Annotated in this window: 78 protein-coding genes; 46 read left to right on the top strand and 32 right to left on the bottom strand. The window is 67.4% G+C overall.

What is annotated here, in order from left to right; genetic code table 11:
• Positions 1–112: 112 nt before the first annotated feature.
• The 5 genes from B0E41_RS06025 to B0E41_RS06005 form a co-directional block, all read right to left on the bottom strand.
• Positions 113–805 (bottom strand): DUF3348 family protein, encoded by a 693-nt coding sequence (locus tag B0E41_RS06025; RefSeq protein WP_171984681.1) that lies wholly within the window; start codon positions 803–805, stop codon positions 113–115.
• A gap of 544 nt (positions 806–1,349) precedes the next feature.
• Complete coding sequence (locus tag B0E41_RS27710; RefSeq protein WP_077329936.1) at positions 1,350–2,930, bottom strand: methyl-accepting chemotaxis protein; 1,581 nt, start codon at positions 2,928–2,930, stop codon at positions 1,350–1,352.
• 32 nt (positions 2,931–2,962) lie between these two features.
• A complete protein-coding gene (locus tag B0E41_RS06015) occupies positions 2,963–3,454 on the bottom strand; it encodes a Cache 3/Cache 2 fusion domain-containing protein (RefSeq protein ID WP_253194639.1) in 492 nt (163 codons plus the stop codon).
• 245 nt (positions 3,455–3,699) lie between these two features.
• Positions 3,700–4,476 carry a DeoR/GlpR family DNA-binding transcription regulator gene (locus tag B0E41_RS06010; protein WP_077329932.1) on the bottom strand — a complete coding sequence of 259 codons (777 nt, stop codon included), beginning with the start codon at positions 4,474–4,476 and terminating at the stop codon, positions 3,700–3,702.
• A 55-nt stretch (positions 4,477–4,531) separates the two neighbouring features.
• Positions 4,532–5,845, bottom strand: a complete 1,314-nt coding sequence (locus B0E41_RS06005; protein WP_077329930.1) for a glycerate kinase — start codon at positions 5,843–5,845, stop codon at positions 4,532–4,534.
• 116 nt (positions 5,846–5,961) lie between these two features.
• Between B0E41_RS06005 and B0E41_RS06000 the strand changes: the two genes are divergently transcribed.
• Positions 5,962–7,404, top strand: coding sequence for an 8-oxoguanine deaminase (locus B0E41_RS06000; RefSeq protein ID WP_077329965.1), 1,443 nt, complete (start codon positions 5,962–5,964; stop codon positions 7,402–7,404).
• Between the two features lie 125 nt (positions 7,405–7,529).
• Positions 7,530–9,182, top strand: coding sequence for an MFS transporter (locus B0E41_RS05995; RefSeq protein WP_290440838.1), 1,653 nt, complete (start codon positions 7,530–7,532; stop codon positions 9,180–9,182).
• A gap of 130 nt (positions 9,183–9,312) precedes the next feature.
• Here B0E41_RS05995 and B0E41_RS05990 read toward each other — a convergent pair whose 3' ends face one another.
• The gene (locus B0E41_RS05990; protein WP_253194637.1) at positions 9,313–10,011 is read right to left on the bottom strand and encodes an alpha/beta fold hydrolase; all 699 of its coding nucleotides are present in this window, start codon (positions 10,009–10,011) and stop codon (positions 9,313–9,315) included.
• A gap of 251 nt (positions 10,012–10,262) precedes the next feature.
• On the opposite strand from B0E41_RS05990, the gene B0E41_RS05985 reads away from it, so the two are divergent.
• The 5 genes from B0E41_RS05985 (at position 10,263) to B0E41_RS05965 (ending at position 15,055) form a co-directional block, all read left to right on the top strand.
• Positions 10,263–10,910 carry a hypothetical protein gene (locus B0E41_RS05985; protein ID WP_077329924.1) on the top strand — a complete coding sequence of 216 codons (648 nt, stop codon included), beginning with the start codon at positions 10,263–10,265 and terminating at the stop codon, positions 10,908–10,910.
• Positions 10,907–11,362 (top strand): hypothetical protein, encoded by a 456-nt coding sequence (locus B0E41_RS05980; protein ID WP_077329922.1) that lies wholly within the window; start codon positions 10,907–10,909, stop codon positions 11,360–11,362. The genes B0E41_RS05985 and B0E41_RS05980 overlap by 4 nt, the downstream gene beginning before the upstream one ends.
• Positions 11,359–11,859 carry a type I-E CRISPR-associated protein Cas6/Cse3/CasE gene (gene cas6e, locus B0E41_RS05975; RefSeq protein ID WP_077329920.1) on the top strand — a complete coding sequence of 167 codons (501 nt, stop codon included), beginning with the start codon at positions 11,359–11,361 and terminating at the stop codon, positions 11,857–11,859. The genes B0E41_RS05980 and cas6e overlap by 4 nt, the downstream gene beginning before the upstream one ends.
• A gap of 26 nt (positions 11,860–11,885) precedes the next feature.
• Positions 11,886–12,857 carry a hypothetical protein gene (locus tag B0E41_RS05970; RefSeq protein WP_077329918.1) on the top strand — a complete coding sequence of 324 codons (972 nt, stop codon included), beginning with the start codon at positions 11,886–11,888 and terminating at the stop codon, positions 12,855–12,857.
• A gap of 551 nt (positions 12,858–13,408) precedes the next feature.
• On the top strand, positions 13,409–15,055 hold the full coding sequence (locus B0E41_RS05965) for a DEAD/DEAH box helicase (RefSeq protein WP_077329916.1): 1,647 nt from the start codon (positions 13,409–13,411) through the stop codon (positions 15,053–15,055).
• 6 nt (positions 15,056–15,061) lie between these two features.
• Here the strand turns inward: B0E41_RS05965 and B0E41_RS05960 are convergent, their stop codons facing one another.
• The 7 genes from B0E41_RS05960 to B0E41_RS05930 form a co-directional block, all read right to left on the bottom strand.
• Positions 15,062–15,763, bottom strand: a complete 702-nt coding sequence (locus tag B0E41_RS05960) for an alpha/beta hydrolase (RefSeq protein ID WP_077329914.1) — start codon at positions 15,761–15,763, stop codon at positions 15,062–15,064.
• 138 nt (positions 15,764–15,901) lie between these two features.
• A complete protein-coding gene (gene ygiD / locus B0E41_RS05955; protein WP_253194635.1) occupies positions 15,902–16,828 on the bottom strand; it encodes a 4,5-DOPA dioxygenase extradiol in 927 nt (308 codons plus the stop codon).
• 33 nt (positions 16,829–16,861) lie between these two features.
• Entirely contained in the window at positions 16,862–17,521 is a 660-nt protein-coding gene (locus B0E41_RS05950) for an HAD-IA family hydrolase (protein WP_077329912.1), read from the bottom strand.
• Positions 17,518–18,804, bottom strand: a complete 1,287-nt coding sequence (locus tag B0E41_RS05945) for a Tm-1-like ATP-binding domain-containing protein (RefSeq protein ID WP_077329910.1) — start codon at positions 18,802–18,804, stop codon at positions 17,518–17,520. Before B0E41_RS05945 ends, B0E41_RS05950 begins: the two co-directional genes overlap by 4 nt.
• Positions 18,801–20,165, bottom strand: a complete 1,365-nt coding sequence (locus B0E41_RS05940) for an aminotransferase class III-fold pyridoxal phosphate-dependent enzyme (RefSeq protein ID WP_077329908.1) — start codon at positions 20,163–20,165, stop codon at positions 18,801–18,803. Before B0E41_RS05940 ends, B0E41_RS05945 begins: the two co-directional genes overlap by 4 nt.
• A gap of 14 nt (positions 20,166–20,179) precedes the next feature.
• Complete coding sequence (locus tag B0E41_RS05935; RefSeq protein WP_077329961.1) at positions 20,180–21,640, bottom strand: NAD-dependent succinate-semialdehyde dehydrogenase; 1,461 nt, start codon at positions 21,638–21,640, stop codon at positions 20,180–20,182.
• A gap of 697 nt (positions 21,641–22,337) precedes the next feature.
• Complete coding sequence (locus B0E41_RS05930; RefSeq protein ID WP_171984680.1) at positions 22,338–23,333, bottom strand: helix-turn-helix domain-containing protein; 996 nt, start codon at positions 23,331–23,333, stop codon at positions 22,338–22,340.
• Between the two features lie 161 nt (positions 23,334–23,494).
• Between B0E41_RS05930 and B0E41_RS05925 the strand changes: the two genes are divergently transcribed.
• The 7 genes from B0E41_RS05925 to B0E41_RS26480 all read left to right on the top strand — a co-directional run bounded on the left by B0E41_RS05925 (position 23,495) and on the right by B0E41_RS26480 (position 31,017).
• Positions 23,495–25,015: an APC family permease gene (locus B0E41_RS05925; RefSeq protein ID WP_077329904.1), complete on the top strand. Its 1,521-nt coding sequence runs from the start codon at positions 23,495–23,497 to the stop codon at positions 25,013–25,015.
• A 96-nt stretch (positions 25,016–25,111) separates the two neighbouring features.
• Positions 25,112–26,395, top strand: a complete 1,284-nt coding sequence (locus tag B0E41_RS05920) for an aspartate aminotransferase family protein (RefSeq protein WP_077329902.1) — start codon at positions 25,112–25,114, stop codon at positions 26,393–26,395.
• Positions 26,392–27,339, top strand: a complete 948-nt coding sequence (locus tag B0E41_RS05915) for a homoserine kinase (protein ID WP_077329900.1) — start codon at positions 26,392–26,394, stop codon at positions 27,337–27,339. The genes B0E41_RS05920 and B0E41_RS05915 overlap by 4 nt, the downstream gene beginning before the upstream one ends.
• Positions 27,340–27,490: 151 nt before the next feature.
• Positions 27,491–29,182, top strand: coding sequence for an AMP-binding protein (locus B0E41_RS05910; protein WP_077329898.1), 1,692 nt, complete (start codon positions 27,491–27,493; stop codon positions 29,180–29,182).
• A gap of 114 nt (positions 29,183–29,296) precedes the next feature.
• Entirely contained in the window at positions 29,297–29,689 is a 393-nt protein-coding gene (locus B0E41_RS05905) for a hypothetical protein (protein WP_077329896.1), read from the top strand.
• Between the two features lie 10 nt (positions 29,690–29,699).
• Positions 29,700–30,221: an RNA polymerase sigma factor gene (locus tag B0E41_RS05900; protein ID WP_077329894.1), complete on the top strand. Its 522-nt coding sequence runs from the start codon at positions 29,700–29,702 to the stop codon at positions 30,219–30,221.
• A gap of 10 nt (positions 30,222–30,231) precedes the next feature.
• Positions 30,232–31,017 (top strand): anti-sigma factor, encoded by a 786-nt coding sequence (locus B0E41_RS26480; protein ID WP_143433688.1) that lies wholly within the window; start codon positions 30,232–30,234, stop codon positions 31,015–31,017.
• A 12-nt stretch (positions 31,018–31,029) separates the two neighbouring features.
• On the opposite strand, the gene fghA is transcribed toward B0E41_RS26480, so the two are convergent.
• The 4 genes from fghA to xdhC all read right to left on the bottom strand — a co-directional run bounded on the left by fghA (position 31,030) and on the right by xdhC (position 35,277).
• Positions 31,030–31,893: an S-formylglutathione hydrolase gene (fghA, locus tag B0E41_RS05885; RefSeq protein WP_077329888.1), complete on the bottom strand. Its 864-nt coding sequence runs from the start codon at positions 31,891–31,893 to the stop codon at positions 31,030–31,032.
• Positions 31,894–31,895: 2 nt separating this feature from the next.
• Positions 31,896–33,002, bottom strand: coding sequence for an S-(hydroxymethyl)glutathione dehydrogenase/class III alcohol dehydrogenase (locus B0E41_RS05880; protein ID WP_077329886.1), 1,107 nt, complete (start codon positions 33,000–33,002; stop codon positions 31,896–31,898).
• A gap of 72 nt (positions 33,003–33,074) precedes the next feature.
• Positions 33,075–34,271 carry a urate hydroxylase PuuD gene (locus B0E41_RS05875; RefSeq protein WP_077329884.1) on the bottom strand — a complete coding sequence of 399 codons (1,197 nt, stop codon included), beginning with the start codon at positions 34,269–34,271 and terminating at the stop codon, positions 33,075–33,077.
• A gap of 190 nt (positions 34,272–34,461) precedes the next feature.
• Entirely contained in the window at positions 34,462–35,277 is an 816-nt protein-coding gene (xdhC, locus tag B0E41_RS05870) for a xanthine dehydrogenase accessory protein XdhC (RefSeq protein WP_077329882.1), read from the bottom strand.
• Between the two features lie 297 nt (positions 35,278–35,574).
• Here xdhC and B0E41_RS05865 point away from each other — a divergent pair, with 297 nt between their 5' ends.
• On the top strand, positions 35,575–36,033 hold the full coding sequence (locus B0E41_RS05865; protein ID WP_143433689.1) for a hypothetical protein: 459 nt from the start codon (positions 35,575–35,577) through the stop codon (positions 36,031–36,033).
• A 194-nt stretch (positions 36,034–36,227) separates the two neighbouring features.
• On the opposite strand, the gene uraH is transcribed toward B0E41_RS05865, so the two are convergent.
• Positions 36,228–36,581 carry a hydroxyisourate hydrolase gene (uraH, locus tag B0E41_RS05860; RefSeq protein ID WP_077329880.1) on the bottom strand — a complete coding sequence of 118 codons (354 nt, stop codon included), beginning with the start codon at positions 36,579–36,581 and terminating at the stop codon, positions 36,228–36,230.
• 71 nt (positions 36,582–36,652) lie between these two features.
• Here uraH and B0E41_RS05855 point away from each other — a divergent pair, with 71 nt between their 5' ends.
• The 12 genes from B0E41_RS05855 to B0E41_RS05800 all read left to right on the top strand — a co-directional run bounded on the left by B0E41_RS05855 (position 36,653) and on the right by B0E41_RS05800 (position 51,879).
• On the top strand, positions 36,653–37,321 hold the full coding sequence (locus B0E41_RS05855; protein ID WP_077329878.1) for a GntR family transcriptional regulator: 669 nt from the start codon (positions 36,653–36,655) through the stop codon (positions 37,319–37,321).
• Complete coding sequence (puuE, locus tag B0E41_RS05850) at positions 37,318–38,280, top strand: allantoinase PuuE (RefSeq protein ID WP_077329876.1); 963 nt, start codon at positions 37,318–37,320, stop codon at positions 38,278–38,280. Before B0E41_RS05855 ends, puuE begins: the two co-directional genes overlap by 4 nt.
• A 10-nt stretch (positions 38,281–38,290) precedes the next feature.
• Positions 38,291–40,186 carry a 2-oxo-4-hydroxy-4-carboxy-5-ureidoimidazoline decarboxylase gene (uraD, locus tag B0E41_RS05845; RefSeq protein ID WP_077329956.1) on the top strand — a complete coding sequence of 632 codons (1,896 nt, stop codon included), beginning with the start codon at positions 38,291–38,293 and terminating at the stop codon, positions 40,184–40,186.
• Between the two features lie 7 nt (positions 40,187–40,193).
• Positions 40,194–41,447: a M20/M25/M40 family metallo-hydrolase gene (locus B0E41_RS05840; RefSeq protein WP_077329874.1), complete on the top strand. Its 1,254-nt coding sequence runs from the start codon at positions 40,194–40,196 to the stop codon at positions 41,445–41,447.
• Between the two features lie 67 nt (positions 41,448–41,514).
• Positions 41,515–43,812: an NADP-dependent malic enzyme gene (locus B0E41_RS05835; protein WP_077329872.1), complete on the top strand. Its 2,298-nt coding sequence runs from the start codon at positions 41,515–41,517 to the stop codon at positions 43,810–43,812.
• A gap of 277 nt (positions 43,813–44,089) precedes the next feature.
• The gene (locus B0E41_RS05830) at positions 44,090–45,121 is read left to right on the top strand and encodes an ABC transporter substrate-binding protein (protein ID WP_077329870.1); all 1,032 of its coding nucleotides are present in this window, start codon (positions 44,090–44,092) and stop codon (positions 45,119–45,121) included.
• Positions 45,122–45,190: 69 nt separating this feature from the next.
• Positions 45,191–46,030, top strand: coding sequence for an ABC transporter ATP-binding protein (locus tag B0E41_RS05825; protein ID WP_077329868.1), 840 nt, complete (start codon positions 45,191–45,193; stop codon positions 46,028–46,030).
• Between the two features lie 119 nt (positions 46,031–46,149).
• Positions 46,150–46,914 (top strand): ABC transporter permease, encoded by a 765-nt coding sequence (locus B0E41_RS05820; RefSeq protein ID WP_077329866.1) that lies wholly within the window; start codon positions 46,150–46,152, stop codon positions 46,912–46,914.
• 129 nt (positions 46,915–47,043) lie between these two features.
• Positions 47,044–47,520 carry a nucleoside deaminase gene (locus B0E41_RS05815; protein ID WP_077329864.1) on the top strand — a complete coding sequence of 159 codons (477 nt, stop codon included), beginning with the start codon at positions 47,044–47,046 and terminating at the stop codon, positions 47,518–47,520.
• An 80-nt stretch (positions 47,521–47,600) separates the two neighbouring features.
• Positions 47,601–49,205, top strand: a complete 1,605-nt coding sequence (locus B0E41_RS05810; protein ID WP_077329862.1) for a hypothetical protein — start codon at positions 47,601–47,603, stop codon at positions 49,203–49,205.
• A 21-nt stretch (positions 49,206–49,226) separates the two neighbouring features.
• A complete protein-coding gene (locus tag B0E41_RS05805; RefSeq protein WP_077329860.1) occupies positions 49,227–50,057 on the top strand; it encodes an urease accessory protein UreD in 831 nt (276 codons plus the stop codon).
• Between the two features lie 139 nt (positions 50,058–50,196).
• Positions 50,197–51,879: a response regulator gene (locus tag B0E41_RS05800; protein WP_077329858.1), complete on the top strand. Its 1,683-nt coding sequence runs from the start codon at positions 50,197–50,199 to the stop codon at positions 51,877–51,879.
• A 102-nt stretch (positions 51,880–51,981) separates the two neighbouring features.
• Here B0E41_RS05800 and urtE read toward each other — a convergent pair whose 3' ends face one another.
• The 9 genes from urtE to B0E41_RS05755 form a co-directional block, all read right to left on the bottom strand.
• The gene (gene urtE / locus B0E41_RS05795) at positions 51,982–52,674 is read right to left on the bottom strand and encodes an urea ABC transporter ATP-binding subunit UrtE (RefSeq protein WP_077329954.1); all 693 of its coding nucleotides are present in this window, start codon (positions 52,672–52,674) and stop codon (positions 51,982–51,984) included.
• 15 nt (positions 52,675–52,689) lie between these two features.
• Positions 52,690–53,565, bottom strand: coding sequence for an urea ABC transporter ATP-binding protein UrtD (gene urtD / locus B0E41_RS05790; protein ID WP_077329856.1), 876 nt, complete (start codon positions 53,563–53,565; stop codon positions 52,690–52,692).
• Positions 53,562–54,677 (bottom strand): urea ABC transporter permease subunit UrtC, encoded by a 1,116-nt coding sequence (gene urtC, locus B0E41_RS05785; protein WP_077329952.1) that lies wholly within the window; start codon positions 54,675–54,677, stop codon positions 53,562–53,564. The genes urtD and urtC overlap by 4 nt, the downstream gene beginning before the upstream one ends.
• A gap of 20 nt (positions 54,678–54,697) precedes the next feature.
• A complete protein-coding gene (urtB, locus tag B0E41_RS05780) occupies positions 54,698–56,290 on the bottom strand; it encodes an urea ABC transporter permease subunit UrtB (protein ID WP_077329854.1) in 1,593 nt (530 codons plus the stop codon).
• Positions 56,291–56,300: 10 nt separating this feature from the next.
• The gene (gene urtA / locus B0E41_RS05775) at positions 56,301–57,566 is read right to left on the bottom strand and encodes an urea ABC transporter substrate-binding protein (protein WP_077329852.1); all 1,266 of its coding nucleotides are present in this window, start codon (positions 57,564–57,566) and stop codon (positions 56,301–56,303) included.
• Between the two features lie 161 nt (positions 57,567–57,727).
• Positions 57,728–58,717: a hypothetical protein gene (locus B0E41_RS05770; protein ID WP_143433687.1), complete on the bottom strand. Its 990-nt coding sequence runs from the start codon at positions 58,715–58,717 to the stop codon at positions 57,728–57,730.
• 58 nt (positions 58,718–58,775) lie between these two features.
• Entirely contained in the window at positions 58,776–59,324 is a 549-nt protein-coding gene (locus tag B0E41_RS05765; RefSeq protein ID WP_077329950.1) for a ferritin-like domain-containing protein, read from the bottom strand.
• A gap of 5 nt (positions 59,325–59,329) precedes the next feature.
• Complete coding sequence (locus B0E41_RS05760) at positions 59,330–59,920, bottom strand: BON domain-containing protein (protein ID WP_253194633.1); 591 nt, start codon at positions 59,918–59,920, stop codon at positions 59,330–59,332.
• A 26-nt stretch (positions 59,921–59,946) separates the two neighbouring features.
• Complete coding sequence (locus B0E41_RS05755; RefSeq protein WP_077329848.1) at positions 59,947–60,696, bottom strand: SDR family oxidoreductase; 750 nt, start codon at positions 60,694–60,696, stop codon at positions 59,947–59,949.
• A 263-nt stretch (positions 60,697–60,959) separates the two neighbouring features.
• Between B0E41_RS05755 and B0E41_RS05750 the strand changes: the two genes are divergently transcribed.
• Positions 60,960–61,172, top strand: a complete 213-nt coding sequence (locus B0E41_RS05750) for a hypothetical protein (protein WP_077329846.1) — start codon at positions 60,960–60,962, stop codon at positions 61,170–61,172.
• 43 nt (positions 61,173–61,215) lie between these two features.
• On the opposite strand, the gene B0E41_RS05745 is transcribed toward B0E41_RS05750, so the two are convergent.
• Both B0E41_RS05745 and B0E41_RS05740 read right to left on the bottom strand, forming a co-directional pair.
• Complete coding sequence (locus tag B0E41_RS05745; protein ID WP_077329844.1) at positions 61,216–62,688, bottom strand: aldehyde dehydrogenase (NADP(+)); 1,473 nt, start codon at positions 62,686–62,688, stop codon at positions 61,216–61,218.
• A gap of 46 nt (positions 62,689–62,734) precedes the next feature.
• A complete protein-coding gene (locus B0E41_RS05740) occupies positions 62,735–63,538 on the bottom strand; it encodes a FadR/GntR family transcriptional regulator (RefSeq protein ID WP_077329842.1) in 804 nt (267 codons plus the stop codon).
• 144 nt (positions 63,539–63,682) lie between these two features.
• Here B0E41_RS05740 and B0E41_RS05735 point away from each other — a divergent pair, with 144 nt between their 5' ends.
• The 12 genes from B0E41_RS05735 to B0E41_RS05680 all read left to right on the top strand — a co-directional run bounded on the left by B0E41_RS05735 (position 63,683) and on the right by B0E41_RS05680 (position 77,483).
• Positions 63,683–64,498, top strand: coding sequence for an NAD(P)-dependent oxidoreductase (locus B0E41_RS05735; protein WP_077329946.1), 816 nt, complete (start codon positions 63,683–63,685; stop codon positions 64,496–64,498).
• A 10-nt stretch (positions 64,499–64,508) separates the two neighbouring features.
• On the top strand, positions 64,509–65,405 hold the full coding sequence (locus B0E41_RS05730; RefSeq protein ID WP_077329944.1) for an SMP-30/gluconolactonase/LRE family protein: 897 nt from the start codon (positions 64,509–64,511) through the stop codon (positions 65,403–65,405).
• Between the two features lie 49 nt (positions 65,406–65,454).
• A complete protein-coding gene (locus B0E41_RS05725) occupies positions 65,455–66,429 on the top strand; it encodes a TRAP transporter substrate-binding protein (RefSeq protein ID WP_077329840.1) in 975 nt (324 codons plus the stop codon).
• Between the two features lie 192 nt (positions 66,430–66,621).
• Complete coding sequence (locus tag B0E41_RS05720; RefSeq protein WP_077329838.1) at positions 66,622–67,167, top strand: TRAP transporter small permease; 546 nt, start codon at positions 66,622–66,624, stop codon at positions 67,165–67,167.
• Positions 67,167–68,453 carry a TRAP transporter large permease gene (locus B0E41_RS05715; RefSeq protein ID WP_077329836.1) on the top strand — a complete coding sequence of 429 codons (1,287 nt, stop codon included), beginning with the start codon at positions 67,167–67,169 and terminating at the stop codon, positions 68,451–68,453. The genes B0E41_RS05720 and B0E41_RS05715 overlap by 1 nt, the downstream gene beginning before the upstream one ends.
• A 138-nt stretch (positions 68,454–68,591) precedes the next feature.
• Positions 68,592–69,881 carry a glucarate dehydratase family protein gene (locus B0E41_RS05710; protein WP_077329834.1) on the top strand — a complete coding sequence of 430 codons (1,290 nt, stop codon included), beginning with the start codon at positions 68,592–68,594 and terminating at the stop codon, positions 69,879–69,881.
• 142 nt (positions 69,882–70,023) lie between these two features.
• The gene (gene kdgD, locus B0E41_RS05705) at positions 70,024–70,941 is read left to right on the top strand and encodes a 5-dehydro-4-deoxyglucarate dehydratase (RefSeq protein ID WP_077329832.1); all 918 of its coding nucleotides are present in this window, start codon (positions 70,024–70,026) and stop codon (positions 70,939–70,941) included.
• Positions 70,942–71,065: 124 nt separating this feature from the next.
• A complete protein-coding gene (gene gudD / locus B0E41_RS05700) occupies positions 71,066–72,409 on the top strand; it encodes a glucarate dehydratase (RefSeq protein WP_077329830.1) in 1,344 nt (447 codons plus the stop codon).
• Between the two features lie 105 nt (positions 72,410–72,514).
• Complete coding sequence (gene garD / locus B0E41_RS05695; RefSeq protein ID WP_077329828.1) at positions 72,515–74,062, top strand: galactarate dehydratase; 1,548 nt, start codon at positions 72,515–72,517, stop codon at positions 74,060–74,062.
• 184 nt (positions 74,063–74,246) lie between these two features.
• Positions 74,247–75,227, top strand: a complete 981-nt coding sequence (locus tag B0E41_RS05690) for a tripartite tricarboxylate transporter substrate binding protein (RefSeq protein WP_077329826.1) — start codon at positions 74,247–74,249, stop codon at positions 75,225–75,227.
• A gap of 19 nt (positions 75,228–75,246) precedes the next feature.
• Entirely contained in the window at positions 75,247–76,383 is a 1,137-nt protein-coding gene (locus B0E41_RS05685; protein WP_077329824.1) for a mandelate racemase/muconate lactonizing enzyme family protein, read from the top strand.
• A 20-nt stretch (positions 76,384–76,403) separates the two neighbouring features.
• Positions 76,404–77,483: an aldose epimerase family protein gene (locus tag B0E41_RS05680; RefSeq protein ID WP_077329822.1), complete on the top strand. Its 1,080-nt coding sequence runs from the start codon at positions 76,404–76,406 to the stop codon at positions 77,481–77,483.
• A gap of 48 nt (positions 77,484–77,531) precedes the next feature.
• Here B0E41_RS05680 and B0E41_RS05675 read toward each other — a convergent pair whose 3' ends face one another.
• A complete protein-coding gene (locus B0E41_RS05675) occupies positions 77,532–78,023 on the bottom strand; it encodes a MarR family transcriptional regulator (protein WP_253194631.1) in 492 nt (163 codons plus the stop codon).
• Positions 78,024–78,450: 427 nt separating this feature from the next.
• On the opposite strand from B0E41_RS05675, the gene B0E41_RS05670 reads away from it, so the two are divergent.
• Entirely contained in the window at positions 78,451–79,980 is a 1,530-nt protein-coding gene (locus B0E41_RS05670; protein WP_253194629.1) for a tannase/feruloyl esterase family alpha/beta hydrolase, read from the top strand.
• Between the two features lie 18 nt (positions 79,981–79,998).
• On the opposite strand, the gene B0E41_RS05665 is transcribed toward B0E41_RS05670, so the two are convergent.
• Together B0E41_RS05665 and B0E41_RS05660 are read right to left on the bottom strand one after the other, a co-directional pair.
• Positions 79,999–81,027 carry a response regulator gene (locus B0E41_RS05665; protein WP_077329818.1) on the bottom strand — a complete coding sequence of 343 codons (1,029 nt, stop codon included), beginning with the start codon at positions 81,025–81,027 and terminating at the stop codon, positions 79,999–80,001.
• A gap of 33 nt (positions 81,028–81,060) precedes the next feature.
• A complete protein-coding gene (locus B0E41_RS05660; RefSeq protein WP_253194641.1) occupies positions 81,061–84,558 on the bottom strand; it encodes an ATP-binding protein in 3,498 nt (1,165 codons plus the stop codon).
• Positions 84,559–84,753: 195 nt separating this feature from the next.
• Between B0E41_RS05660 and B0E41_RS05655 the strand changes: the two genes are divergently transcribed.
• The 5 genes from B0E41_RS05655 to B0E41_RS05640 form a co-directional block, all read left to right on the top strand.
• Positions 84,754–85,602, top strand: coding sequence for an SHOCT domain-containing protein (locus B0E41_RS05655; protein ID WP_077329816.1), 849 nt, complete (start codon positions 84,754–84,756; stop codon positions 85,600–85,602).
• Between the two features lie 55 nt (positions 85,603–85,657).
• Positions 85,658–85,960, top strand: coding sequence for an urease subunit gamma (locus B0E41_RS05650; protein ID WP_077329814.1), 303 nt, complete (start codon positions 85,658–85,660; stop codon positions 85,958–85,960).
• Positions 85,961–86,088: 128 nt separating this feature from the next.
• Complete coding sequence (locus B0E41_RS27045; protein WP_171984678.1) at positions 86,089–86,250, top strand: hypothetical protein; 162 nt, start codon at positions 86,089–86,091, stop codon at positions 86,248–86,250.
• Positions 86,251–86,260: 10 nt separating this feature from the next.
• Complete coding sequence (locus tag B0E41_RS05645; RefSeq protein WP_077329812.1) at positions 86,261–86,569, top strand: urease subunit beta; 309 nt, start codon at positions 86,261–86,263, stop codon at positions 86,567–86,569.
• 52 nt (positions 86,570–86,621) lie between these two features.
• A partial coding sequence (locus B0E41_RS05640) for a transposase (protein ID WP_143433686.1) occupies positions 86,622–86,905 on the top strand: 284 nt, incomplete at its 3' end.

The raw sequence follows: 86,905 nt of genomic DNA, 5'->3' as shown, positions 1-86,905 counted from the left end.
GTGGAGGCATGGCGCGCCGCTGGGCGGGCAACTGGCAACTTTTCCCGGAGCGGGTGCATTGACTCCCTCTCCCGCTGGCGGGAGAGGGTTGGGGTGAGGGTGGCCACGCAGTTCATACCTCCAGGGCCTCGATCATTCCCACCACCGGCTGCAGGCGGTGCTCCAGCTCGGCGAGCAGGGTCTGCTCCAGCTCGGCCTCGAAGCCCTGCAACCAGCGCAGGTCGTCGGGGGTGTCTGACGCGGCGGCGGCCTGGCGCAGGGCCTTGAAGCGCGCCTTGAGGTAGGCGGGCAGGCCGGCGAGCAGGCGCTGCTCGCGCCCGCCGAGCATCTGGTCCATCACGGCGTCGAGCGCGGCGAGCTGGGCCAGGCGAGACTCGCCTTTGGCCAGCGTCTGGCGCACGTGTTCGCGCAGCGCGTCCACGCTCATCTCCATGCGGCGCTGCTGGTCCTGGTAGCGCTGGTGGAACAGGGCGAACTCGGTGTCGAGATCGTTGGCGTCGGGGCGGTGCTTGGGGTCGCGTGTGGTGATGGATCGGGCCAGCACGGTGCGCACGCGGTCGAGCTCGGTCTGCAGCGTGTTGGCAGCGGCGGTGGGTGCACGCCCAGGCTGCTGGGCCGCGCGCGCACCCACCGCCGCGATGCTCGGGTGGGCCGAGCTCAGCGTGATGGCGTCGGCCACGTTCAGCCACTGGCCGAGGCGCTCGGCCAGGTCTTGCCGGGGCGCGTCGGTCAGGGCGGGCGCGCCCTCGGGCAGAAAGCCCGCGAGCTGTCGCACCAGGGCCGGGCGGTTGAAGTTGCTGCGCAAGAAAACGGTCCTTCGCGCCACGGGGGCGCTGCCTTCGAATGGCATCAGATGGGGCGGCCGCGCAGCGGGGCTGGCAGCGGACGGCGGGTGCCCGGAGGGCGGCGTTGACGCGCCAGGGGCACGTCGGTCGCCCCTCGCACCGGCCCCGGTGCGTTCACCGGGGCGGTGGAGGCGGCCGGCCGGGTGGGTTCACACCGGCACAGCCGCCCCAGGGGCGAGGCCGGATTTTACTGGGCGGCCATTTGTAACAAATCGCCTCTGCACGGCCCATGCCGCACACACGAAGTGAAACCGCCCGCCCCCAGTGAAGGAGGCGGGCGGTTCGGTGGTTCACGGCGCCAAAGCGCCACCCAAGATGCATGAAGCAGCGCCACCCAGGGCACCGCCGGGCCGGCTTTTCCGGACGGCCAGTGCGCCTTGCAGGCCGCAGCCTCGCCGGAGTCGAGGCTTCTTCGGGCTGTCCAAGCCTGCGCAGGCAGGCTTGGAGCCGCGGCCCTCAGCCCCCCTTAGGGGGGTCGCGCGAAGCGCGGCGGGGGGTTTCGCGTCAATGACCTGTTTTGAACACGGCCACCGCGGCCACCAGCTGCTCGGCCTGCTGCTTCAGGCTGTCGGCGGCGGCGGCGCTCTGTTCCACCAGCGCGGCGTTCTGCTGGGTGCCCTGGTCCATCCGGGTGATGGCCTGCCCCACCTGCGCCACGCCGGCGCTCTGCTGCGAACTGGCGGCGCTGATCTCGCTCACGATGTCGCTCACGCGGCGGATCGAGGTCACCACCTCCTGCATGGTGACGCCGGCCTGGTCGACCAGGGTCGAGCCCTGCTCGACGCGGTCCACGCTGGCACCGATGAGCGCCTTGATCTCCTTGGCGGCCCCGGCACTGCGCTGGGCGAGGTTGCGCACCTCGGCCGCCACCACCGCGAACCCACGGCCCTGCTCGCCGGCCCGCGCCGCCTCCACCGCCGCGTTGAGCGCGAGGATGTTGGTCTGGAAAGCGATGGCGTCGATCACGCCGATGATGTCGCTGATCTTGCGGCTGCTCTCGTTGATGCCCTTCATGGTCTCGACCACCCGGCCCACCACGTCACCGCCCTGCACGGCCACGGCGGACGCGCTGTGCGCGAGCTGGCTGGCCTGGCGGGCGTTGTCGGCGTTGTGGCGCACGGTGGTGCCCAGTTGCTCCATGGTGGCGGCCGTCTGCTGCAGCTCGCTGGCCTGCTGCTCGGTGCGGGCAGACAGGTCCTGGTTGCCTGAGGCAATTTCCTGGCTGGCCTGGGACACGTGGTCGGAACCACGGCGCACGTCGGTCACGGCGCGGGCCAGGCCCTGCTGCATGTTGCCCAGCCAGGTGAGCAAGCTGTCGGTGTCGCCGCGCTTGAGCGCGATGGACGTGCTCAAATCGCCCTGCGCCACGGCCCGGGCCACGGCCACGGCCACACGCGGCTCGCCGCCGAGCTGACGCAGCAGGTGGCGCGTGATCAGCGTGCCGAGCCCGATGCCCACCACCAGCGCGAGCCCCAGCAGCACCACCACCGCCAACCGCGCCTGGTTGTAGACCTGCCCCACAAAGGCCGCCGCGGTGTCGCCGCCCTGGTAGTTGAATTCGATGAGCTTGTCGAGCGCGCCCACGGCTTCGTCAAACGCCATGCTGGACGCCCCGTCGGCGATGTCAGCGGCGTCCTGATGCTGTTTGTCGCGCCCGAGCTTGATCACGCGCTCCTGGTTCTTGCGGTACTCGGCCCAGGCTTTGTCCAGCACGCCGAACAGCTCGGTTTCTTGCGGGCTGTCCACCCGCGACTTGTAGCTGTCCAGCAAAGTGCCGATGCGCTTGGCCGCCTCGGCCATCTTGTCTTCGTACTCGGCGTGGTAGCTGGTGTCGTCGGTGCGGCTGTGTTTGACCTCGAAAGTGCGCGACTCCAGCACCTGGGTCCGGGCGTCCGAGAGATTGCCCACGCCTTTGAGCCATTTGGCGGACAGCAGCACGGCCTCGCCGTCCACGCTGCGCAAGCCCACCAGCGCCGTGGCGCCCAGGGCGGCGGTCAACACCAAGATGGCAGTGAATGCGAGAAACAGCTGACGGCCGACCGGCAAGCGGTCCAGCCACCGACTGGGTCGGATGGTGAATGTCATGGCGCCCTCCCTCTCAATGAAACGCGGGTGTCTTACTTCTTGTGTCCGATGTAGCTCACCCCGATGGTCTTTCCAGCGCCGTCCTTGATCGGGTTGTAGCAGGCGTCGAAAGCCGTGCCGAGCACGTCAATGGGGCCGCAGTACTGCTGGCCTTTGGTCACGGCGTCGTAGGCGGCGTTGCGGGCCAGCTGGGTGCCGATGCCGCGCTTGCCTTCGGGGGTCAGCACATTGGTGCTCACGCGCACGAACTCGTCGCCGGCTTTCACGAAGACCGTGGCGGTGGCCTGGTGGTCCTTGCGGATGCCATCGACCACATCGAAGTTGTTGTTGATCTTGCGTTGGCCAAAGTAGATGGCGGGCACTTCCTTGTCGGCCACCTTGTCCACGCCCTCCACGCGCGGTGCACCGATCTTGGCCAGGCGGGCGTCGAGGTCGGCGATGGTGGCCTTGGGATCGGCGGCATGGGCCTGGGTGACACCGATCACCAGGGCGGCGATCATCAAAAAGGATTTCGTGTGTTGCATGGCTGCTCCAATGAGGGGGCGGTTGGAAAGAAGGGACCGAAGAAGGAACCGGCATCCGCACAGCGAATGTCTTTCGCATATCGGTGGATGCCCACCAGACTTGAGACAGGCGCTGCCAGGGGCCCCAGGTCCGTCCATGCATTGTGTGGAACGCCCGCCTGCGCAAAGGCAGAAACAACGGTGCAACGGCCGTTCAGTTCGGACGGTCAGCCTCGCCCTGGCGAGACGCTCTTGAGACGCTTTTGTCAGTGCGGGCGGGCGGCCTTGAGCACCTGCGTGCCCTGCTTCGCCAGCGCCTTGAGGGTCTGGAAGTCGGCGTCGTGTTCGACCACGAGGTGATCGATCTCGCGGACGGGTGTGACGCGGTGTGGCAGCTGCAGACCCAACTTGTCGTTGGTGGCCATGGCCACGCAATGGCGGCTGACCGCGCGCAAGGCGCGCTTGAAAGCGGCGTCGGCGGCGTCGACGGTGCAGACACCGGCATCGACCGTGATCCCGCAGGTGCCGAGGAAGCAGCGCTGGATGTTCATCTGGCCGACGGCCAGCACAGCGGCGGCGTCGATGCAGCCACCCACCAGCGGGTCGACCGAGCCGCCGACCATGATGAGCTGCACGTCTTGGCGGCGCAGCAATGCGGCGGCAATGTCCACCGAGTTGGTGGCCACGGTGAGCGCGTGGTCTTCGGGCAGGCACTCGGCCAGCGCCAGGTTGGTGCTGCTGCTGTCGAGGAACAGAAATTCGCCGGGTTCGATGGTCTCGACCGCCACCCGCGCCAGCGCGGCCTTGCGCTCGCGGCCTTGGTCCATGCGCACCGCCATCGGGGTCGCGCCGGGCAGGGGTGGCAACGCGCCGCCGTAGACGCGGCGGCCGCGCCCTTGGGCGGCCAGCGCGCGAAGATCGCGCCGGATGGCGTCGTCCGACACCTGGAATTCGGCGGCCAGCGCAGTGGCCACCACGGTCTGGCCCTGGGCCAGGCGCGCGGCGATCAACTCGCGGCGCTCGAGCGGTGGATTCGTGTACATACGCGGATCATAACGCGCACAAACAAGAATTCAACCATGCATAAACGTTCGCCCTTCACACCACCAGCACAGCGCGGAAATCGTTCACGTTGGTGTGCGTGGGGCCGGTGATGACCAGGTCGCCCAGCGGTTCGAAATAGCCGTAGGCGTCGTTGCGGGCCAGGTGGTCGGTGACTTTCAGGCCCAGCGCGGCGGCGCGGGCCAGGGTGTCGGGCGACACCAGCGCGCCGGCGTTGTCTTCCACGCCGTCGATGCCGTCGGTGTCTGCGGCGAGCGCCCACACACCGGCCTGCCCGCCCAGCGCCTGGGCCAGGCCGAGGCAGAACTCGCCTGCCCGGCCGCCGCGACCCTTCTTCTGGCCTTCGGTGCGCGGGCGCACCGTGACCGTGGTTTCGCCACCGCTGAGGATCACGCAGGGTTTGGCGAAGCTGCTGCGGCCCAGCGCCGTGGAGCGCGCCAGCGCGGCGTGCACCTTGCCAATCTCGCGCGACTCGCCTTCGATTTCGTCGCTGAGCACATAGACGTTCAGGCCGAGCGCGCGGGCCGCGTCGGCGGCAGCGTCCAGGCTTTGTTGGGGCGTGGCGATGAGGTGGGTTTGAATGCTGGCGAGTCGCGCATCGCCAGGCTTGGGGGTTTCGAGTGCGCCGGCCTCCAGCTGTTGCCGGACAGCTTCAGGCACCTCAATGCCGTATCGGCCCAGGATGTCCAGCGCCTCGTCGCAGGTGGACGCGTCGGCCACGGTGGGGCCGCTGGCGATCACGCTCACGTCGTCGCCCGGCACGTCGCTGATGGTGAGCGTGACCACGCGGGCCGGCGCGCAGGCCGCCGCGAGGCGCCCGCCCTTGATGGCCGAGAGGTGCTTGCGCACGGTGTTCATCTCGCCGATGTGCGCGCCGCTCTCCAGCAGCTGGCGGTTGATGCGCTGCTTGTCTTCGAGCGTGAGGCCGTCGCAGGGCAGCGTGAGCAGGGCTGAACCGCCGCCCGAGATGAGACAGAGCACGAGGTCGTCGGCGGTCAGACCTTCGGTGAGTTTCAGGATTCGCTGCGCGGCCTGCAGGCCGGCGGCGTCGGGCACAGGGTGCGACGCTTCGACCACCTCAATGCGCTCGGGCAAGCCGGCGGGGCGCGGTGGCGTGTGGTGGTAGCGCGTGACGACCAGGCCCGAAAGCGGCGCGTCGGTCGGCCACAGCGCTTCCACCGCCTGCGCCATGGCGCCACCAGCCTTGCCGGCGCCGAGCACCAGGGTGCGGCCTTTCGGGGGCGGCGGCAGGTGGGCGGCGGTGTTGCGCAACGGCAGCGCGCGCTGCACCGCCACGTCGTACAGATGGCGCAGAACGGCGCGCGGTTCGTGAAGGGAAGGGCTGGTCATGCGCGTCTCCTGTCTTGCTGTGTGTTCGACCGAGCGGGCCGGCGGCGCGTGGGGTGGGCTTGGCACAAAATGCCCGCATGCGGCGCATTGTCGCGCAGCCCTTCACACCGCAGACCATGCCCAACCTGCTGATCCAACACGCCGGCTGCATCGCCACCTTCGACCACGCCGAGCCCTCCAAAGGACGGGAGTTGAAGGACGCGAGCCTCTTCGTTCGCGACCACGTGATCGAGTGGATCGGCCCCGCCGCAGAGCTGCCGCCGGTGCTGCGCGAAGCGGCTGATGACACCATCGACGCGCGCGGCCACCTCGTCACGCCCGGGCTGGTGAACACCCACCACCACATGTACCAGTCGCTCACGCGGGCCATCCCGGGCGTGCAGGACGCCGAGCTGTTCAGCTGGCTGCGCGGGCTCTACCCGATCTGGGCCGGGCTCACGCCCGAGATGGTGCAGGTCTCGACCCAGGTGGCGATGGCCGAACTGCTGCTGAGCGGCTGCACCACCAGCAGCGACCACCTGTATATCTACCCCAACGGCGTGCGGCTGGAAGACAGCATCGAAGCCGCGCAGCAGATCGGCATGCGATTCGTGGCCACGCGCGGCAGCATGAGCGTGGGGCAATCGCAAGGTGGTTTGCCGCCCGACCGCGTGGTGGAAAAAGAAGACGCGATCCTGAAGGACAGCCAGCGCCTGATCGAAACCTGGCACAGCGCGGCGCACGGCGCCATGGTGCAGGTGGCGCTGGCGCCTTGTTCCCCGTTTTCGGTCAGCCCCGATCTGATGCGCCAGAGCGCCCTGCTCGCCCGCAGCTTCCAGGGCCAGGGCGTGCGCCTGCACACCCACCTGGCCGAAAACGACCACGACATCGCCTACAGCCGCGAGAAGTTCAACAAGACGCCCGCGCAGTACGCGCAGGAGCTGGGCTGGCTGGGCGAGGACGTGTGGCACGCGCACTGCGTGAAGCTCGACGACGAAGGCATTTCGCTCTTTGCCGCCAGCCGCACCGGCGTGGCGCACTGCCCCTGCAGCAACATGCGCCTGGCCAGCGGCATCGCCCCCATCCGCCGCATGCTGAACGCGGGCGTGCCGGTGGGCCTGGGCGTGGACGGCAGCGCGAGCAACGACGCGGCGCACATGGTGAACGAAGCGCGCCAGGCGATGCTGCTGGCGCGCGTGGGCCGCGCGTTGATGCCACCGGAAACCCGGAATGGAAAAACCTTCTTCGGCTGCGACCTCGGCCCGGCCGAGATGACGGCACGCGACACCCTGCACATCGCCACGCGCGGCGGCGCCCAGGTGCTGGGGCGCCAGGACATCGGGCACCTGGCCGTGGGCATGTGCGCCGACCTCGCGCTGTTCGACCTGCGCACGCTGGGCTTTGCCGGCGGCGCGGTGCACGACCCGGTGGCCAGCCTGTTGCTCTGCGCCAGTCCGCCCGCGGCCTACACCGTGGTCAACGGCCGGGTGGTGGTGCGCGAGGGCCAGCTCACCAGCGTGGACCTGGGGCCGCTGGTGGAGCGGCACAACCGGCTGGCCGGTGTCCTGTCCCGCCAATAGTTGTATGAAATGAAACCGATGGATTCGCGCCCAGGGCAAGGCGCAAACCGCAGCGATAGCTTGTGCTATCGCGAGGATTTGCAACGCCGCCATGGGTGTGAAGACGCGGTTTCATATGCAAGCTATTGGCGGGACAGGACACCGGGCTTTGGCCGAGGCGGCGCGCAAAGCCTGAGCCCCTGCGGGACAATGGCCCGATGACCCCTTCCCCCTCCATCTGGAGCCCCCTGCGACAGCCCGCTTTCCGCGGGCTGTGGCTTTGTGGCGCCGTCTTTTTCATCGGCGCGGGCATGCAGACCATGGCGGCGGCCTGGCTGATGATCGAGCTCACCGGTTCGTCCTTTCTCGCCGCGCTGGTGCAGACCGCGGTCTTCCTGCCCATGTTCCTGCTGGCGCTGCCCGCCGGGGTGCTGGCCGACACCACCGACCGCCGCCGCCTGATCTCGGGTGCGCTGATCGCGCAGGTGGCCGCCTGCGTGCTGCTGGCGCTGCTGGTGCTGGGCGGCTGGGGCGGGCCGGCCACGGTGCTGTTCCTGGTGTTCGTGTGCGGCTGCTGCACCGCCGTGTTGACGCCGGCGTGGAACTCGTCGGTGGTCGACCCGGTGCCGCGCGACGAGTGGCCGCAGGCAATCACCGCCATCGGCATCGCCTACAACGCGGCGCGCGCCATCGGCCCCACGCTGGCCGGCCTGCTGTTTGCCGCGCTGGGCGCGGGCTGGGTGTTCGTGGTCACGGTGTTCACCACGGGGGTGATGTGGGAGTCGATCCGCCGCTGGCCGCCGAAGGCGCACCCGCCTTCGCGCCTGCCGGCCGAACGCCTCTGGGGCGGCACGCTGAGCGGCCTGCGCTTCGCCTGGCACTCGCGCATCATCCTCGCGCAGCTGGTGCGCGTGATGGCGTACAGCTCGGCCGGCTCGGCGCTGTGGGCGCTGCTGCCGGTGATCGCGCAGCGCCAACTCGGCACCGGCGCGCAGGGCTTCGGCCTGCTGATGGGCTGCATGGGCACGGGCGCGGTGGCCTCGGGCCTGGTGATCGGGCGCCTGCGCAGCCGCTTCGGGCTCGACGCCATCATTGCCGCGGCCTGCGTGGCGTTTGCCACCGTCATGCTGCTGGCGGCCTGGGTGCGCGTGCCGGCACTGGTGTACGCCGCCATGGCGGTGGGCGGCGCGGCCTGGATGGCGGCCATGTCCACCTTCAACACAGCCACCCAGGCCAGCGCCCCGCCCTGGGTGCGCTCGCGCGCGGTGGCGCTGCACATCGTGGCCTCGCTCGGTGCGTTCGCCATCGGCTCGGCGTTCTGGGGCGCGGTGTCCGACATCGCCGGCCTCACCACGGCGCTGGTGGCCGCCGGTGCCCTCATGGCCGCGGGCCTGCTGCTGGCGCGCCCGTTCCCGCTGCGCGTGGGCGAGGCGCACGAAGTGACCCAGGGCACCCCGTGGGACGAGCTGTTTGTGAACGACGAACCCAGCCCCGAGGCCGGCCCGGTGGCCGTGGAAGTGGGCTACCGCATCCGCGCGGGGGACGACAAAGTCTTCCTCGACACCATCAGCCGCATGAAGGCGCCCCGACGGCGCGACGGCGCCACCTTCTGGCGCATCTACAAAGACCTGGGCGAGCCCTCGCGCTATGTGGAGCGCTTCATCGTCACCTCATGGGCCGACTACCTGCACCAGCGCGCCCGCGCCACCGTGGCCGACCACGCGCTCGAGGCCGAGGTGCGCGAGTTTCTGGCACCGGGCGAAAGCGCGCACATGTCGCACTACATCGCAGAGAGGTGACCCCCCTGCAGCGCTTCGCGCTACCCCCCGAGGGGGCGGCACTGGCCGTCCGGCGGAGCCGGCCCGGCGGTGCCCTGGGCTGCCTCCCCTGCTCGCTTCGATGTGACGCTCCGGCGCCCTGAAAACGATTTCAGACCACGCTCAGCACGCCCGTGAGCCAGGCGCTGATGTCGGCCAGCTCGGCGTCGCTCACCTCGTGGCCCATGTCGTAGAGGTGCCAGTCCACGAGGTGGCCCATGACCTGCAGCACGGTGCGTGCGGCACGGGCGCGGTCGATGGCGACCACCTCGTCCTGCTGACCATGCGCCAGGAAGATGGGCAGGCGCTGGTTGGCGATGTTCGACTCCATCTGCAGGGTGCGAGCGCCCAGGGGCAGGTAGCCCGAGAGCGCCACGATCGCGGCCAGGCGCTGGTGCGCACGCAGGCCGGTCTGCAAGGCGAGCACGGCGCCCTGCGAAAAGCCCATGAGCACGATGCGCTCGGACGGCATGCCCTGCGCCTGTTCCCGCTCGATCAGGGTCTGAACCAAGCGCTGGGAGGCACGCAGGCCCGCCTCGTCCGCCGGCTGGGACGCATGGCGCGACGCCGCGGGTGGCGCGGCGTCGTACCAGGCGTGCATGTCGGTGCCGTTGAAGCTCATGGTTCGCGTGGGCGCATCGGGGAACACGCAGCGCACCGGACCCACGGCCGACAGGTCCATGTGGCGCAGCAGGGGCACGAAGTCACTCCCCTCGGTGCCCAGCCCGTGCAACACGATGAGGCTGGCCACGGGCGTGGCGGACGGATCGCGTCCGGTCACGAACTCCTGCAATTGGATGGTCTGGGGCAATGAATCTGGCGCATACATCGGCCCAGCATAAGCGCCCGCCGACCACCGATGAAACGAAACGGGCCATCAACGGCCCTGTGGTTGCACACGGATGCAGATTTCACAAACAAACGCCACATGGCCACGATTACCAGCGCGTTGATCTCAAGTGCTGGAAGCGGCCGAGACGGCAATACCCCAACCAGCGCCGGACACCCGATTGGTTAGGATGGCACGGGCCAGTCAGGCCATACAGAGGGAGGACATAGCAGATGGATCGATTTCGACTGACCCTGTCTTTGGGCAGCCCGCTGGTCGTCAATGGCGGCTACATGACGCTCGACGCCTTGCTCGCGGCGCTGATCTACGAGGCGACCGACGATCTGGAGCAGGCCCACAGCCAGATACCCCTGAAAAACACCCAGGGCCTGTGGCACGGCAGCGCGGCCATCTTCGAGCCATGGGACACGCAGCGGGTGAGTTTCGTTGCCAACCTGCGCGCCTCGCACGATCTGGACATCGATCTGGTGGCGCAGAACAAGCAAGGCCAACCGCACACCAAACTCGGCCTCACCCGGCGCCGCGAGTTTGGCGCGGTGATGAACAGCTACCGCGCCATCGCCACGCCCGAGGTGACCTGGTACGCCCAAGGCGATAGCGCCCAGGTCGAACGGCTGCTCAGCGGCGTGAGCTTCATTGGCAAACGCCGAGCCAGCGGGTTCGGTCAAGTCACCGGCATGCGCATCGAGCCCGACGAACTGGACGGCGTGGTCGGCCCTTTCGGCGACCCGCTGCGCCCTGTGCCCATCGACCTGTTCGCAGGCAACGGCACCGCTCTCAAAGCCGACGCCGCCTGGCGGCCGGCCTACTGGCATCCCACCAACCGGGCCGTGTGCTTCGTGCCACAGGGGGTGGCATGAACACCTTCGAATTCTTCAACGAACACTTCGGTCGCCACCTCGTCGCCATCGGCCACGAATCGCCCCACGACGCCACCGCGCGAGCCCTGAGCAGCAACCACCGGCTCGCCAAAGGCAGCGAAAGCCGCTTGTCGTCCGGCTGGGCCATCGTGCGGCCCGGCACCTCCAGCGTGCAGCTCAAGCTCGCGGCCGCCCATCTGCACTTCGACGAACGCACCCGGGTCGAGGCCTTTCTGGACGAGCTGGCGCACTGGGACGAAAAGAGCCCCCGCATCTTCCTCATGTTCGACAAAGCGCCCGTGCCCATTGCCCACCTGTTTCTCACCGTGGACAAGCGCGCCGTTCGCATCTGTTCACCCGCAGGCGTTGAAACCTTCAACTGGAACGAAGCCCCGTCGCCGGAATCTGGCGGCATTCAGAAAGCCCTTTGGAAACGGAGGACCCCCGCATGATCGACCACACCATTCCCAAGCCTGCGCGCACCGCCGGCTACCCATTGCACCGGCTGGTGGCCGAGCTGGTGGACGGCAGCCCCGCGCTGTTTGCCGACCACGGCGACCACCTGCTGGTGCGCACCGAAAAACCGCTCACGGCGAACGGCAAGCGCGTGAAAGCCCCCGCCGGTGGCGACCTGCTGGCCTTTGAACTCCAGGCCTGTGCCGCCAGGCGCCAGGGCGGAAAAAACATCTACCCCGAGCTGGGCGACTGGCGCAGCCGCCGCGAATGGCTGGAAACCGAAGGTGTCAAACACGGCTTTGCCGTCATGGCCGTGCACGTGACGGCAGACCGCCTGCAGGTCAGCGCCGCCGGGGGCAGGCGCTTCTGGATCGACGCCAGCCACTTCACCGGGGTGCTCAAAGTCACCGACGCAGCGCTCCTCGCCCAGGCCCTGGCCACCGGCATCGGCCGCGTGGGCAAGGCCTTCGGCATGGGCCTGCTCGAAATCTGAATCTCGCCAACACAGGAGGACACACCATGAACCCACGCATCGTCATCAACGCCACCCTCACCACCGTGGGGCCGCTCTCCATTCGCATGCCCAAGTCCGAGGGCGGCCGCGAAAACGCCTTTGACAACTTTCCCGTCATGACCCGCGGGGTGGACGACACCGGCAACCGCCTGCAAACGGGCTACCTGCCCGCCACCACCCTGCGCGGCTTCCTGCGGCGCGCTGCGACATTGCGCAACATGCGCGCCGCCGCCGAAGCCGGCAAGCCTTACAAGCTGCCGCAGATCTACAGCGAAATGATCGGCCAGGACGCCGAGAGCGAGAAGCAGGCGGGCGACATCGACCTGCTCGCCCTGCGGCAGGCGCGCGAGGCCAACGCCGTGCTCGACCTCTTCGGCAGCGGGCTGGGCATCAAATCGCGGCTCAAAGTCGGCCACTTCATGCCAGCGGTGAACGTGTTGCCCGAGGCCTTCACCGGCGTTCGCAAAGACCTGGACGACACCGAAGAAGCGCTGGACCTCATGGACCCCGCCGACCTGCAAGCCTTCGCCAGCCGGAGCGACAACAACAACCGGCGGGCCGCTGCGGCCGCGCTCGTCAAACAGCTGGAGGGACAGGTCAGGCGCCTGGATAAGAAGGGCGAAGCCGTGCCCGAAGACGTCGCCCGCTCGCTGGCGCTGGCCAAGGCCGAAGAAGCCCAGTTCAAGGACGCCATGGGCGACATGCAGAACAGCACCCGCACCATCGTGCAACACCACGCCCTGCCCGCTGGCCTGCCCCTGAGCGGGCGGCTGGTGATCGACGCGGCGCGCGAGCGCGATCTGGAGCTGCTCGACCACGCACTGGACGCCCTGAGCCAGCGCCCTCTGCTCGGCGCGCACAGCGCCCGGGGCTGCGGCGAGGTCGCGGGCCTGTTCCAGTTTTTTGACGCTGAGGGGAAGTTGTTGAAAACGGTCTCGGTGGGAGGGTTCCAGCCAGCGCAGGTCACCCGTTTTTGAGCTGCACAGAAGCGGTTTTTCCCTTCAGAGTCACGCCATTGAGGTCCAAGCCGCCCTGTAAAAGGGTGGCTACTAGAAGTACACCGCTGACTACATCGTGTCGAACTCGGTCCAAGCCGCCCTGTAAAAGGGTGGCTACTAGAAGTAGTCGCCGGCCACCATGATCAGCCTGTTGGTCCAAGCCGCGGAAAGGGTGGCTACTAGAAGTGGCTGAAACGCTTGGTGCCGTCTTTGCCTGTCCAAGCCGCCCTGCAAAAGGGTGGCTACTAGAAGGGAACGACGGAGCAGAAGCATGCCGGCACTGTCCAAGCCGCCCTATAGAAGGGTGGCGACTAGAAGGTGTACTCACCGCGCTTGAATGCTGTGTACCTCCAAGCCGACCGGTAAACGGGCGGCTACTGAAAATTGATTCTCTGTGCGCGAGCACGTACCGAGGACAAGCCAAGGAGTAGCAACGAACTGCTAAAAATCCAACGACGACGCTGGGAATCAGCAATGCCACCGCCCTTACCCAAGCCTGTACCGCACGGCGTTTCGCGATACTCGGCACCATGCGAGCCCAAGCCAACGACCTCCACAGCCTGTTTCGCTCAGCCGACCAGGCCAACTTCCACGCCGTCCTCGCGCGCCACATGGCGGCGCCCGACGCCCCCTTGCTGCTGGAAGGCAGCACCGGCCTGGGCAAGACGCGCGCGGTGCTGGCCGCCGCGATGCACGCGGCGTCAGAAGGCCAGCGCATTGCCATCGCGCTGCCGAGCCACCAGCTCATCGATCAGTTGATGGCCTCCAGCGACATGAGCGCCACCCGGCGGCCTGGGGTGGCGGTAGCGGCCTTTCGACCAGCGCGCTGGTTTGAACGCCCCGCCGACCACAAGGCCCACCGGGCGGAGGCGATGGCGGCCGGGGTGATGGTGTGCACCAGCGCGGCGCTGATCATCGACCAGCGGCTGGGCGGCGCCTACAACGGCGCGAGCACCCGGGACTACCTGATCTTTGACGAGGCAGACCAACTGCCCGACGCCGCCGCCCTGCAAAGCGACCGAGAGATCACGACCGCTGCGCTGCAAGCGCTGGGCATCAACGCCACAGACACCGCAGCTGCGCTGGCGGCGGTGGTTGCCGACACGCGGGCCGAGTCGGAGGTGCGCGCCGCTGCCCTGTTGATGCAGGACGCGCTGGCCGAGCCCGCCTGGTACCAGCGGGTGGGTTTCACGGACGATGGGGGGCTTGCCCTGCACCACCAGTTGCCCGGGCGCCTGCTGCGCAAGCTGGCGAACCGGCCAGCGGTGGCCTTCATCAGCGCCACGCTTTCGGTGGCGGGCCGTATGGACGATTTCAAGCGCGCCATGGGCATCGGTGAACAGAGCGCGCACTCGGGCAGCCTGGAGCCCGCGCGCCACGGCGCGCTGACCTTCCGCGTGTCGGACCTTCAGGTGGACACGGAGGCCTGGCTGGAGGCGGTGACGCAGTGTGTGCGCCAGGCCGAAGCCACGGGCACGGTGCTGGTGGTCACGCCCAGCCACGCGCTGGCGCGGGCCCTGGGTGAGCGGCTGCCCGGCGCCACCGTGCGCCAGGCAGACGAAACCGTCAGTGCGGCGGCAGCGCGCATGGGGCCGAGCCGCACGCTGGTGGCCACCGCTGCCTGGGCAGGGTTGGACACGCCGGTGATCTGGCAACACATCGTGGTGCCACGCATACCGTTTGAGAGGCCCGTGGTGATCGACGGCCACACCGAGAGCCGCTACGTGGACACCCGCAACACGGCGGTGCGCCGGATGCGGCAGGTCATTGGCCGGGGGCTGCGGTCCCCCGACGCGGTGTGCACGGTCCACATCCTCGATGAACGCTGGAAGCAGGTGGCGGGGTTTGTGCCAGAACGCTTTCGCGCGGCATGGCAGCAGCGCATCGGTTTCACCGAAGGCGCGCGCTCGGAGCTGGTGCTGTCACGCGCTGAGCGCGACCCTGCGGTGCGCCGTGCGGCCCTGGCTCACCATGGCCGCCGCTGCATGGCCTGCGGGTTCACGCCGAGGGTGGACAGCCAGCTCGACGTTCACCACCTGAACCCTGTGGCCGATGGCGGCGAACGGGTGACCACGCTGGCCGATGTGGCGGTGCTGTGCGCCAATTGCCACCGTCTGGCGCACTCGGAACAGCCACCAATGACGCTGGAAGCGCTGCGATCTCTGGTGCAGGACTGAAGCGCCTCAGGCGCCCAGGCGGGCCACCAACCAGGCGTTGAGGTCGGTCACCTCTTCGGGGCACACCGAGTGCCCCATCGGGTAGCTGTGCCACTCCACCGCGTAACCGAGCGATGTCAGCGCGTCGCGGGCCGCGGTGCCGCGCTCCATGACCACCACGTCGTCTTCTTCGCCGTGGGCCAGAAAGATCGGCGTGGCGCGGTTCGCGGGGTGGACTTCGGTGGCGGTGTGCTCGGCCAGTGCGAGGTAGCCTGAGAGCCCCACCAGCCCGGCCAGCCGCTGAGGCGCGCGCAGCCCGGCCATGAGCGTGACGACGCAGCCCTGAGAGAAGCCCATGACCACCACGCGCTCGGGCGGCACGCCGCGCCCGGTCTCGCGGTCGATCAGGGCCTGCACGATGGCCTGGGCACCGCGCAGGCCCGCCTCGTCTTCATGGCGTGGGATGGCGGGGTCGGTGCTGGGCGGATGGATGTCGTACCAGGCACGCATCTCGTACCCGCCATTGATCGTGACCGGCCGCACCGGCGCGTTGGGGAACACGAAGCGCACCGGGCCGATGGCACTGAGGTCAAGCTCCTGCGCAATAGGCACGAAGTCGCTGCCGTCGGCGCCCAGGCCATGCAGCACGATGATGCTGGCCGCGGGCTGGGCGGCGGGGTCACCACCGGTGACGAATTCGCGAAGCTGGATGGAGGGGTTCGGGCTCATGGCGCCAGCATAACGCGACACAGGGCCGGCAGCCGCTCAGCGGCGGCGTCCGCCCTCGTTCCAGATGTCTTCGTCGACTTGGCCTTTGAGCTCGGTGTACATCGCCGGGTCCAGGGTCGTTCCCCCGGAACGCGCGCCTCAGCCCCACTGCACGCAGCGCATCGACAACGTGCCTTCGTGGAACCCTTCGAAGACATGGCGCGGCTTCTCGCCCGACTGCGCGGCGCCGGCCGCGTAGAGCATGGGGAAATAGTGGTCCGGAAACGGCACCGCCGTGCGGGCGCCTTCGGTGAGGCCTTCCCAACCGGCCAGGGCCTTCGTGTCGCCAGCGTCCATGGCCAGCTTCACGGCCAGGTCAAAGTCCTGCGCCCAGGGTTGGCTCGCACTGTCGGTTTCCCCGGCGTCGCGGCTCAGGATGCGCAGGTTGTGCACCACGTTGCCGCTGCCCACGATCATCACGCCCTCGCTGCGCAGCGCGGCCAGCGCACGGCCCAGGGCGAGGTGGAACGCGCCATCGCGGGTGATGTCGATGGAGAGCTGGAACACCGGCACGTCGGCCGCCGGGTACAGGTGCTTGAGCACGCTCCAGGTGCCGTGGTCGAAACCGCGCGCGGCGTCCTGCCCCACCAGACGCGGCGCCAGCCGGGCGGCGGCCCTCAGCGCCTCGGCCGGCGCACCCGGTGCGGGGTATTGCACCTCGTACAGCGGTTTGGGAAAACCACCGAAGTCGTAAATCATCGGCGGCTTCGCGGTCGTGGACACGCGCGTGTCGCGCTCGCTCAGCCAGTGCGCCGAGACCATGAGGATGGCCTTGGGCCGGCCGAGCGCCTCGCCCCATTGGGTCAGGGTCTGCGTGAAGCGGTTGCTCTGTATCGCGTTCATCGGGCTGCCATGGCCGATGAACAGGGCCGGGGCCGGGCCGGTCATGAGCGGGAGGGTGCTGGGCAGGGTCTGGGCCTGGGCGTTCGGGATCTGGCGCAACCAGGCGCCCAGGGTCAGCAAGGCAGCGCTGACGCCGGTGGCGGCCACCAGCGCGCGGCGGGGAAGTTTGTGGTCTGAGGTCATGTTCGAGGCGGAATGATGACCCATTGGGAACACCTACAGCCCCAACAGTTCCCGCGCCTTCGCAAAAGACGCGGCGGGTTGCAGCACATCAAAGTGCACCACCTGCATGCCGGCTTTCACGCCGCCGTCGGCATTGCGTTTCTGGTCGTCCACGAACACGCAGGCGCTGGCGGGCAGCCCCAGCGCTTCGGTCACCGCCGCGTAGGCGCGCGGGTCGGGTTTGAGGATGCCGGTGTAGGTGGCGTCCACGATCAGCTCGAAGTGCTGAAGCAATGGCAGGCGGCTTCGGAAGTCGGCGCCGTAGAACAGGTCCAGCTCGTTGGAGAGGATGGCCAGGCGCTTGCCGGCCGCCTTGGCTGCCTCGATGGTGGCCACCGCCTCGGGCCGGATCACCGCTTCCACATCGGCGCCGCGCGCGCGCTGCACGAAGGTCTCCATCGAGTCCCACTCTTCGCCAACGAGACGGCCGACCTCGCGGGTGCGGGCCATCCAGTAGTCGCGCTCGCTCAGCTGGTCGGCCTGCATGGCCTGCCAGAGCGGGTCGGTGGAGGGGTCGAACGGGCCCTTCCAGGTGAGCGTGCCGGGCGGCAGGCCCAGTGCCTGTTCGGTCAGGGGATGCGTTTCGAACAGCATGCGGCTGATGACGCCGCCGAAGTCGAGCACCAGTGCCTGTGCCGTTGATGCTTCGCTCATGCCGCCCTCCGCTCGTCTTGGGCGTCGATCACCCCCGGCGGCACCAGACCGGCGGCCACCCAGGCATCGAACACCTGGAGTGCGGCCTGCACGAAGGCCTCGTCGTTGATGTGGGCGTCCACCGGCTGGAACACCGTGTCGGGCGAGACCACGTGGCACATCTCGTCCACAAACGCCTTGAGGCCCTCGGGGTCGTGCAGGGCTTCACCCGGGCGGTCCCACTGCTCCACGCCGCCCGTGGGCAGCAGCAGGCAGGTGGGGCCAGTGGCTTCGGCCAGGCGGTCGCTGATGGCGCGCGCCACGCTGCGGCGCATGTCGTGGTCCACACAGACCGAGGCGATCAGGCGGTTGTGGTCGTGCACAGGTCGCCCGGCGAAACGCTCGGGGCAACGCGTCCAGGCCGCAAAGTCCACCATGTCGGTGGCACCGGGCGCCACGATCTGCGGCACACCGGCGCGGCCTGCGCCGAGCAGGCGCTCAGCTCCGGCGCTCACGCAGCTGCCGGCCAGATCGTTCACCAGCTCCTGCAGGCTGAAGTCCATCACACAGGCGAAGTAGCCACGTTGCGCCAGGTCTTCGAAGGCGCGGCCGCCCATGCCGGTGGTGTGGAACACGGCGAGCTCATAGCCACGCGCTTCCAGCGCGGGCCTGAGCTTCTTCATATAGGAGAGCGCACTGCTGCCGAGCGAGGTCATGCCCACCACGGGGCGCGGATCGTGCTCGACCCCGCGCGCCAGGCAAGCGCCCACCACAGCGCCCGCCGCCTGGCTCAACGCCGACTTGCACAGGCGGTTCAGGCCGTACAGGCCGCCAGCCCAGAGCCGCATGATGAGATCGGGCGGAATGCGGTCGGGCGGGATCAGCGGCGAGTACGCGATGGTCGAGAGCACGACCTTGGGCACGCCCAACGGCAGGCGGTTGGTCACGTCCAGCGCGAGGTCGGTGCCCATGGTGCCGCCAAGGGCCAGCAGGCCGTCGAAGCGGCCTTCGAGGTACCACTGGTTGGCGATCAGGGCGGCGCCGTCGGCCATGAGCTTCATGGAGGTGTTTTCGTCGCCGGTCTCCATCACCTGCTGCAGGGTCACTCCCGCGGCCGCCGCCACCTCGGTGTTGAGGATGTCGGGCGTGAAGCCGCCCTTGCCCAGCACGCCCACGTCCATCACCAGGGCCGTGCCGCCGCAGTGTTCGACCGACTCGCGCAGGAAGGCCATCTCGTCGCTCTTGGTGTCGACGGTGCCGATCAGCAGGATGACGGGCGCGCGGTCCGCCTTTGTCGGGCTCACAACGTCGCCTCCACCGCAGCGAAGGCGGCCTCCAGCGTGTCGCACAGGTGGTTGATCTCTTCGAGCGAGATCACGAGCGGCGGGGAGAGGATGAGGTTGGGGCCAGAGATGCGCACCATCAGGCCGCGCTGGTAGGCCTCTTTGGCCACGCGCGCCGGGATGTCACTGCTGCGCGGCATGGGCGTGCGCAGCGCCTTGTCGTCGACCATCTCGATGCCCAGCATCAGCCCCACGCCACGCACGTTGCCGACGAAGCTGCAGCTGGTCTCCAGCTTGCGCAGGCGCTCCTGCAACACCGCGCCCACGCGCCCTGCGTTGCCCGGCACGTCGAGCCGTTGAATTTCGTCCAGCGTGGCGAGCGCGGCGGCGGCACCCACCGGGTGGGCGCTGTAGGTGTAGCCGTGGCCCACGGCGGCCTGGCCGGTCTTGTCGTCGTTGAACACCTGAGACACCTTGGCCGAGATGGCCGTGGCGCCCAGCGGCACATAGCCCGAGCTGATGCCCTTGGCCAGGCACCACATGTCCGCGTTCACACCCCACATCCGTGTGCCGAACAAATGGCCGGTGCGGCCGAAGCCGGTGACCACCTCGTCGGCGATCAGCAGCACGCCGTGTTTGTCGCAAATCTTGCGCACCAGCGGCCAGTAGTTGGCCGGCGGCACGATCACGCCGCCCGCGCCCTGCACCGGCTCGGCAATGAAGGCGGCCACGGTGTCCGGCCCCTGGAACACGATCTCGCGCTCCAGCAGCTCGGCGCAGATCTCGCCCAGCTCCAGCGGGTCGTCGCTGTAGGGGTTGCGGTAGAGCCAGGGCGTGTCGATGTGGAAGCAGCCAGGCAGCAGCGGCTCGTAGGCCCGGCGGAAGTTGGTGTTGCCGTTGACGCTCATACCGCCAAAGTGCACGCCGTGGTAGCCCTGGCGCAGGCTGATGAACTTGAAGCGGTCTTTCTCGCCGCGCAGCTTGTGGTACTGGCGCGCCAGCTTGAGCGCGGTCTCCACCGCGTCGGAGCCGCCGCTGGAGAACATCACGGCCGACACGCCGTCGGGCTCCATCAGCTTCACCAGCCGGGCTGAGAGCTCGATGGCGCGCGGGTGTGAGGTGCCGCGGAACGTGTTGTAGAAGGGCAGCTCGTCAAGCTGGGCCACGATGGCGTCGCGCACGGGTTTGGCACTGTGGCCCAGGTTGCTGGCCCAGAGGCCGCCCACGCCGTCGAGCATCTTGTGGCCGTCCACGTCCCAGATCCAGCAGCCCTCGCCGCGCGCCACGATGTCGGGCTTGGCCTTCTTCATCGCCGCCGGGTGCGCCATGGGGTGCCACTGGAACTGGCCGTTGTCTGCTTTGAGTTGTTCGATGGTGTTCATGTGCGTCTCCTTGTTCAAAAAGGTCTTCCGACCGTGATGGTCTTGATCTCGGTGTAGTGCGTGATGCCCTCGGCGCCCTGCTCCTGGCCGAGGCCACTTTCCTTGTGGCCGCCAAAGGGCAGCTCGGGCTGCGAGACGCCGTAGTGGTTGATGCCGACCATGCCGGCCTCAATCGCTTCGCCCAGCCGGTGCGCGGTGTGCAGGTCGCGCGTGAAGGCGTAGGCGCCGAGCGCGTAAGGCAGCGCGTTGGCCTCTTCGATGGCGGCGTCCAGCGTGTCGTAGGGCTGGATCACAGCGATGGGGCCGAAGGGCTCCTGCTGCATCACGCGGCTGCTGGCGGGCGCATCGGCGAACACGGTGGGTTCGAAGAAGAAGCCCGGGCGCGCCACGCGGTGGCCGCCGGTGAGCAGACGTGCGCCCTGGCCCACGGCGTCGTCGACGAAGCGCTCCATGTCCTCGATGCGGCGCGCGTGCGAGAGCGGCCCCATCTGCGTGGCGGCGTCCAGGCCGGAGCCCAGCACGAGCTTCTGCGCAGCGGCGGCGAAGCGTTCGCTGAAGGTGGCGAGCTGCGCGCGCGGCACGTAGAAGCGGATCGGCGAGGCACAGACCTGGCCGGCGTTGCGGTACTTGGCGGTGACCGACTGCTTGAGCACGAAGTCGAGCCCAGCGCCTTCGGCCATGTCTTCGCACACGATCACCGGCGCGTGGCCGCCGAGCTCGCCGGTGAAACGCTTGACATGGCGCGCGGCCTGCTCACCCAGCAGCTTGCCCACGGCCACCGAGCCGGTGACCGAGACCTTGGCGATCTCGGGCCGCTCGATCAGGAACGACGACACCAGCGCCGGGTCACCCCAGACGAGGTTGATCGCGTCGCCGGGCACGCCGGCGTCGAGGAAACAGCGCACCAGCAGCATGCAGCTGGCCGGCGTTTCTTCGGCCGGTTTGATGACGACGCTGCAGCCTGCGGCCAGCGCACTGCCGAGCTTGCGGCTGGGCAGGTTGACCGGGAAGTTCCAGGGCGTGAACGCCGCCACCGGACCGACCGGCACGCGGGCGACGGTGTGCGAGAGGATGCCGTCGACGCGTGGTGCCACGGTGCGGCCATACAGACGTTTGCCCTCTTCGGCCTGCACATCGATGATGTCGGCCGAGAGCAGCACCTCTCGCTTCGCTTCGGCGAGCGGCTTGCCTTGTTCGAGCGTGAGCACGGTGGCAATCTGGTCCACCCGCTGGCGCAGCAGCTCGGCCGCGCGGCGCAGGACCACGTAGCGGTCGTGCGGGCGCACACGGCGCCATTGTTCAAAGCCGCGCCGGGCCGATTCGGCGGCCGCCGCCAGCTCGGTGGGGCCGGCCAGCGGCAGCCGGGCGAGCACGCTCTCATCGGCGGGGTTGATCACGGGGCGTTCGCCCCCGGAGGCTTGTGTGAGCCACTGGCCGGCCACGTGCAGGGCCAGGGAAGGGTAGGAAGAGGTCATGCTGCGCACTGTGCCGGTCACCGCCTGTTGGGCGTGATCGGAAATGCGCAAACTTGGCTTACGGGTTTACCCCAGGTTCTTTGTCTCACTGTGTGTCTCGCTCGCGGAACCTCGCGGCCAAGGCGTGTGCGCTCAGGCCGCAACGCTTGAGTGAGGCGGCCGGCGCTGCGCACCGACTGCCCTGCGATGCTCGCGGTCGTGGCCCCGTCGCCAAACTCGCTCCGTTCGCTTCGCTCTCTCTGCTCAGACATGGCGACGAATCAGTTGATGAAGCGCGCTGCGCGCGCGGCCACGGCCACTGCGCTTCTCGGCGCCTCACAAGGCGCGCTGCGGCCTGAGCGCACACGCCTAGGCAAACAACGTGTTGGCGCGCAACCGGTGGAATACCCAACGCTTCATGCTGCGGCAGGCGCTGTGCGGTGGGGGCGATGTTCCGGGGTGGCTGTGTCCGCCTGTCTGGGGCCGGGCGCGCAAGTGCGCGCCTCGTCAACTGACTCGCGGCCACTGTTTGAGCGAAGAGAGCGCAAGCGAACGCAGCGAGTTTGGCCGCGCCGGCCCCAGACAGGTGGACGCAGCGAAGTCGGCGCAGCCGACCACCCCGGATGAGCCCCCACCGCACAGCGCCTGCCGCAGCACGCGAGGTGCTTCCCCAGCGAAAACAACACCCACACACCAACAAAAAGAACAACCCGAACGATCAGCCCCTGCTCTTCCGGGCGCGCGCCAGCGTCTCCGACGGCAGCTCGAAAAAGTGCTTCTTGTAGTCCAGCGAAAACTGGCCCAGGTGCCAGAAGCCCCAGCGCGCGGCCACGTCCTGCACCGTCGCGCCCGTCCCGGCTTCGCGCAGGCCACGCCGCACGCCGTTGAGCCGCAACGCCCGCAAATACTGCGTGGGCGAGGTGCCCAGCACGTCCTGAAAACAGTAATTGAGCTTGCGACGGCTCGCCCCCACACGGCTGCACACGGCCAGGATCGAAGGCGGCTCGTCGGGGTTGGCCATCATCAGCTCGCAGGCCTTGTCCACCATGCGCTTGCGCCGTGCCAGCGAATTCAGATCGGAGATGTCCACACTCGGCGGTAACGCCTCGATCCATTCGATCAGGATGTCGTCGCGCAGCTGATTCAGGTGCGATGCGTCGGTGAAATGCTGTGCCAGCGCCAGCGCCTCTTTCAGTGCTTGCTGGTGCTTGCTGCGCAGTGCGGTGGCACTCTCGGGCGTGGGCAGCAGATCGACCTGATGCTCCAGCCAAGTGGCCAGCGGCTTCTGGTACATGTGCTCCCAGAGCCCGTTGAGCAGGCTGCGCTCGACCGTCAAGGCGATCAGGTGATGCTGCGGCGGCGTGACGAAATCGATCTCGCGCCCGCTGCCGCAGAGGATGGCGTCCGGGTGGACCTTGCGGCCATCGAAGTACACATCCCCGGTGGGCGCCACCGACATCGCAAACCCGTAGACCTGCTCGCCCAGCCGCCCGCGCTGGCGCAGCGCGAGGCTGGTCTTCTCTTCGGTCAGGCGCACCCCGTCGAGTTCCACCAGGGACAGTTCGCCACGAAAGCGGCCGCTGGAGAGCTGTTCGTAATGCAAGGCCCAGTCGCCCTGGGCCCTGGCGTGGGCGTCCATGTCGAAGGTCAGCAGGGAGTGTGCCCAGCCAGGCGCTTCAGCGTCTTCTTGGGCCTCGTCAATGGGGTCGCTCATGGCGCGCAGCGTAGCAGCAGGAAGGCCGATTGGGAGAAACCCGGGCCACATCGTGCGCAGTTTTGATAACCCGTTTGGCAGTGCGTCCCTAGCATCCGTCCACCCCCTGGCGCTGCGTGCCGGTGGCACGGATCACACAGACACAACGACGAGGAACAGCCATGAAAACCGCATCTACTTCACTTTCACCGTCCGGGTCAGACCCGGGCACCGAGCAGTCCCTGCGTTCCGGTCGGCTGGGGGTGATCGGCATCGTCTTCTTCGTGGTCGCCGCCGCCTCACCGCTGGTGGGCATGACCGGTGCACTGCCCGCCGCCATCCTGCTGGGCAATGGCGCTGCCGCGCCGGGTGCTTACCTGCTGGCGGGTCTGATCCTGCTGCTGTTCAGCGTGGGCTACGCCGCCATGAGCCACCAGGTGACGAACTCCGGCGCGTTCTTCGCGTACATCGGTCGCGGCATGGGTTTGCACCTGGGGGTGGGCTCTGCCTTCGTGTCCCTGCTGGCCTACCTGGCCATTCACCTGTCGATCTTCGGCTTCTTCGGCGGGCTGATGGCCGAGCAGGTCGGGGGGCTGCCCTGGTGGGGATGGTCACTGGTGGCGTGGGCCGCCGTGACCTGGCTGTCGCTGCGCAGCGTCGACGTGGGTGCGCACGTGCTGGGTCTGTTGATGGGGCTTGAGCTCCTGAGCCTGGTGGTCACTTCGGTGGCGATCTTCGTGCAGGGTGGGCCGGAGGGGTGGAATTTTGCGGCGTCCTTCAGCCCGGCCAACATCCTGGCAGGTGGTCTTGCGGGTTCCGCCGGCATCGCCCTGGCGTTCGCGTTCGCCTCTTTCGTGGGCTTCGAAGCCACCGCCATTTACGGCGAAGAATCGATCGACCCCAAGCGCACCGTGCCGCTGGCCACCTATGTCGCCGTGGTGCTGATCACCGTGCTGTTCGCCTTCACCTCGTTTGCGGTGGTGAGCGGTCTCGGCGCTGGCAAGGTGATGGACCGTGTGGTCGAGCTGTCGTCGGTCGACGGTGCGCCCCTGGTCAATCCCGCCAATGTGCTGTTCACGCTGGCGGGCCAGTATGTGGGTGACTGGCTGTCTGCGCTGATGAAGGCCCTGGTGCTCTCGAGTCTGTTTGCCGCCATGCTGGCGTTCCAGAACTCCGCCGCGCGCTACCTGTTTGCCCTGGGCCGCGGCGGCACCTTGCCCGCCGCACTGGCCAAGGTCAACCAGCGCGGTGCGCCGTCGGCCGGATCGATCATCGTCTCGGTGATCACCGCTGCTGTGATTGCGCTCTTTGCGGTGGCAGGCCTGGACCCGATCCTCAACATGTTCTTCTGGTTCTCCGGTCTGGCGGTGGTCTCGATCCTGCTGATCGAGATCCTGGTCTGTCTGGCGGTGATCGCCTGGTTCCGCCGTGTGCCCGGTGACGCGAACATCTTCCAGTCGCTGATTGCGCCGGTGTTGGCCACCGTCGGCCTGTCGGTCGGGCTCTACCTCCTGCTGGCGCGGTTTGGCCTGTTGACCGGGGCGGTCGCCGAAGGCATGGACCCGACCACGACCTCCTGGGCCATGAACGGTCTGGGCTGGTTCATGGCGCTGATGCCCTTTGGTGTGCTCGTGCTGGGCTACTTCTTTGCCATCGCACGCCACAAGGAAAACAAAGAGCTGATCCAGGACGTGATCTCCTGAAGGCGTCCTTGTCTGGACGCATTCGCTGAAGAAGTTCTGGCGCCGGGGGCGCCAGCACTTGTTTTTTCTGGTTGACTGCCTTGATGGAACACTGAAATGAATCAAACCGAACTGTTGGAGAAGCGGCGGGCCCTGCTCGGGCCGAACGTCTCCACTTTCTACCTGCGACCGGTGCACATCGTGAAGGGCGAGGACGTGTGGCTGTGGGATGCGGAAGGTCGTCGTTACCTCGACTGCTACAACAACGTGCCCCACGTCGGGCACTGCAACCCCAGGGTGGTGGAGGCCATCTGTTCGCAAAGCGCGCAGCTCAACGTGCACAGCCGCTACCTGCACGAGAACCTGGTGAACTACGCCGAGAAGCTGACGTCCACCTATGGCGGCGAACTCACCAACGCCTTGCTGACCTGCACCGGCTCCGAGGCCAACGACATCGCACTGCGCATGGCGGAAGCGATGACCGGCAAGCGGGGTGTCATTGCCACCGACGCCACTTACCACGGCAACACCAGCCTGGTCAGCCAACTGTCGACCGGCAATGCGCCGAAATACGGCTACGGGCTGAACCAGTACGTGCGCCATGTCGAGGCGCCCGACAGCTTGCGCATCGATGACCCTCAGGGGTTGCGCTTTGCGGCGAAGGTGCAGGAGCAGATCGACGAACACGAGCGCTCGGGCATCGGCTTCGCGGCGCTGATCGTGTGCCCGTTGTTCCTCAATGAAGGCTTCCCCACCCAGGCTCCCGGCTGGTTGCGCCCGACAGAGCAGGTGGTTCGGGAGGCCGGCGGCCTCCTGATCTGCGACGAGGTGCAGTCGGGCTTTGCGCGCAGCGGCAGCCATTTCTGGGCGCACCAGAAGCAGGGTGTGACGCCCGACGTGGTCACCATGGGCAAGCCGATGGGCAACGGCTACCCGGTGGCGGGTCTGGTCACGCGGCCGGAGGTGATGGACCGTTTCCGCGGCTCCTACCGGTACTTCAACACCTTTGGCGGCAACCCCGTGGCCTGCGCCGCCGCCATGGCCGTGCTGGAAGAGATCGAGCAGCGCAACCTGCAGGCGAATGCCGCCAAGATCGGTGCCCTGGCCGCGCAGGCGCTGACCGAACTGTCCAGCAAGTACGGTGTCATTGGCGACGTTCGCCAGAGCGGCATGGTGTTCGGCGTCGAGTTCCTCAAGGACAAGACCACGCTGGAGCCCGCCTCCGGTTTCGCCGACCAGGTGGTGGAGGCGATGCGCGAGCGGGGCGTGCTGCTGTCCAAGCTGGGGCGGCACAAGAACACCCTCAAGATCCGCCCGCCGATGACCTTTTCGGAAGAACACCTGGGCCTGCTGGTGCAGACGCTGGACGAGGTGCTGGCCGAACTGGCGCCACAGCCATGACGGACCTCGCCAAGGCGGCGGCCGCCGAATGGGGCCTGGGTGGTGCGCGCCTGCGGTTCATCGCCGGCCGGGAAAACCAGGTCTACCGGGTCACCGATGACGCCGGTGATTACGCCCTGCGCCTCAAGCGCCCCGGCTACCGGACCCGCATCGAACTCGAATCCGAATTGCAGTGGATGGCGGCACTGGATCGAGCGGGGATTCTGGTGCCGAGACCGGTTCCTTCGATCAAGGGGCGGTTGCTCGAACAGGTGGACGGCCATCTGGTCGACCTGCTGACCTGGCTGCCCGGCCAGACCCTGGGCACGCTGCTGACCGACTGCTCCGACGCCGACGCGCAGGTGCTGTTCCAGCACCTGGGTCGGGACATGGCGCTGTTCCATGCGGCTTCCGACGCCTGGGTCAAACCGGCCGAATTTTCGCGCGTCGCCTGGGACGCCGGAGGGCTGGTGGGCGAGGCACCACTCTGGGGGCGCTTCTGGGCGCATCCCGGGCTGTCCGCCGAAGACAAGGCCTTGTTTGAGGCGTTCAGAGCCGAGGCGGCGCAAGACCTGCGCCAGATGGACGCCGGCCTCGACCGCGGCCTGATCCATGCCGACCTGGTTCGCGAAAACGTGCTGATCAGCGATGGGCGGATGGGAATCCTGGACTTCGACGATGGGGGATGGGGCTATCGGGTGTTCGATCTCGCCACCACGCTGCTCAAGTTTCTGGACCTGCCTCGTTTCCCCCAGCTGAAAGAGGCGCTGCTGCAGGGCTACCTGAGCGTCAGGTCCATCGACACCGGCTCGCTCGACCTGTTCCTGGCCTTGCGGGCCGTGACCTACGTCGGTTGGATCGTGCCCCGTCTGGGCGAAGAAGGCGCAGGGGAACGCAGCCATCGCTACGTGGCGACCGCCCGCCATGTCTGCCAGCGGTACCTGTCGAACCCGCCAGGCCATTGAGCTTCTGGCCGGCACACGGCCCGTGCCACCGTTGATCCAGATCAGGGTCGCGCGCAAAACTGGAGTGCACGCTCTAGAAAGCACGCGGGAAAGCCCGCTGCCCGAACACCGGCCAGGCCCGGTAGATTCCGGCATTCACCTGGAGACCCGCATGACCAAGATTTCACCCGACTACCTCGCCCTGCAACGCCTGTACCACTGGGAAAAGACCGCCCCCCAACGCATCGCCCTGACCCAGCCCATGGGCGGCGGCGCCGTGCAAGACTTCACCTGGGCCCAGGTGGCCGACCAGAGTCGCCGCATGGCCGCCCACCTGCAAGCGCAGGGTTGGGCGCCCGGTTCGAAGGTGGCGATCCTCTCGAAAAACTGCGCCTGGTGGATGATGAGCGACCTGGCCATCTGGATGGCGGGTTATATCTCGGTGCCGCTGTACCCCACGCTCGCGCCCGAGACCATCACACAGATCCTCACGCACAGCGAAAGCAAGGCCTGCTTCATCGGCAAGCTCGACGGCTGGGCGCACATGAAGCCTGGCGTGCCCGCGGGCCTGCCCTGCATGAGCTACCCCTTGTCGCCGGACGACGCGGTGGCCGCCCACGAGGGCTGGGACACGATCATCGCGCGCACCGCGCCGCTGCAGGGTTCGCCCGTGCGGGCCGAGGACGAGCTCGCCACGCTGATCTACACCTCGGGCACGACCGGCATGCCCAAGGGCGTGATGCACTCCTTCGGCAACTTCGCGTGGGCGCTGGACCGGGGCATCCAGCGCATCCCGCTCAGCGGCGATGACCGCATGCTGTCCTACCTGCCGCTGGCCCATGTGGTCGAACGCATGCTGGTGGAACACGGCTGGCTGCGCACGGCCATGCACGTCTTTTTCGCCGAGTCGCTCGACACCTTTGCCGCCGACCTGCAGCGAGCGCGCCCCACGGTGTTCTTCTCGGTGCCACGGCTCTGGGTCAAGTTCCAGCAGGGCATCCACCACAAGATGCCGCCGGCCAAGCTCAAGCGGCTGCTGGGCATCCCGCTGATCGGCGGCCTCGTGCGGCGCAAGGTGAAGAAGGCGCTGGGCCTGGACCTGTGCACGTTCGCGGCTGGCGGCGCGGCGCCCATGCCGCACGCGCTGCTGAGCTGGTACAGCCAGCTGGGCCTGAGCATCAACGAGGGCTACGGCATGACCGAGAACCTCGCGCTCTCGCACATCACCGTGCAAGGCCAGAACCAGCAAGGCACGGTGGGGCCGGCCTACCCGGGCGTGGAGCAGCGCATCGACCCCGAGACCGGTGAGATCCAGATGCGCAGCCAGGCGCTGATGATGGGTTACTACAAAGAACCCGAAAAGACCGCCGAGGTGTTCACCCCCGACGGCTGGCTCAAGACCGGCGACAAGGGCGCCATCGACGCGCAGGGCCTGCTGCGCATCACCGGCCGGGTGAAGGACCTGTTCAAGACCGGCAAGGGCAAGTACGTGGCGCCCTCGCCCATCGAAGACAAGCTGGTCATGCACGAAGCGGTGGAGGCCTGCGTGGTCACCGGCGCCAACCTGGGCCAGCCGCTGGGCATCGTGATGCTCAACGCCGACTTCGCTGCCAAGGCCAAAGACACGGCAGGCCGTGCCGAGCTCGAAGCCTCGCTCGCCCAACACGTGAAGGCCATCAACGCGACGCTGGACCCGCACGAGCGGCTGCAGTGCGTGGTGGTGACCACCACCGCCTGGACCGTGGACAACGACGTGATCACGCCCACCTTCAAGGTCAAGCGCAACCGCATCGAAGACCTGTACGCCCGGCACTACGAGGCCTGGGAGGCCAGCGGCAAGACCGTCATCTTTGAAAAGGGCTGATCGACTGAGCGGCTGAGCGCCGCATTGTTTTTTGCGCGGAAGGGAATAAAAGGGCTTGTGGCGGTGTTTACCGCAGGCAAGCCCTTTTTTTCTTCCCTCTTTCAGGAGCCTTCCATGACACCCCGCACCACCGCCCTCGTCCTTGCCCTCAGTGCCGCCCTCATCGGCGGATGTGCCAGCGGTGGTGGCGGCATGGCCGCCCCGGCCGGCGTCAAGATGAGCGACGGCGTGCTCGCCGGCCCCAACGGCATGACGCTCTACACCTTCGACAAAGACACCGCCGGCAGCGGCAAGAGCACCTGCAACGGCCCTTGCGCCACCAACTGGCCCCCGCTGATGGCCGGCGGCGCTGCGGCGGCCGGCGACTACAGCGTGGTCACGCGCGACGACGGCACCCAGCAGCTGGCCTACAAGGGCAAGCCCTTGTACCACTGGGTCAAAGACGCCAAGCCCGGCGACAAGACCGGCGACGGCGTCAACAACGTCTGGCGTCTGGCCAAGCCCTGACCCCTCGATCTTGGGCCCCGAAGACACGCTGCCCCACATCCCCCGTCTGCGCCGCTACGCCCGGCTGCTCACGGGGGACGCCAGCCGCGCCGACGACCTGGTGCAGGACACACTGGAGCGCGCGTGCCACAAGTGGGCCTTGTGGCGGCTGCGTGCCGACGGCTCGGGCCTGCGCGCCTGGCTGCTGTCCTTGATGCACAACCTGTACCTCAACCAGGTGCGCGACCAGGTGCACGAGCGCCAATCGGTGGCGCTCGACGAGGGCAACGAGCCCAGCCACGACCCCTTTGCCCGCACCCCTGAGCGCCTGGACCTGGAACAGGCATTGGCGGCGCTCAGCCCGGTGCTGCGGGAGACGGTGCTGCTGGTCTGCGTGGAAGAACTGGGCTACGCCGAGGCGGCGCAGGTGCTGGGCGTGCCAGTGGGCACGGTCATGTCCCGCCTCTCTCGCGGACGCGAACAGTTGCGCGGCCTGACCAGTGGTGAACCCACCGCCCAGACGCCGGCGCCCCGTTTGAAAATCGTCTCCTGACCCACCTGCCATGAACACCGAAGCCACCGCCACCGTCAGCGAAGCCGAGCTGCACGCCTGGGTCGACGGGCAGCTGTCCCCCGAGCGCGCCGACGCGGTCGCCGAATGGTTGCTGGCGCACCCCGAGCACGCTCGCCGCACGCAGGCCTGGCAAGCGCAGCGCCTGGGCCTGCAGGCCCTGCAGCGGGACGTGCTCGACGCCCCTGTGCCGCTGGCGCTGGCGCGCGCCGCCCGCCCGAAACGCTGGGGAAGCGCCGCGCAGGCGCTGGCCGCCAGCGTGTTGCTGGCCCTGGGGTTTGCGGGCGGTTCATGGTGGGGGTCGCTGGACCGCTCGCCGGTGCCGATGGCGCAGGCACTGCCCGGGTTTGTGCAGGAGGCTCGGGTGGCCCATGTCGTCTACCTGCCGGAGAAACGCCATCCGGTGGAGGTTGGTGCCAATGAACAGGTCCATCTGGTGCAGTGGCTCTCCAAGCGCCTGGGCGCCCCGCTGAAGGCCCCGCTGCTGCAAGACCAGGGCTACTCGCTGGTCGGCGGGCGGCTGCTGCCCGGCCAGAACGGCGAGGCGCGGGCCCTGTTCATGTACGAAAACGGCGCCGGTGAACGGGTCACGCTGCATGTGTCAGCGCTGGGGGGCTCCACCGCACCCGAAGCCGCCGCCTTCCGCTTCACCCGCTCGGGTGACACCGAAACCTTCTACTGGATCGAAGACCGGCTGGGCTACGCGCTCAGCGGCAACCTGCCGCGAGAGACCCTGGCCCGGCTTGCCGACGCGAGCCACCGGCAACTGCGCCCCTGATCACCGCACCGCTCAGGCTTGAAGGGCCTGGGCATGGTGACGCAGGTGGTCTTCGACAAAGCTGCTGATGAAGTAGTAGCCATGGTCGTAGCCGGCGTGGCGCCGCAGCGTCAGCGGCTGGCCGACCTGCGCGCAGGCGGCTTCAAAGGCTTCGGGGTACAGCTGCTCGGCGAGGAATTTGTCGGCCAGGCCCTGGTCGATCAGGATGCCGCCGGGGTACGGCGCCGCCTTCTGCGCGCCCATCAACAGGCTCGCATCGTGTTCGACCCAGGTGCTTTCGTCTTGCCCGAGATAGCCGGTGAAAGCCTTGTGGCCCCACGGGCACTTTGTGGGTGCACAGATCGGCGCGAATGCCGACAGGCTCTGGAACACACCCGGGTGGCGCAGCGCCAGCGTGAGCGCACCGTGGCCGCCCATGGAGTGGCCGAACAGACCCATGCGCCCGCTGTTCAGCTTGAACTCTGCCGTCACGGCTGGCAGCAGCTCCTTGAGCAAATAGCTCTCCATGCACCAGTGGCCCGACCAGGGCGACTGCGTGGCGTCCAGGTAGAAACCGGCGCCCACCCCGAAGTCCCAGTGGTGGTCTTCGCTGTCCACGCCCGTGTTGCGCGGGCTGGTGTCGGGCATCAGCAAGGCCAGCCCAAGCTGCGCCGCCACACGCTGCGCGCCGGCCTTCATGGTGAAGGTCTCTTCGGTGCAGGTGAGGCCCGCGAGGAAGGTGAGCAGCGGCACGGTTTGCCCGGCGAGCGCCTGCGGCGGCAGGAACAGCGCAAAGCGCATGGGCAGGCCGATCTCGCTCGACGCGTGTTTGTAGAAGCGCTGCACGCCGCCGAAGCTGCCGTGTTCGCTGAGCAGTTCAAGGCGGTCGAAGGCCATGGTCAGAACTCGACCACCGAGCGGATCGACTCACCGCTCTTCATCAGATCAAAGCCTTTGTTGATGTCTTCCAATTTGAGCTTGTGCGTGATCAGGTCGTCGATGTTGATCTTGCCTTCCATGTACCAGTCCACGATCTTCGGCACGTCGGTGCGGCCGCGGGCGCCGCCAAAGGCCGAGCCTTCCCATTTGCGACCGGTCACAAGCTGGAACGGGCGCGTGCTGATCTCGGCGCCGGCCTCGGCCACGCCGATGATGATGCTGCGGCCCCAGCCCTTGTGCGTGCACTCCAGCGCGTCGCGCATCACCTTGGTGTTGCCGATGCACTCGAAGCTGTAGTCGGCACCGCCGTCGGTGAGTTGCACGATGGCATCGACCACGTTGGCGTGGTCCTTGGGGTTGATGAAGTGCGTCATGCCGAACTTGCGCGCCATGGCTTCGCGCGCCGGGTTCAGGTCGACGCCGATGATCTTGTCGGCACCCACCATCTTGGCGCCCTGGATCACGTTGAGGCCGATGCCGCCGAGGCCAAACACCACCACGTTGGCGCCCGCCTCCACCTTGGCGGTGAAGATCACGGCGCCAATGCCGGTGGTGACGCCGCAGCCGATGTAGCAGACCTTGTCGAACGGCGCGTCTTCACGGATCTTGGCCAGCGAGATCTCGGCGGCGACCGTGTAGTTGCTGAAGGTGCTGGTGCCCATGTAGTGAAAGAGGGGCTGGCCGTCCATGCTGAAGCGGCTGGTGGCGTCGGGCATCAGGCCCTTGCCCTGGGTGCCTCGGATCAGTTGGCACAGGTTGGTCTTGCGGCTCAGGCAGAACTTGCACTGGCGGCATTCGGGCGTGTAGAGCGGGATGACGTGGTCGCCCTTCTTGAGCGAGGTCACGCCGGGGCCCACGTCCACCACGATGCCCGCGCCTTCATGGCCGAGGATGGCCGGGAAGATGCCTTCCGGGTCGGCGCCCGAGAGGGTGTAGTAGTCGGTGTGGCAGATACCGGTGGCCTTGATCTCGACCAGCACTTCGCCGAACTTCGGACCTTCAAGATCCACGGTTTCGATGGTCAGGGGCTGGCCTGCTTTCCAGGCGACGGCGGCTTTGGTTTTCATGGTGTTGGGCTCGGTGTTGTGACGGCGGCACCGAGGTTAACGCAGATCAAACACGCCCGCCGGGCCGGGCCTTCACTCGGTTTTTCCGCCGGCCAGGAACCACTGCGCAAACAGGGCACGCTCTGCGTCGGTCAGGCCGGTGGCGTTGTTCAGGGGCATGGCCTTCATAAGCACCACCTGCTGGTAGATCATCTGCGCGTGCTGTTGGACCGCGGCGGGCTGGTCCAGCCGCACCCCTTTGGACTGCAGGGCCTCGCCGTGGCACATCACACAGCGCTGCTCGATCACCGGCTTGAGCTGTGCATAGCTCACCGTCTCAGGCATGGCCACATTCGCCACCGGCGCGGGCCTGAGCCAGACGATGAGCGCGAGCAACACCACCACGCCCACGGCGGCGTAAGGCCAGGGGTGGGCGTTGCGGCCGAGCTTGAAACCATGGCGCATGACGAAGAACTGGCGGATGGCGGCGCCGGCGAACATCATGCTGATGAGGATCAGCCAGTTCTGCGGGTGGGTGTAGGTGAAGCTGTAGTGGTTGCTCAACATGGCGAAGAGCACCGGCAGCGTGAAGTAGGTGTTGTGCACGCTGCGCTGCTTGCCGCGTTTGCCGTGGATCGGATCGATCGGGCGCCCGGCCTGGATGTCGGCTACCACGGTGCGCTGCCCGGGGATGATCCAGAAGAACACGTTGGCGCTCATGGTCGTGGCGAGCATGGCCCCCACGATCAGGAAGGCGGCGCGCCCGGCGAACATCTGCGTGGCCGCGTAGGCCGCAATGCACACCAGCACCAGCACCAGCGCACCGACCTTGGCGTCGCCGTTTTTGCTTTGGCCCAGCGTGCGGCAGATCGCGTCGTAGAGCAGCCAGAACACCACCAGAAACGCCAGCGCGGCGGCAATGGCGCCGGCGGGTGACCATTCCATGATGCGCGGGTCGATCAGGTAGACGCTGGGGCTCCAGAGGTAGGAGATGAGGAACAGCGCGAAGCCCGAGAGCCAGGTGGAATAGCTCTCCCAGTAGAACCAGTGCAGGTGCTGGGGCAGCTTGGGCGGTGCGCCCGAGAACTTGACCGGGTGGTAGAAGCCGCCACCGTGCAGGGCCCAGAGTTCACCGCTGACGCCGTCTTTTTTGAGCTGTTCGTCTTCGGGCGGCGTGAGGCTGCTGTCGAGAAAGACGAAGTAGAAGGAAGAGCCGATCCAGGCGATGGCGACGATCACGTGCAGCCAGCGCACCAGCAGGTTGGCCCAATCGAGCAGGTAGGTTTCCATGGCACCTCAACATGACGGAACTGCCGTCAGGGTTTGCAACTCACCACCGCGGGCGCTCTGAGTTCACTGAGGGCCGCGATGGCGTGCTTTCCACCAGAAAGACACCCCAGCTCCGCTGCGACCTGAGCTCAAAGTGTATACACTTTTTGAAGACAGAACAGCCCGTGAAATCCCCACCCCCGCGACGGGCTCAGGCCGGGGCGGCGGTGTCACGAACTAGCAACAACTGCGCCACGACCGCCGCGGCGATGACGGCCGGGGCTTTGTCCACAATGCCCGGCAGCCCGATGGGGCAGGTGATGCGGTCCAGCTCGCCCGCGGTGAAGCCGCGCTCCGACAGCCGCCTTCGAAACGTCGCCCATTTGGTGCGGCTGCCAATCAGGCCCACGAACGGCAGGTCGTCCTGCGCGCGCTGGCGCTGCAGGCAGGCCGCCACGATGTCCAGGTCTTCGGCGTGGGAGAAGCTCATGATCAGCACCATCGAGCCGCCCGGGAGCTCGCGCACCGCCGCCTGCACCGGATCGGAGTGTTCGACCTGAACACCCATGGGCGGCGGCTCCGGAAACACGCCGTCGCGGCTGTCGATCCAGTGCACGGCAAACGGCAAAGGCGCCAGCGCCTGCACAATCGCCCGCCCCACGTGCCCCCCGCCAAACAACGCCAGCGGGGTCAGTGTCGGCGCCAGCCGCTTCCGCAGCGCATCGGCCTGCGTGGGCCCCACCGGCTCGAAACGCAGCCGCAGCGCGCCGCCGCAGCATTGCCCCAGGCTGGGGCCGAGCGTGACGCTGTGCTCCCAGGTGCTGCCTTCGCCTGAGGCCAGACGCTCGCGCGCCTGCCGCACCGCGTCCCACTCCAGGTGACCGCCGCCGATGGTGCCCACCTGCCCCTGGGGCCAGACCGCCATCCACGCACCCACCTCGCGCGGCACCGAGCCACGCGCCTGCACCACCGTCACCAGAACGGCGGGCTCCAGGGCCAGGTGCAGTAAAAAAGACTCCAGTTCCATGGGCGTGTGTGGCGTGCGAGCCAAAAAAATCCGGGAGAAAACGTCAACTGGGGCGCGAGCGTGCAGTATCCCCCGGCACCCCCCTTGGGCGGGCGGGCAAAGCCCCATACACTGCATCTCTCTGCCCGTATGGTCCCGGGCCGGAGCGGCCACAGGGCGGCCCTCCGGCACCACCGAACCGCCTGGAAGCACCACCCAAAGACCGCCATGAGCACATCACCGACCTCTCCCTCGTTCTCAGCGCACCGGCCCGCACTTCTCCAGCGCACGGCCGGCCTGCTGGGGGTCTGCATCGCCATGCTGCTGGTGGCCTGCGCCGCGCCCAAGCCCCCAGCCGACATGTCGGTGCCCGACCTGCCCCCGGTGATCGATGCCCCGATCGCGGACGCCCTTCCCCCGCCCACGCTGGTGTCGGAGGCGATCACGCCCCGCGAATACCGCCAGGACGGCGCCCGCCACCTCTACGGCAAGAACGCCCACCGCATCTTCAAAGGCAAGATGCCACCCCTGATGCACGCGGTCGGCGTGCTGCAGGTCGAACTCGACAACCGGGGCCTGGTGCGGCGCCTCAACTGGATGCGGGCGCCCAGCCATGCGCCCGATGTGGTGCTGGAAATCGAGCGCACGGTGTACGAAGCCTCTCCCTTCCCCGCCCCGGTGCGCCTGGGCGGCGTGACCTACACCGAGGTGTGGCTCTGGGACAAGAGCGGCAACTTCCAGCTCGACACGCTGACCGAAGGGCAACGCAGTAAATAAGGCTCCCCCCGCGCCGCCTGCGGCGTCACCCCCCAGGGGGCAACGCGGTGCGGCCCGGCAAAGCCGGTTCCGCCGCGTTCTGGGCTCACACAGCGCTCGCCGGAGACCGTGCCTTCACCCAGGATGCGGTGGAACCGGCTTTGCCGGGCCACTCGCATCGCCCCCTGGGGGGTGACGCGAAGCGGCGCGGGGGGTTAACTTCCTCTATATGTTGAATAGCTCCACGGGCTCACCAGCAGCGGCACGTGGTAGTGCTGGTCGGTGTGGGCCACGCCGAAATCGAGTGCCACGCGGTTGAGGAAATTGGGCTCGGGCAAGACCACGCCCTGGGCCGCGAAATAGCCCTTCACGTCGAACACCAGGCGGTAGGTGCCTTTTTTCAGGTTCGTGTTGTCGTACAGCGGCCCGTCCGGGTTGCGGCCGTCGGCGTTGAGCGCGAAGCGTTTGACCAGCGTGGCCACGTCGCCGTCGGTGGTGTAGAGCTCGACCGCCATGCCCGCCGCAGGGCAGCCATTCATCGTGTCCAGAACATGTGTGCTGAGGCCCATTGTCTTTTCCAGGTTGAATTCAGTCGACTGAAAGTGTATACACTTTTTGTTTTTCTGACTATGATGCCCGCATGGAAACCTCCAGCACCCGCTTGATCGTCGAGTCCCTGACCAAGGCCATCGTGGAGCACCGGTTGCACCCTGGCACCAAGCTGGCCGAGCAGAAGCTGGCCGACCACTTCGGCGTTTCACGCACCCTGGTCCGCCAGGCCTTGTTCCAGCTCTCGCAGAACCGACTGATCCGGCTGGAGCCGGCGCGTGGCGCCTTCGTGGCCGCGCCTTCGGTTGAGGAAGCCCAGCAGGTCTTTGCCGTGCGCCGCATGCTGGAGACCGAGATGACGCGCGCCTTTGTCAGACAAGTCACGCCAAGCAAGATCAAGGCCTTGCGCGACCATGTGGCCCAGGAAAAACGGGCGGTGGACCAACAGGACGTGTCGGGACGCACCGAGTTGCTGGGTGACTTCCACGTTCGTCTGGCCGAACTCATGGGCAACCAGGTGCTGGCAGAACTCTTGCGTGAGCTGATCTCGCGTTGCGCCCTCATCACGCTGATGTACCAGAGCACCAACGCGGCCGAACACTCCAACGAAGAGCACGCCGCCATCGTCAAGGCCCTGGCGGCGAAAGACGAAGAAGGCGCCGTGCGCCTGATGAATCAACACCTGATGCATGTGGAAGAAGGCCTGACCTTCGACCGCAAGCTGCCGAGCAACGACATCTCCCTCGCGCTCTCCTCATGACCGTCTACGACTCCACACTGCCCTACCCCCGCGACCTGGTCGGCTACGGCCGCGACGTGCCCCATGCGCGCTGGCCCAACGGCGCACGCATTGCCGTGCAGTTCGTGCTGAACTACGAAGAAGGCGGCGAGAACTCGGTGCTGCATGGCGACGCGGGCTCAGAGCAATTCCTCTCTGAAATGTTCAACCCGGCCTCGTTCCCAGACCGCCACATCAGCATGGAAGGCATCTACGAATACGGCTCGCGAGCCGGCGTCTGGCGGCTGCTGCGCGAGTTCGAAAAGCGTGGCTTGCCGCTCACGGTGTTTGGCGTGGCCACCGCGCTCGAAAAACACCCCGAGCTGACCGCGGCCTTCAAAGAGCTCGGGTACGACATCGCCTGCCACGGGCTGAAGTGGATCCATTACCAGCAAATCGACGAGGCCACCGAGCGCGCCCACATGGCCGAGGCCATGGCGATCCTCCAGCGGCTCACGGGCGAGCGCCCGCTGGGCTGGTACACCGGCCGTGACAGCCCGAACACGCGCCGCCTCGTGGCCGACTTCGGCGGCTTCGAGTACGACAGCGACTACTACGGCGAAGACCTGCCGTTCTGGATGAAAGTCCGCAAGACCGACGGCAGCGACGCGCACCAGCTCATCGTGCCGTACACGCTGGACTGCAACGACATGCGCTTCGCCCTGCCCCAGGGGTACTCGCACGCCGACCCGTTCTTCCAGTACATGAAGGACACGTTTGACGCGCTCTATGCCGAAGGCGACCCGGACATCGACCGTGGGGGCCTGGACCGGCCCAAGATGATGAGCATCGGCATGCACTGCCGCCTGCTCGGCCGCCCGGGCCGCATCACGGCGCTGCAGCGTTTCCTGGACCACATCCAGTCGCACGACCAGGTGTGGGTGGCGCGCCGCCTCGACATCGCGCGGCACTGGAAGGCCACGCACCCCGTGGCCGTTTGAGATGAACACCATGCCGATCACACTGGACCAACTCAACGCTGCGCCGCGGGCCGAGGCCGTGACGATGCTCGACGGCCTGTACGAACACTCGCCCTGGATCGCCGAAGCCGCGCTGAAGCAGCGCCCGTTCACCTCGCTCGCCGCCCTCAAACACGCCATGGTGTGCGTGCTCAACGAAGCGGGCGTCGAGCCGCAACTCGCCTTGATCCGCGCCCACCCCGAGCTGGCAGGCAAGGCCATGGTGAGCCAGACGCTGACGGCCGAGTCCACCAACGAACAGTCGAAAGCGGGCCTGACGAACTGCACGCCCGAAGAGTTCGCGCACATCCAGCAACTCAACGCCGACTACAACGCGAAGTTCGGCTTTCCCTTCATCCTCGCGGTGCGCGGCCCGCGCGGCACAGGCCTCAGCAAGGCACAGATCATCGCCACCTTCGAGCGCCGCCTGCACCACCCGGTGCACTTCGAGCGCGCCGAGTGCCTGCGCAATATTCACCGCATCGCCGAGATCCGGTTGAACGACAAGTTCGGCTTCGAACCCACGCTGGGCAACGCGGTGTGGGACCGGCATGAAGACCTCGCCCAGCACACCGACCCGGGTTATGCCGAGCTCGGTCAGCTCACCGTCACCTACCTGACGGATGCCCACCGCGCGTGTGCGGCGCAGCTGCAACGGCAAATGCTCGCGCTGGGGTTTGACGAGGCGCGCATCGACGCGGTGGGCAATGTGGTCGGGCTGTACCACGCCGGCCCTCACCCCAACCCTCTCCCAGAGGGAGAGGGAGTGAAGACCGGTTTCGCCGCCGGGCCGCCCCAAGGCGAAACACACCCCCTCGGGGGGCAGCGACCCGCGCAGCGGCGGAGCGTGGGGGCCAAAACCCTGCTCACGGGCAGCCACTACGACACCGTGCGCAACGGTGGCAAGTACGACGGGCGCCTCGGCATCTTTGTGCCCATGGCCTGCGTGCAACAGTTGCACGCTGAAGGGCGCAGGCTGCCTTTCGCCATCGAGGTGGTGGGCTTTGCCGAAGAGGAAGGCCAGCGCTACAAGGCCACCTTCCTGGGCTCGGGCGCGCTCACCGGCCACTTCAACCCGGCCTGGCTGGACCAGCAGGACGCCGACGGCATCACCATGCGCGCGGCCATGCAACACGCCGGGCTGCCCGCCACACTCGACGCCATCAGCGCGCTGCAACGAGACCCGGCCAACTACCTCGGCTTCGTCGAGGTGCACATCGAGCAGGGCCCGGTGCTCAACGAACTCGATCTGCCGCTGGGCATCGTCACCTCCATCAACGCCAGCGTGCGCTACCTGGGCGACGTGATCGGCATGGCCAGCCACGCCGGCACCACGCCCATGGACCGCCGCCGCGACGCCGCCTGCGCCGTGGCCGAACTCGCGCTCTACGCCGAACAACGCGCCGCCGCCGATGGCGACTCGGTCGCCACCATCGGCATGCTGCAGGTGCCCAACGGCTCCATCAATGTGGTGCCGGGCCGCTGCAGCTTCAGCCTCGACCTGCGCGCGCCCAGCGACGCACAGCGCGACGCGCTGGCGAAAAACGTGCTGGCGAAGCTCGACGACATCTGCCACCGCCGCGGCCTGCGCCACACGCTGGAAGAAACCATGCGCGCCGCCGCCGCACCGAGCGCCCCCGCCTGGCAGGCGCGCTGGGAAACCGCCGTGGCCGCGCTCGGTGTGCCGCTGCACCGCCTGCCCAGTGGCGCCGGCCACGACGCCATGAAGCTGCACGAGCTGATGCCACAGGCCATGCTCTTCGTGCGCGGCCAGAACAGCGGCATCAGCCACAACCCCCTTGAATCCACCACCAGCGACGACATGGACCTCTGCGTGCGCGCCTTTGCGCACCTGCTCGGCCAACTCGCCTCAGAACACCAAAGCTGAATCACCCATGACCACCGCCTATCAACAACTCGATCAATGGATCGACGCCCACTTTGACGAGCAAGTGACCTTCCTGCAAGAGCTCGTGCGCGTGCCCACCGACACGCCACCGGGCAACAACGCGCTGCACGCCGAACGCACGGCCGAACTGCTGGCCGCCATGGACCTGAATGCCGAAAGACACGCCGTGCCCGAGGCCGAGGTGAAGGCCGCTGGCCTGGAGACCATCACCAACCTGATCGTGCGCCGCCGCTTCGGCGACGGCGGCAAAACCATCGCGCTCAACGCCCACGGCGACGTGGTGCCGCCCGGCGAAGGCTGGACGCACGACCCTTATGGCGGTGAGATCGTGGACGGCAAGATCTACGGCCGTGCCACCGCGGTGAGCAAGGGCGACATCAGCAATTTCACCTTCGCGATCCGAGCCCTCGAATCGCTGGGCGCGCCACTCCAGGGCGGCGTGGAACTGCACGTGACCTACGACGAGGAATACGGCGGCGAGGTCGGCCCGGACTGGCTGCTCAAGAACGGCCTGACCAAGCCCGACCTGATGATCGCCGCCGGTTTCAGCTACCAGGTGGTGGTGGCGCACAACGGCTGCCTGCAGCTGGAGGTGACGGTGCACGGCGACATGGCGCACGCCGCCATTCCCGACAGCGGCACCGACGCGCTGCAGGGCGCGGTGCACATTCTCAACGCGCTCTACGCGCTCAACGCCGACTACCTGAAGGTCACGTCGAGCGTCGAAGGCATCACCCACCCCTACCTCAACGTGGGCCAGATCAGCGGCGGCACCAACACCAATGTGATCCCCGGCAAGGTGGTGCTCAAGGTGGACCGCCGCATGATCCCCGAAGAGGATCCGGCCGAGGTGGAAGCTTCGCTCCGCCGCACCATCGCCGAAGCCGCCGCCAGCTTCAACCCACCGCGTGGCGGGCGCGCCATCAGTGTGGACGTCAAACGCATCCTGCTGGCGCGCGCGCTCAAACCCCTGCCCGGCAACCAGCCGCTGGTCGAAGCGATCCAGAGGCACGGGAGCGAGCTGTTCGGCGAATCCATCCCCGCGGTGGGCACACCGCTTTACACCGACGTGCGCATCTATGGCGAACACGGCATTCCGGGCGTGATCTACGGCGCCGGTCCGCGCACGGTGCGCGAGTCCAATGCCAAACGGGCCGATGAAAACCTGGTGCTGGAAGACCTGCGGCGCGCCACCAAGGTGATCGCTCGCACGCTTCACGACCTGCTGAAATCCGCATAAACGCGTACAAGCCACCGTGCCACAATGACCGCCCGCCCACGCCGGGCGGCCCGCATCTGGAGACACCATGACCCCCGCCGAAGAAGCCCTGCGCGACGCCGCGTTTGAATACCACCGCTCGCCCAACCGGGGCAAGATTTCCGTCAACCCCACCAAGCCGCTGTCCAACCAGCGCGACCTGTCGCTGGCGTATTCGCCCGGTGTGGCCTACCCCTGTCTGGCCATCGAGGCCGACCCGTCGCTGGCGGCCGAGTACACCTCGCGCGGCAACCTGGTGGGCGTGATCACCAACGGCACCGCCGTGCTGGGCCTCGGCGACATCGGCCCGCTGGCGAGCAAGCCGGTGATGGAGGGCAAGGGCTGCCTGTTCAAGAAGTTCGCCGGCATCGACGTGTTCGACATCGAACTCGCCGAACGCGACCCGGACAAGCTGGTCGACATCATTGCCGCGCTGGAGCCCACGCTGGGCGGCGTGAACCTCGAAGACATCAAGGCGCCCGAGTGCTTCTACATCGAGAAGAAGCTGCGCGAGCGCATGAAGATCCCGGTCTTTCACGACGACCAGCACGGCACGGCCATCATCTCCAGCTCGGCGCTGATCAACGGCCTGGAGCTGGTGGGCAAAGACATCGGCCAGATCAAGATGGCGGTGTCGGGCGCGGGCGCTGCGGCCATCGCCTGCCTGGACCTCATGGTCAACCTCGGTGTGGCCATTGAAAACATCCTGGTCTGCGACTCCAAAGGTGTGATCCACACCGAGCGCGCCGACGCTGTCGCCGGCAAGCTCGACGAGTCCAAACAGCGCTACTGCCGAAGCACCACCGCGCGCACGCTGGCCGACGCCATGAACGGGGCCGACGTGTTCCTCGGCTGCTCCGCCGCGGGCGTGGTGGACGCCGACATGGTGATCAGCATGGGCCGGCAGCCCATCATCCTGGCGCTGGCCAACCCCGAGCCCGAGATCCGGCCCGAGATCGCCAAGGCCGCGCGGCCCGACTGCATCATCGCCACCGGCCGTTCGGACTACCCGAACCAGGTCAACAACGTGCTGTGTTTCCCGTACATCTTCCGCGGCGCACTCGATTGCGGCGCGACCAAGATCACGGAAGAAATGAAGATGGCCTGCGTGCGCCAGATCGCCGACCTGACCAAGGCCGAGATCAGCGACGAGGTGGCCGCCGCCTACGCCGGCCAGGAGCTGGTGTTCGGCCCCGACTACCTCATCCCCAAGGCCTTCGACACCCGCCTGATCCTGAAGATCGCGCCGGCCGTGGCCCAGGCCGCCGCCGACAGTGGCGTGGCCACGCGCCCCATCACCGACATGCAGGCCTACAAGGAGAGCCTGAGCCGCTTCGTCTACCAGACCGGCATCCTGATGCGGCCGATCTTCAACGCCGCCAAGGCACTGCCCGACAACCGCAAGCGCGTGGCCTACGCCGACGGTGAAGACGAGCGCGCACTGCGTGCCGCGCAGATGGCGATCGACGAGAAGCTGGCGGTGCCGATCCTGATCGGCCGTCCCGCCGTGATCGCCGCGCGCATCGAGAAGGCCGGCCTGCGCATCCGCCTGGGCGTGGACGTGGAGAACGTCAACCCCGAAGACGACCCGCGCTTCCGCCAGTACTGGGAGCAGTACCACAAGCTCATGGCCCGCAACGGCGCCTCGCCCGAAGTGGCCAAGGCCGCGGTGCGCCGCTCCAACACCATCATCGGTTCGCTGATGGTCTCGCTGGGCGATGCGGACGCGCTGATCTGCGGCCTGGTCGGCACCTATTCCACGCACCTGGAGCGCATCGACGCCATCCTCGGCAAACAAGCGGGCGTGGCCAACTACGCCGCCGTCAACGCGCTCATGACCGACCGTGGACCGCTCTTCATCACCGACACCTACGTCAACGAAGACCCGAGTGCCGAACAGCTGGCCGAGATCGCGTGGATGGCGGCGCAGCAGGTGCAGCGCTTCGGCATTCCACCCAAGGTGGCGTTCCTGTCGCATTCGAGCTTCGGCTCCAGCAAGCGCGCATCGGCGAAAAAGATGCGGGCTGCGCGCGACCTCTTCGTGGCGCAACACCCGGGCATCGAATGCGACGGCGAGCTGCACGGCGACGCGGCACTCAACCCGGAGATCCGCAACGCCTACATGGCCGACTCCACGCTCAGCGGCTCGGCCAACCTGCTGATCTGCCCGAACCTGGACGCCGCCAACATCCTCTACAACGTGCTCAAGACCACCACCAGCAGCGGTGTGACCGTGGGCCCGATGCTGATGGGCGTGGCGCGCACGGCGCACATCCTCACGCCCGCGGCCACGGTGCGCCGCGTGCTCAACATGACGGCCATGGCGGCGGCCAGTCCGCGCGGCTGAAGCAGCCTCCCCCACCCGAACACAAGGGCCCTGTGGCGACATGCCGCTCAGGGCCCTTTTTCGTGCATCACCCATCTTGTTTTGGTGCGGCCATGCGATGGCATGCACCATTTCAGGGTTAGTCAGGATGACGCCGGGCGCCGCACCGCCAAGAATCTGTATACACATTTTGTGTTCAGCTCGCTCGCCCCATTCGTTCGCTGGCACCGTTTTTGCTGTGTGGATGGGGCGCATGGGCTGTCTGCCTGTGTCCTCAACGCACCCGACCGGAGAACCCATGAACAAGCGCTTTTTTCTCAAGACCACCGCCGCGGTGGCCGCCGCAGCCGCTTTCGGCAGCGCCCATGCGCAAACCCCCATCAAGTTCCAGCTCGACTGGCGCTTCGAAGGCCCGGCCGCGCTGTTCCTGCAGTCCGCCGCCAAGGGCTACTACAAGGCCGCCGGCCTGGACGTGACCATCGACTCGGGCAACGGCTCGGGCGGTACCGTGACGCGCGTGGCCTCGGGCACCTACGACATGGGCTTCGCCGACATGGCCGCGCTGATGGAATTCCACGCCAACAACCCGGACGCGCCCAACAAGCCCGTGGCCGTGATGATGGTCTACAACAACACGCCCGCGGCCGTGCTGGCGCTCAAGAAGAGCGGCATCACCAAGCCAGCCGACCTGAACGGCAAGAAGCTTGGCGCCCCGGTGTTCGACGCCGGCCGCAAGGCCTTCCCAATCTTCCAGAAGGCCAACGGCATCAGCAACGTGGCCTGGACCTCGATGGACCCGCCGCTGCGCGAAACCATGCTGGTGCGCGGCGACATCGAGGCCATCACCGGCTTCTCGTTCACCTCGCTGCTCAACCTCGAAGCGCGTGGCGTGAAGGCCGAAGACGTGGTGATCCTGCCCTACGCCGATTTCGGCGTGAAGCTCTACGGCAACGTGGTGATCGCCAGCCCCAAACTGATCAAGGAGAACCCGGCCGCCGTCAAGGCCTTCCTCGCTTCTTTCGCCAAGGGCGCCAAGGAAGTCATGGCCAACCCGGTCGCCGGCATCGAGACCGTGAAGGCGCGCGACGGCATCATCAACGTGGCGCTGGAGACCCGCCGCCTGCAACTCGCCGTGGACTCGGTGGTCGCCAGCCCCGACGCGCGCAAAGAAGGCTTCGGCCAGGTCAACCCGGGCCGCATGAGCCTGATGGCCTCGCAGGTGTCCGACGCCTACGGCACCAAGAACCGCGTCGACCCCAAGGCGGTCTGGGACGGCTCCATGCTGCCCACGGCGGCCGAGCTCAACGTGCTGCCGCCCGTCAAGAAATAAGCGGGCTCGCCCCCGTTTTTTGGATGGGCCAGTTCCTCACGGAGCTGGCCTTTTTTTCAGGACCGCCCCATGACAGATGCTTCTCCCGCACCCACCGCAGAAAAACCCTTCGTCGACTTCGACCAGGTCTGGCTGGCCTACAACGACGAGCTGCTGGCCAAGAACACGTTCGCGGTCGAAGACATCAACCTCAAGGTGAAGAAGGGCGAGTTCATCGCCATCGTCGGCCCATCGGGCTGCGGCAAGTCCACCTTCATGAAGCTCACCACCGGCCTGAAGATGCCGAGCATGGGCAAGATCACCATCGACGGCCAGCCGGTCACCGGCCCGCTGAAGATCTCGGGCATGGCCTTCCAGGCGCCTTCGCTGTTGCCCTGGCGCACCACGCTGGACAACGTGCTGCTGCCGCTGGAGATCGTCGAGCCGTTTCGCAGCCAGTTCAAGGACCGCCGCAAGGAGTTTGAAGAGCGCGCCAGCCGCCTGCTGACCAGCGTGGGCCTGGGCGGCATGGAAAAGAAGTTTCCCTGGGAGCTCTCGGGCGGCATGCAGCAGCGCGCCAGCATCTGCCGCGCGCTGATCCACGAGCCCAAGATGCTGCTGCTCGACGAGCCCTTCGGCGCACTCGACGCCTTCACGCGCGAAGAGCTCTGGTGCACGCTGCGCGACCTGTGGGAGGCGCAGCGATTCAACGTGATCCTGGTCACCCACGACCTGCGCGAGAGCGTGTTCCTGGCCGACACCGTGTACTGCATGAGCCGCAGCCCCGGGCGGTTTGTGGTGCAGCGCGAAATCGACATCCCGCGCACGCGCGACCTGGAGGTGACGTACACGCCGCAGTTCACAGACATCGTGCACGAGCTGCGCGGGCACATTGGAGCCATGCGGGGAGCTCCCCCCGCGCCGGCCTGACGGCCGTCACCCCCCAGGGGGCGGCATGGGCGGCCCGGCAAAGCCGGTTCCGCGATGCCCTCGGTTGAAGACACCTCGCTCGCCGTTTTTTCTCTCTCTTCCGTTTTGGAGTTCTCACCATGAACAAAAAACAAGTCGAACGCTGGTCGCCCTTTTTGCTGCTGCTCGCGATCATCGTGATCTGGGAGGTGATCTGCAGCGGCTTTGGTGTGTCCGAATTCATCTTCCCCAGCCCCTCGCGCATCTGGGAACAGACGATGGAGCACAAGGTCACCATCCTCGGCCACGCCTGGCGCACCTTCTGGGTGACGATGGCGGGCTTTGGCATCGCCATCGTGGTGGGTGTGCTCGGTGGCTTTCTCATCGGCAGCTCGCGCCTGGCCTACGCCGCCATCTACCCGCTCATGACGGCCTTCAACGCGCTGCCCAAAGCCGCTTTCGTGCCCATCCTCGTGGTGTGGTTCGGCATCGGTGTGGGCCCGGCCATTCTGACCGCGTTCCTCATCAGCTTCTTCCCCATCATGGTCAACATCGCGACGGGTCTGGCCACGCTGGAGCCCGAGCTCGAAGACGTGTTGCGCGTGCTCGGCGCCAAGCGCTGGGACGTGCTCACCAAGGTCGGCCTGCCACGCTCCATGCCCTACTTCTTCGGCTCGCTCAAGGTCGCCATCACGCTGGCCTTCGTGGGCACCACGGTGTCGGAAATGACAGCATCGAACGAAGGCATCGGCTACCTGCTGATCTCGGCCGGCAGCTCCATGCAGATGGGCCTGGCGTTCAGCGGCCTGCTGGTGGTGGGCGCGATGGCGATGGCGATGTACGAGCTGTTCAGCTTCGTCGAAAAGCACACCACAGGCTGGGCACACCGCGGATCACAGGGCTAACCCCCCGCGCCGCCTGCGGCGTCACCCCCCAGGGGGCGACACTGGCGGCCCGGCGAAGCCGGTTCCGCGGTGTCCTGGGCGGGAGGTCATTCCGCTCCGGTCAGGTGGTCTGAATCCATTCGTTTTGCCATGAACTCCGATCAAGTCCTTCGTCATCTGCGTCGTGCCAATCAAGTCGCCCTGCGTGCCGCCAGCATGGGCCGCCACCCGTTTGGCGCCTTGCTGGTCGCGCCCGATGGCGAGACGGTGCTGGCCGAGCAAGGCAACATCGACACCGTGAACCACGCCGAGTCCACGCTGGCGCGCATCGCGGCAGACAACTGGCCCGGCGCCTACCTCGCGCGCTGCACGCTGGTGACCACTTTCGAGCCCTGCGCGATGTGCACCGGCACGGCCTACTGGGCCAACATCGGCCGCATCGTCTACGGCGCGAGCGAAGCGGCTTTGCTCGCGCTCACCGGCAGCCACGAAGAAAACCCCACGCTGTCCCTGCCCTGCCGCGAGCTGATTGCACGCGGGCAGAAAGCCATCGAAGTGATCGGCCCCGTCCCCGAACTGGAAGCCGAGATGCTGGCCCCACACCGCGACTTCTGGTCGGTGCGCTGAGAGGGAACGCCCCCGGCCAGCTCAAGTTCAGGGCAGTGCCGTCGAAAGGACAGAAGGACACGCTGTCCCTGTGTCACACCATGAACGCACCCGAACGGAACCTTGCCGTGCCCAGCCCGGCCGCGCTGCAGCGCACGACCCATTGGCTGGAGCGGCTGGCGGCGGTGCGCCTGCCGCTGCTCAGCCCGCCCCACACGCTGCAGCGCTTGCTCGGCGCCAACATCAGCGTGCGCGATCTGCTGGAATGGATCGAGGCCGACCCACCCCTGGCGGTTGAAGTGATCGTGGGCGCCTGCAACGCCCTGCGCCCCAGCGGCAAACCCCTGCAAGGCCTGCAACACGCGGTCAACCTGCTGGGCATCGAGCGCATCCAGGGCCTGATCCGGGCGCGGCGCGACCGGCCACTGGACCTGGCCCATCCCGCGCACCAGGCGGTGTTGCAGGCCATGGCCACCAGCCGCCTGGCCTGTCTCTTCACCGACCACTGGACCGCCCTGCACTCAGGCACCGACCCCGAACCCCTGATCTGGAACACGGCCTTGCTGGGCGTGGCGCGCTGGAAGCTCCCGCTGGCCGCGCCGAACGAAGCCGCCGAGATCGAGCGCTGGGTGGCCGCCGGCCAACACCGCGCCACCGCCGAACGCGCGCTGCTCGGCATCACGCTCGACGAACTGATCCCCGCGCACCTGAAGGCGCTGGGCCTGCCACCCGTGGCGCCACCGCTGCCGCCCCGCTTGCTGGCCGAAGCGGCCCGCTTGGCCTGGACCGGGCCCGTCGCGCCCGAGGTGCCCGCCGCCTGCCTGCAGGCCCTGCAACAGCCCGGTGCCGTCTGCGGCATCGCCCAGGGCCTGGCCCAGTCGGTGCAAGACAGCTGGTACAGTGCGCGCACGCGCACCTGGATGGCGGTGGCGGCGGTCCACATGAACCAACCCCTGGCGCGCCTGCGGGCCGACCTGCTGCAGCTGGCGCTGCACGCCAGCCAGGAGACCAGCTTCACCCGATCCCTCGTGGCGCCCGCGGCGCGACTGCTGTGGGCACCCCCACCCCCTCGCCGCGCCGCCCGCGCGGTGTCCGTCGGACCGCGCACGGTGGCCCCAGCGACACCCCGACAGCGCAGCCCCGGCCGCATCGAGCCCGCTGCACACGCGGGCCTCGATCCCCCGCGCCAGGGCCAGCCCCAAGACCTGCGTGCGCTGTTCTCGAACACCCTTCAGACCCTCACGCAGGCACTGGGCTTGCGCCGCTGCGCGCTGTTCCTGAGGGCCAACGACGGCGTTCGCCTCGGTTGTGTCTTCGCACACGGGTTCGACGGCACCGCCGTTGTGCGCGGGCAGAGCTTCCCGTTGGAGGACGGGCAGTTGCCCCATCGCATGATGCAGCGCGCCTCCGCCTTCCTGTGGGTTCGCGACACCCAGGCGGGCGCGGCCCGGCAGCAACTGCCCGCCGTGCTCGCACCGCTGGTGCTGGACAGCGGGCTGGCCCTGGCCGTGGTGGACGTGGGCGGTCAACCCAAGGGCCTGTGGTGGGTCGACACCGGCAGCACCGACCGACCGCTGGACGCCGCCACCTGCGCCGCCTTTCAGAAGTTCGCCCGGACCTTCGGTGCGGATTTCGCCCGGCTCACCCAAGCACCGGCCTCGCCACGGTTGCAGCCCCTGCGTCCGGCCATCGCCGAACCGGCCTGAGTGCCCCCGTAAACTCGCGGCATGCCCTGGCACGCCCACCTGAATCTCGACTACCGCCTCGACGCCCAGCGCACCGTGCTGCGCCATCAACACGACGGTCCGCTGCGCATCTTCAAGAGCCTGTACCCCGAGGGCGACGTGATCTGCCACAACGTCATCATCCACCCGCCCGGTGGCTTGGTGGGTGGCGATGTGCTGGACGTGAAGGTGCACGTGGGCCGCGGCGCGCACGGCCTCATCAGCACCCCGGGCGCGACGCGGTTCTATGCGTCCGACGGCCTGCCGACCACCCAGCAGGTGGCGCTGACACTCGACGCGGGCGCACGCCTGGAGTGGCTGCCACTCGAAGCCATTGCTTACCCGGGCTGCCAGGCTCACAACACGCTCACCGCCACGCTGGCCGAAGGCGCCGAGCTGCTGGCCTGGGACGTCACCGCGCTGGGCCTGCCCACCGCCGGCCAACCCTTCAACGAAGGCCGCTACAGCCAGCGGCTGGAGCTGCCCGGCCTCTGGCTGGAGCAGGCCCGCATCGACGCCGCCGACACCCGCTTGCTCGAATCGCCGCTCGGCCTGGGCGGGCAGCGCTGCATGGGCACGCTGCTGCTGGCCTGCGGCAGCCCACTCGGGCGCGCGCGGCAGGAGCTGCTGCTGGAGGCCGTGCGCGCGACCATCGCCGAGTGGCCGGCAGGGGTGCAGGCGGCGGCCACCTGCCCGAACCCGCAGATGCTGGTGCTGCGCGCCATGGCGCCGCTGGTGGAGCCGTTGATGCTGGGCTTGCAGCGGGCCTGGGCGGCGCTGCGCCCGGCCGCCTGGGGCCTGGCGGACACCCCACCACGCATCTGGCGGGTCTGATACGGCGCCAAAAAGCGCCGCTTTTGCGGCCTTGTTTTGCCCATAGGCCCCGGAACGGGCGTCACACAATGGTGGCAGGCCCCCGAGCGTTCCGCGCTCCCGTTTCACTTTTTTCCGGACCGCCCCACCCGATCTGCCCATGGAGCCCGATCTCTACGACGCCCGCGCGCTCGTCATCGACGGCAATCCGCAATCGCGCTCCATCATCGTGGGCCAGTTGCGCGAAGCCGGCGTGGGGGTCATCGTGCAATGCACGCGGCTGATCGACGCACGCACCAAGCTGGAGATGGGCACCTACGACGTGGTGATCTCCGAGCAGTACTTCGAGCGCGAAAACATCACGGGCCAGGACCTGCTGGACGACCTGCGCCGCAACCAGTTGCTGCCGTTCTACACGGTGTTCGTGATGGTGACCTCGGAGTCTTCGTACAGCAAGGTGGCCGAAGCGGCCGAGTCGGCGCTCGACGCCTACCTGCTCAAGCCCCACACGGCGGCCGGCCTGGTCGAGCGCATCCGCCAGGCGCGCGTCCGAAAGCAGGCGCTCAAAGAGATCTTCACCGCCATTGAGGCCGAACGCTTCGACGACGCCGGCGAGCTGTGCAAACAGCACTTTGCGGCCCGCAAGCCCTATTGGCTGTACGCCGCGCGCATTGGCGCCGAGTTGATGCTGCGCAACGGCCACATGGCCGACGCCGAGAAGCTCTATGAAGCGGTGGTCGAGGCCAAGACCCTGCCCTGGGCCAAGCTCGGCGTGGCGCGTGCACAGCTCGAAGCCGGCTACCCGCAACGCGCGACCACCACACTGGAAGGCCTGATCGAAACCGAGCCTGGCTACACCGACGCCTACGACGTCATGGGCCGCGCGCAGTTCGAACTGGGCAACTTCAAGAACGCGCTGGCCACCTTCAAGATGTCCACCCAGCTCACCCCCTCGTCGGTGAACCGCCTGCTCAAGCACGGCATGATGGCCTGGTACGCGGGCGAGCGCGACGAGGGCGTGGAGCTGCTCGATCGCGCCACCCGCATCGGCCTGGACTCCAAGCTCTACGACGCGCAGGCGCTGGTGCTGCTCGCCTTCGCCAAGCTGGACAACAACGACCAACGGGGCCTGTTGCGCTGTCGGGGCCACCTTGAACACCTGCGGGACAAGAACCCTAGCGCCCGCAACCAGCGTCTGCTGGAGGTGATCGAGGCCCTGCAGGCGATCCTGGACTACCAGACCGCGCGCGCCCTCGACGAGGTGCGCCGCATGGCCAAGACCATCGCACAACCCGCGTTTGATTTTGAATCGGCGAGCAACCTGCTGGCGCTGATGACGCGGCTGGCGGCACGCTCGATCCAGCTCTACGAGGTGGACGCGGCGGTGGACACCATGGCGATGCGTTTCTGCACCAGCCGCGCGCTCACCGAGCTGCTGGCCTGCGCGGCGGTGGGCCGCAGCGACTTCACCGATCGGGTGCACGCGGCCCATGCGCAGATCCTCAAGCTCACCGAGCAGGCCATGACCCTGAGCCTCAAGGGCGATCCGCAGGCGGCAGTGATCAGTCTCCTGGAAGCCGGCGAACAGACGCTCAACGCCAAGCTGATCGAATCGGCCCACCTGGTCTTGCAGCGCTACGAGGCACGCATCCCCGATCACGCAGCGCTCAGGCTTCAGGCGCAAGGCTTGCGCGAGCGCTACCGCACCGCCGACATCCACGCCGGGCTGGGCGAGCAGGCGCACACCGGCCGCGCTGCGGGTGGACTCTCGCTGCCCTCCGGCTACAAGCCACCCGCCAAAAACGAAGGCCTGCTGGCCAGCATGAACGCCATGGGGACCTGAAGCGACAGAGCGTGGGTTGAAGAATTCAGCGCCGGGCCGCCCCAAGCTGAATTCGCTCCCCCTCGGGGGGCAGCGACCCGCGCAGCGGTGGAGCGTAGGGGCTCAAATCGCCACGAGCTGGCGAATGCCTTTGCTCTGCATCTCGCTGCCCGGGCCGCTGGCGATCACTTCGCCGCGCTCCATCACCACGTACTGGTCGGCGAGTTCTTCGGCGAAGTCGTAGTACTGCTCTACCAACACGATGCCCATGTTGCCGCGGTCGGCGAGCATGCGGATCACCTTGCCGATGTCTTTGATGATGTTGGGCTGGATGCCTTCGGTGGGCTCGTCGAGGATCAGCAGTTTCGGCCCAGCCGCGAGCGCGCGGGCAATGGCCAGCTGCTGTTGCTGCCCACCCGAGAGGTCACCGCCACGGCGACCGAGCATCTGCTTCAACACCGGAAACAGCTCGAACAGCTCGGCCGGAATCGGCGTACTGCCCTTCTTGTAGGCCAGGCCCATCAGCAGGTTTTCCTGCACCGTCAGGCGGCCAAAGATCTCGCGCCCCTGCGGCACGAAACCCACGCCCATGCGGGCGCGTTCGTAGGGGGTGGATTTGTCGATGGCCACGCCATCGAGCGCGATGCTGCCGCTCTTGATGGGCACCAGGCCCATGAGCGATTTCAGCAGCGTGGTCTTGCCCACGCCGTTGCGGCCGAGCACCACCGTCACCTTGCCGAGTTCGGCGGTGAGGTTGACGTTGCGCAGGATGTGGCTGCCGCCGTAGTACTGGTTGACGTCTTTGACTTCGAGCAGGTTCATGGTGTGTCCTCAGCGTCCCAGATAAACCTCAATGACCCGTTCGTCGGCCTGCACCTCATCGAGCGTGCCCTCGGCCAACACAGACCCGTCACACAACACCGTGACCTTCTCCGAGATGGTGCGGATGAAGCTCATGTCGTGCTCCACCACCATCAAAGAGTGTTTGCCTTTCAGCGTCAGGAACAGCTGCGCCGTGCGCTCCGTTTCTTCGTCGGTCATGCCCGCCACGGGTTCATCCAGCAGCAGCAGTTTCGGGTCCTGCATCAGCAGCATGCCGATCTCCAGCCACTGCTTCTGCCCATGGCTCAGGTTGCCCGCCTGGCGCGCCGCGCTGTCGGCCAGGTGGATGGTGGTCAGCACCTCGCCCAGGCGGTCCTTCTCTTCGCCGGTGGGGCGGAACACCATGCTGTGGCGCACGCGCTTGTCGGTCGCCAGCGCCAGCTCCAGGTTCTCGAACACGCTGAGTTGCTCGAACACCGTGGGCTTCTGGAACTTGCGGCCGATGCCTAAAGCGGCGATCTCGGGCTCGCGGTAGCGCAGCAGGTCGATGGTGCTGCCGAAGAACACCGTGCCCTTGTCGGGCCGGGTCTTGCCGGTGATGATGTCCATCATCGTGGTCTTGCCAGCGCCGTTGGGGCCGATGATGCAGCGCAGCTCGCCGGGCGCGATGTCCAGGCTCAGGCCGTTGATGGCCTTGAAGCCGTCGAAGCTCACGTGCACGTCTTCGAGGTAGAGGATGCGGCCGTGCGTGGTGTCCACCTCACCGGCCCTGGCGATGCGGCCGTAGGCCGCAGCGCGGCCACCCGACTCGGTCTGACGCGTTGTGTCGAGCGCGTGAATTTTCTGAAAGCGTTGCGCGCCTTCTTCCATCAGGTCGGGCGTCATGCTTTCGCTCCTTTGCCCATGCGCAGCTTCTTGACCAACCCCACCACCCCTTGCGGCATCCACAACGTGACGGCGATGAACAGCGCGCCCAGGAAGTACAGCCAGTACTCGGGGAAGCTCACGGTGAGCCAGCTCTTGGCGCCGTTGACGATGAAGGCGCCGATGATGGGGCCGACCAGCGTGGCACGACCACCGACCGCGGCCCAGACCGCGATCTCGATGCTGGCGGCGGTGCTCATCTCACCGGGGTTGATGATGCCGACCTGCGGCACGTACAGCGCCCCGGCGATGCCGCACATCACGGCCGAAATCGTCCAGATGGTGAGCTTGTAGGGCAGCGGGTTGTAGCCGCAGAACATGACGCGGCTCTCGGCGTCGCGCACCGCCTGCAGCACCCGGCCGAATTTGCTGTTGACCAGCCAGCGCGCCCAGAGGAAGAAGCCCAGCAGCACCAGGCCGGTGATGACGAACAGCGTCATGCGCATCTCTTGCGTGGCCAGCGGCATGCCGAGGATGCGTTTGAAATCGGTGAAGCCGTTGTTGCCGCCCATGCCGGTCTCGTTGCGGAAGAACAGCAGCAGCGCGGCAAAGGTGAGCGCCTGCGTGATGATGGAGAAGTACACGCCCTTGATGCGCGAGCGGAAGGCGAAGTAGCCGAACACGAAGGCCACGATGCCCGGCACCAGCACGATCAGCAGCAGCGTGGCGATGAAGCTGTCAGACAGCGCCCAGTGCCAGGGCAGTTCCTTCCAGTCCAGAAAGACCATGAAGTCGGGCAGATCACTTTTGTAGTTGCCGTCGGTGCCGATCTGGCGCATGAGGTACATGCCCATCACGTAGCCACCGAGCGCGAAGAACAGGCCGTGGCCCAGGCTCAGGATGCCGGTGTAGCCCCAGATCAAATCCATGGCCAGCGCGCAGATGGCGTAACACATGATCTTGCCCAGCAGGCCGACCATGTAGTCGGAGAGGTGGAACACGCTGTCCGCCGGCACCAGCAGGTTCAGCGCGGGCGCCACGGCACAGACCACGAGCAGCGCCACCAGCGCACCGCTCCAGCCGGTGCGGGTGAGCAAGGGGCCGGCCTGCGGCAGGATGACGGGGAGGGACATGGTGGGTGTCGTCATGGTGTTCATGCCTCGGCGCTGCGGCCCTTCATCGCGAAGATGCCCTGCGGCCGCTTCTGGATGAAGACGATGATGAAGACCAGCACCGCGATCTTGGCCAGCACCGCGCCGGCCCAGCCTTCGAGCAGCTTGTTGAGAATGCCCAGGCCCAGCGCGGCGTACACCGTGCCGGCGAGCTGGCCCACGCCACCCAGCACCACCACCATGAACGAGTCCACGATGTAGTTCTGGCCCAGGTCCGGCCCCACGTTGCCGATCTGGCTCAGCGCGCAGCCGGCCAGGCCGGCGATGCCCGAACCGAGCGCGAAGGCATAGGTGTCGATGCGCGCGGTGTTCACGCCCATGCAGCTGGCGATGGGCCGGTTTTGCGTCACGCCGCGCACGAAGAGGCCGAGGCGCGTGCGGGTGATCAGCAGCGTGACGCCGATCAGCACGGCGGCCGCGAAGGCGATGATGATGATGCGGTTCCAGGGCAGCGTGAGGTTGCCCAGCAGCGTGACGCTGCCGCTCATCCAGCTCGGGTTTTCGACGCCCACGTTCTGCGCGCCAAACAGGGTTCGCACGCCCTGCATCAGCACCAGCGATATGCCCCAGGTGGCGAGCAGCGTCTCTAGCGGGCGGCCGTAGAGAAAGCGGATCACCGTGCGCTCCATGGCCGCGCCCACCAGCGCCGAGGCGGTGAAGGCCACCGGCAGGGCCGCGAGCAAATACCAGTCGAAGAGGCCGGGCAGCGCTTCTTTGAAGAAGGCCTGCACCAGCCAGGTGGCGTAGGCGCCGATCATGATCAGCTCGCCGTGGGCCATGTTGATCACGCCCATGAGGCCGTAGGTGATGGCCAGGCCGAGCGCGGCCAGCAGCAAGATGGAACCGAGGCTGATGCCGGTGAAGGCCTGCGAGAGCGCGCTGCTCACGGCCAGGCTGCGGTCGAGCGAGGACAGGGCGGCGCTGAGCGCGGCCTTCACGGCGGCGCTGGATTCGGCTTCCAGTTGTTTGGCGAGCAAGGGGCGCAGCGCGGGCTGGCCCATCTCGGCGAAGGTCTGCGCGGCGGCCAGGCGCTGCGCTTCGTCTTCGCTGGCCAGTTGCATGGCGGCGCGCGTCAGCGTGAGGCTGTCGCGGGCGGCGGGGTCGAGCTCACCCGCCAGGGCTTTTTCCACCAGCGGCAACTGGCTGGCGTCGGGTTCATCGAAGGCGCTGCGTTGCAGCAGGGCGGCAGCTTCGCGCTGCGGCCCGGGATCGGGGCGGAACAGGTCGCGCACAGCGAGGGCCGTTTCCAGCGCGCTGCGAATGCGGTTGTTCACGATGGCGTCTTCGGCATCGTCTGCCGGGGTGACGGCAGCGCCGGTCACGGCGTCGGTGCCACTGCCGTCGTCGGCCAGGATGAGCACCTGCTCACCCTGCACCTTCACGGCACCGTTGGCCAGCGCCTGCATCAGCGCCACGGCCTTCTCATCGGGGGCCGCCGCGAGGCGGTTGAGGGTGGCGATGCGGGCATCGCTCTCACCCGCCGCCAACGCGAGCGCGTCGGCAGGGGTGAGGGCTTGCACACTGGCCGCGCCCAGGAGGCACAGCAACACCAGGCAGGAACGCAGCCAGCGCATCGTCAGACCCTCACTTCTTCACAGGCATGTTGGCCTTGCCCTTGTTCTCGGTGATGTAGTCGCTCCATGGGTCGGCCACCACCGGGCCCGGCGTCTTCCACACCACGTTGAACTGGCCGTCGGCCTTCACTTCGCCGATGAACACCGGCTTGTGCAGGTGGTGGTTTTCCTTGTCCATCGTGGAGGTGAAACCACCCGGGGCCTTGAAGGTCTGGCCGGCCATGGCGGCGATCACCTTGTCGGTGTCGGTGGACTTGGCCTTGGCAACCGCTTGCGCCCACATGTTGATGCCGATGTAGGTGGCTTCCATCGGGTCGTTGGTCAGCGGCTTGTCCTTGTGGCCGGCGATGCCCTTGGCCTTGGCGTAGGCGGCCCACTTCTTGGTGAACTCGGCGTTGGTCGGGTTCTTCACGCTCATGAAGTAGTTCCAGGCGGCCAGGTGGCCCACCAGCGGCTTGGTGTCCACACCGCGCAGCTCTTCTTCACCCACCGAGAAGGCGACCACAGGCACGTCCTTGGCGGACAGGCCGGCGTTGCCCAGCTCTTTGTAGAACGGCACGTTGGAGTCGCCGTTGATGGTGGAGACCACGGCCGTCTTCTTGCCCGCAGCCGCGAACTTCTTGATGTTGGCGATGATGGTCTGGTAGTCGGAGTGACCGAAGGGGGTGTACTCCTCCATGATGTCCTCGTCCTTCACGCCCTTGGCGTGCAGGAAGGCGCGCAAGATCTTGTTGGTGGTGCGGGGGTACACGTAGTCGGTGCCCAGCAGCACCCAGCGCTTGGCCGAGCCACCGTCTTTGCTCATCAGGTATTCCACGGCGGGAATGGCCTGCTGGTTCGGCGCTGCACCCGTGTAGAACACGTTCTTGGACAGCTCTTCGCCTTCGTACTGCACCGGGTAGAACAGCAGGCTGTTCTTTTCTTCGAACACCGGCAGCACCGACTTGCGAGACACCGAGGTCCAGCAGCCGAAGACGGCGGCGACCTTGTCCTGGTCGATCAGCTGCTTGGCCTTTTCGGCGAACAGCGGCCAGTTGGAAGCCGGGTCCACCACCACGGGTTCGAGTTTCTTGCCGAGCACGCCACCCTTGGCGTTGATCTCGTCGATGGCCATCAGGGCCACGTCTTTCAGCACGGTTTCCGAAATGGCCATCGTGCCCGACAGGCTGTGCAGCACACCGACCTTGATCGTGTCCGCAGCGTGGGCCGAGAGGCCGAAAGCGCCCAGGGCGGTGGCGACCGTCAGGGCTTTGAGGGTGAATCGACGTTGCATCATGGCGCTTCTCCAGGGGTTCTAAATAACATCCGTTGGTGGGGTGACTCTGGCCGCCGAACCGCCCTTGGAAGGGGAGCCACAGCGGACAGAGGGGATGCTAGGGAGAAGCCTGGAGGGCGTATGTACGCCGGGTGGCGTATGCGTCGGGTCGGAGGCCAGGACTACGGACCGAACACCCGATCCGGGGGAGATGAGTCGGACACCAAAAGGGCTTCCAACCCTCGACGGGAACCAAACATCTGGTACGACACTTTCAACCCATCAAACTCGGCCAGTGCAACGGTGTGCACATCCACGAGGCCCTTGGTCGTCGCCACGATGTTCGGTTGTGGCGCTTGAGAGGCGGCATAAAAATCGCCACGAACGTCGCGCAAGACCACCTGGGTCAGCGAACGCAAACTCCAGTCGATCTGACGTCTGAGCAAGAGGTGATCGTTCGCCGACCACGTACCAGCGGACTCGCCGACCCAGGGCAATGCGAATCGGGAGTTGTATGTGTAGATACGTCGCTGCGGCTGACCTTTCTGGTCCACATACGTGGTGTACAGGCGACTCCAGAACGCCACTTTGCCTTCCCCGACCAGCTCCAGCACGACCACGGGGGTCATCTGAATATCGGCTTCCGATCGAAGCCGGCTGTCGAGCGTCACACGAACCAGTGCGGGGTTGAGCGCAGAGCGCTCACGCTCGATCGCATCCACAAGGCGAGGGGCGAGCGCCAGGGCGGCACCTTGCATTCTCTTGGCAGCAATCTGGTCGGCATCCAGAGCGCTTTCCAGCAACCCATTGGGCGCAAACACACCCGACCTGTCTCTTCCCCGCACGATGAAATTGGGCTCACGCAGGTACGTCGACGGAGCCGGCAATTCGGTCAGCGCAGATACGCCCTCATCGGACACGGAAACCGTCACCTCGGCCGCAAGGGGCTTGTGCCTGACGTCTGACGGCGCTGCGCAGCCCGACACCAGAACACAGAAAATCCCACCCAAGCACCACCCGCTCCAACGTCTGCGCGTCATATCCAATCCTTGTTGATGAATCGCTTCTGAAAATATCACAAGGAAGATGGATCGCGGTCGAGTGCGGCTCAACGCCAGCCCGTCTGCCAGCGCGGCCCTGTGGTCGAGCGAAGCATCTGACTTGTTTGACATGAAAAAGGGGCCCTGCGCTGCCGCAAGGCCCCCAACGGAGTCCATTTACTCAGAAAAGTCAGTGCTCGCCCGCCGGCATGCCTTCCAGCAAATCGGCCAGCTCGTCCGCGTGTTCCTCTTCCACCGCCAGGATCTGCTTGAGCAGCACGCTGGTGGTCGGGTCTTGGTCGCCGAGGTAACGCACCATGTCGCGGTAGCTGTCGATGGCGATGCGTTCGGCAACGAGGTTCTCTCGAATCATGTCGGGCAGCGTCTCGGCTGGCACGTACTCCGCGTGGCTGCGTGCGCTCAAGGTTTCGGGCGAGAAATCGGGCTCGCCGCCGAGCTGCACGATGCGCGCAGCGAGCAAGTCGGCGTGGGCCTGCTCTTCGTTGGAGTGCACCAGGAACTCGGCGCCCACGCTCTGGCCGTGGATGCCGCTGGCCATGAAGTGGTGGCGCCGGTAGCGCAGCACACAGACGATCTCGGTGGCCAGCGCTTCATTGAGCAGTTGCAAGACCTTCGGGCGGTCGGCGTCGTAGCCGGCGGTCACGGCGCCTTGTTCGATGTGTTCACGCGCCTGGCGGCGCAGGTCTGGGATGGAGGTGAGTTCGTGGGGGGTGTTCATGGTGTTCACTTCTTGATCATGAGTTCGTTTTTCACGCTGGTCGCGCCTTCCGTCTCGCTGGCCAGCCGGGTGGCCAGGTCGATCTGGTTCTGGCTGTTGACGAAGCCGGTGAGCTGCACCTCGCCCTTGTGGGTGAGCACACTGATGTCGAAGCTCTTGATGTCCGGGTCGGCCAGCAGCACGGTCTTGACGCGGCCGGTCACGGTGGCGTCGTCGATCTTGGCGCCGACGGTGGTCGGTGCGCCCTTCAAGGTCACGCTGTTCTGGACGTCGGTCACGCCGTCCACGGAGCGGGCAATGGACACGGCCTGGTCGATCTGGGCCTGGTTGTCCACGAAGCCGCTGAGCTGCACGACGCCTTTGCGGGTCTCGACCTGCAGGTCAAAGGCTTTCACCAGGTCGTCGGCCACCAACTTCGACTTGATGTTGGAGGTGATCACGGTGTCGTCCACCTGGGTGCCCACGGTGATGGGCGGCGCTGCCGGGGCCGGGGCAACGGTCTCGGTGTCGGGGGCTTTGTTGCAGGCGCCGATCAGGGCCAGGGCGCTCAGGCTGATGGCGAGAAAGGCGGTGCGCAGAGGATGGCGAAGGGTCATAAGGGTGCTCCAGAAAAAAGGGAAGTTCAGCGGGCCAGATAACCACCATCGACCGGGTAGTACGCGCCGGTCACGAAGGAGGCCCGCGTGGAGGCGAGCCAGACCACGAGCTCGGCCACCTCTTCGGGCTGGCCGAGGCGCCCGATGGGGTGTTCTGCGATCAGCGCGGCCTTGACGTTGGGGTCGTCTTCGAGGCCGCTGATCATGGGTGTGTGGATGAAGCCCGGGCCGACCGCATTGACGCGCACGCCCTGGCCGCTGTAGGCGACGGCGGCCGCCTGCGTGAGGCCGAGCACGCCGTGTTTCGCGGCGGTGTAGGCGGGCGCCGTGGCCATGCCCACCATGCCGAGGATGGACGCGGTGTTGACGATGGCGCCGCCGCCGTTGAGCAGCATGGCGGGTATCTGGTGCTTCATGCCGTAGAACACACCCGACAGGTTGACGTTGATCACCTCGGCCCAGGCGTCGAGCGGGTAGTCGGCCAGCAGCGCGGTGGCGCCGCCGATGCCGGCGTTGTTGCAGGCCACATCGAGGCGGCCGAAGTGCGCCATGGTCTGGTCGACCAGCGCCTGGGCGTCCTCAGGCTTGCCGGCGTCAGAGGTCGCAAACAGCCCCTCGGCGCCCAGCTCGCGCACCTGTTGGAGGGTTTCGTTGCCCGCGTGGGCGTCCAGGTCGGCCAGCACCAGGAGTGCGCCTTCTCGGGCGGCAATGATGGCAATGGCCCGACCGATTCCGGAGGCGGCACCGGTGACGAGCACCACTTTGTTTTTCAGCATGCAACGACGTTACCGGCCCGGTTCACAGGCGTCTGTGCGCTGACAGACACACGCTCGGAGCGCGCGGCAAACCGCCCGTCGCGCAGGCTGCGCGAGAACGGAAGAAAAGCCCGAATTGCATGCCGCTTTCTGCGGTTTGGCTGCGCGCGCGGAGGCTGAAAATTCAGTTGTGCCTTGACCGAGCGGCTGAAGGCAAACGGGGCCCGTGACCATGGGCACGGACCCCGGAGATCAAGGATCGCCGCTCAGTACAGGAGACCGAGATGACATCCCCATCCAGCTCATGCAAACACCAGTTGCTCTTTGCATCGTTGTGCCATCCCGGCTGCGCCGTTTGCGTGCCGTGTGACGCCCGCGGCGAAGTGCACCTCGATGACCTTTCCGAGCGCGTGAAGAACGCGTACCTGGGCGCCCGCGCCCTCATTGGCTGGGAGTACGCGTTACCGGTCGTGGAGCCGGTGCATTCCTTGCATTGAACCCGGCGGCCGCGTCGGCGCGGCGTGGGGGCTCAGCAGGGGCTCAGCAGGGCACACCTTGGCGCGCCAGCAGCCAGGCCGGTGCGTCCTGCAGGCACACCGGGCGCAGGAAGCGCTCCAGCGCGGCGTCGCCCACCGAGGTAGACATGGGCGCGGTGCTGGCGGGCCAGGGGCCGCCGTGCTGCTGCGCCGCCGTGACGGCCACGCCGGTGGGCACGCCGGCAAACAGCACGCGGCCGGCGATCTCCGTGGCGCTGCGCACGATGGCGCGGTTCTCGGGCGTGTCTTCGTCGGCACCCCAGACGGTGACCGTGAGGCTGCCGCCCACAGCGGCCAGCACCTCGGACACCTCGGCCAGGCTGGTGCAGCGCACGATCAGGCTGCTCGGGCCGAACACTTCCTCGCGCAGCTCGGCGCGCTCAATGAAGCGCTGCGCGCTGACCTGCAGCAACTGCGGGCCGGGCGCGGGCGCCACGCCCTGGCTCTGCAGCAGCGCGAGCGCGCCAGCGTCCATGAAACCCTTGATGCCGGCATCAAAAGCCTTGCGCATGCCGGCGGTCAGCATGGCGTGCGGCTGCTGCTTGGACAGCGCCTGCACCAGTTGCGCGACGAAGGCGTCGGTCTCGGCGCCGTCGACCAGCACCAGCAGGCCGGGGTTGGTGCAGAACTGCCCACAACCCAGGGTGATGGAGCCGGCCAGCGTGGTCGCGAGTTCGGCGCCCTTGGCCGCGAGCACGGCGGGCAGCGCGATCAGCGGGTTGATGGAGCCGAGTTCGCCGTAGAACGGAATCGGGCGCGGGCGGGCGTTGGCTTCGGCCTGCAGCGCGGCGCCGCCGCGGGTGGAGCCGGTGAAGGCACCGGCGGCGATCAGCGGGTGGCGGATCAGGCCGACGCCGACCTCGATGCCGGCGCCCTGCACGAAGCCGATCAGTCCGGCGGGCAGGCCTTGCGCCTGGAGCACGCGCTGGATGATGGCGTGCACCTTCTGCGACAGGCCGGGGTGGCCGGGGTGGGCCTTGACCACCACCGGGCAGCCCGCGGCCAGCGCGGACGCGGTGTCGCCACCGAGCACCGAGAAGGCGAACGGGAAGTTGCTGGCCGCGAACATGGCCACTGGGCCCAGCGGCATGCGCTGGCGCACCATGGCCGGGTGACCGGCGGGCGGGCCACCGGCGACGGCGGGATCGTCCAGCACGGCAAAGGGTTCACCGCGCTGCGCGATGTCGGCAAAGCGGCGCAGCTGGAAGGTGGTGCGGTCGAGCTCACCGTTCAGGCGCACCGGGCCCAGCGCGGTTTCGAGGTCGGCCCAGGCGACGAGCTTCTCGCGCTCGGCCTCCAGGCCGTCGGCCAGCGCGCGCAGCAGCGCGGCGCGCTGTTCGCCGCTGCTGCGGGCCCAGTCACCGAAGGCGGCGTGCGCCGCGGTGGCGGCGTGTTGAATGTCCTGTTCGGTGGAGGGGGTCAGGGCGGTGCCGTGGGCTTCGCCGGTGCGGGCGTTGATGGATTGCAGGGTGCTCATGTAGGTGGGTGTGTGTACGGAGAGTGGAAAGGAATGGTGATCAGGGTCAGGCGACCCGCGCAGCGGCGGGGAGTGCGGGCTCCGCATCTTCAGGCTGGGCGCGGCGCAGGCGTTCGCGGCTGTTGGAGAGGTGGGTGCGCATCGCGGCGCGAGCGGTCTCGGGCTCCTGGCGCCGGATCGCCTCCAGGATGTCTTCGTGTTCGCGGTGCACCCGCTCCAGATACGCCAGCCGGCCCTCGGGCGCCCGGGCCGCCGTGTTGAGCCGGGTGCGCGGGATGATCATGGTACCCAGGTAGGTCATCAGCTCGGCAAAGTGGCGGTTGCCGGTGGCGCGCGCGACCTCCACATGGAACTGGAAGTCCGAGGGCACGGCGTCGGAATCGGCGTGGATCGCCACCGTGAACGCGGTCAGCGCGGCCGCCATCGTCAAGAGGTTCTCGGGCGAGCGGCGCTGCGCCGCCAGCGCGGCCGCCTCGCTCTCCAGGCTGATCCGCAGTTCCAGCAGTTCGATCACGTCGGCGGCGGTCGCCACGTCTTCAAGTGCGATGCGGAAGGTGGCCGGGACGGCGCGCGGCGCCATGACAAAGGTGCCGATGCCGTGGCGCGTCTCCACCAGGCCTGAAGCCTGCAGGCGAGAGATGGCCTCGCGCACCACGGTGCGGCTGACGTCGAAGCGCCCCACCAGCTCGGACTCGGTCGGCAGCTTCTGCCCGGCCAGCAGGCGGGCTTCTCGAATGTCACCCTCCAGCGCGGCCACGATTTCAGACACCAGCCCGCGCGCGCGGCGGGGACGGTCCGGCGCGGCGACGGTGGCAACGGCCTCCTCAACTAGGGTTTTCACGGGGTCCATGGTTTTTTCCTTGACAGCCTGCGTGGGGATTCACACAATCCGCTCCAGTTGTCTGACAACACACAACAGACATCAACGGCATGAGCGAACTGTAGCAAAGCCCCGGACTTCTGTGCAACCCCATTCGAAAAAGCGTTCATGGTCATGGTTAACCCTATCAAAATGCACCGGCGATTGTTGTTGACCGGCGCCGCCGGCGGCCTCGGCACCGCTTTGCGTTCACGGCTGACCGCCAACTGCGATGTGCTTAGGTTGTCTGACAAGTCGGCGGTGAGCGAGGCCGGGACCGGCGAGGAGGTGGTGCTGGCCGACCTGGCCAACGCGGCCGAGGTCGACGCCATGGTGGCCGGCTGCGACGCCATCGTGCACCTGGGCGGCATCTCGGTCGAGGCGCCGTTCGAGGCCATCTTGCAGGCCAACATTTTGGGCGTCTACCACCTGTACGAAGCGGCCCGCAAGCACGGCGTGAAGCGCGTGGTGTTCGCCAGTTCCAACCATGTGGTGGGCTACTACAAGCAGGGCGAGACCATCACCGCCGACCACCCGCCCCGGCCCGACAGCTTCTACGGCGTGAGCAAAGCGTTTGGCGAAGACTTCTCGCGCTTCTATTTCGACCGCCATGGCATCGAGACCGCCTGCGTGCGCATCGGCTCCTCGTTCCCCGAGCCGCGCGACCGCCGCATGCTCGCCACCTGGCTGAGCTTTGACGACCTGCACCGCCTGATCAGCGCCTGCCTCACAACCCCGGTGCTGGGCCACAGCATCGTGTTCGGCATGTCGGACAACGCCGTCACCTGGTGGGACAACAGCCGCGCACGCCACATCGGCTACGTGCCGCAGGACAGCTCGGACGTGTTCCGCGACGCGGTGTTCGCGCGCACCCCGGCGCCCGACCTGAACGACCCCGCCGCCATCTACCAGGGCGGCGGTTTTGTGGCCGCTGATCCTCTCAAGAAGTGACATGACCAGCATGCAAGCCGAACTCGTGCTCGACGCGCGCAACGGCGTGGGCGAAAGCCCGGTCTGGGACAGTGTGCGCCAGTGCCTCTGGTGGGTGGACATCCCGGGCAAGGCGCTGTGGTGCTGGCACAGCGCCAGCGGCGAGGCGCGGCAGTGGCCCACGCCCGAGCAGACCGGTTGCATCGCGCTGGCCGCCGGCAGCGACGCCCTGCCCCACGGCCAGTGGATGGCAGCCATGGAAAGCGGTGTGGCCCGCCTGACGCCCCAGACCGACGGCACGCTGGACCGCACCTGGGTCGCCCGCATCGACCAACCCGAGCCGGGCATGCGCTTCAACGACGGCCGCTGCGACCGCCAGGGCCGGCTGCGCGCCGGCACCATGGTGATGGACATGTCGCTGGCGCGCGCCTCGGGAAGCCTGTACGCGCTGGACGGCCACTCACTGCGCAGCCTGCAGGCCGGCTTCGTCACCCCCAACGGCATGGCCTTCAGCCCCGACGGCCGGACCATGTACCTCTCGGACTCACACCCCAACGTACAGACCGTCTGGGCCTTCGACTACGACACCGAGACCGGCACGCCGCACCACCGGCGTGTGCTCATCGACTTCAAGCCCCTGTCCGGCCGGCCCGACGGCGCTGCGGTGGACGCCGACGGCGGCTACTGGATCTGCGGCAACGACGCCGGCCTGGTGCACCGCTTCACGCCCGACGGCCGGCTCGACCGCTCGCTGCCCGTGCCGATGAAGAAGCCGGCCATGTGCGCCTTCGGCGGCGCCGGCCTTGACACCCTGTTTGTCACGTCCATCCGGCCCGGCGGTGATCTGAGTGATCAGCCGCTGGCCGGTGGCGTTTTTGCACTGCGTCCAGGCGTGAGGGGCCTGGACGAGCCGCGCTGCATCGCCTGATGCGGCAGCACGGTTTTTTTCACCTCAACCACCACCAACGGAGACATCAATGAAACTGCAACGCCGACTGATTGCCAGCATGGTCCTGGCCACCCTGCTGCCCCTGACCGCCCATGCCCAGATGGTGCTGAAGTCGCACGACACCCACCCCGCCGGCTACCCGACCGTGGTCGCCGTGGACAACATGGGCAAGAAGCTCGATGCCGCCACCCAAGGCCGCATCAAAGTGCAGATGTTCCCCGGCGCCGTGCTGGGCCAGGAAAAAGAAGCCGTTGAACAGGTGCAGCTGGGCGCGATCCAGATGGCCCGCATCTCGCTGGGTGTGATCGGCCCTGTGGTGCCCGAGGTGGACGTGTTCAACATGCCCTTCGTGTTCCGCGACATCGCCCACATGCGCGCCGTGATCGACGGCCCGGTGGGCGACGAGCTGCTGGCCAAGGTGACGGCCAGCCCGGCGCGCCTGGTCGGCCTGGGCTGGATGGACGGCGGCGCCCGCAGCCTCTACACCAAGAAGCCGGTGCGCAAGCCCGAAGACCTCAAGGGTCAGAAGGTCCGCATGATGGGCAACCCGCTGTTTGTCGACACCATGAACGCCATGGGCGGCAACGGCATCGCCATGGCCTACGGCGAGGTCTTCACTTCGCTGCAGACCGGTGTGATCGACGGCGCGGAAAACAACCCACCGAGCTACTTCACCGCCAACCACTACACCACCCCGGCCAAGTACTACAGCCAGACCAACCACCTGATCATTCCCGAGATCCTGGTGATGTCCAAGGTCACCTGGGACAAGCTGACCCCGGCCGACCAGACGCTGGTGAAGAAGCTGGCCCGCGAAGCGCAGATGGAGCAGCGCGTGCTGTGGGACAAGAGCGTGGAGGAGTACTCCGGCAAGCTCAAGGCCGCCGGTGTCGAGTTCATCGCCATCGACAACAAGCCCTTCTTTGACGCCACCGCCCCGGTGCGCGCCAAGTACGGCGCCAAGCATGTGGACCTGATGAACCGCATCGCCGCGGTGAAGTAACCCCCCCTGCGCCGCTTCGCGTCTTCCCCCCGGTGGGGGGACGCACCTGGTGGCCCGGCAAAGCCGGTTCCACGGGTGCTCTGGGAAGGGGTCATCGCTTCCTCCTGCATTGTGGGTGTGCCCTGTGGCCCCGGCGGGGCCGGTTCCACAGGGGCGCTCGTTACCTCGCATTGATCAACCAAAACCATTTCCATGAGTCACCACCAACCGGGCGGACACCCCGTCTCACGCGCGCTGGACGCGGTCTACCTGGCCTGCATCTGGGTCGCGGGGGCTTGCATCGTTGCGATGTCGCTCTTCATTCCCTGGGGCATTTTTTCGCGCTATGTGTTGGGCACCGGTTCGCAGTGGCCGGAGCCGATCTCCATCCTGTTGATGGTGGTGTTCACCTTCCTGGGTGCGGCGGTGAGCTACCGCGCGGGCGGCCACATCGCGGTCGCGATGATCACCGACCGCCTGCCCGACAGCGTGCGCCACCCGCTGCGCGGCGTGGTGCACGCGCTGATGCTGACCATCAGCCTCTTCACGCTCTGGTACGGCGTGAAGCTGTGCATGGGCACCTGGGGTCAGTCGATCCCCGAGCTGCCCTGGATGCCCGTGGGTTTCACCTACCTGCCGGTGCCCATCGGCGGCGCCGTGACCGCCCTCTTCGTGCTGGAACACATGTTCCTGGGTGACCAGAGCCGGCGCGCCGTGGTCACCTTCGACCACGAATCTGCAGAAACAGGAGCCGCGTGATGGAACCCTATGTCCTGCTCGGCAGTTTCTTCGTGCTGATCCTGATCGGCACCCCCGTGGCCTACGCCATGGGCATGGCGGCGCTGATCGGCGCCTGGTACATCGACATCCCGCTGGACGCGGTGATGATCGCCATCGCCAACGGCGTCAACAAGTTCTCGCTGCTGGCCATTCCCTTCTTCGTGCTGGCCGGCGCCATCATGGCCGAGGGCGGCATGGCGCGGCGCCTGGTCGCGTTCGCCAACGTGCTGGTCGGCTTCATCCGCGGCGGGCTGTCGCTGGTGAACATCCTCGCCTCCACCTTCTTTGGTGCGATCTCGGGTTCGTCCATGGCCGACACGGCCTCGGTCGGCGCGGTGCTGATTCCCGAGATGGAGCGCAAGGGTTATCCGCGCGACTTCGCCACCGCCGTCACGGTGAGCGGCTCGGTGCAGGCGATCCTGATCCCGCCCAGCCACAACGCGGTGATCTACTCGCTGGCGGCGGGTGGCACGGTGTCGATCGCGTCGCTGTTCATCGCCGGTGTGCTGCCGGGCCTGCTGCTGGGGCTGACGCTGGCCGTCATGTGCCTCTACATGGCGCGCAAGCGCAACTACCCCAAGGGCGACGTGATCCCTTTGCGCGAGGCGCTCAAGATCTGCGTCGACGCGCTGTGGGGCCTGATGACCATGGTGATCATCCTGGGCGGCATCCTCTCCGGCGTGTTCACCGCCACCGAGTCGGCCTCCGTCGCCGTGGTCTGGGCCTTCTTCGTCACGATGTTCATCTACCGCGACTACAAGTGGAACGAGCTGCCCAAGCTGGTGCACCGCACGGTGAAGACGCTGTCCATCGTGATGATCCTGATCGCCTTCGCCGCGAGCTTCGGCTACATCATGACGCTGATGCAGATCCCGCTGCAGATCACCACCGCGCTGACCGCGCTGTCGGACAACCGCTACGTGATCCTCGGGCTCATCAACGTGCTGCTGCTGGTGCTGGGCACGCTGATGGACATGGCGCCGTTGATCCTGATCCTCACGCCCATCCTGCTGCCGGTGATCACCAGCATCGGCGTGGACCCGGTGCACTTCGGGATGATCATGATGGTGAACCTGGGCATCGGCCTGCTGACGCCTCCCGTCGGTGGTGTGCTGTTTGTCGGCGCCGCCATCGCCAAGCTGCCGATGGAACAGGTGGTCAAAGCGCTCATGCCTTTCTTTGGCGCCATGCTGCTGGTGCTGATCGCGGTCACCTACGTCCCCGCGCTGTCGCTGTGGCTGCCAGGCTTGCTGCTCGCCAAATGACACACCCCCCGCGCCGCTTCGCGTCACCCCCCTCAAGGGGGGCGGCACTGGCCGTCTGGCAAAGCCAGCCCGGCGGTGCCCCTGGGTGGCGTTGCTTCATGCGTTGCGTGTGGCGCTCCGTCGCCATGGAAAACTGAAATGACTTCCCACACCATCCGCCATGTCCGCGTCACGCCCATCGCGTTTCGCGATCCGCCGCTGCTCAACGCGGCCGGCATCCACGAGCCCTGGGCCCTGCGCTCGATCATCGAGATCGAGACCCACTCGGGCCTGGTCGGCATCAACGAGAGCTACGGCGACCTGCCGATGCTCGACGCCATGGCCAAGGCGGCGCCCGCGCTCACGGGGCTATCGCCCTGGGCGCTCAACGACATGGAGACCCGCGTCGCCGCGCTCGTGACACCCCAGCAGACCGCGTCGGAGTTTCTCGGCACACAGGTCTCCCTGGCGCCGGGCACCCACGTGTCCAAGACCGTGGCCAAGGTGATCAGCGCGTTTGAAGTGGCGATGATGGACCTGCAGGGCCAGCTGGCGAACGCGCCGGTGGTCGATCTGCTGGGTGGCGCGGCGCGCCCCGCCGTGCCCTTCAGCGCCTACCTGTTCTTCAAGTACGCCGAGCACATCGACCAGCCCTACGCGCCCGACCCCTGGGGCGAGGGCATCACGCCCGAACAGCTGGTGGCGCAGGCGCGCCGCATGATCGATCAGTACGGCTTCAAGAGCATCAAGCTCAAGGCCGGCGCGCTGCCGCCGGAGCAAGAAGTGGCCGCCATGCTGGCGCTGGCCAAGGCTTTCCCGGGCGCGCCGCTGCGCATCGACCCGAACGGCAACTGGACCGTGCCCACCAGCCTCAAGGTGGTGGAGCAGCTGCGCGGCGTGCTGGAGTACTACGAAGACCCGGCCCCGGGCCTGGACGGCATTGCCGCCGTGGCCGCCGCGTGCGAGGTGCCGCTGGCCACCAACATGGTGGTGACCGACCTGAAGGAATTCCGCCGCAACGCCGAGATGGGCTGCCCGGTGAAGATCGTGCTGAGCGACCACCACTACTGGGGCGGCCTGCGCGCCACGCAGCGCCTGGCGCTGATGTGCGAGACCTTCGGCCTGGGCCTGTCGATGCACTCGAACTCGCACCTCGGCATCAGCCTCACCGCGATGACGCACCTGGCGGCCTCGGTGCCCCAACTCTCGTACGCCTGCGACACCCACTACCCCTGGCAGGACGACGAGGTGGTGCAGGGCGGCCGCCTGAGGTTTGAAGACGGAAGCCTGCGCGTGCCGACCTCGCCCGGCCTGGGCGTCCAGATCGACCGCGAGGCCCTGGCCCAGTTGTATGACAACTACCTGAACACGGGCATTCGCAACCGGGACGACCTGGGGCAGATGCGCAAGTACGACCCCGGCTTCACCGGTCACCAGCCGCGGTTCTGACGAGGGATAAGGGGTTTCCACATATATGAATGGAAGCCCTTGACGCCCTCCTCATCGTTTCTCCACAATAGCGCCAGTTGTCTGACATCCTATAACTAGGCCACCAAGATCCACCTTCTCCACCCACCCAGGCAGAACTTCCATGCAATACACCCCGCAAGACCTCAAGCAAGTCATGTCCACCGGCCTGCTGTCCTTCCCCGTGACGGACTTCGACGCCCAGGGCAACTTCAACGCCGCCTCCTACGCCGCCCGCCTGGAGTGGCTGGCCCCCTACGGTGCCAGCGCGCTGTTCGCCGCAGGCGGCACGGGCGAGTACTTCTCGCTCTACGGCGATGAATACGGCCAGATCATCAAGACCGCCGTGGACACCTGCCACGGCAAGGTGCCGATCATTGCCGGCGCGGGCGGCCCCACCCGCACGGCCATCGCCCATGCGCAGGAAGCCGAGCGCCTGGGCGCCCACGGCATCCTGCTGCTGCCCCACTACCTGACAGAAGCCGGCCAGGAAGGCCTGATCGCCCACGTGGAACAGATCTGCAAGAGCGTGCAGTTCGGCGTCATCGTCTACAACCGCGACCGCACCAAGTTCACGCCCGAATCGCTGGCCATCCTGGCCGAGCGCTGCCCCAACCTGATCGGCTTCAAGGACGGCCTGGGCAACATCGAGTTGATGTCATCCGTCTACATGGCGATGGGCGACCGCTTCGCCTACCTGGGCGGCCTGCCCACGGCCGAGGTCTACGCCGCCGCCTACAAGGCGCTGGGCACGCCGGTGTATTCGTCCGCCGTCTTCAACTTCATCCCGAAGACCGCGATGCAGTTCTACGAAGCCGTGCGCACTGACGACATGGCCACGCAGCACCGCCTGCTGAAAGCATTCTTCATGCCCTATCTGAAGATCCGCAACCGCGTCGAAGGCTATGGCGTGAGCATCATCAAAGCGGGCGCCAAGCTGGTCGGCCACGACGCCGGCCCGGTGCGCGCCCCGCTGTCGGACCTCAAGCCCAGCGAGATGGACGAACTCAAGGCGCTGATCGACGCGCTCGGACCTCAGTGATGGTGCCCCCCCGCGCCGCCTGCGGCGTCACCCCCCAGGGGGCGGCGCTGGCGGCCCGGCAAAGCCGGTTCCGCGGCGCCCTCGGTTTGCTTCCCGTCGCTCCTCCGTTTTTCTCTTTTTTCCTATGACCGCTTCTACCGCCCCTGTTGTTTCGTCCATGCGTGTGATCCCGGTGGCGGGGCGTGACGGCATGCTGCTCAACCTCTCGGGCGCACACGCGCCCTTCTTCACGCGCAACATCGTCATCGTCACCGACAACGCGGGCCACACCGGCCTGGGCGAGGTGCCGGGTGGCGAGAAGATCCGCCAGACGCTGGAGGACGCGCGAGCGCTGGTTGAAGGCCAGACCGTCGGCAACCTGCAGGCGATCCTCAACGCCATGCGCACCCAGTTTGCCGACCGCGACAGCGGCGGGCGCGGCCTTCAGACCTTTGACCTGCGCACCACCATCCACGCCGTGACGGCCGTGGAGTCGGCCCTGCTGGACCTGATGGGCCAGCACTTGGGCGTGCCGGTCGCGGCCCTGCTCGGCGAAGGCCAGCAGCGCGACGCGGTGCAGATGCTGGGTTACCTGTTCTTCGTGGGTGATCGCACCAAGACAGACTTGCCATATGTCGATTCGGCCAGCGAACCGGACAACGCCGACGACTGGTGCCGCCTGCGCCACGAGAAGGCGATGACGCCCGAGGCCGTGGTGCGCCTGGCCGAGGCCGCGCAAAAGCGCTATGGCTTCCAGGACTTCAAGCTCAAGGGCGGCGTGCTGAGCGGCGACGAAGAAGTGGAAGCCGTGACGGCCTTGCACCAGCGTTTCCCCGAAGCCCGCGTGACGCTGGACCCGAACGGCGGCTGGCTGCTGAAAGACGCGATCCGCCTGGGCGAAAAAATGCGCGGCGTGGTGGCCTACGCCGAAGACCCGTGTGGCGCCGAAGACGGTTTCAGCGGCCGCGAGGTGATGGCCGAGTTCCGCCGCGCCACCGGCCTGCCCACCGCGACCAACATGGTCGCCACCGACTGGCGCCAGCTGGCCCATTCTCTGGCGCTGCAGAGCGTGGACATCCCCCTGGCCGACCCGCACTTCTGGACCATGGCCGGCAGCGTGCGCGTGGCGCAGACCTGCCGCGACTGGGGCCTGACCTGGGGTTCGCACTCCAACAACCACTTCGACATCTCGCTGGCCATGTTCACCCACGTGGGCGCGGCTGCGCCGGGCAAGGTGACCGCCATCGACACGCACTGGATCTGGCAGGACGGCCAGCGCCTGACGAAAGACCCGATGAAGATCGAAGGCGGCTACGTGCAGGTACCGAAGAAACCCGGCCTGGGCATCGAGATCGACATGGCCGAGGTCGAGAAAGCCCACCAGCTCTACCTGCAGCACGGCCTGGGTGCGCGCGACGACGCCATGGCCATGCAGTACCTGATCCCCGGCTGGACCTTCGACAACAAGCGACCGTGCTTAGTGAGATGACCCCCCGCGCCGCTTCGCGTCACCCCCCAGAGGGCGATGCCTGTGGCCCGGCGAAGCCGGTCCCACGGCATCCCCGCTAAAGCCTTGCACGCCGGAAACACCGCCATGAGTCCCTCAGCCCCCCGCACCATCCTTATCCACCCGGCCGACAACGTGGCCGTGGTGGTCAACGACGGCGGCCTGCCCGCCGGCACCGCCTTGCCCGGCGGTCCCACGCTGGTGCACGCCGTGCCGCAGGGCCACAAGGTCGCGCTGACCGACCTGCCCGCCGGCAGCGCCGTGCGCCGCTACAACGTGGTGATCGGCCACACGGCGGTGGACATTCCCGCCGGCGGCTGGGTCAACGAACAGCGGCTGGTGATGCCCGCCGCGGTGTCGCTGCAGGGCTTGCCCGCGCCCACACCGCCCGCCGATCTGCCGCCGCTGGGCGGATACACCTTTGAGGGCTACCGCAACGCCGACGGCAGCGTGGGCACACGCAACCTGCTGGCCATCACCACCACCGTGCAGTGCGTGGCGGGTGTGCTGGACGTGGCGGTCGAACGCATCAAGACCGAGCTGCTGCCGCTCTACCCCCACGTGGACGGCGTGGTGGGCCTGGAGCACACCTACGGCTGCGGCGTCGCCATCGACGCGCCCGACGCCATCATCCCCATCCGCACCCTGCGCAACATCGCGAGCAACCCCAACTTCGGCGGCGAGGTCATGGTGCTGAGCCTGGGCTGCGAGAAGCTGCAGCCCGAGCGGCTGTTGCCGCCGGGAGCCATCCCGATCAGCGACCAGCGCGGCAGCGAACTCGACGTGGTCGTGCTGCAGGACGAGGCCCATGTGGGCTTCATGTCCATGATCGACAGCATCCTCCGGCAGGCCCGCGTGCACCTGGAGCGCCTGAACCGCCGCCAGCGCACCACCTGCCCCGCGTCCGACCTGGTGGTGGGCGTGCAGTGCGGCGGCAGCGACGCGTTTTCCGGCGTCACGGCCAACCCGGCGGTGGGCCACGCCACCGACCTTCTGGTGCGCGCCGGCGCGACCGTGATGTTCAGCGAGAACACCGAGGTGCGCGACGCGGTGGACCAGCTCACGCGCCGCGCGGCGACGCAGGACGTGGCCGACGCCATCGTGCGCGAGCTCGGCTGGTACGACGCCTACCTGGCGCGCGGCCAGGCCGACCGCAGCGCCAACACCACACCCGGCAACAAGAAGGGTGGCCTCTCGAACATCGTCGAGAAGGCCATGGGCTCCATCGTCAAGAGCGGCAACGGCCCGATCCACGGCGTGATCGCGCCCGGCGAGAAGGTGAAGCAGAAGGGCCTGATCTTCGCCGCCACGCCCGCGAGCGACTTCATCTGCGGCACGCTGCAGCTCGCCGCCGGCATGAACCTGCACATCTTCACCACCGGCCGGGGCACGCCCTACGGCCTGGCCGAATGCCCGGTGATCAAGGTGGCCACGCGCGACGACCTCGCCCGGCGCTGGCACGACCTGATGGACCTGAACGCCGGACAGATCGCCAGCGGCGATGCCACGATTGAAAGCGTGGGCCAGGAACTCTTCGAACTGATGCTCGCGGTCGCCAGCGGCCAGAAAACCTGGGCCGAGCACTGGAAGCTGCACAACGCGCTGGTGCTGTTCAACCCGGCGCCGGTGACATGACCCCCCCGCGCCGCTTCGCGTCACCCCCCAAGGGGGGCGGCACTGGCCGTCCGGCGGAGCCGGCCCGGCGGTGCCCTGGGGGGCATCGTTTCACACGCGCCGGCCCCATGACAACCGATCCCCGTTTTCCCCTGAAGCCGACGGCAAGACCGGCGACTTTTTCCATCCACCACGGAGATACACCATGAACCACCGCCGACAACTGATCGCCGCATCCGCACTGGCCGCTCTGAGCGCGGCCCTGCCCCAGGTCGCCCTGGCCCAGAGCGACTACCCCAACAAACCCATCAAGATCATCGTGGCCTTCCCGCCCGGTGGCACCAGCGACGTGATGGGCCGCATGGTGGCCGAGCCACTGGCCAAGGTGCTGGGCCAGCCGGTCGTGGTCGAGAACGTGGGCGGCGCCGGTGGCGTGATCGGCACCGAGCGCGGTTCCAAGGCCGCGCCCGACGGCTACACGATCATTCAGACCGGCGTGGGCCAGAACGCCGTGGCCCACGGCCTGGACCCCAACCTCAAGTACGACTCGATCAAGGACTTCATCCACATCAGCCACGTGCACAGCGGCCCCAACGTGCTGGTGGTCAACGCCAGCCAGCCCTACAAGACCCTGGCCGACCTGGTGAAGGCCGCCAAGGCCAACCCCGGCAAGCTCGACTACGGCTACACCCACGCGGCCTCGGGCCACATGGCGATGGAGCTGTTCAAGCAGACGGCCGGCATCTTCATGACCGGCATTCCCTACCGCGGCGGCGGCCCGATGATGACCGCGCTGCTCGGCAACGAAATCCCGATGATGTTCATCAACCAGGACGTGGCCCTGCCGCACATCAAGGCCGGCAAGCTGCGCCCGCTGGCGGTCTCCAGCCTGCAGCGCAATGTGCTGTATCCGGACGTGCCCACCGTGGCCGAATCCGGCTACCCGGGCTTCGAAGCGCTGAGCTGGTCGGGCATGTCGGTGCCCAAGGGCACGCCCGCGCCCATCGTGGCCAAGCTCGAAGCCGCGTTCAAGGAAGTCATGGCCATGCCCGCCATCAAACAGAAGATGGAAGGCAACGGCTTCGTGGTGCCGGTGCAGGGCGTGAAGCCCTACTCGGACTTCGTCGCCAGCGAACTGCCGCGCTGGACCAAGGTGATCAAGACCGCCGGCATCAAGCCGCAATAAGCCCAGGCATCGAACGCCCATGAGCCAGCCCGCCGACCGCATCGCCTGGATGCGCATCTCTTCGTGTTACCTGCCGCTGGCCAACCCGATCAGCGACGCCAAGGTGCTGACCGGGCGCCAGAAGCCGATGACCGAGATCGCGATGCTGTTCGTCGAACTGCAGACCGAACAGGGCCATGAAGGCCTGGGCCTGAGCTACAGCAAGCTGGCGGGCGGGCCGGGCCAGTTTGCGCACGCGCAGGAGATCGCGCCCAACCTGATCGGCGAAGACCCGAACGACATCGCGCGCCTGTGGGACAAGCTGTGCTGGGCCGGTGCGTCGGCGGGGCGCAGCGGCCTCGCCACCCAGGCCATCGGCGCGTTCGACGTGGCACTGTGGGATGTGAAGGCGCGGCGCGCGAACCTGTCGCTGGCCAAGCTGCTGGGCGCGCACCGCGATTCCGTGCGCTGCTACAACACCTCGGGCGGCTTCCTGCACACGCCCATCGACCAGCTCAAGGTCAACGCCGCGGCCTCCGTGGCGCGCGGCATCGGCGGTATCAAGCTCAAGGTGGGCCAGCCCGACGGGCGCATCGACATGCAGCGCGTGCAAGCCGTGCGCGAGCACCTGGGCGACGGCGTGCCGTTGATGGTGGACGCCAACCAGCAGTGGGACCGCCCGACCGCGCAGCGCATGTGCCGCGCGCTCGAAGGCTTCAACCTGGTGTGGATCGAAGAGCCGCTGGACGCCTACGACCACGAGGGCCACGCCGCGCTGGCGCTGCAGTTCGACACCCCCATCGCCACCGGCGAGATGCTGACCAGCGCCGGCGAACACTGGGACCTGATCCGCCACCGAGCGGCCGACTACCTGATGCCCGACGGCCCGCGCGTCGGCGGCATCACGCCCTTCCTCAAGGTGGCCGGCCTGGCGCAGCACGCGGGCCTCATGCTGGCTCCGCACTTCGCGATGGAGCTGCACGTGCACCTGGCCGCGGCCTACCCGACCGAGCCCTGGGTCGAGCACTTCGAGTGGCTGGAGCCGCTGTTCAACGAGCGCATTGACATCGCGAACGGCCGCATGCTCGTGCCCACGCGCCCGGGCCTTGGCCTCACGCTGAGCGAGCAGGCGCGTGGCTGGACGCGCGAGCGTGTTGAAGTGGGTGCGCGGGTCTGACGACCAGGTTCCACACGGACATGGACATCCGGCTGGACCCGCAGCGCTTCGTCGGCGAAATCGACGGCGAGCCGGTCGCCCTGTTCCGCCTGCGCCATGCGAATGGCATGGAGGTCGCCGTCTGCAACCTCGGCGCCAAGGTGCTGCAGATCCTGGCGCCCGACCGCGACGGTGTGCTGGGCGACGTGGCCTTGGGCTATGACAGTCTGGCCGCGCTGCAGGCCGGCACACCGTCCATGGGCGCTTTCATCGGCCGCTACGCCGGCCGCATCGCGCAGGCGCGCTACACCCTGGAGGGCTCCCGCTACCCACTGGAAGCCAACGCCGGTCCACACGCCATCCACGGAGGACCGAACGGTTCGCGCCACCGCGTGTTTGCGGCGCACCAGGACGCGCCCGACCGGCTCACGTTGCGCCTGCGCTTCGATCCATCGACCGACGGCCACCCGGGCACGCTGGACCTGACGCTGAGCTACCGCCTCACCGACGACCACGCCCTGGTGATCGAACACGAGGCGGTCGCGGTCTGCAACGCCAGCTCACCTTCTCCCGCCAGCTTCACGCCCCACATCTTCTTCAACCTCGAAGGCCCGGGCGACCCCACCATTGACGGCCACCGCCTGCAGGTGAACGCTGCCGAGTGGCTGACGACCGACGCCGACAACGTGGCCATGGGAGCCCTCGCGCCACTGGAAGGCCACCCGCTGGACCTGCGTTCACCGCGCCGGCTGGGTGGCTCGGCGCCCGGCGAGCCACCGCTGGTGATCGACCACGCCTACCGGCTGAACATGGGCCGCCCCGACAAGGAGCGGCTTTGCGCCACGCTGAGCAGCGAGGCCAGCGGCCGCACGCTGCAGGTCTGGAGCACCGAGCCGGTGCTGCAGGTCTACACCGCCGACCCGCTGGGCACCGGCGCGCTGCCCGACGTGGGCAAACAGGGCGTGGTCCACCGCCCACGCGCGGGCATCTGCCTGGAGCCGCAGCAGTACCCCAACGCGATGAACTGCCCGGCGTTTCCGCTCAATCGGGTGGCGGTCGGGCGGCCGTACCGGGCGCGCACGGTCTACCGCTTCGGATGTGGTGAACCGGGCACCCAATGAGCCCTGCCCGCCACGAACGGGTTTGCAGCATCCGGTCGTACCCCGGGCTCAACCGGGACGGTGCAAGGCCACCTTGTGCAGCAACTCCAGCAGCATGGCGCGCTCCGCCTGGGACAGATGGGCCAGCAACCGGGCATCGGCCTCCAGCAGCGCCGTCATCGCGCGCGCAACCAGTGCCTCCCCCTCGTCGGTGACACCGAAGTGCTGTGAGCGCTTGTCCGTCGCACTGCGTTGACGGGACACCAGTCCACGCTGCTCCAGCTTGGACATCCACACGGTGATCGCCGGCATGCTGACCGCCAGGGCACGCGCCAGACGGGACGCGGTCACCGACGTGTTTTGCCTAATCAAGTAAAGCAAAGTGAACTCCACCTGGCCCAAGGCCAGCGGTTCTCCCGTCGCGTGGCTGAACGCGCTGTTCGTCACGATGCTGGCCTGCGCCAGCTGGTAGCCCAGCAACTGGCGCAGCGCGCCTTCGTCCAGTCGTGCTCTGGGAGTCTGGCTGTCTTTGCTGGTGGCGTGCTGCTCAACATGTTTCATCGGGCCATTATGAAACCGGCGCCGCCACCGGTTCGGTACAGCGGACGGGTCGCTGGGGATTCGGATTAACCCTGATCGCGCAATTTAGTTAATTACATAAACTACTTATGCCATCAAAGCACCGTCCAAAAACGGCCTCGAAACCCCTTTCCTCCCGAGGAGACTCCATGCCCCGACGTTCCAGATACCCGGCGTGCACCAGCGCCGCCATGGCGGTTGCCACCTTGTTGACGGCCTGCGGAGGCGGCGAAAGCACGCCCGCTGATGACAAGGCCCTCCCCCGCACCGCCGCCAAGCCCCCCCCCAACTGGCCGCAGCGACCGGCGCGCAATTCACCGGTGACTGCGCCAGCCTGCCAACCTCCCTGGCGGGACTGGCCAACACCCAGATCACGGCCGCGGTGACGGTGGCAGCCGGCGCCCTGACCGTGGGCGCCCAACCCGTGCCGGAACACTGCCGGGTCACTGGCAAGGTGCACGAGCGCGTCAGCGCGGTGGATGGGAACACTTATGCGGTCGGCTTTGAAATGCGCATGCCCAAGAACTGGAACGGTCGCTTCCTGCACCAAGGCAATGGCGGCATCGACGGTTCGGTGAGAGACGCGCTGGGCGCCACCGGCGGTGGACCGCTGACCCATGCCCTGGCGCAGGGTTTTGCCGTATTGAGTTCGGATGGCGGCCACAGTGGCGGCGCACCCTTCTTCGGCATTGATCCACAGGCCCGCCTGGACTACGGCTATCAGGCCGTCGGCAAGCTGACCCCCATGGCCAAGCAGGCCATCGAGCTCACTTACGGCAAAACACCTGACCGCTCCTACTTCGCGGGCTGCTCCAACGGCGGTCGCCACGCCATGGTCGCGGCGGCGCGCTACTTCAACGACTACGACGGCATCTTGGCGGGGGCCCCCGGCTACAACCTGCCCCTGGCCGCCACCGCCAACCTGGCCGGTGCCCGCGAATACGCCAAGGTGGCCACGGTGTCGCCCGTGACCAACAGCACCGAACTCGCCACCGCAGTGACCAACACCGAGCGCGCACTGGTTGCCAGCCGGGTGCTGGCCAAGTGCGATGCACTGGACCTCGCCAGCGACGGCCTCGTGCAGGACGTGGACGCCTGCCAGAAGGTGTTCAACCTGGCCGACGATGTGCCCACCTGCAGCGGTGCGCGCGACGGCACCTGTCTGACCACGGATCAGAAGACCGTGTTGAAGACGATCTTTGACGGCCCCAAGACCAGTGATGGCAAGCTGATCTACTCCAGCTTCCCATACGACACCGGTTTTGGGGCTTCCGGCGTGCCTGCCTGGGAGTATGTGGCAGCCATGGACCGGGACAGCGGCGCCTTGGGCTTCATCTGGCAGATCCCACCGGCCAACCCGGTCGGCTTCAGTGGTGTGAACTACGCGCTGAACACCGACATCGACGCGCTCTACGCCAACCTGTTCAGCAGCAACGGCACCTACACCGAGTCGGCCATGTCTTTCATGACCCCGCCCGACCCCACCAACATGCAGGGTCTGCGCAACCGTGGCGGCAAGGTCATGGTCTATCACGGCGTGGGCGACCCGATCTTCTCGGTCAATGACAGCGAGACCTGGTACAAGGGCGTGCTGCGGAACACGGGCGACAACTTCGCACGCTTCTACCGCGTGCCTGGCATGGGTCACTGCGCGGGCGGCCCGGCCACCGACCAGTTCGACATGCTGACCCGGCTGGTCGACTGGGTGGAGCGGGGGAAGGAACCCGACGCGATCGTGGCCTCTGCGCGCGGCGTCGGCAATGCCGGTGGCGTGAACACCGAAGTGCCCACCGACTGGGCCGCGGACCGCACGCGTCCGCTCTGCCCCTATCCGAAGGTCGCCCACTACAAGGGCAAAGGCAGCCTGGAAGTGGCCAGCAGCTTCGTCTGCCGGCCGCCACACGCGGGACCCCGGCCGGATTCCGACCACCACCGGTAGCCCTCGGCACATCGGCGCTCAGGCGCCGTGTGAGGGCTGCAGCAGCGGCACGCGGTTGATCGCCATCGCCGCGGCCGCTGTGCGCGTCTCCACGCCCAGCTTGGCGTGGATGCGCTCCAGGTGTTTCTTGACCGTGGCCGGACTGGATCCGAGGATGTCGCCGATGTCGCGGTTGATCTTGCCTTTGACCACCCAGTACAAGACCTCGGCCTCGCGCGCGGTCAGGCCGAAGGACTGAGCCAGGGCTTCGAGAACGGCCGCGTCCGAGGTTTCCTGCATCACGATCAGCCAGTCGCCGCCCTCGCCCGGGGCTTCCACCGCCTCGGCGCCGTCCTGGTCGCCCACGCGCTGGTGCAGGCGGAAGGTGAGGCGGCGCGGGCCCTGCTCCAGCGTGAGCCGCGGCGGCTCGCGCTGGGCCTGGGCGTCGCCCAGGTGGCGGCGCAGCCATTGCAAAACCTCGGGCGGCGTGTCGGGCGCCACCGTGCCGCAGTAGCGCTGCAGCAGGTCGCGCGCCAGCGGGGTCTGCCACATGAGGCGACCGTCGCGCTCGCGCACGGTGATCGTGGCGTAGCCGAAGGCGTCGAGCGCGTAGCGTGCCTGCCGGCGCTCCACCGCGCCCTGGCGCGCGTGGCGCGCCGAACGCAGGTGCACGCCCATGCGGGCCATCACCTCGCGCGGCTTGATGGGTTTGGTCACGTAGTCCGCGCCGCCCGCGTCGAGCGCGGCCACCAGGTGTTCGGTCTCGGTGAGGCCGGTCATGAAGATGATGGGAATCTGGGCGGTGGCCGGGTCGGCCTTGAGGCGGCGCGCCACCTCGAAGCCGTCGATGCCGGGCATCACCGCGTCGAGCAGGATCACGTCGGGCAGGGCCTGCGTGGCGCGGCGGATCGCGGCCTCGCCGTCGAGCGCCACCAGCACGGTGTAGCCCGCTTCGTCGAGCGCGTCGTGCAGCGGCGCGACGTTGTCGGGCACGTCGTCCACGATCAGCACCACCAGCGCGGCGCTCAGGTGCTCGCGGGGTGGCTCGGGCAGGGAGAGGCGGTTCATGCAGGGCTCATGGGGTCAAGGTAGGGATCAGGTTCATGGCACGCCGGGCACAGCAGGCGCCGCGCCGTGCGCCATCAAGCGCTGCTCGATCACCTCAAACCGGAACTCGCGCGCGAGCGTGCGCAGGCCCTGGGCGAAGTCGGCCTGCTCGGGGCGCTGGCGCACCCAGTCGTCGAGCCAGTTGACGATGCCCTTGTAGTAACCCAGGCGCACCAGCTCCAGCAGCGGCGCCAGCTCGGCCGCGCTGCTGGCGGCGGGCGCCTGGGGCAGCGCACGTGGCCCGGTCGGCGTCACGGTGTCGCCCCGGGTCCATTGCAGGCCCAGGCGCTGGCCCAGCCAGGTCAGCAGGTCTTCGCGCCGCACGGGTTTGACGAAGAAGTCTTGCGGGCTGTGGCCGAGGTCGTTGTCCAGGCCCTTGTCAAACGCGTTGGCCGAGACGATGGCCAGCGGCACATGGCCCCAGCCGCGCGCGCGCAGGCGGCGCAGCGTTTCCCAGCCGTCGATGCCGGGCATGGCGAGGTCCATGAAGATGGCGTGGGGCGCGCCATCGCCCGCCGGGTTCAGCGCGTCGACGATGGCCAGCGCGTCGTGGCCGCTGGTGGCGAGCAACACCTCGAAGCCCAGCGGCTGCAGCCAGCGCGCGATGAGCTCGCGGTCGCTCTCTTCGTTGTCCACCACCAGCACGCGACGGCGCTCGCCCTCGTAGGCCGTGATCGACGGCGCCACCGTCTCGCGCCGCACCACGGCGCCGTGCAGCTCGGGCAGGAACAGGCGCACGCTGAACACCGCGCCTTCGCCCAGGGTGCTGCGCACGGTCATTTCGCCGCCCATGAGGTCGGTCAACATCTTGGCGATGGTCAGGCCCAGGCCGGTGCCGGTGCTGCCCACACCGGAGGTTGCGGCCGCCTCAGCCTGGCCGCGGGCGAAGGGCTCGAACACCCGGTCGAGCTCCTGCTCGGCCATGCCCGGTCCGGTGTCGTGCACCTCGAACACGGCCATTTCGCGTGCGTGCGTCACGCGCAGCCGCACCTCGCCTTCGCGCGTGAATTTCACCGCGTTGCCCAGCAGGTTGATGAGGATCTGGCGCAGGCGCTTTTCGTCGGCACGCACGGCGTCGGGCAGGCGGTTGCCGGTCTCGAAGACGAAGCGCAGGCCTTTGGCCGCCGCCTGCAGCTCGAACATGCTGGCCACCTCTTGCATGGCGTTGGCAAAGGCCATGGGCTTCACGTCGAGCGCGAGCTTGCCGGACTCGATGCGCGCGATGTCGAGCGTGCCTTCGATCAGCGAGAGCAGGTGCTCGCCGCCGCGGTGGATGACCTTGATGGCCTGCGCGCGGTGCGGCGCCATGTCGCTGTCTTCCTGCAGCAGCTGGGCGTAACCGAGGATGCTGTTGAGCGGCGTGCGCAGCTCGTGGCTGATGGTGCTGATGTAGCGGCTCTTGGCCTGGTTGGCCTGGTCGGCCACCTGGCGCGCGCGCTGCAGTTGCTCGTCGGTCTGGCGGTGCGAGTCGATCTCCTGCATGAGCAGGCGCGTCTGCCGGTTCGACTCTTCCTGCGCCACCTCGCGGCTCTTGTGCGCCAGCACCAGCCACCACGACACCGTGGCCGCGATCAGCAGCAGCACGGCGTAAACCCGCAGGAAACCCGAGCGCAGCGCGGCGTCGAGCAGGCTGGCGTCGGCCACCGCTTCGAGCCCCTGCCCCAGGCCCTGCACCTGCTGCCGGTACAAGAGACCGAGCACGGCCGCGAGCACCGGCGCCACCACCAGCATCAGCAGCAGGTAATGCGCCAGGCCCGCTTCGAGGTAGGGCCACATGCGCTGCGGCAGCACCTTTTGCAACGCACCCTGCCACTGTTCGGAGAGGCGGGCGTGGGGTTTGCAAAGGTCGCCACAACGCGCGTCGAGCGTACAGCAGAGCGAGCAGATGTGGCCCTGGTACGCGGGGCAGTGCGCCATGTCCGGCGCTTCGTATTCGCGCTCACAAATCACGCACTTGAGAACACCCCCCGCGCCGCCTGCGGCGTCACCCCCCTGAAGGGGGGCAACACCAGCGGCCGGGCGAAGCCCGTTCCGCGGTGTTTCTGGATGGGCTGCCCCGCTTCCGGCACAACCCTCGCAAGTGCCCTTGCTGCAGGATTGCGAGGTGCGCGCGATGTAGTAGCGCCCCCGCGTCGCCCAAGCGATCAGCGGCGACGCCACCAGCGCAGTGACCATCGCGATCACCGCCGAAAACGCCTGCGCGGTGTCGCCCATCAGGCCCATGTGGGCCGTGATCGACAGCGCCGACGCCAGGCCCATGGCACCCACGCCCACGGGGTTGATGTCGTACAGGTGGGCGCGTTTGAACTCGATGCCCGGAGGGCTCCAGCCCATGGGTTTGTTGATCACCAGGTCGGCCACCACGGCCATGATCCAGGCGATGGCGAGGTTGCTGTACAGGCCCAGCACCTCGCCCAGCGCTCGGAACACGTTCATCTCCATCAGCATGAAGGCGATCAGCGTGTTGAACACCACCCAGACCACGCGGCCCGGGTGGCTGTGGGTGAGGCGCGAGAAGAAATTGCTCCAGGCCAGCGAGCCGGCGTAGGCGTTGGTGACGTTGATCTTGAGCTGCGACACCACCACGAACAGCGCCGTGGCCGCCACCGCCCAGCCGTAGTTCGGGAACACGTACTCGTAGGCCGCGAGGTACATCTGGTTCGGGTCCACCGCGCGGTCGGGCGGCACCATGTGGCTGATGGCCAGGTAGGCGAGCAGCGCGCCGCCCAGCATCTTGAGCACGCCCAGGATCACCCAGCCCGGCCCGCCGGCCAGCACGCCGGCCCACCAGCGCCATGCCCGGCCTTTTTCGGGCGCCGGCATGAAGCGCAGGTAGTCGGCCTGCTCGCCCATCTGTGTGATGAGCGCGATGCCGACGGTCAAAGCAGCACCAAACAAGTGCCAATCAAAGTCCACACCCGCACCAGATTCGCCACCGTAATGCACCACATTGGAGAATGCACCGGGATCGAGCGTCCACACCGCCGCGAAGGGCACGAGCATCATCACCAGCCAGAGCGGCTGGGTCCAGACCTGGAAGCGGCTGATGACCGACACGCCGTAGGTCACGAGCGGGATCACCACCAGCGCGCAGATCAGGTAACCCCAGGCCGGTGGGATGTCCAGTGCGAGCTCCAGCGCGTAGGCCATCACCGCTGCTTCGAGCGCGAAGAAGATGAAGGTGAACGAGGCGTAGATCAGCGAGGTGATGGTCGAGCCGATGTAGCCGAAGCCCGCGCCGCGCGTGAGCAGGTCCATGTCGACGCCGTAGCGCGCGGCGTAGATGCTGATGGGCAGGCCGGCCAGGAAGATGATGAGCCCGGTGACCAGGATGGCGAGCGCGGCGTTGACAAAGCCGTACTGCACCAGCAGCGTGGCACCCACGGCTTCGAGGATCAGAAACGAGGCCGCGCCGAACGCGGTGTTGGCCACGCGCCATTCGCTCCACTTGCGAAAGCGCTGCGGCGTGTAGCGCAGCGCGTAGTCTTCCATGGTCTCGCTGCCGACCCAGCTGTTGTAGTCGCGGCGCACCTTGATGATGCGTTGGGGAGCCTCGCCCAAAGGTGGTGCGCTGGCTGGGACGGTGGGTTCAAGGTTCACTCTGAGCTTTGTGCAGCATTCGTGCCACGGCTGTGTTTTTCATGGGGTTCTGCGAAACTGCAAGGCCACACACCAGACACCCCCAGCATGCGACAACTCTCCCCCCAGGGTCAGCAGACCCTCAACGACATCGCACAGCGCCATGGCTTCAGTTTCGACGCCACGCTCTCCATGCTCGAATCCGTGATCAACGGCAACGGCAGCATGGCCCAGTTCAACCACCCCGAATTCAGCGGCTCGGGCCAGTGGATGCGCGGCGGCATGACCATGGTGTCGGACATGTTCAACAACCACCTCAAGGGCCGGGTCGACAACCTCTGCAGCGAGCTGTCCAACCTGATCGCCCACCAGCCCGACCTGCTGCGCAGCGGCAGCTTTCAAAGCCAGCGCCAGGGCGGCAGCCACCACAACCAGATTCAGGCGAACCATGCTGGCGACGGCGGGCAAAGCCAAAGTGACAAAGGCTTCGGCGCCAACAGCCTGTTCGTTCCGCCCGCGCCCGGCACCAGTGGCGACTGGTGGCCCGCCGACCTGCGCTGGCCCAACAGCACCGGCGCACAGAACAACGTGCGCTACGCCTACTTCGCGCAGGCGCGGCGCCTGGCGATCGAGGTCAACGGATCGGTCACGGTCTACGACACGCTGGACCACCAGATCGGCGGCTTCTCGCAGCAGCAATCGGTGGGCGGCACGCTGTCGTTTTCGAGCCAGTACGGCCTGATCGATGTGGCCAGCCTGCCTGTGGTCTCCCGCGACGGCATGGCCGTGTCAGCCCCGTCCCCGATGCCCGGGGCTTTTCAGCCCGACAACCCGCCCGACACCGGTTCGCCAGACATCTTTGCCGCCATCGAGCGCCTGGCCGGCCTGCACGCCAAGGGCATGTTGACCGACAGCGAATTCAGCACCAAGAAGGCGGAGCTGCTGGCCCGCCTCTGAGGCTCAGGGCACGGAATTTGCTGACAGATCCTCCCAACCGAACCTCGAACGTGCCATGGAACTCACCCCCCGCGAGAAAGACAAGCTGCTGATCTTCACCGCCGCCCTGCTGGCCGAGCGGCGCAAGGCGCGCGGCCTGAAGCTCAACTACCCCGAAGCCGTGGCCCTGATCTCCGCCGCCGTGATGGAGGGCGCGCGCGACGGCAAGACCGTGGCCCAGCTCATGAGCGAAGGCCGCAACGTGCTCACGCGCGCCGACGTGATGGAGGGCATTGCCGAGATGATTCCCGACATCCAGGTCGAGGCCACATTTCCCGATGGCACCAAGCTGGTGACGGTGCACGATCCCATACCGTAACCCCCCGCGCCGCGCTGCGCGCGTCACCCCCCAGGGGGCGATGCGAGTGGCCCGGCGGAGCCGGTTCCACCGCATCCTGGTGTCAGACATTTCGCGCCGACCGCCTGCTTTTATTTTGGAGCCTTGACATGAAATCGCTGCTCACGTTGTTCGCTGCCCTTGGATCTCTCCCCGCCTTCGCCCACGACGGGCACGGCCTGTTTGGCAGCCACTGGCACCCCACCGATGCCTTGGGGTTTGTGGCGGTCGGTGGGCTGATCGCGCTGGCGGTCTGGCTGTCGAAGAAGTGAGGAAGTCAGCATGATCCCCGGTGAATATTTTGTCGACGAGGGCGAACACGCCCTCAACCCCGGTCGCCGCACGCTCACGCTGGTGGTGCAGAACACCGCCAACCGCCCGGTTCAGGTGGGCTCGCACTACCACTTTGCCGAGACCAACGCCGCACTCGGTTTCGACCGCGATGCGGCGAAAGGCATGCGCCTGAACATCGCAGCCGGCACCGCCGTGCGCTTCGAGCCCGGACAACAACGCACGGTGGAGCTGGTGGACTTCGCGGGCGACCGCATCGTGTTCGGTTTTCGTGCCCTCACCCAAGGGAAGCTGAACTAGGGCGTGTTAACACTAATTGTGATTATGGCGATTGCATCGGACAATCTCGGACATGGAGATCACGCCCGAACAATTCGCCACCATTGAGCACTGCTTGCCCAGGCAGCGTGGCAACGTCAGCCTGAGCAACCTGCAAGTGGTCAATGCGATCCTCTATGTGGCCGAGCATGGCTGCAAGTGGCGCGGACTGCCCAAGCGGTTTGGCAACTGGCACACCATCTACACGCGCATGAACCGCTGGACCAAGGCCGGTGTACTTGACCGCATGTTCGAGGAGTTGCAACGCGCGCAGGTCGTGCGCATCAAGATCGAAGCGGTATCGCTGGACTCCACGAG

It is taken from the genome of Hydrogenophaga sp. A37, assembly GCF_002001205.1.
GTDB lineage: Bacteria > Pseudomonadota > Gammaproteobacteria > Burkholderiales > Burkholderiaceae_C > Hydrogenophaga.
Note: the sequence above shows the minus strand (reverse complement) of the source record. Positions and strands in the feature narration are given on the sequence as shown.

Excerpts from the sequence above, each read along its gene's own strand:
- B0E41_RS05685 (WP_077329824.1), top strand. The coding sequence starts at position 75,247 with ATGAGCCAGCCCGCCGACCGCATCGCCTGGATGCGCATCTCTTCGTGT.
- B0E41_RS05755 (WP_077329848.1), bottom strand. The coding sequence starts at position 60,696 with ATGCTGAAAAACAAAGTGGTGCTCGTCACCGGTGCCGCCTCCGGAATC.
- B0E41_RS05680 (WP_077329822.1), top strand. The coding sequence starts at position 76,404 with ATGGACATCCGGCTGGACCCGCAGCGCTTCGTCGGCGAAATCGACGGC.
- B0E41_RS06000 (WP_077329965.1), top strand. The coding sequence starts at position 5,962 with ATGCCCAACCTGCTGATCCAACACGCCGGCTGCATCGCCACCTTCGAC.
- urtB (WP_077329854.1), bottom strand. The coding sequence starts at position 56,290 with ATGCGCTGGCTGCGTTCCTGCCTGGTGTTGCTGTGCCTCCTGGGCGCG.
- B0E41_RS05810 (WP_077329862.1), top strand. The coding sequence starts at position 47,601 with ATGAACGCACCCGAACGGAACCTTGCCGTGCCCAGCCCGGCCGCGCTG.
- B0E41_RS05875 (WP_077329884.1), bottom strand. The coding sequence starts at position 34,271 with ATGGAAACCTACCTGCTCGATTGGGCCAACCTGCTGGTGCGCTGGCTG.
- uraD (WP_077329956.1), top strand. The coding sequence starts at position 38,291 with ATGCCGATCACACTGGACCAACTCAACGCTGCGCCGCGGGCCGAGGCC.
- B0E41_RS05980 (WP_077329922.1), top strand. The coding sequence starts at position 10,907 with ATGAACACCTTCGAATTCTTCAACGAACACTTCGGTCGCCACCTCGTC.
- B0E41_RS05765 (WP_077329950.1), bottom strand. The coding sequence starts at position 59,324 with ATGAACACCCCCCACGAACTCACCTCCATCCCAGACCTGCGCCGCCAG.
- B0E41_RS05710 (WP_077329834.1), top strand. The coding sequence starts at position 68,592 with ATGACTTCCCACACCATCCGCCATGTCCGCGTCACGCCCATCGCGTTT.
- B0E41_RS06015 (WP_253194639.1), bottom strand. The coding sequence starts at position 3,454 with ATGCAACACACGAAATCCTTTTTGATGATCGCCGCCCTGGTGATCGGT.
- fghA (WP_077329888.1), bottom strand. The coding sequence starts at position 31,893 with ATGGCCTTCGACCGCCTTGAACTGCTCAGCGAACACGGCAGCTTCGGC.
- B0E41_RS05935 (WP_077329961.1), bottom strand. The coding sequence starts at position 21,640 with ATGACCTCTTCCTACCCTTCCCTGGCCCTGCACGTGGCCGGCCAGTGG.
- B0E41_RS05690 (WP_077329826.1), top strand. The coding sequence starts at position 74,247 with ATGAACCACCGCCGACAACTGATCGCCGCATCCGCACTGGCCGCTCTG.
- B0E41_RS05970 (WP_077329918.1), top strand. The coding sequence starts at position 11,886 with ATGAACCCACGCATCGTCATCAACGCCACCCTCACCACCGTGGGGCCG.
- B0E41_RS05650 (WP_077329814.1), top strand. The coding sequence starts at position 85,658 with ATGGAACTCACCCCCCGCGAGAAAGACAAGCTGCTGATCTTCACCGCC.
- B0E41_RS05865 (WP_143433689.1), top strand. The coding sequence starts at position 35,575 with ATGCTGCTGGTGGCCTGCGCCGCGCCCAAGCCCCCAGCCGACATGTCG.
- B0E41_RS05925 (WP_077329904.1), top strand. The coding sequence starts at position 23,495 with ATGAAAACCGCATCTACTTCACTTTCACCGTCCGGGTCAGACCCGGGC.
- B0E41_RS27045 (WP_171984678.1), top strand. The coding sequence starts at position 86,089 with ATGAAATCGCTGCTCACGTTGTTCGCTGCCCTTGGATCTCTCCCCGCC.
- B0E41_RS05960 (WP_077329914.1), bottom strand. The coding sequence starts at position 15,763 with ATGAGCCCGAACCCCTCCATCCAGCTTCGCGAATTCGTCACCGGTGGT.
- B0E41_RS05770 (WP_143433687.1), bottom strand. The coding sequence starts at position 58,717 with ATGTCAAACAAGTCAGATGCTTCGCTCGACCACAGGGCCGCGCTGGCA.
- kdgD (WP_077329832.1), top strand. The coding sequence starts at position 70,024 with ATGCAATACACCCCGCAAGACCTCAAGCAAGTCATGTCCACCGGCCTG.
- B0E41_RS05985 (WP_077329924.1), top strand. The coding sequence starts at position 10,263 with ATGGATCGATTTCGACTGACCCTGTCTTTGGGCAGCCCGCTGGTCGTC.
- B0E41_RS05965 (WP_077329916.1), top strand. The coding sequence starts at position 13,409 with ATGCGAGCCCAAGCCAACGACCTCCACAGCCTGTTTCGCTCAGCCGAC.
- B0E41_RS06005 (WP_077329930.1), bottom strand. The coding sequence starts at position 5,845 with ATGACCAGCCCTTCCCTTCACGAACCGCGCGCCGTTCTGCGCCATCTG.
- B0E41_RS05855 (WP_077329878.1), top strand. The coding sequence starts at position 36,653 with ATGGAAACCTCCAGCACCCGCTTGATCGTCGAGTCCCTGACCAAGGCC.
- B0E41_RS06010 (WP_077329932.1), bottom strand. The coding sequence starts at position 4,476 with ATGTACACGAATCCACCGCTCGAGCGCCGCGAGTTGATCGCCGCGCGC.
- B0E41_RS05645 (WP_077329812.1), top strand. The coding sequence starts at position 86,261 with ATGATCCCCGGTGAATATTTTGTCGACGAGGGCGAACACGCCCTCAAC.
- B0E41_RS05725 (WP_077329840.1), top strand. The coding sequence starts at position 65,455 with ATGAAACTGCAACGCCGACTGATTGCCAGCATGGTCCTGGCCACCCTG.
- B0E41_RS05915 (WP_077329900.1), top strand. The coding sequence starts at position 26,392 with ATGACGGACCTCGCCAAGGCGGCGGCCGCCGAATGGGGCCTGGGTGGT.
- B0E41_RS05750 (WP_077329846.1), top strand. The coding sequence starts at position 60,960 with ATGACATCCCCATCCAGCTCATGCAAACACCAGTTGCTCTTTGCATCG.
- B0E41_RS05940 (WP_077329908.1), bottom strand. The coding sequence starts at position 20,165 with ATGAACACCATCGAACAACTCAAAGCAGACAACGGCCAGTTCCAGTGG.
- B0E41_RS05675 (WP_253194631.1), bottom strand. The coding sequence starts at position 78,023 with ATGAAACATGTTGAGCAGCACGCCACCAGCAAAGACAGCCAGACTCCC.
- B0E41_RS05825 (WP_077329868.1), top strand. The coding sequence starts at position 45,191 with ATGACAGATGCTTCTCCCGCACCCACCGCAGAAAAACCCTTCGTCGAC.
- puuE (WP_077329876.1), top strand. The coding sequence starts at position 37,318 with ATGACCGTCTACGACTCCACACTGCCCTACCCCCGCGACCTGGTCGGC.
- B0E41_RS05720 (WP_077329838.1), top strand. The coding sequence starts at position 66,622 with ATGAGTCACCACCAACCGGGCGGACACCCCGTCTCACGCGCGCTGGAC.
- urtC (WP_077329952.1), bottom strand. The coding sequence starts at position 54,677 with ATGTCCCTCCCCGTCATCCTGCCGCAGGCCGGCCCCTTGCTCACCCGC.
- B0E41_RS05735 (WP_077329946.1), top strand. The coding sequence starts at position 63,683 with ATGGTTAACCCTATCAAAATGCACCGGCGATTGTTGTTGACCGGCGCC.
- urtA (WP_077329852.1), bottom strand. The coding sequence starts at position 57,566 with ATGATGCAACGTCGATTCACCCTCAAAGCCCTGACGGTCGCCACCGCC.
- B0E41_RS05815 (WP_077329864.1), top strand. The coding sequence starts at position 47,044 with ATGAACTCCGATCAAGTCCTTCGTCATCTGCGTCGTGCCAATCAAGTC.
- B0E41_RS27710 (WP_077329936.1), bottom strand. The coding sequence starts at position 2,930 with ATGACATTCACCATCCGACCCAGTCGGTGGCTGGACCGCTTGCCGGTC.
- B0E41_RS05840 (WP_077329874.1), top strand. The coding sequence starts at position 40,194 with ATGACCACCGCCTATCAACAACTCGATCAATGGATCGACGCCCACTTT.
- B0E41_RS05740 (WP_077329842.1), bottom strand. The coding sequence starts at position 63,538 with ATGGACCCCGTGAAAACCCTAGTTGAGGAGGCCGTTGCCACCGTCGCC.
- B0E41_RS05820 (WP_077329866.1), top strand. The coding sequence starts at position 46,150 with ATGAACAAAAAACAAGTCGAACGCTGGTCGCCCTTTTTGCTGCTGCTC.
- B0E41_RS05880 (WP_077329886.1), bottom strand. The coding sequence starts at position 33,002 with ATGAAAACCAAAGCCGCCGTCGCCTGGAAAGCAGGCCAGCCCCTGACC.
- B0E41_RS05655 (WP_077329816.1), top strand. The coding sequence starts at position 84,754 with ATGCGACAACTCTCCCCCCAGGGTCAGCAGACCCTCAACGACATCGCA.
- B0E41_RS05800 (WP_077329858.1), top strand. The coding sequence starts at position 50,197 with ATGGAGCCCGATCTCTACGACGCCCGCGCGCTCGTCATCGACGGCAAT.
- B0E41_RS05665 (WP_077329818.1), bottom strand. The coding sequence starts at position 81,027 with ATGAACCGCCTCTCCCTGCCCGAGCCACCCCGCGAGCACCTGAGCGCC.
- B0E41_RS05830 (WP_077329870.1), top strand. The coding sequence starts at position 44,090 with ATGAACAAGCGCTTTTTTCTCAAGACCACCGCCGCGGTGGCCGCCGCA.
- cas6e (WP_077329920.1), top strand. The coding sequence starts at position 11,359 with ATGATCGACCACACCATTCCCAAGCCTGCGCGCACCGCCGGCTACCCA.
- B0E41_RS05760 (WP_253194633.1), bottom strand. The coding sequence starts at position 59,920 with ATGACCCTTCGCCATCCTCTGCGCACCGCCTTTCTCGCCATCAGCCTG.
- ygiD (WP_253194635.1), bottom strand. The coding sequence starts at position 16,828 with ATGACCTCAGACCACAAACTTCCCCGCCGCGCGCTGGTGGCCGCCACC.
- B0E41_RS05910 (WP_077329898.1), top strand. The coding sequence starts at position 27,491 with ATGACCAAGATTTCACCCGACTACCTCGCCCTGCAACGCCTGTACCAC.
- garD (WP_077329828.1), top strand. The coding sequence starts at position 72,515 with ATGAGTCCCTCAGCCCCCCGCACCATCCTTATCCACCCGGCCGACAAC.
- B0E41_RS05715 (WP_077329836.1), top strand. The coding sequence starts at position 67,167 with ATGGAACCCTATGTCCTGCTCGGCAGTTTCTTCGTGCTGATCCTGATC.
- urtD (WP_077329856.1), bottom strand. The coding sequence starts at position 53,565 with ATGACGCCCGACCTGATGGAAGAAGGCGCGCAACGCTTTCAGAAAATT.
- B0E41_RS05805 (WP_077329860.1), top strand. The coding sequence starts at position 49,227 with ATGCCCTGGCACGCCCACCTGAATCTCGACTACCGCCTCGACGCCCAG.
- B0E41_RS05930 (WP_171984680.1), bottom strand. The coding sequence starts at position 23,333 with ATGAGCGACCCCATTGACGAGGCCCAAGAAGACGCTGAAGCGCCTGGC.
- uraH (WP_077329880.1), bottom strand. The coding sequence starts at position 36,581 with ATGGGCCTCAGCACACATGTTCTGGACACGATGAATGGCTGCCCTGCG.
- xdhC (WP_077329882.1), bottom strand. The coding sequence starts at position 35,277 with ATGGAACTGGAGTCTTTTTTACTGCACCTGGCCCTGGAGCCCGCCGTT.
- gudD (WP_077329830.1), top strand. The coding sequence starts at position 71,066 with ATGACCGCTTCTACCGCCCCTGTTGTTTCGTCCATGCGTGTGATCCCG.
- B0E41_RS05835 (WP_077329872.1), top strand. The coding sequence starts at position 41,515 with ATGACCCCCGCCGAAGAAGCCCTGCGCGACGCCGCGTTTGAATACCAC.
- B0E41_RS05950 (WP_077329912.1), bottom strand. The coding sequence starts at position 17,521 with ATGAGCGAAGCATCAACGGCACAGGCACTGGTGCTCGACTTCGGCGGC.
- B0E41_RS05745 (WP_077329844.1), bottom strand. The coding sequence starts at position 62,688 with ATGAGCACCCTGCAATCCATCAACGCCCGCACCGGCGAAGCCCACGGC.
- B0E41_RS05660 (WP_253194641.1), bottom strand. The coding sequence starts at position 84,558 with ATGGAAGACTACGCGCTGCGCTACACGCCGCAGCGCTTTCGCAAGTGG.
- B0E41_RS05920 (WP_077329902.1), top strand. The coding sequence starts at position 25,112 with ATGAATCAAACCGAACTGTTGGAGAAGCGGCGGGCCCTGCTCGGGCCG.
- B0E41_RS05905 (WP_077329896.1), top strand. The coding sequence starts at position 29,297 with ATGACACCCCGCACCACCGCCCTCGTCCTTGCCCTCAGTGCCGCCCTC.
- B0E41_RS05730 (WP_077329944.1), top strand. The coding sequence starts at position 64,509 with ATGCAAGCCGAACTCGTGCTCGACGCGCGCAACGGCGTGGGCGAAAGC.
- B0E41_RS26480 (WP_143433688.1), top strand. The coding sequence starts at position 30,232 with ATGAACACCGAAGCCACCGCCACCGTCAGCGAAGCCGAGCTGCACGCC.